At 70.3% G+C, this 115,343-nt stretch carries 95 protein-coding genes, 1 tRNA gene, 5 pseudogenes, 1 riboswitch and 1 other annotated feature; of the genes and pseudogenes, 45 read left to right on the top strand and 56 right to left on the bottom strand.

The features are described from left to right. Positions 1-149 precede the first annotated feature (149 nt). From KCQ71_RS20575 to eda, 4 genes are all read right to left on the bottom strand, one after another. Complete coding sequence (locus tag KCQ71_RS20575; protein WP_223409499.1) at positions 150-782, bottom strand: bifunctional 4-hydroxy-2-oxoglutarate aldolase/2-dehydro-3-deoxy-phosphogluconate aldolase; 633 nt, start codon at positions 780-782, stop codon at positions 150-152. A gap of 40 nt (positions 783-822) precedes the next feature. Further along, positions 823-1,779, bottom strand: coding sequence for a sugar kinase (locus tag KCQ71_RS20570; protein WP_223409496.1), 957 nt, complete (start codon positions 1,777-1,779; stop codon positions 823-825). A gap of 61 nt (positions 1,780-1,840) precedes the next feature. After that, positions 1,841-2,941, bottom strand: coding sequence for a sugar kinase (locus tag KCQ71_RS20565; protein ID WP_223409493.1), 1,101 nt, complete (start codon positions 2,939-2,941; stop codon positions 1,841-1,843). A 51-nt stretch (positions 2,942-2,992) separates the two neighbouring features. Continuing rightward, the gene (eda, locus tag KCQ71_RS20560) at positions 2,993-3,619 is read right to left on the bottom strand and encodes a bifunctional 4-hydroxy-2-oxoglutarate aldolase/2-dehydro-3-deoxy-phosphogluconate aldolase (protein WP_156742217.1); all 627 of its coding nucleotides are present in this window, start codon (positions 3,617-3,619) and stop codon (positions 2,993-2,995) included. A 123-nt stretch (positions 3,620-3,742) separates the two neighbouring features. Between eda and KCQ71_RS20555 the strand changes: the two genes are divergently transcribed. The 4 genes from KCQ71_RS20555 (at position 3,743) to KCQ71_RS20540 (ending at position 8,827) form a co-directional block, all read left to right on the top strand. Beyond that, on the top strand, positions 3,743-4,768 hold the full coding sequence (locus KCQ71_RS20555) for a LacI family DNA-binding transcriptional regulator (RefSeq protein WP_223409490.1): 1,026 nt from the start codon (positions 3,743-3,745) through the stop codon (positions 4,766-4,768). A 98-nt stretch (positions 4,769-4,866) separates the two neighbouring features. Next, a complete protein-coding gene (locus KCQ71_RS20550; protein WP_443683137.1) occupies positions 4,867-5,520 on the top strand; it encodes a response regulator in 654 nt (217 codons plus the stop codon). Beyond that, positions 5,520-6,959 carry a dipeptidase gene (locus KCQ71_RS20545; RefSeq protein ID WP_223409487.1) on the top strand — a complete coding sequence of 480 codons (1,440 nt, stop codon included), beginning with the start codon at positions 5,520-5,522 and terminating at the stop codon, positions 6,957-6,959. The genes KCQ71_RS20550 and KCQ71_RS20545 overlap by 1 nt, the downstream gene beginning before the upstream one ends. 29 nt (positions 6,960-6,988) lie before the next feature. Beyond that, positions 6,989-8,827, top strand: a complete 1,839-nt coding sequence (locus KCQ71_RS20540; protein WP_223409484.1) for a glycerophosphoryl diester phosphodiesterase membrane domain-containing protein — start codon at positions 6,989-6,991, stop codon at positions 8,825-8,827. Between the two features lie 58 nt (positions 8,828-8,885). On the opposite strand, the gene KCQ71_RS20535 is transcribed toward KCQ71_RS20540, so the two are convergent. From KCQ71_RS20535 to KCQ71_RS20510, 6 genes are read right to left on the bottom strand one after another with little or no spacing between them, the layout of a single operon-like run. Further along, positions 8,886-9,413, bottom strand: coding sequence for a hypothetical protein (locus tag KCQ71_RS20535; protein ID WP_223409481.1), 528 nt, complete (start codon positions 9,411-9,413; stop codon positions 8,886-8,888). A 42-nt stretch (positions 9,414-9,455) separates the two neighbouring features. Further along, positions 9,456-11,084, bottom strand: coding sequence for a sensor histidine kinase (locus KCQ71_RS20530; RefSeq protein WP_223409477.1), 1,629 nt, complete (start codon positions 11,082-11,084; stop codon positions 9,456-9,458). Further along, entirely contained in the window at positions 11,081-13,000 is a 1,920-nt protein-coding gene (gene cydC, locus KCQ71_RS20525; protein WP_223409474.1) for a thiol reductant ABC exporter subunit CydC, read from the bottom strand. The genes KCQ71_RS20530 and cydC overlap by 4 nt, the downstream gene beginning before the upstream one ends. Then, positions 12,997-14,868, bottom strand: a complete 1,872-nt coding sequence (locus KCQ71_RS20520; protein WP_223409471.1) for an ABC transporter ATP-binding protein/permease — start codon at positions 14,866-14,868, stop codon at positions 12,997-12,999. Before KCQ71_RS20520 ends, cydC begins: the two co-directional genes overlap by 4 nt. Continuing rightward, entirely contained in the window at positions 14,865-15,911 is a 1,047-nt protein-coding gene (gene cydB / locus KCQ71_RS20515) for a cytochrome d ubiquinol oxidase subunit II (RefSeq protein ID WP_223409469.1), read from the bottom strand. The genes KCQ71_RS20520 and cydB overlap by 4 nt, the downstream gene beginning before the upstream one ends. A 12-nt stretch (positions 15,912-15,923) precedes the next feature. Continuing rightward, entirely contained in the window at positions 15,924-17,423 is a 1,500-nt protein-coding gene (locus KCQ71_RS20510) for a cytochrome ubiquinol oxidase subunit I (RefSeq protein ID WP_223409467.1), read from the bottom strand. Between the two features lie 428 nt (positions 17,424-17,851). Between KCQ71_RS20510 and KCQ71_RS20505 the strand changes: the two genes are divergently transcribed. Beyond that, complete coding sequence (locus tag KCQ71_RS20505; protein WP_223409465.1) at positions 17,852-21,388, top strand: Rne/Rng family ribonuclease; 3,537 nt, start codon at positions 17,852-17,854, stop codon at positions 21,386-21,388. A gap of 91 nt (positions 21,389-21,479) precedes the next feature. Here the strand turns inward: KCQ71_RS20505 and KCQ71_RS20500 are convergent, their stop codons facing one another. Both KCQ71_RS20500 and KCQ71_RS20495 read right to left on the bottom strand, forming a co-directional pair. Further along, positions 21,480-23,597 (bottom strand): hypothetical protein, encoded by a 2,118-nt coding sequence (locus KCQ71_RS20500; RefSeq protein ID WP_223409463.1) that lies wholly within the window; start codon positions 23,595-23,597, stop codon positions 21,480-21,482. A gap of 90 nt (positions 23,598-23,687) precedes the next feature. Then, positions 23,688-24,422, bottom strand: a complete 735-nt coding sequence (locus tag KCQ71_RS20495; protein ID WP_223409461.1) for a Type 1 glutamine amidotransferase-like domain-containing protein — start codon at positions 24,420-24,422, stop codon at positions 23,688-23,690. Between the two features lie 278 nt (positions 24,423-24,700). Between KCQ71_RS20495 and rplU the strand changes: the two genes are divergently transcribed. The 7 genes from rplU (at position 24,701) to KCQ71_RS20460 (ending at position 31,565) form a co-directional block, all read left to right on the top strand. Continuing rightward, positions 24,701-25,009, top strand: a complete 309-nt coding sequence (rplU, locus tag KCQ71_RS20490) for a 50S ribosomal protein L21 (RefSeq protein ID WP_223409459.1) — start codon at positions 24,701-24,703, stop codon at positions 25,007-25,009. 39 nt (positions 25,010-25,048) lie between these two features. Then, positions 25,049-25,306, top strand: coding sequence for a 50S ribosomal protein L27 (rpmA, locus tag KCQ71_RS20485; protein WP_154794808.1), 258 nt, complete (start codon positions 25,049-25,051; stop codon positions 25,304-25,306). A gap of 199 nt (positions 25,307-25,505) precedes the next feature. Further along, entirely contained in the window at positions 25,506-27,002 is a 1,497-nt protein-coding gene (gene obgE, locus KCQ71_RS20480) for a GTPase ObgE (protein WP_223409457.1), read from the top strand. Then, the gene (gene proB / locus KCQ71_RS20475) at positions 26,999-28,150 is read left to right on the top strand and encodes a glutamate 5-kinase (protein ID WP_223409456.1); all 1,152 of its coding nucleotides are present in this window, start codon (positions 26,999-27,001) and stop codon (positions 28,148-28,150) included. Before obgE ends, proB begins: the two co-directional genes overlap by 4 nt. A 57-nt stretch (positions 28,151-28,207) precedes the next feature. Beyond that, positions 28,208-29,158 carry a DUF4231 domain-containing protein gene (locus KCQ71_RS20470; RefSeq protein WP_223409454.1) on the top strand — a complete coding sequence of 317 codons (951 nt, stop codon included), beginning with the start codon at positions 28,208-28,210 and terminating at the stop codon, positions 29,156-29,158. Beyond that, entirely contained in the window at positions 29,155-29,709 is a 555-nt protein-coding gene (locus KCQ71_RS20465) for a hypothetical protein (RefSeq protein ID WP_223409452.1), read from the top strand. Before KCQ71_RS20470 ends, KCQ71_RS20465 begins: the two co-directional genes overlap by 4 nt. Further along, positions 29,706-31,565 carry a hypothetical protein gene (locus tag KCQ71_RS20460; protein ID WP_223409450.1) on the top strand — a complete coding sequence of 620 codons (1,860 nt, stop codon included), beginning with the start codon at positions 29,706-29,708 and terminating at the stop codon, positions 31,563-31,565. The genes KCQ71_RS20465 and KCQ71_RS20460 overlap by 4 nt, the downstream gene beginning before the upstream one ends. 41 nt (positions 31,566-31,606) lie before the next feature. On the opposite strand, the gene KCQ71_RS20455 is transcribed toward KCQ71_RS20460, so the two are convergent. Together KCQ71_RS20455 and KCQ71_RS20450 are read right to left on the bottom strand one after the other, a co-directional pair. After that, on the bottom strand, positions 31,607-32,170 hold the full coding sequence (locus KCQ71_RS20455; RefSeq protein ID WP_223409447.1) for a flavin reductase family protein: 564 nt from the start codon (positions 32,168-32,170) through the stop codon (positions 31,607-31,609). Continuing rightward, positions 32,167-32,709: an NADPH-dependent FMN reductase gene (locus tag KCQ71_RS20450; RefSeq protein ID WP_223409446.1), complete on the bottom strand. Its 543-nt coding sequence runs from the start codon at positions 32,707-32,709 to the stop codon at positions 32,167-32,169. The genes KCQ71_RS20455 and KCQ71_RS20450 overlap by 4 nt, the downstream gene beginning before the upstream one ends. A gap of 236 nt (positions 32,710-32,945) precedes the next feature. Between KCQ71_RS20450 and KCQ71_RS27750 the strand changes: the two genes are divergently transcribed. The 10 genes from KCQ71_RS27750 to KCQ71_RS20400 all read left to right on the top strand — a co-directional run bounded on the left by KCQ71_RS27750 (position 32,946) and on the right by KCQ71_RS20400 (position 41,449). After that, complete coding sequence (locus KCQ71_RS27750) at positions 32,946-34,751, top strand: lipase family protein (protein ID WP_223409442.1); 1,806 nt, start codon at positions 32,946-32,948, stop codon at positions 34,749-34,751. A 62-nt stretch (positions 34,752-34,813) separates the two neighbouring features. Beyond that, a riboswitch (SAM riboswitch) is annotated at positions 34,814-34,929 on the top strand. Beyond that, complete coding sequence (locus KCQ71_RS20440) at positions 34,910-35,059, top strand: hypothetical protein (RefSeq protein WP_223409439.1); 150 nt, start codon at positions 34,910-34,912, stop codon at positions 35,057-35,059. It overlaps the preceding riboswitch by 20 nt. Before the next feature lie 143 nt (positions 35,060-35,202). Next, entirely contained in the window at positions 35,203-36,249 is a 1,047-nt protein-coding gene (locus KCQ71_RS20435; RefSeq protein WP_223409436.1) for an LLM class oxidoreductase, read from the top strand. A gap of 95 nt (positions 36,250-36,344) precedes the next feature. Next, positions 36,345-37,688, top strand: coding sequence for a glutamate-5-semialdehyde dehydrogenase (locus KCQ71_RS20430; protein WP_223409434.1), 1,344 nt, complete (start codon positions 36,345-36,347; stop codon positions 37,686-37,688). A gap of 85 nt (positions 37,689-37,773) precedes the next feature. Further along, positions 37,774-37,929, top strand: coding sequence for a hypothetical protein (locus tag KCQ71_RS20425; RefSeq protein ID WP_223409431.1), 156 nt, complete (start codon positions 37,774-37,776; stop codon positions 37,927-37,929). 46 nt (positions 37,930-37,975) lie between these two features. After that, entirely contained in the window at positions 37,976-38,629 is a 654-nt protein-coding gene (nadD, locus tag KCQ71_RS20420) for a nicotinate-nucleotide adenylyltransferase (protein WP_372454070.1), read from the top strand. Further along, positions 38,626-40,206, top strand: a complete 1,581-nt coding sequence (locus tag KCQ71_RS20415) for a hypothetical protein (protein WP_223409428.1) — start codon at positions 38,626-38,628, stop codon at positions 40,204-40,206. Before nadD ends, KCQ71_RS20415 begins: the two co-directional genes overlap by 4 nt. A gap of 79 nt (positions 40,207-40,285) precedes the next feature. Next, positions 40,286-40,699: a ribosome silencing factor gene (rsfS, locus tag KCQ71_RS20410; protein ID WP_223409426.1), complete on the top strand. Its 414-nt coding sequence runs from the start codon at positions 40,286-40,288 to the stop codon at positions 40,697-40,699. Next, entirely contained in the window at positions 40,696-41,346 is a 651-nt protein-coding gene (locus KCQ71_RS20405) for a histidine phosphatase family protein (RefSeq protein WP_223409423.1), read from the top strand. Before rsfS ends, KCQ71_RS20405 begins: the two co-directional genes overlap by 4 nt. A 30-nt stretch (positions 41,347-41,376) precedes the next feature. Further along, positions 41,377-41,449: transfer RNA gene (locus KCQ71_RS20400), tRNA-Ala, on the top strand. Positions 41,450-41,858: 409 nt separating this feature from the next. On the opposite strand, the pseudogene KCQ71_RS20395 reads toward KCQ71_RS20400, so the two are convergent. The 8 genes and pseudogenes from KCQ71_RS20395 to KCQ71_RS20360 all read right to left on the bottom strand — a co-directional run. Continuing rightward, positions 41,859-42,161 (bottom strand): annotated as a pseudogene (locus tag KCQ71_RS20395) (integrase core domain-containing protein); the annotation flags it as partial. Between the two features lie 4 nt (positions 42,162-42,165). Further along, positions 42,166-43,514: pseudogene (locus KCQ71_RS20390) on the bottom strand (IS30 family transposase). A 154-nt stretch (positions 43,515-43,668) separates the two neighbouring features. Next, positions 43,669-44,229 (bottom strand): annotated as a pseudogene (locus KCQ71_RS20385) (IS3 family transposase); the annotation flags it as partial. Beyond that, positions 44,188-44,316 (bottom strand) — a sequence feature (AL1L pseudoknot). (Overlaps the previous pseudogene by 42 nt.) Beyond that, entirely contained in the window at positions 44,274-44,603 is a 330-nt protein-coding gene (locus KCQ71_RS20380; RefSeq protein ID WP_223409421.1) for a transposase, read from the bottom strand. It overlaps the preceding feature by 43 nt. 46 nt (positions 44,604-44,649) lie before the next feature. Next, the gene (locus KCQ71_RS20375) at positions 44,650-45,552 is read right to left on the bottom strand and encodes an IS3 family transposase (RefSeq protein ID WP_223409417.1); all 903 of its coding nucleotides are present in this window, start codon (positions 45,550-45,552) and stop codon (positions 44,650-44,652) included. Between the two features lie 31 nt (positions 45,553-45,583). Beyond that, the gene (locus KCQ71_RS20370; RefSeq protein WP_223409414.1) at positions 45,584-45,889 is read right to left on the bottom strand and encodes a transposase; all 306 of its coding nucleotides are present in this window, start codon (positions 45,887-45,889) and stop codon (positions 45,584-45,586) included. Between the two features lie 215 nt (positions 45,890-46,104). Then, on the bottom strand, positions 46,105-49,377 hold the full coding sequence (locus KCQ71_RS20365; RefSeq protein ID WP_223409411.1) for an amino acid adenylation domain-containing protein: 3,273 nt from the start codon (positions 49,375-49,377) through the stop codon (positions 46,105-46,107). A gap of 443 nt (positions 49,378-49,820) precedes the next feature. Then, positions 49,821-50,795 carry an AAA family ATPase gene (locus KCQ71_RS20360; RefSeq protein ID WP_223409408.1) on the bottom strand — a complete coding sequence of 325 codons (975 nt, stop codon included), beginning with the start codon at positions 50,793-50,795 and terminating at the stop codon, positions 49,821-49,823. 69 nt (positions 50,796-50,864) lie between these two features. Here KCQ71_RS20360 and KCQ71_RS27930 point away from each other — a divergent pair, with 69 nt between their 5' ends. Further along, the gene (locus KCQ71_RS27930) at positions 50,865-51,158 is read left to right on the top strand and encodes a helix-turn-helix domain-containing protein (protein ID WP_223409406.1); all 294 of its coding nucleotides are present in this window, start codon (positions 50,865-50,867) and stop codon (positions 51,156-51,158) included. Positions 51,159-51,184: 26 nt separating this feature from the next. After that, positions 51,185-53,599 carry a S8 family serine peptidase gene (locus tag KCQ71_RS20350; RefSeq protein ID WP_223409403.1) on the top strand — a complete coding sequence of 805 codons (2,415 nt, stop codon included), beginning with the start codon at positions 51,185-51,187 and terminating at the stop codon, positions 53,597-53,599. A 914-nt stretch (positions 53,600-54,513) separates the two neighbouring features. Here KCQ71_RS20350 and KCQ71_RS20345 read toward each other — a convergent pair. Both KCQ71_RS20345 and KCQ71_RS20340 read right to left on the bottom strand, forming a co-directional pair. Beyond that, positions 54,514-55,761, bottom strand: a complete 1,248-nt coding sequence (locus tag KCQ71_RS20345) for an IS256 family transposase (protein WP_223409399.1) — start codon at positions 55,759-55,761, stop codon at positions 54,514-54,516. 348 nt (positions 55,762-56,109) lie between these two features. Beyond that, the gene (locus tag KCQ71_RS20340) at positions 56,110-56,961 is read right to left on the bottom strand and encodes an SDR family NAD(P)-dependent oxidoreductase (protein WP_223409396.1); all 852 of its coding nucleotides are present in this window, start codon (positions 56,959-56,961) and stop codon (positions 56,110-56,112) included. Positions 56,962-57,046: 85 nt separating this feature from the next. Between KCQ71_RS20340 and KCQ71_RS20335 the strand changes: the two genes are divergently transcribed. After that, positions 57,047-57,628 (top strand): TetR family transcriptional regulator, encoded by a 582-nt coding sequence (locus KCQ71_RS20335; RefSeq protein ID WP_223409393.1) that lies wholly within the window; start codon positions 57,047-57,049, stop codon positions 57,626-57,628. Positions 57,629-57,976: 348 nt separating this feature from the next. On the opposite strand, the gene KCQ71_RS20330 is transcribed toward KCQ71_RS20335, so the two are convergent. Further along, on the bottom strand, positions 57,977-58,570 hold the full coding sequence (locus KCQ71_RS20330) for a TetR/AcrR family transcriptional regulator (RefSeq protein WP_223409391.1): 594 nt from the start codon (positions 58,568-58,570) through the stop codon (positions 57,977-57,979). 124 nt (positions 58,571-58,694) lie between these two features. On the opposite strand from KCQ71_RS20330, the gene KCQ71_RS20325 reads away from it, so the two are divergent. Further along, complete coding sequence (locus tag KCQ71_RS20325) at positions 58,695-59,567, top strand: alpha/beta hydrolase (RefSeq protein ID WP_223409388.1); 873 nt, start codon at positions 58,695-58,697, stop codon at positions 59,565-59,567. A 31-nt stretch (positions 59,568-59,598) separates the two neighbouring features. Here KCQ71_RS20325 and glsA read toward each other — a convergent pair whose 3' ends face one another. From glsA to KCQ71_RS20310, 3 genes are all read right to left on the bottom strand, one after another. Next, positions 59,599-60,612, bottom strand: coding sequence for a glutaminase A (gene glsA / locus KCQ71_RS20320; RefSeq protein WP_223409723.1), 1,014 nt, complete (start codon positions 60,610-60,612; stop codon positions 59,599-59,601). A gap of 553 nt (positions 60,613-61,165) precedes the next feature. After that, the gene (locus KCQ71_RS20315; RefSeq protein ID WP_223409385.1) at positions 61,166-61,717 is read right to left on the bottom strand and encodes a nitroreductase/quinone reductase family protein; all 552 of its coding nucleotides are present in this window, start codon (positions 61,715-61,717) and stop codon (positions 61,166-61,168) included. After that, positions 61,714-62,196, bottom strand: a complete 483-nt coding sequence (locus KCQ71_RS20310) for a hypothetical protein (RefSeq protein WP_223409382.1) — start codon at positions 62,194-62,196, stop codon at positions 61,714-61,716. The genes KCQ71_RS20315 and KCQ71_RS20310 overlap by 4 nt, the downstream gene beginning before the upstream one ends. A 134-nt stretch (positions 62,197-62,330) precedes the next feature. Between KCQ71_RS20310 and KCQ71_RS20305 the strand changes: the two genes are divergently transcribed. Next, positions 62,331-62,930, top strand: a complete 600-nt coding sequence (locus KCQ71_RS20305; RefSeq protein WP_223409379.1) for a TetR family transcriptional regulator — start codon at positions 62,331-62,333, stop codon at positions 62,928-62,930. A 98-nt stretch (positions 62,931-63,028) separates the two neighbouring features. Here the strand turns inward: KCQ71_RS20305 and KCQ71_RS20300 are convergent, their stop codons facing one another. Continuing rightward, positions 63,029-63,826, bottom strand: a complete 798-nt coding sequence (locus KCQ71_RS20300; RefSeq protein ID WP_223409376.1) for a CPBP family intramembrane glutamic endopeptidase — start codon at positions 63,824-63,826, stop codon at positions 63,029-63,031. A gap of 69 nt (positions 63,827-63,895) precedes the next feature. On the opposite strand from KCQ71_RS20300, the gene KCQ71_RS20295 reads away from it, so the two are divergent. Continuing rightward, complete coding sequence (locus KCQ71_RS20295; protein ID WP_223409372.1) at positions 63,896-64,561, top strand: TetR/AcrR family transcriptional regulator; 666 nt, start codon at positions 63,896-63,898, stop codon at positions 64,559-64,561. Here KCQ71_RS20295 and KCQ71_RS20290 read toward each other — a convergent pair. The 7 genes from KCQ71_RS20290 to KCQ71_RS20260 all read right to left on the bottom strand — a co-directional run bounded on the left by KCQ71_RS20290 (position 64,543) and on the right by KCQ71_RS20260 (position 71,281). Further along, positions 64,543-65,697: a hydroxymethylglutaryl-CoA synthase gene (locus KCQ71_RS20290; protein WP_223409720.1), complete on the bottom strand. Its 1,155-nt coding sequence runs from the start codon at positions 65,695-65,697 to the stop codon at positions 64,543-64,545. The two genes, KCQ71_RS20295 and KCQ71_RS20290, sit on opposite strands and share 19 nt — an antisense overlap. 21 nt (positions 65,698-65,718) lie before the next feature. After that, a complete protein-coding gene (locus KCQ71_RS20285; protein WP_223409369.1) occupies positions 65,719-66,789 on the bottom strand; it encodes a hydroxymethylglutaryl-coenzyme A reductase family protein in 1,071 nt (356 codons plus the stop codon). A 14-nt stretch (positions 66,790-66,803) separates the two neighbouring features. Further along, positions 66,804-67,904, bottom strand: a complete 1,101-nt coding sequence (locus tag KCQ71_RS20280) for a phosphomevalonate kinase (RefSeq protein WP_223409366.1) — start codon at positions 67,902-67,904, stop codon at positions 66,804-66,806. Further along, positions 67,901-68,875 carry a diphosphomevalonate decarboxylase gene (gene mvaD / locus KCQ71_RS20275; protein WP_223409363.1) on the bottom strand — a complete coding sequence of 325 codons (975 nt, stop codon included), beginning with the start codon at positions 68,873-68,875 and terminating at the stop codon, positions 67,901-67,903. Before mvaD ends, KCQ71_RS20280 begins: the two co-directional genes overlap by 4 nt. After that, on the bottom strand, positions 68,872-69,837 hold the full coding sequence (gene mvk, locus KCQ71_RS20270; RefSeq protein WP_223409360.1) for a mevalonate kinase: 966 nt from the start codon (positions 69,835-69,837) through the stop codon (positions 68,872-68,874). Before mvk ends, mvaD begins: the two co-directional genes overlap by 4 nt. A 276-nt stretch (positions 69,838-70,113) precedes the next feature. Next, entirely contained in the window at positions 70,114-70,665 is a 552-nt protein-coding gene (idi, locus tag KCQ71_RS20265) for an isopentenyl-diphosphate Delta-isomerase (protein WP_223409357.1), read from the bottom strand. Positions 70,666-70,723: 58 nt separating this feature from the next. Then, the gene (locus KCQ71_RS20260; RefSeq protein ID WP_223409353.1) at positions 70,724-71,281 is read right to left on the bottom strand and encodes a DUF4287 domain-containing protein; all 558 of its coding nucleotides are present in this window, start codon (positions 71,279-71,281) and stop codon (positions 70,724-70,726) included. A 110-nt stretch (positions 71,282-71,391) separates the two neighbouring features. Here KCQ71_RS20260 and KCQ71_RS20255 point away from each other — a divergent pair, with 110 nt between their 5' ends. Together KCQ71_RS20255 and KCQ71_RS20250 are read left to right on the top strand one after the other, a co-directional pair. Continuing rightward, positions 71,392-71,895 (top strand): PaaI family thioesterase, encoded by a 504-nt coding sequence (locus KCQ71_RS20255; RefSeq protein ID WP_223409351.1) that lies wholly within the window; start codon positions 71,392-71,394, stop codon positions 71,893-71,895. 25 nt (positions 71,896-71,920) lie between these two features. Then, a complete protein-coding gene (locus KCQ71_RS20250) occupies positions 71,921-73,180 on the top strand; it encodes an arginine deiminase (RefSeq protein WP_223409349.1) in 1,260 nt (419 codons plus the stop codon). A 22-nt stretch (positions 73,181-73,202) separates the two neighbouring features. Here KCQ71_RS20250 and KCQ71_RS20245 read toward each other — a convergent pair whose 3' ends face one another. Then, positions 73,203-73,799 carry a YbjQ family protein gene (locus KCQ71_RS20245; protein WP_223409348.1) on the bottom strand — a complete coding sequence of 199 codons (597 nt, stop codon included), beginning with the start codon at positions 73,797-73,799 and terminating at the stop codon, positions 73,203-73,205. 171 nt (positions 73,800-73,970) lie between these two features. Here KCQ71_RS20245 and KCQ71_RS20240 point away from each other — a divergent pair, with 171 nt between their 5' ends. Next, positions 73,971-75,137, top strand: a complete 1,167-nt coding sequence (locus KCQ71_RS20240; RefSeq protein WP_223409346.1) for a Gfo/Idh/MocA family protein — start codon at positions 73,971-73,973, stop codon at positions 75,135-75,137. 85 nt (positions 75,138-75,222) lie between these two features. Here KCQ71_RS20240 and KCQ71_RS20235 read toward each other — a convergent pair whose 3' ends face one another. Continuing rightward, positions 75,223-78,471 (bottom strand): GH92 family glycosyl hydrolase, encoded by a 3,249-nt coding sequence (locus KCQ71_RS20235; protein ID WP_223409344.1) that lies wholly within the window; start codon positions 78,469-78,471, stop codon positions 75,223-75,225. A gap of 147 nt (positions 78,472-78,618) precedes the next feature. Between KCQ71_RS20235 and KCQ71_RS20230 the strand changes: the two genes are divergently transcribed. Continuing rightward, positions 78,619-79,023 (top strand): QcrA and Rieske domain-containing protein, encoded by a 405-nt coding sequence (locus KCQ71_RS20230; RefSeq protein WP_223409342.1) that lies wholly within the window; start codon positions 78,619-78,621, stop codon positions 79,021-79,023. A gap of 44 nt (positions 79,024-79,067) precedes the next feature. Here the strand turns inward: KCQ71_RS20230 and KCQ71_RS20225 are convergent, their stop codons facing one another. Genes KCQ71_RS20225 through KCQ71_RS20215 form a run of 3 tightly spaced genes read right to left on the bottom strand, consistent with a single transcriptional unit; the run spans position 79,068 to position 83,458 of the window. Further along, the gene (locus KCQ71_RS20225) at positions 79,068-80,555 is read right to left on the bottom strand and encodes an MFS transporter (protein WP_223409340.1); all 1,488 of its coding nucleotides are present in this window, start codon (positions 80,553-80,555) and stop codon (positions 79,068-79,070) included. Then, entirely contained in the window at positions 80,555-81,904 is a 1,350-nt protein-coding gene (locus tag KCQ71_RS20220) for a M20/M25/M40 family metallo-hydrolase (RefSeq protein WP_223409338.1), read from the bottom strand. Before KCQ71_RS20220 ends, KCQ71_RS20225 begins: the two co-directional genes overlap by 1 nt. Positions 81,905-81,922: 18 nt before the next feature. Then, positions 81,923-83,458, bottom strand: coding sequence for a helix-turn-helix domain-containing protein (locus tag KCQ71_RS20215; protein ID WP_223409336.1), 1,536 nt, complete (start codon positions 83,456-83,458; stop codon positions 81,923-81,925). 116 nt (positions 83,459-83,574) lie between these two features. Here KCQ71_RS20215 and KCQ71_RS20210 point away from each other — a divergent pair, with 116 nt between their 5' ends. Continuing rightward, on the top strand, positions 83,575-85,554 hold the full coding sequence (locus tag KCQ71_RS20210) for a phosphoenolpyruvate carboxykinase (GTP) (RefSeq protein ID WP_223409334.1): 1,980 nt from the start codon (positions 83,575-83,577) through the stop codon (positions 85,552-85,554). 156 nt (positions 85,555-85,710) lie between these two features. On the opposite strand, the gene KCQ71_RS20205 is transcribed toward KCQ71_RS20210, so the two are convergent. The 3 genes from KCQ71_RS20205 to KCQ71_RS20195 all read right to left on the bottom strand — a co-directional run bounded on the left by KCQ71_RS20205 (position 85,711) and on the right by KCQ71_RS20195 (position 87,386). Next, on the bottom strand, positions 85,711-86,379 hold the full coding sequence (locus KCQ71_RS20205) for a DsbA family oxidoreductase (protein WP_223409332.1): 669 nt from the start codon (positions 86,377-86,379) through the stop codon (positions 85,711-85,713). 55 nt (positions 86,380-86,434) lie between these two features. Beyond that, positions 86,435-86,815 carry a cupin domain-containing protein gene (locus KCQ71_RS20200; RefSeq protein WP_223409330.1) on the bottom strand — a complete coding sequence of 127 codons (381 nt, stop codon included), beginning with the start codon at positions 86,813-86,815 and terminating at the stop codon, positions 86,435-86,437. A 76-nt stretch (positions 86,816-86,891) separates the two neighbouring features. Next, positions 86,892-87,386: an SRPBCC family protein gene (locus KCQ71_RS20195; RefSeq protein WP_223409328.1), complete on the bottom strand. Its 495-nt coding sequence runs from the start codon at positions 87,384-87,386 to the stop codon at positions 86,892-86,894. Positions 87,387-87,649: 263 nt separating this feature from the next. Here KCQ71_RS20195 and KCQ71_RS20190 point away from each other — a divergent pair, with 263 nt between their 5' ends. Continuing rightward, the gene (locus KCQ71_RS20190; RefSeq protein WP_223409326.1) at positions 87,650-88,228 is read left to right on the top strand and encodes a hypothetical protein; all 579 of its coding nucleotides are present in this window, start codon (positions 87,650-87,652) and stop codon (positions 88,226-88,228) included. A 121-nt stretch (positions 88,229-88,349) separates the two neighbouring features. On the opposite strand, the gene KCQ71_RS20185 is transcribed toward KCQ71_RS20190, so the two are convergent. Then, a complete protein-coding gene (locus KCQ71_RS20185; protein WP_156742964.1) occupies positions 88,350-89,216 on the bottom strand; it encodes a LysR substrate-binding domain-containing protein in 867 nt (288 codons plus the stop codon). Between the two features lie 247 nt (positions 89,217-89,463). On the opposite strand from KCQ71_RS20185, the gene KCQ71_RS20180 reads away from it, so the two are divergent. After that, positions 89,464-91,242: an MFS transporter gene (locus KCQ71_RS20180; protein WP_223409324.1), complete on the top strand. Its 1,779-nt coding sequence runs from the start codon at positions 89,464-89,466 to the stop codon at positions 91,240-91,242. 110 nt (positions 91,243-91,352) lie between these two features. Then, positions 91,353-91,721, top strand: a complete 369-nt coding sequence (locus KCQ71_RS20175; protein WP_223409322.1) for a YciI family protein — start codon at positions 91,353-91,355, stop codon at positions 91,719-91,721. Positions 91,722-91,918: 197 nt separating this feature from the next. On the opposite strand, the gene KCQ71_RS20170 is transcribed toward KCQ71_RS20175, so the two are convergent. From KCQ71_RS20170 to KCQ71_RS20155, 4 genes are all read right to left on the bottom strand, one after another. After that, positions 91,919-92,854: a tyrosine-type recombinase/integrase gene (locus KCQ71_RS20170; RefSeq protein ID WP_223409320.1), complete on the bottom strand. Its 936-nt coding sequence runs from the start codon at positions 92,852-92,854 to the stop codon at positions 91,919-91,921. A 168-nt stretch (positions 92,855-93,022) separates the two neighbouring features. Beyond that, positions 93,023-94,309 (bottom strand): ATP-binding protein, encoded by a 1,287-nt coding sequence (locus tag KCQ71_RS20165; RefSeq protein ID WP_223409318.1) that lies wholly within the window; start codon positions 94,307-94,309, stop codon positions 93,023-93,025. Positions 94,310-94,838: 529 nt separating this feature from the next. Next, entirely contained in the window at positions 94,839-95,927 is a 1,089-nt protein-coding gene (locus KCQ71_RS20160) for a HigA family addiction module antitoxin (RefSeq protein ID WP_223409316.1), read from the bottom strand. 10 nt (positions 95,928-95,937) lie between these two features. Then, the gene (locus tag KCQ71_RS20155) at positions 95,938-96,234 is read right to left on the bottom strand and encodes a type II toxin-antitoxin system RelE/ParE family toxin (protein ID WP_223409313.1); all 297 of its coding nucleotides are present in this window, start codon (positions 96,232-96,234) and stop codon (positions 95,938-95,940) included. A 201-nt stretch (positions 96,235-96,435) separates the two neighbouring features. Here KCQ71_RS20155 and KCQ71_RS20150 point away from each other — a divergent pair, with 201 nt between their 5' ends. The 3 genes from KCQ71_RS20150 to KCQ71_RS27980 are packed head-to-tail and all read left to right on the top strand — an operon-like array spanning position 96,436 to position 98,235. Beyond that, positions 96,436-96,678 carry a multiubiquitin domain-containing protein gene (locus KCQ71_RS20150; protein ID WP_223409311.1) on the top strand — a complete coding sequence of 81 codons (243 nt, stop codon included), beginning with the start codon at positions 96,436-96,438 and terminating at the stop codon, positions 96,676-96,678. Continuing rightward, a complete protein-coding gene (locus tag KCQ71_RS20145; RefSeq protein ID WP_223409309.1) occupies positions 96,653-97,852 on the top strand; it encodes a ThiF family adenylyltransferase in 1,200 nt (399 codons plus the stop codon). Before KCQ71_RS20150 ends, KCQ71_RS20145 begins: the two co-directional genes overlap by 26 nt. Further along, positions 97,774-98,235: a ubiquitination-like system serine protease family protein gene (locus KCQ71_RS27980; protein WP_504739608.1), complete on the top strand. Its 462-nt coding sequence runs from the start codon at positions 97,774-97,776 to the stop codon at positions 98,233-98,235. The genes KCQ71_RS20145 and KCQ71_RS27980 overlap by 79 nt, the downstream gene beginning before the upstream one ends. 336 nt (positions 98,236-98,571) lie before the next feature. Here the strand turns inward: KCQ71_RS27980 and KCQ71_RS20135 are convergent, their stop codons facing one another. Then, positions 98,572-99,135, bottom strand: coding sequence for a hypothetical protein (locus tag KCQ71_RS20135; RefSeq protein ID WP_223409305.1), 564 nt, complete (start codon positions 99,133-99,135; stop codon positions 98,572-98,574). Between the two features lie 733 nt (positions 99,136-99,868). Between KCQ71_RS20135 and KCQ71_RS20130 the strand changes: the two are divergent. Then, a pseudogene (locus KCQ71_RS20130) lies at positions 99,869-100,858 on the top strand (DUF6308 family protein). 77 nt (positions 100,859-100,935) lie between these two features. On the opposite strand, the gene KCQ71_RS20125 reads toward KCQ71_RS20130, so the two are convergent. Next, positions 100,936-101,931: a hypothetical protein gene (locus tag KCQ71_RS20125; RefSeq protein WP_223409303.1), complete on the bottom strand. Its 996-nt coding sequence runs from the start codon at positions 101,929-101,931 to the stop codon at positions 100,936-100,938. A gap of 270 nt (positions 101,932-102,201) precedes the next feature. On the opposite strand from KCQ71_RS20125, the pseudogene KCQ71_RS20120 reads away from it, so the two are divergent. Beyond that, positions 102,202-102,466: pseudogene (locus KCQ71_RS20120) on the top strand (transposase); the annotation flags it as partial. 137 nt (positions 102,467-102,603) lie between these two features. On the opposite strand, the gene KCQ71_RS20115 reads toward KCQ71_RS20120, so the two are convergent. From KCQ71_RS20115 to KCQ71_RS20105, 3 genes are all read right to left on the bottom strand, one after another. Then, positions 102,604-103,407 (bottom strand): hypothetical protein, encoded by an 804-nt coding sequence (locus tag KCQ71_RS20115; protein ID WP_223409301.1) that lies wholly within the window; start codon positions 103,405-103,407, stop codon positions 102,604-102,606. 424 nt (positions 103,408-103,831) lie between these two features. Further along, positions 103,832-106,408, bottom strand: coding sequence for an ATP-dependent DNA ligase (locus KCQ71_RS20110; RefSeq protein ID WP_223409300.1), 2,577 nt, complete (start codon positions 106,406-106,408; stop codon positions 103,832-103,834). A gap of 51 nt (positions 106,409-106,459) precedes the next feature. Further along, on the bottom strand, positions 106,460-107,272 hold the full coding sequence (locus KCQ71_RS20105) for a hypothetical protein (RefSeq protein WP_223409298.1): 813 nt from the start codon (positions 107,270-107,272) through the stop codon (positions 106,460-106,462). A gap of 198 nt (positions 107,273-107,470) precedes the next feature. On the opposite strand from KCQ71_RS20105, the gene KCQ71_RS20100 reads away from it, so the two are divergent. Next, entirely contained in the window at positions 107,471-108,334 is an 864-nt protein-coding gene (locus KCQ71_RS20100) for a DUF817 domain-containing protein (protein WP_223409296.1), read from the top strand. Between the two features lie 91 nt (positions 108,335-108,425). Next, positions 108,426-109,418, top strand: a complete 993-nt coding sequence (ku, locus tag KCQ71_RS20095) for a non-homologous end joining protein Ku (protein WP_223409295.1) — start codon at positions 108,426-108,428, stop codon at positions 109,416-109,418. 62 nt (positions 109,419-109,480) lie between these two features. Here the strand turns inward: ku and KCQ71_RS20090 are convergent, their stop codons facing one another. Further along, a complete protein-coding gene (locus KCQ71_RS20090) occupies positions 109,481-111,076 on the bottom strand; it encodes a beta-N-acetylhexosaminidase (RefSeq protein WP_223409293.1) in 1,596 nt (531 codons plus the stop codon). Further along, positions 111,069-112,637, bottom strand: a complete 1,569-nt coding sequence (locus tag KCQ71_RS20085; protein WP_223409291.1) for an alkaline phosphatase D family protein — start codon at positions 112,635-112,637, stop codon at positions 111,069-111,071. The genes KCQ71_RS20090 and KCQ71_RS20085 overlap by 8 nt, the downstream gene beginning before the upstream one ends. Positions 112,638-112,834: 197 nt before the next feature. Here KCQ71_RS20085 and KCQ71_RS20080 point away from each other — a divergent pair, with 197 nt between their 5' ends. Beyond that, positions 112,835-113,866 carry a LacI family DNA-binding transcriptional regulator gene (locus KCQ71_RS20080; protein ID WP_223409289.1) on the top strand — a complete coding sequence of 344 codons (1,032 nt, stop codon included), beginning with the start codon at positions 112,835-112,837 and terminating at the stop codon, positions 113,864-113,866. Positions 113,867-113,943: 77 nt separating this feature from the next. Then, a complete protein-coding gene (locus KCQ71_RS20075; RefSeq protein ID WP_223409287.1) occupies positions 113,944-115,269 on the top strand; it encodes an ABC transporter substrate-binding protein in 1,326 nt (441 codons plus the stop codon). Positions 115,270-115,343: the final 74 nt, after the last annotated feature.

Raw genomic sequence — 115,343 nt, 5'->3', positions numbered from 1 at the left:
CATATCCACGGCGACGGTCGCCTGCTTCCACCATACATACATGCGTGTCTGTATGTAAGTGAGGCGAACGTCCGGTCGCAGTGATCCAGGTCATCCGGGCTGGGTTGACGTATTGAACGTTCGGATGGTCTCGATCCTCAGGGAGCGGCTCAGGCCACCCGAGATGCCAGCAGCGCCGCGACCCGGTCCAGCTGGCTCGGGTCCTCCAGGGCGGACCCGAGCGAGACCACGCGGGCGCCGGCGTCCAGGTACTCGGCCGCGTTCGCTGCGTTGATGCCGCCTGTGGCCACGATCTTGACGCCCGGGAACGGGGCCAGGACTGCCTTGATCCAGGCCGGGCCGAGCACGGACGCGGGGAACGCCTTCACCCAGGCCAGGCCGAGCTTGCCCGCCTGCTGGATCTCCGACGACGTCGACACCCCCGGCACGTGCGGCACCCCGAGCTCCATGCTGCGAGCGATGACCTCCGGGTCGAAGCCCGGCGCCACCGTGAAAACGGCGCCGACCTGGTGTGCGAGGTCCACCTGCTCGACCGTGATGACGGTGCCTGCGCCGACCTCCGCGCCGCGCTCGCGTGCCGCCGCCACGGCCGCCTCGAGCGAGGGCACGGCGTCGGGGGTCTGGATCGGGACCTCCACCTGGGTCAGGCCGAGGTCCCACGCGCGGGTGCACAGCTCGACGGTGCGCGCGGGGGAGTAGCCACGCAGGATCGCCATCACCGGCACCGCCGCGTAGGCGGCGTCGAAGTAGGCGGTGAACGGGTGCACGGTGGGCGTGGTCACGTCAGGCTCCTGGGTGGGTTCGAGGGATGGGGACCGGTGGTCACCGCGCCACGTCCTCGGCGGCGGCGAACGCGGCCAGCTCGTGCCGGTAGGGCAGGTGCTCGCAGTCGCCGGGCACGGTGACGGCGTAGGCGCCGGTGCGGGCGGCCGTGGTCAGGCACTGGGCGGGGTCGGCGCCGGCGAGCAGGTCGGCGAGGTAGCCGCCGACGAACGCATCGCCCGCGCCGACCGGGTCCACCGCGTGCACCGGCACCGGGGGAGCGACGTGCTCGACTCCGTCGACCATGGCGACGGCGCCGCGGGGGCCGTCCTTGATGATCACCGCGGTCGGCCCGAGGGCGACCACCGCGCGAGCCAGGGTCAGCGGGTCCGCGTCATCGTTCGGTGCGTCGAGCACCAGGCGGGCCTCCTCCGGTCCGGCGAACACGAGGTCCGCGCGGGCGACGAGGTCGCGCAGCACCGGCGCCGCTTCCTGCGCCGACCAGAGTTTCGCGCGGTGGTTGACGTCCACCGACACCAGCACGCCGGCGGCGCGGGCGACGTCGACGGCGTAGAACGTCGCCTCCCGTGCGCCCGCGCTCAGGGCCGGGGTGATGCCGGTGACATGCAGCACGCCTGCGCCGGCGATCAGGTCCTGGGGCAGGTCCGAAGGGCGCAGCCGGGATCCGGCGCTGCCGGCCCGGTGGTAGTCCACCCGAACCCCGGCGCTGGTGCGCCGCGAGGAGATCATGAGACCGGTGAACGCGGCGTCGCGCAGCGCCCGCGTCGCCACCCCCTCGGCACGCAACCGTCGCTCGATGAGGTCACCGACGCCGTCGGGTCCCACCCGGCCCACCCAGGTGACGTCGGCGCCGAGGCGGGCGGCCGCGATGGCGACGTTGCTCTCGGCTCCGGCGAGCTTCAGGGAGAGCGGACGGACGCCGTCGAGCAGGCCGATGCCCTCGGCGTCGAGGCGGCCCATCGTCTCGCCGAACGTGAGCAGGGTGCGGCTGTGCATGGATCCTGAGCGTACTTGTGGATCCGCTGCCGGCCGCACCCTGGTCACCTGATGGAACGCGTCAGCGGTCGACGCGGGCGCTCCCGCCGCCGGCGAGCTTGAGCACCTCGGCCTTGGTGACCATGGTGGTGTCGCCCGGGGTGGTCATGGCGAGCGCCCCGTGGGCGGCGCCGTACTCGACGGCGGTGCTCAGCGGCTCGCCCTCGAGGAGACCGAAGATCAGGCCGGAGGCGAAGGAGTCCCCACCGCCGACACGGTCCAGGATCTCCAGGTGCGGCCGGTGCGTGGCCTGGGCGAAGCCCTCCTCCTTGCTCCACGCGATCGCGCCCCAGTCGTTGTCCGAGGCGGAGTGCACGGTGCGCAGGGTGTTCCCGATGACCTGGAAGTTCGGGTAGGCGGCCGAGGCGGTCGCGATCATCGACTGGAACTTCGAGATATCCAGGTCGGAGAGGTTCTCGTCGACGCCCTCGACCTCGAAGCCGAGCGAGGCCGTGAAGTCCTCCTCGTTGCCGATCATGACGTCGATGTGCCCCGCGATCGCCTTGTTGACCTCCTGTGCCTTGGCCTGGCCGCCGATCGACTTCCACAGGCTCGGCCGGTAGTTGAGGTCGTAGGAGACCACGGTGCCGTGCTTCTTGGCGGCGGTCACGGCCTCCACGACCACCTCGGCGGTGGACTCGCTCAGCGCGGCGAAGATCCCGCCGGTGTGCAGCCAGCGGACGCCGAGCTCACCGAACAGGTGGTCCCAGTCGATGTCGCCCGGCTTCAGCTGGCTGGTGGCGGTGTTGCCGCGGTCGGAGACCCCGACGGCGCCGCGCACGCCGAAGCCGCGCTCGGTGAAGTTCAGGCCGTTGCGGACCTCGCGACCGATGCCGTCGTAGGGCACCCACTTGATGAACTGGGTGTCGACGCCGCCCTGGAGGATGAAGTCCTCCACGAGGCGGCCCACCTCGTTCTCGGCGAGCGCGGTGACAACGGCGGCGCGCAGCCCGAACGCGCGGCGCAGGCCGCGGGCGACGTTGTACTCGCCGCCGCCCTCCCAGGCGCGGAACTGGCGGGTGGTGCGGATGCGTCCCTCGCCCGGGTCGAGTCGCAGCATCACCTCACCGAGGGAGACGATGTCGTAGCGGCACTCGGCGGCGGGGCGGATGGTCAGGCTCATGGCTGGGGGTCCTCCGTGGACGGTTGCGGGTTCGTGGGGAGCGGGCGCGGCTCAGCCGCGGACGAGGGCGACGGCCTCGGCGGTCAGGGCGGTGATCTCGTCGAAGGCGCCGGCGGCGACCTTGTCCCGGGGGACCATCCAGCTGCCGCCGATGGCCAGCACCGCGGAGACGGCCGTGTACTCGGCAACGTTCTTCGGGCCGATGCCGCCGGTCGGGACGAACTTCAGACCGGCGAACGGGGCGGACAGCGCCTTGATCGCGGCGGCGCCGCCGGAGGTCTCGGCGGGGAAGAACTTCACGGCGGTCAGGCCCTCGGCGAGAGCGGCCTGCACCTCGGTGGCGGTGACCGCGCCGGGCAGGGCGAGTACACCCCGCTCCTTGGCGCGGCGCACGACGGCGGTGGACAGCCCGGGGGAGACGATGTAGCTGGCCCCGGCGTCCACGGCGGCGTCGACCTGCTCGGCGGTCAGGACGGTGCCGGCGCCGACGAGCATGCCGTCGATGGCGGACATCGCCTTGATCGACGCCACGGCGGCGTCGGTGCGGAACGTCACCTCGGCCACGGGCAGGCCGCCGGCGATCAGCGCGTGCGCCAGCGGAGCGGCGTCCTTGGCGTCGTCGAGGACGACGACCGGCACGAGCCGGGCGGCGGCGATCTGGTCGAGCAGTTCGGTCATGGGAGAGAGCCTTCCGCGAATCAAAACGTTTTCAGGATTGGTCTTGACCAGCGACGCTAGCACGGTAAGGATGGGGCGACAAGGGTGGATGTAAACGTTTGTGGCGATCGGTCGGAGGTGCGAATGGCGGAGGGTGTGGTCACGATCCACGACGTCGCGCGGGAGGCCGGCGTCTCCATTGCGACGGTGTCGCGTGCCCTCGCCGGCTCCACCACCGTGGCCGCGGCCACCGCGGACCGGGTCCGCCGGGCGGCCGCCGCGCTCGGCTACGAACCGAACCGGGCCGCCCGCGCGCTCGTCACCGGCCGGGGCCAGTCCGTGGGCCTGGTCATCCCCGACCTGGAGAACCCGTTCTACTCCTCGGTGGCCAAGGGCATGCAGAACCGGGTTCGGGCAGCCGGTCTGACCGCGATCATCGCCGACACCGACGAGGACGTCGACCGCGAGCGGGAGGTCCTCGGGCAGCTCGCCGCGGACGTGGACCGGATGATCCTGGCCTCCCCGCGCGCCGCCGACGCCGACCTGCTCGCGCTCGCCGCGCGCAGCCGCATCGTGCTGATCAACCGGTCGCTGCCCGGGGTCCCGGCCGTCACCGCGGACAACGCCGACGGCATCCGGCAGGCCGTGGGGCACCTGCTCGCCCTCGGCCACACCCGGATCGGGTACGCCGGCGGGCCGGCGACGTCGTGGTCGGACGCCGAGCGGCGCGCCGGCCTGACCGTCGCGGTGGATGCCTGGCGGGCCCAAGACCGGGACGTGACGATCGTGGACCTCGGCGCGTTCCGACCGGGGCCGGCCGGCGGCGTGGCGGCCGCGGACCTGGCCATCGCCGAGGGCGTCACGGCGGTCCTGGTGTTCAACGACCAGCTCGCCCTCGGGCTGCTCGGGCGCCTCGGCGAACGTGGCGTCGGCGTCCCGGAGGCGATGAGCGTCGTCGGCTTCGACGACGTACCGGTCGCCCGCCTGCTCGCCCCGGCCCTGACCACGGTGGCGGTCCCGGCGCAGCGGATGGGTGCGGCGGCCGTGGACCTGCTCCTTGCCGAGGTGCCGCCGGAGGGCGCAGCGGCGCGCGTGCCGGAGCCCGGCCCGCGCGTGGTGCCGGTGGAGCTGCAGGTGCGGCGCTCCACTGCGCAGGTTCCGCGAGGCTGACTCGGCCCCGCGCCGCTCGCCGAGAAGGGCTGCTGCGTGCCGTTCCGCTCGCCCGGTCCGCACTCTCCGGGCGTCGCCGGGCCGATAGGCTCGCAGCCATGACGGATCCGGTGCGCGTGATGATTGTCGATGACCACGAGGTGGTGCGGCGGGGCATCGCCGAGGTGATCGAGCGTTCGGAGGGGCTGACCGTGGTCGGCGAGGCGTCCTCGGTCGCCGAGGCGCATCGCCGCGTGCCGCTGGTCCGCCCGGATGTGCTGCTCGTGGACCTGCAGCTTCCGGACGGCACCGGGCTGGACATCATCACCGAGGCCGCGCGGGTGCTGCCGGAAGCGCGGGCGGTGGTACTGACCTCCTTCGACGACGACGACGCGGTCGCCGCGGCCCTGGCCGCCGGGGCGAAGGCGTTCGTGCTCAAGTCCGTGCGCGGCGCCGAGATCGCGGACGTGATCCGGGCCGTCGCAGCCGGACGGACGCTGCTCGACGACCGGACCGTGACCCGCCGCCAGGACGCCCACCCGGACCCGACGGCGGACCTGACCCCGAGCGAGCTGAAGGTGCTCGACCTGATCGGGGAGGGCCTGTCGAACCGCGAGATCGCGGACCGGCTCGGGGTGGCCGAGAAGACCGTCAAGAACCACATCACGTCGCTGCTCGCGAAGATGGGCCTGCAGCGACGCACCCAGGTGGCCGCCTGGGTGGCCGCCCACCGTGGTGGCCGGTGGCGGGCACCGAGCGAGGGGCAGCACTGATGACCACCGACGAGACTGCGACCGCGGGCCCGGGCTCGGCGGATTCCGACCTGCGCGCGCGGGTCGCGGACCTGATGCCCCAGGCGCTGACCGATCTCGCCGAACTGGTGGCCTACCGGTCGGTCGCCGACCCCGCCGTCGAGGATCCCGAGCAGTGCCGGCTGGCCGCACAGTGGGTCGCGGACGCGTTCGCCGGACTCGGCCTGGCCGACGCCGCCCTGGTGCGCACCCCGGACGGCACGGACGCCGTGATCGCGCACCACGAGGGACCGGCCGGCGGGCCCCGGGTACTCCTCTACGCCCACTACGACGTGCAGCCCGCGTCCAACACGCAGGACTGGGCCACCGACCCGTTCACCCTCACCGAGCGGGACGGTCGGTTCTACGGGCGCGGCGCCGCGGACTGCAAGGGCAGCATCATCGCCCACCTGACCGCGCTGCGCGCGCTCCGGTACGACGGCGAGTACCCGGTCTCCCTGACCGTTGTCATCGAGGGGTCGGAGGAGCAGGGCACGGGCGGCCTCGAGCAGTACGTGCAGGCCCACCCCGAGGAGTTCGCCGCCGACGTGATCCTGATCCAGGACACCGGTAACGTGACGGTCGGGCAACCGACCCTGACCGTCTCGCTGCGCGGCGTGGTGGACGTCATCGTCCGGGTCGAGGCGGTTGCCGGGGAACTGCATTCCGGTGCCTTCGGCGGTGCCGCGCCGGACGCGCTCGCCGCCCTCATCGCGATCCTGGCGACCCTGCGTGACGCCGACGGCAACACCACCGTCCGCGGGCTGGCCAGCGACGGGGTCTGGGACGGTGTCCCGTACCCCGAGGACGCCTTCCGCGCCGAGGCCGGCATCCTGCCCGGCGGACGCCGGCTCGGCTCGGGCACCGTGGCCGATCAGGTCTGGTCCCGCCCCGCCCTCACCGTGATCGGCCTGGATGCCCCCGCCGTCGTCGGGTCCGTCGCCGCGATCCAGCCCCGCGCCGCCGCGCGTCTGAACCTGCGGGTCCCGCCCGGCGTGGACCCCGACGAGGCGGAACGGTTGCTGCGGGCCCACCTGGCCGATGTCGCCCCGTGGGGCGTGCAGGTGACCACCGAGTCCGGCGGCAACGGGCGTCCCTACCGCGCGGACACCAACACGTCCACGTTCGCGGCGCTGCACGAGGCGCTCGGCGACTCCTTCGGCAAGCCCACCGTGACCTCCGGCCAGGGCGGCTCGATCCCGCTGACCGCGGCCCTGGCCGCCGCCCAGCCGGACGCCTCCATCGTGATGCTCGGCCTTGCCGATCCCGCGAGCCTCATGCACGCCCCGAACGAGAGCGTGCACCCCGGCGAGATCGAGCACACCGCCCTCGGCGTGGCCATGTTCCTGCGCCGCCTGGGTCTCGCGGGGGCCGGTGAGGCCCATCCTCGGGCAACCGGGGACCTCGACCCCACCGGGTGAGTCCTGCCGCACGGCGCGGGTCTGGCATCTTGGCCACCGCCGCGGCGACGGTCGCGCGCAATCGGAGCATCTACCTGCGCACGACCGTGGCACTCCAGGCTGCGACCGTGCTCGTCGTGGTACCGATCGCCGCGCTGCTCCTTCGTGCGGCGCTCACGGCGGCCGGACTGACGGCGTTGACGGAGGCCTCGGCCGTCCGGCTGCTCACCCACCCGGTCTCGTTCCTGCTGCTGTTGCTGCTCGCCGCCGTGGCGAGCGTCGCCGTCCTGATCGGGCAGGGCGTCCTGATCCTGATCGGCACCCGGTTGCGGGATGAGGCCATCCTGCATCCGCGAGCCATCGGCGCCGAGCTGGCGGCCGTGAGCCGGCGCCTCCTCGGCCCACAACTCCTGGTGTTCGTCGCGTACGCGTTCCTGCTCGTGCCACTGGGCGGCCTCGAGGTCGGCGCCTTCCTGACCCGCGGCGTCGAACTCCCGCCGTTCATCGCCAGTGAACTGCGCAAGACGGTCGTCGGCACGCTCCTCTGGATGCTGGGCGCCGTGATCGTGCTCTACCTCAACCTGCGGCTGGTCCTGGTCCCGACGGTGCTGCTCACGAGCCGGGTGTCCGTGCTCGCGGCCCTCGCGAGCAGCTGGCGAATGACCCGTGGTCAGAGCGCCCGGGTGGTCGGCCTGTTCGCCGGTGCCTGGACCGTCTTCGCCGTGGTCCTCGGTGGCCTGGTGGTGCTGATCCTGTTCGCCGTGCGGCTGGCCGACGCCGTGTGGCCGCCGGCCTCCCCACTGGTCGCGGGATTGACCTTCACCGTCGCGCAGGTGGCCGTGCTGGTCGTCAGCGGTCTCATCGTCGCGGTGCTGACCCAGGCCCTGGTGGTCCTGGCGGCCCAGCGTCGTGAGCACGGCGGCGACATCGACTGGTTGACCACTGCCCCGCTCGGCGCGACACCCGCACATCCTCGGCGCGGGGCGTCCCGTGCCGCAGGATGGGTACCCCGGTGGGCCGGGATGCCCGGTGGTAGGGCCACGGCGGTGGCGGTGCTCGGCGCCGTCCTCGCCGTGGCGATCACCGTCAACACCACGGTCATGATCGCCGTCCGCGACGACGTGACGACGGCGGTCATCGCGCACCGGGGGGTGACGGACGACGCGGTCGAGAACACCCTCGACGCCCTCGAAGCGGCGGCGGCCCTGGGTGCGGACTACGTGGAGCTCGACGTGCAGCAGGCCGCCGACGGCGGGCTGGTGGTCGTGCATGACACCAACCTGCGTCGTATCGCCGGCATCAACAGGTCGGTGTTCGAGATGACGACGGCGGAGCTGACCGGGACCACGGTCAGGCAGGGCGGGCACACCGCGACCATCCCCACCTTCGAGGAGTTCGTGACCCGAGCCGCCGAACTGGACATCGCGGTCCTGGTGGAACTGAAGATCCACGGGCGCGAACAGGGGGACTACGTCGGTGACGTCGTGGCCGTGCTGGTGGCCCACGGCCTGGTCGAGACCGCCCGCGTCCAGTCTTTCGACATCGCGCTGGTGAACGAGATCGAGGACAGGTTCGGGGAGGTCACGACCGGCTGGGTGGTGGCCTTCCACCGGGGCCGCCTGGACCCCGGGCGCGCGGACTTCGTCGCCCTCGAGGAGTCCTCGTACACACCGCGGATCCTGAGTGAGGCCCACGCCGCCGGCGCGCAACTGCTGTTGTGGACGGTCACCGACCCGGCCGCGATGCGCCGATTCGTGCGCGATGGTGTCGACGGACTGATCACCAGCGATCCCGCCGGCGCCCTGGATCAGCGCGCCGCGGTCGCCGCGGACACCTCACTCGCACGCCGCCTCGAGGACGAGTTGCACAAGCTCGTCGGCTGGTGGTGAGTTGTCGCGCCAGGTCTGACCGGGTCCCGCACAGCTTCGGCGCGCACCGCGCCAGAGGTCAACCGATCAGGGCGCGTAGCGCGGTGATGTCTGCCGGCACGTGGACAGGATCAAGGATGCTGTCGGGCAATTGGCCGAGGCGTTCGCCGTCAAGCAGCAGGCGGCCGGTCGGGCCGCCGTTGATGAGGTACTGGCCAGGCGCGAACTCGGTCAGGAACATCACGTAGTCAGCCTCGGGCTGCAGCATCGGATCGCCGTCGACGACGTATCGGTCGCATGCCACGTCACCGCCGGTCTGGCGAACGATGATCTCCTCGTCCGCCTGCCCCGTGAGGATTCGGGTGACTCGCGCCGAGAAGTCGGTGAAGGGCACTGAACTGACGTCGGAATCGATGAGACCGGTATCGGCGACCCCGGTGACTCTCACCTCGACGACGACGTCCGCAGCCTCGACCATCTCGTCGATCGTCGGGTAGGCGTCGGCCCAACTCGCCGCCATGACGACCTGATCACCGCCACCACAGCAGGCCGACCCACCCAGCGCGAGACTCGCCGTCGCGAACAGTGCCGTGACCCATCGCCACATACCTTCCCAGTGTGCCGAACCGACCGTCTGTTGCGAGAACCCTCAGCTAGACCGTGCCGTCCAGACCAACGACGTCCCGCCGTCGGGCCCCGGCCCCAGCCGGAACTCGCCGCCGTGCCGGCGGGCCCGGGTGGCGAGGTTGTCGAGCCCGGACGAGCGGGTGCGCTCGGGGTCGATCCCGACGCCGTCGTCGGTGACCACCACCTCGATGTCCTCCGGACCGACCGCCAGTCGCACGTGCACCGACGCGGCCCGGGCGTGCCGGGCCGCGTTCGCGAGCCCCTCCCGGACCACCGCGACGATGTCGTCGGCGAGGTCGGCGTCCACGTGCGCGTCCAGGTCGTCGGCCGCCTGGTCCGACGGCTGCGGCACCCCGGTCACGGGATCGGTGGCCTCCAGCACCAGGGACGGGGCGAACCCGAGGCCCGTGCGGGCCAGCGAGGTCTCCCGGCGGAGCCGCTCCAGGAGCGGCGCGTTCTCGTTCGGGGAGCGCAGGTTCTGCACGATCGCGCGGATCTGGCGCACCGAGTCGTCGACGCCGTCGAGCGCCGTGGCGAGCACCTGACGCAGTTCGTCACGTTCGGCCGGCACCTGCTCGCGTGCGTGGGTCAGCTGCAGTCCCGTGGCGAACAGCTGCTGGATGGCCATGTCGTGCAGGTCCCGGGCGATCCGCGCGCGCTCCTCGACGAGCCCGGCGAGGTCCTGGGCCTGGCGCGCCTCGGCGAGCTTCAGCGCCAGCGCGGCCTGCCGGGCGATGGACTCGGCCACGTTCAGGTCGCTCTCGGTGAACTCGGGGGCGTGCTTGTTCCGGAGCAGGATGATCACGCCCATGCTCTGCCCCTCGGCGACGAGCGGCGCGTACAGCGACGGCCCGTACCGGCCGAACTCGGGCACCCGCAGGTTACGCGCGCGGGCGAAGGAATCGACGATGATCCCCTCCTTCTCGGCCAGCACCGACATCGCCCGCCCGTCCGGCGGCATCACGATCCCGACCAGGTCACCGACCGGGTCCCCGTCTGCGAACTCGATCAGCCAGGAGTCGTCGACGCCCGGCAGCACCACCACGGCGGTGTCCGCGTCCGCCACCTTGCGCACCTTTCGGGCGATGAGGGCGAGGGCGTCCTCGACCTCGAGCCCGGACAGCAGCGCCGTGGTGATCTCCTGCCCGACGGCGAGCCACCGTTCCCGGGTCTGCGCCGCCTTGTACAGGCGCGAGTTCTGCACCGCGATCGCGGCCGCCGCGGCGAGCATCCGGATGTTCTCGGCGTCGGCCTCGGTGAAGTCGCCGCCCGCCTTCTCGGACAGGTAGAGCCGGCCGTAGACCTGGTCGGCCACCCGCACCGGGACCCCGAGGAACGAGCGCATCATCGGGTGCCCCTCGGGGAATCCCTGGAACCGTGGGTGGGTGGTCAGGTCGGACAGCATCAGCACCCCGTCGGTCGGGATCTCGGCGAGGATCCCGCGCCCGTGCGGGTGCTCCAGCGCCGCCTGGGTGACCGGGTCCACCCCATGCTGGACGAACGTCTCCGTCTCCCCGGCCGCGTCCAGGACGCCGATCGCGGCGTACTTCGCGCCGGTCAGGTCCGCGGCGGCCCGCACGAAGTTTGCGAGCATGTCGTCCAGATGCAGGTGCGAGGTGACGGACAGGACTGCGTCGATGAACTTCGTCATGGCCGGCGGCCGAGCGCGAGGGTCTCCATGTCCCCAGTGTGGCCGCTGGCCGGGGGCTCCGGCGAGGGACCGAAGCCCCGAGCGCCGAGGTCGATCACCTGGTCGGCCCGGTCCAGTCCGGCCAGGCGGTGGGTCACCACGAGGACACCGCGCTCGCGACCGACGCCGAGGATGTCGGCGATGAGGGCATCCGCGGTGGCCGGGTCGAGGTGTTCGCCGGGCTCGTCCAGGAGCATCAGCGGAGCCGGGTGCAGGAGGGCCCGGGCGAGCAGGAGCCGGCGGCGTTCCCCGCCTGAGAGCGTCGTGGCATCCGGCCCGAGCATCGTGTCCAGGCCGTCCGGCAGCCGGTCCAGCAGGTCACCGAGTCCCGCCCGGGTGAGGGCCTCGGTCGCCTGGCTCGGCGTGACGTCGCCGCGGGCCACCCGTAGGTTCTCCAACACCGTGGTGGCGAACACGTGCGCGTCCTCGGCCGTGACGGCGACGGTCGCGGACGGGTGCGCACGGCCCTCGGTGCCGCCGATGCGGAGCTCGCCCGCGACGGGTTCGAGCAGGCCGGCGAGGGTGAGCAGCAGGGTGGTCTTGCCGATCCCGCTCGGCCCGATCACGACGACGGCGCGGCCGGCCTCCAAGTGCAGATCCAGGCCGGTCAGCACGGGCGGGTGGCCCGGGTAGCCGCAGGCGAGGCCGGTCGCGACGATCGTCGGGTCGACGGCGGTGGTTGGCCCGGCCGTGACGCTCGCCCGGGCGGGGCTCGCCAGGGTGGTCGAGGGGTCGACGGCGGCGCTCGCCCCGGCGGGGGTCGTCGCCGTGGTCGTGTTGTCGTTGTCGTTGTCGTTGTCGTTGTCGTTGTCGTTGTCGTTGTCGTTGTCGTTGTCGGCGGCCGGCCAGGCGCCGGCCCGGTCCAGCAGGTCCACGAGCCGGCGCGCGGCGCCGCCGGACCGGATCACCTGCAGCGCGGCCGCGGGCAGCGCCCCGGCTGCCTCGAACGCGGCCAGCGGGGTGAGCACCACGACCGCGAGCTCCACCGGTGCCAGGGTCCCGGCGGTGGTCGCCGGGATCCCGACGAGCATCGCCCCGACCACGGCCAACCCGGTCGCGAGGATGCCGAGCCCCTGCGCGAGCGCCGCGGGCCGGGCGGCGGCGTCCCGGGCGGCGGCCACCCGCGCCTCGGCGCGGCGCAGATCCGCGACCGCGGCGGCCAGGCGACCGGACACGCGCAGCTCCGTGGCGCCGTCGAGGATCAGCATGGCCGCGGCCGCCACGTCAGCGCGGGCCTGCACACCGGCCAGCTCGCTGCGCCGCGCCGCGGCCGCGGCGAGAGCCGGAGCGCCGATCCCGGCGATCAGCAGGGCGAGGGTCAGGATGCCCGCGGCGGCGGGCGAGAAGGCGGCCACGAGGCCGACGGTGCCGGCTGAGACCACGACCGCGACCGCCGTCGGGATGAGTGCCCGGACCACCACGTCACCGACCGCGTCCACGTCGGCGCCGACCCGGGCGAGGACGTCGCCGCGGCGCATCCCCGCGGTCGCCTCCGGGTGCCCGCCGGCGAGGATCCGGTACACGTTCGTGCGCAGGTCCACCACGCCGCGCAACGCCACCTCGTGCGCGGACAGCCGCTCCAGGTAGCGGAACACCCCACGGGAGATGCCGAGCGCCCGCACCGCCACCACGGCCACACCGAGGTGCATGACCGGCGGCATCTCGGACGCCCGGGCGATGAGCCACGCCGACGCCGCCGCGAGCCCGACGGCGCTCCCCAGGGCGAGGGTGCCGCACAGGATCGCGACCAGCACGCGGCGCGGCTCGACCCGCAGCAGCGGGAGGACCCGGCGCAGCGCGGCCAGGCCCCCGGGGTCACGGCGGTCGGCTCGGGAGAAGTTGCTGGCGGTCCCGGCGGTGGACGTGGAGGAGGTCACCGGGTCACCGCCGGGCGATCGGTCTGTTCGGCGTGATGGGCCTGCTCGGCGTCTTCGGAGCTGCGGTGGTCATCCGTGCGGCCCGCCCCGCCGGCGCGCTCGGGCAGCGCACCCGCGCGTACCTCGAGGACGTGGTCCGCGGCCGCGATGAGCTCGGGCCGGTGCGCGATCACGAGCACCGCCTTCCCGGCGTCGGCGGCGGCGCGCAGGGCGGTGAGCACCTGCGCCTCGCTCGCCGCGTCCAGGTGCGCGGTCGGCTCGTCCAGCACCAGCATCCGGCCCGGGTGCACCAGGGCCCGGGTCAGGGCGAGGCGCTGCCGCTGCCCGAGGGACAGGCCAACGCCACCCCGCCCGATCGGCGTGTCCCACCCGAGGGGAAGTCCGGCCAGCACGTCGTCGAACCCGGTCGCCGCGGCCGCCGCCGAGAGTGCTGAATGGGCTGCCACTTCAGCTCTTTCACCGCCGCCCGGCGAGGTGGGCGATGCCGAGAGTGCTGAATGGGCTGCCACTTCGGCACTCTCACCGCCGCCCGGCGAGGCGGGCGATGCTCCCGTGACGTACTCGCGCAGCGTGCCCGGCTCGATCACCGGCCGCTGCGGCACCCAGGTGACCTGCGCCCACCACGAGGCCGGCGCCACCTCGGCGAGCGGCACCACGCCGTCGCCGGTGTGCAGCAGGACCCGACCTTCGTCGGGGGACTGGACGCCGAGCGCGGTCATCGCCGCGGTGGTCTTGCCGGCGCCGCTCGGGCCGACGAGCGCGGTGATCGCCCCCGGGCGGGCCACGCCGCTCAGACCCACCGGTGCCGCGTAGCCGCGGTCCCCGGCGCGCACGCCGACGCCGTCCCACTCGAGCGCGGTCACGGCGCCGACCGGGCGGGTGCCGGCGGCAGCCGGGTTGTCGGGGCCGGGCAGGGGCGTGTCCAGGATCGTGTGGACCTGGTCGGCTGCCGCCACGCCGTCGGCGGCGGCGTGGAAGTGCACGCCAACCTGCCGCAGCGGCAGCAGCACCTCGGGGGCCAGGATCAGGACGGCAAGACCCGTGGTCAGGTCGAGCTCGCCGTAGACGAGCCGCAGCCCGACCCCGACGGCGACCATCGCCACCGACAGCGAGGCGAGCAGTTCCAGCACGGCACCGGACAGGAACGCCACCCGCAGCGTCGCCATCGTGGTGCGACGGGTCGCATCGGCCAGTTCCCGGACCCGGCGCACCGGGCCGAGCGCCCGCCCGAACGCCTGCAGCGTGGGCAGCCCGGCGATCAGGTCCAGGAGCTGGCTGCCCAGGCGGGACAGCGCCGCCAACCGGTCCGCCGCGTACTTCTGGGTCGCCACACCGACGAGCCACATGAACAGCGGGATCAACGGGATCGTGACCCCGATCGTGATCGCGGAGACCACGTCCAGCCCTGCGATGACGGCCAGCACCGCCGGGGTGAGCACCGCCGTCAGCAGCAGCTGCGGCAGGTACCGCACGAAGTAGGGCTCGAGGGCCTCGATGCCGCGCGTGGCCAGGGTGGCGGTATCGGCGGCGTACGTCGCGAGCCAGCGTGGCCCGAGGCTCGCCGAGTGGACCAGCACCTGCTCCCGCAGTTCGGTGATCACCCGCACGGCGCTGCGGTGCGCGACCGACTCCGAGACCGCAGACAGACCCGCGCGCACCACGAACAGCGCACCCACCCAGGCGATCTGTGGCAGGACCTGCCCGAGCGTGGCCGCCCCGGTGACCACCGGGGCCACCGCGCGGGCGAGCAGGATCGCGCCGGCCACCACGCACGCCGTCATCGCCACGGTCAGCACCGCCGTGAGGAGCACGTAGGTGCGGGCGGCGTGGGCCCGGCGGAGCAGGCGCGGATCGAAGGGCTTGCTCACGAGCTGGCCGGGTCCTTCGCGGGGTCCCGGCGTGGCAGTCCGATGTGGGCGGGGATGGCGCCCGCGGTCAGGCGCTTGCGGAACACCCAGTACGTCCAGCCCTGGTAGGCGAGGATCAGCGGGGTCAGGCACGCCGCCACCCACGTCATGATCGTCAGCGTGTAGTCCGTGGACGAGGCGTTGGAGATGGTCAGCGAGTTCGCCGGGTCGTTGATCGCGGGCAGCACGTTCGGGTACAGCGAGCCGAAGATGAACACGACCACGGCGGCGATCGTGAGCGCGCTGAGCGTGAACGCCCAGCCCTCCCGGCGGGCCCGGGTCGCGAACACGACCGCCACCAGTGCCACCGCGGCCACGCCCACCGGCACCCACGTCCAGGTGTGCGCCGAGTGCGCCACCTGCGCCCAGACCGCGAACGCCCCCGCCACCACGAGGGTCGGCACCGCGAGCACGGCGGCCGTGCGCCCGGCGCGCTCGCGCATCTCACCATCGGTCTTGAGGCTGATGAAGATCGCACCGTGCAGCGCGAACAGCAGTGCGGTGGTGGCGCCGCCGAGCAGCGCGAACGGGGACAGCAGCTCGAAGAACCCGGAGACCATCTGGTGGTCGGCGTCCAGGCGCACCCCGCGCACGAAGTTCGCGAACGCGACGCCCCAGAGGACCGCCGGCACCCAGGACCCGATCGTGATGGCCCAGTCCCACCGGGCCCGCCAGGCGTCGTCGTTGATCTTGCCGCGGTACTCGAACGCGACGCCGCGGATGATCAGTGCCGCCAGGATCGCCAGCAGCGGCAGGTAGAACCCGGAGAACATCGTGGCGTACCACTCCGGGAACGCCGCGAAGGTGGCGGCACCGGCCACGATCAGCCACACCTCGTTGCCGTCCCAGACCGGGCCGATGGTGTTGATGATCAGGCGGCGGTCGGTGTCGCCCTTGGAGAGCGGGCGCATCAGCATGCCGACGCCGAAGTCGAAGCCCTCCAGGACGAGGTAGCCCATCCAGAAGAAGGCGATGATCAAGAACCAGAGCAGGGGCAGATCCATGGCTTCCTCGACTCAGTACGCGAACGAGAGGGGTTGGGACTCGGTGCCGCCGGGATCACCGGGCCCGTCGCCGGCGCCGGGATCGTCCGACGAACCCGTCGCGGCGGTGGCGCCCGCGGCCGGTGCCACGCCGTTCGCGGCGTACCGGCGCATCAGCGTGAACCAGACCACCGCGAGCACCGTGTACAGCACGGTGAACGTGATCAGGGAGGCGAGCACCTCCCCGACGGGCACGGTCGTGGACAGGCCGTCCGCGGTGAGCATCCAGACCAGGTCCACGCCGGTCGGGTTCGGGGCCACCACCCAGGGCTGGCGGCCGGTCTCGGTGAAGATCCACCCGAACGAGGCGGCGATGAACGGCATCGGGATGGCCACCAGGCACAGTCGCCCGAACCACTTCGAGTCCGTGATCCGGCCGCGCCGCAGCAGCCACAGCCCCACCAGGGCCAGCGCCGCCGACCCCGCCGCGAAACCGATCATGAGCCGGAAGGACCAGTACGTCAGGGCCAGGTTCGGGCGGTAGTCGACGCCCTCGCCGTACTGCTCGGCATACTGCTCCTGGAGGTCCTCCACGCCGGGCAGGTACCCGTCGAAGTCGCCGGTACCGAGGTAGCTCGTCACGCCGGGGATGGTGAGGATGTGCTGGACGCCCTCGCAGCTGTTGGACAGGTCCCCGATGGTGAGCAGGGAGAAGTCCGCGCCGTTCTCGCCCTCACACAGGGCCTCCGCCGAGGACATCTTCATCGGTTGCTGCTCGTACATGAGCTTGCCCTGATAGTCCCCGCTGACGACCACCCCGGCGCCGGCGATCACGATGGTGGCCAGCCCGAGCAGCGCGGCCGGCCGGTACACGGTTCGGGCCAGATCCTTCTCGGAGTTCCTGGCGGCGCGTACCAGTAGCCAGCCTGCCACGCCTGCGACGAACGTCCCGGCCACCAGCAACGACGTCGCGACGGTGTGCGAGTACGCGGCGACCAGGGTGTTGTTGGTCAGCACCGCCCCGAAGTCGACCATCTCGGCGCGCCCGGTCTCCTCATTGAAGATCGCGCCCACGGGGTGCTGCATCCACGAGTTGGCGGCGAGGATGAAGAACGCGGAGGCGTTCGTCGCGATCGCCACCGCCCAGATGCAGGCCAGGTGGACCTTCTTCGGCAGCCGGTCCCAGCCGAAGATCCACAGGCCCAGGAACGTGGATTCCACGAAGAACGCGGCCAGGCCCTCGATGGCCAGTGGCGCCCCGAAAACGTCGCCGACGAACCGGGAGTACTCGCTCCAGTTCATGCCGAACTGGAACTCCTGGACGATCCCGGTGACCACGCCGATCGCGAAGTTGATCAGCAGGAGCTTGCCGAAGAACTTCGTGAGCCGGTACCAGTTCTCCTTGCCGGTGAACGTCCAGATCGTCTGCATGATCGCCACCAGGGGCGCCAGACCGATCGTCAGCGGCACGAAGATGAAGTGGTAGACGGTCACGATGCCGAACTGCCAACGGGCTACGTCGAGTGCTTCCACCGGTGTGGCCATCCTTCTGGGGAGCGAGGTGCGCGGTAGACATGACGCTAGGCGCGGCCCTGCCGCCGACCTGGGACCAAGGTCCCGTGTGGTGACGGCGTGTCACCTCCGCCCGTCCGGGGCCTGTGCGATACTTGGCGCGGTGAGCCGGTCAGTCCCATACCTGCCGGTGAGCCCGACGACATCGGCAAAGGTAGTTGGGGTTGTGGAACACGCGCCGCCACCAGGCAAGGCGCGGGCCAGGACCGACCACCCGGAGAACGTGCCCACATGGTGCGTGATGGAATCGGCGGACGGTCGACGCGAGAACTCGCGAGGCCCGAGGCACACACGACTTTCTTACGGCCACCCCGCGGGGTGACGCCGACGAACCGCCCAAGGGCGCCAGGCGGGTATGGCTGGGGCACCGGGCACCGGGAGCACCACCCGTGACCGAGAACGACAGCAACAGCAACAGCAACGAACAGACCACGGCAACGGAGCCGACCGAGGTCGCCACCACCGAGGAGCCGCGCCGGCGCCGCTCGCGCCGCGCCACCCGGCCGGTCATGACCCCCGAGGAGCACGCCGCGGCCGCGGCGGCGCAGGCCGCACAGACGGCGGACGGCGGCGCGAAGGTCGCGCAGGCATCCTCCGACAGTGCGGGGTCGCCCGCGCCGGAGACCGCCGACGGCGGGGGCTCGCTCCCGAACGACGGCACCGAACGCGCTGGGGGCACCGAAGGCACCGCCGGCACCGAAGGCACGGCCGGCACCGAAGGCACCGCCGGCGCCACGGCCGAGGCGGACGCCCCGGCGAAGGTGGTGCGCAAGCGCAGCCCGCGCAAGAAGAAGGTCGCCGAGGAGGCCCCGGCAGCCGAGACTGCGAACGAGGCGACCGTCGCCCAGGGTGACGCACCCGCTGACGCCGGTACGCCGTCGGACGCCGGTGCGCCGTCGGACGAGGAACCGGCTCCGAAGAAGCGCAGGTCGGCCGGCTCCCGGTCGAGGAAGAAGGCCGGCACCGACTCCGACGCCACCGAGGCGGCCGGCGGTTCCGAGCAGGCCGACACCGCGGCGGCGCAGGCCACCGAGGTCGCGGCCACCGACGCCGTCCAGGCGGCGGCACCTGCTGCCGAGGCCACCCGTACCGAGACCCAGTCCGAGGCGCCCAAGCGGGCCCGACGCTCACGCCGGGCCGGGGCCGCGGCGGGCGCGCCCGCACCCGCGCCCACCCTTGACGTGTTCGCTGCCTTCGGCGTGGACCGCGAGGATGCCGACGCCGACGAGGCGGCCTCCCCGGAGTTGGCCCGGGTCGACATCGACCTGCCCGAGCGGGACCGTCACGCCGGCGTGGGCATCGAGGACACCGACGACGAGGACGAGACCGACGTCGACGACGAGCTGGCCGACGACGAGTTGGCCGACGGCGACGAGTCGGACGACGAGTCCCCGCGCCTGCCCGCCACCGCACTGCTGTTCCAGGCTCCGGACGTCGCCCGCCGCAGCCGCCGTGCCGCAGCCCCGGCCGGCCCACCGGAACCCCGCGAGGAGCGGCCCGCACGCACCCGCCGCGCCGTGGACGAACCGGCCGCACCGGTCGAGGACGAGTCCGGCGATACCGAAGAGACCGACAGCGCCGGGGACGCCTCCGGTGACGAGGGCGGTGCGCCGAACCGCCGCCGGCGCCGCCGCGGGGGGCGGGGTCGCCGTCGACCGGCGAACTCCGACTCCGACTCCGGCGACGACGGTTCCGACGACGATGACGCCGCCACCGGCGAGGAGCCGGAGGACGACGGCGCCAAGGACGAGGCGTCCAAGGACACCGACGCCGACGCCAGGCAGGACGCCGACCTGGGTTCCGATGACTCCGACGGTGGCGATGGCTCCGACGGCGGTTCGCGCCGCCGGCGCCGGCGCCGCAGCCGTGGCGGCAACGGCAGCGGCAGCAGCGGCGGCTCCCGTTCGGATGACGGCGCCCGCGCCGCCCGCGACGAGGTCACCGCGCTGAAGGGTTCCACCCGGCTGGAGGCGAAGCGCCAGCGGCGCCGCGACGGTCGCGACTCGAACCGGCGTCGCTCGATCATCACCGAGGCCGAGTTCCTGGCCCGCCGGGAGTCCGTCGAGCGCGCCATGGTGGTGCGTGAGCGGGACGGCCGCACCCAGATCGCGGTGCTCGAGGACAACGTCCTGGTGGAGCACTACGTGGCCCGCAAGACCCAGACCTCGATGGTCGGCAACGTCTACCTCGGCCGCGTCCAGAACGTGCTGCCGTCGATGGAGGCCGCCTTCATCGACCTCGGCAAGGGCCGCAACGCCGTGCTCTACGCCGGCGAGGTGAACTGGGACGCCGCCGGACTCGAGGGCCAGCCGCGCCGGATCGAGCAGGCACTGTCCTCCGGCGACTCGGTGCTCGTGCAGGTCACCAAGGACCCGATCGGGCACAAGGGCGCCCGGCTGACCTCACAGATCACCCTCGCGGGCCGGTATCTGGTGCTCGTGCCGTCCGGAGCGATGACGGGGATCTCCCGCAAGCTCCCGGACACGGAGCGGGCGCGCCTGAAGAAGCTCCTCAAGGAGATCGTCCCCGACGGGCAGGGCGTCATCGTGCGCACCGCGGCCGAGGGCGCCAGCGAGGAGGAGCTGCGCAACGACGTGGAGCGGCTCACCAAGCAGTGGGCGGACATCGAGACGAAGACCTCGCGCAAGTCGGTCACGGCGCCGGTGCTGCTCAAGGGCGAGCCCGAGCTGGCCACGCGTGTGGTCCGGGACGTGTTCAACGAGGACTTCGCCTCGCTGACGGTCTCCGGCGCCGAGGCGTGGTCGACCATCTCGGAGTACGTCTCCTCGGTGGCCCCGGATCTGGCGCCACGCCTGCACCACTGGGTCGAGAACAAGGACGTGTTCGCGGCGCACCGCATCGACGAGCAGCTCGCCAAGGGCATGGACCGCAAGGTGTACCTGCCCTCCGGCGGGTCCCTGGTGATCGACCGCACCGAGGCGATGACCGTGGTGGACGTCAACACCGGGAAGTTCACGGGCTCCGGCGGCACCCTCGAGGAGACCGTCACCCGGAACAACCTCGAGGCGGCCGAGGAGGTCGTGCGTCAGCTCCGGCTGCGTGACATCGGCGGCATCATCGTGATCGACTTCATCGACATGGTCCTCGAGGCGAACCGGGACCTGGTGCTGCGACGCCTGACCGAGTGCCTCGGCCGTGACCGCACCCGCCACCAGGTGGCCGAGGTGACGTCGCTCGGCCTGGTCCAGATGACCCGGAAGCGGGTCGGCCAGGGCCTGGTCGAGGCGTTCAGCGAGACCTGCGAGCACTGCAACGGCCGCGGGTTCATCGTCCACGCCGAACCGGTCGAGAACGACGGGCCGAGCGAGCCGGAGCCCGAGGAGAGCCGCGGCGGTCGCCGTCGGGGCAACCGCCGCAGCGGCGGCGCCGGTGGCGACGGTCGTCAGCCGGCCCCGGCACCCGCCCCGGAGCCGGAGGTGGACCCGGAGCAGCGCGCCGCGGTACGGGCCACCCTGGCCACCATCGCAGCAGCGGCGGCCCACGCCCACGACCAGGAGCACGGCCACCCGCAGGACCACGACGGCGACGAGCCGCACGCGCCCGTCCTCGACGGCGCGCCCGAGGCGGAGGTCGACGCGGCTTCGGCGGAGACCGCCGGGCACGACACCGGTGCGAGCCTCGGCCTGCTCCCGCGTCTGCCGATCCCGGACCGCACGGTCGGGGAGCGGCTCGACGCCCTGGCCCGCGGGATCGGCCGGAACTCCTCGGACTCGGCGCAGTTCGAGGCGGCGGCCGCCGACGCGGCCTCCGTGGACGGCGCCCTGCTCGGCAACGGCAGCGACGAGCCCGTCCAGGTGCGGTTGGTCGAGGGCAGCTACGGCGTGCTCGCGGCGCCGACCCACCTACCGCAGGATGAGTCCCAGGCTGACGACGACTCCGCGACGGACGGTCCCGACGCCGGCTGAGCACGGATTCCAGAGACGACCGTGGAGCCTCGATCTGGGGCCCCACGGTCGTCTCCGTCCGGGTAGCGTGCCAGCGCGGAGGGCAGGGGCCTCAGGCCCCGGTGTTCGCGGTACCCATCTGTAGTGGCTCGGTGGTCCGCGGGTCCGCACGGGCGCCCTTGGGCGCGGGGCGTCGGTCCAGCCACCGGTTCCACACGTAGCGCAGGAACGTGGGCGTCAGCGCGATCGCGGCCACCAGGAACAGCATGAACGTGGCGGTGCGGGCACCGAGCAGGGTCAGCGGGGCCACGGAGAGCGCGTAGATCCCGAGCATCACCATGCCGCGGGTCCGCGGTCCCTTCGACCGGGTCGCCGCGAACGCCGACGACTCGTCCAGCGGGTCGTTCGTCACCGGGAACGGCGCGGCGGTCGTGTCCCCGAGTTCCAGGCCGGCGGTCTGGGCGAAGCCGGCCAGGCCGCCGAGGTCGCCGCTGGGTGCCCAGTCCCGCGCCGGCAGCACGGCGCGCCAGTGCCCCCAGCGGTCGGTGAGCGCGAAGGCCCAGGCCTGCCCCTCGTGCATCAGCCGCTGGATGGAGACCAGCCCGAGGTCGGAGTCGGAGGATGCAGCGAGCCAGGCCTCATGGCCGGTGGCGCTGCGGATGCCGACGTTCGCGCCGTCGTACAGCAGGGCCGCCCGCCGTGCGAACCGCAGGGTCTTGCCCGGTGCGGACCCGGGCCGGTACACGGCCTTCATCCGGCGGAGGTCGTGGTCACGGAACCAGGCCCAGAGCCACCAGAGCCAGGGCTCGAGCACGGCCGCGAACATCAGGACGACGCAGGCGCGCACCCACCAGGTGTTCGCGAGCAGGTATGCCGACCCGAGGCCGCCGATGATGATCGCGGCCAGCGCGGGCCATCGGATGATCCCGTTCAGCGGGGACGCCGGGCCGGTGTCCTTGTTCAGGGTGTTGCCGCGCTTGGCGCGGCGGCGGTAGGCATCGGCCGGCCGGGCACCAGTGCCGCGGTAGGGGAGCAGGTGCGGCGCCGGGCGGATCACGTCCGCCACCACGTCGATCGGAGTGGCGGCCGGGTTGGTCGGCGTCGCCAGTCCGGTGGTGCCGCTCTTCGCCTTGGGCCGGACGCGGTCCGGGTCGGCCATCGGTGGGTGCGCCACGCCGCGCCGGATCGGCACGCGCAGGGTGGCCGCTCCGGCGGTGACCCCGGTCGCCTGCAGCGCCCAGACCAGGCGGGCGTGGGCCCGCAGGTACTCGGCGCCGGGAGCCATCGACCAGGGCTGGGCCACCGTGACCTCGGGCTGCACGAGCCAGTCCGCGACCGCGATCGCGCCCATGCTGTGGCCGGCGTCGTTGCAGAAGTGCACCGCGCCGAGGGCGTCGTAGAGCGGCACCTGCGCGTACCGCTCGGCCGGGTCGTAGGGGGCCAGCACATCCACCGGTGACGGTGGCGCGACATGCAGCAGGTACGCGATCGGGGTGTCCGTGCCGATCACTCGCCGACCCTGCGCCGTGGTGAACTCGACCCGGTCCGCCACGAACATCACCCGGGCGTACCTGGCCCAGCGGGTCTGCGGCCGCGCGCGGGGCGACGCGCGTAGCTCGATGCGCCCGGAGCGGGCCGGCAGCGTCGGCATGGCCGGCCGCTCGTAGTCCCACATCGCCGCGGTGAACATCGCGGCCAGATGCTCGACGCCGGCCGCTGCGGTGGCCACGTTGCCCGCGAGCAGGAACCGGCGCGAGGAGCCGATCTGCGCGCCGAACTGCGCGAGCGCGTCCGTGGCGGACTTCAGCGCCCCGCCGACGTGCCCCAGCACCGCGTTGAAGCCGTACACCGGCTCTGCCTGGGTGTCCGGGTTGACCGGTGTCCGGCCGGCCGGTGCGCCCGCCAGCGTCGCGTACTCACCCCAGGTGGGTGGCGTCACGGAACCGAGGACCTGCTGCTCGGTCAGCATCAGTCGCCAGTCGGCGAGCATCCGGCGGTCCGCTTCGAGCATCGAGACGATCGTGGTGAACCGCTGCCGCAACTGCTCCTGCTCCTGCGGCAGGAAGCCGAGGAGCTCGCTGGCGGCGCCGAGCGCCGAGGCCACCGTGGCGCGGGCGTGGTCGAACGGGTCGCCGCCGGCGGCCAGCAGCAACTGGCTCGGTGTGCGGGGAGCCGCGGGCTGCACACGCCGCTTCGGGGGCACCGGGGCGGTCGGGGACTGGAGAGTCATCGCGTCCCAGGCTAGTCGCCCGGCACCGGCCGCCGGCCGGGGCGGATGGGCAGGTCTGTCCCGGTGAGCGCCCCCGGTCCCGCCGGCCGGTCAGCCGGCCAGCAGCCGCGGTTCGATGCGATCCTCGCGGACGCGGCCGTCGGCCTCGCGCCGCACCACGTACGCGCCCTTGCCGGGTGCCTCGGTGACCGCCTCGACGAGGCGGGTCCCCGAATAGACCAGACCGACGCCGTCGTCCGTGCAGTGGGTCTCGCCGAGCGTGCCGTCCGCCACGAGGGCGTGCACGAGGGGACGACGGCGGGACTCGCCGTCGTAGTGCACGCCGTTGCCGTAGGGGAGCAGTCCGAGACCGTCGGTCACCGCGCGTAGCTCGGGGCCGAAGGAGTCCGTGGTGCCGCCGGCGTACCAGCAGATCGAGCCGGCGCTCACCCCGGCGAGCACCACCCCGGCGGCCCATGCCTTGCGCATGATCTCGTCCAGGCCGTGCACGCGCCAGACCGCGAGCAGGTTCGCGACCGACCCGCCGTCCACCCAGACCACGTCGGCCTCGAGCAGGTGACCCTCGACGTCGTCCAGGTTCGGCATGGTGAACAGCCGCACGGTGGTGAGGTCGAAGCCGGCCACCCGCGCCGCGTCATGCATGCTCGCGGCCCGCCAGTCCTGGTCGCCCCCGGCCGTGCCCAGATAGCTGACCCTGGGCGCGCGGCCGGATGCGCCGGAGAGGTCGACGGCGTGGTGCACCAGGGCGCCGAACTCAAGGCGGACCCGGTGCCCCGGACGGTAGCCACCGGACGTGGCCAGGATCGTGGGAGAATCGGCGGGCATGGGTGGGCTCCGGTTTCGGATCGGCGGGCGGATGCGGCTCGGGCGCGGTGACATCCTGCCGTATCCGGGTCATGGCGAAACTCACACGCCGGTGGTTTGCTCCCAGGGCTCCTCTCGCGTAATCTTGAGCGTCGGTGCTTGTGCACCGTGTCCCGTGGTGCGCGCCTCTCGCGGCGTGAGCATGCGAGCAGCGGACGTCTTCGCTGGCCAGTTGGCCCGAGATGGCTGCCCGGCGCGGGAACCCAGACATGTTGTGACGACAGAGATGAGCAGGAAACGTGGTGTACGCGATCGTCAAGGCCGGCGGCCGACAGGAGAAGGTGTCCGTCGGTGACGTCGTCGTCGTGGACCGTCTCAAGGGGGCCGAGGGCGACTCGGTCGAACTCGAGCCCATCCTGCTCGTCGACGGGGACAAGGTGACCTCCGAGGCCACCGACCTGAAGAAGATCACAGTGACGGCGGAGATCGTTCGGGACGAGAAGGGTCCGAAGATCACCATCCTCAAGTTCAAGAACAAGACCGGTTACCGCCGTCGCCTGGGGCACCGTCAGCGGTTGACGCGCCTCAAGGTCACCGGCATCAAGTAACCCCTCCCACCCGTAGAGCTTCAAGAGAGCAGGTTCGTCATGGCACACAAGAAGGGCGCAAGCTCCTCCCGCAACGGGCGCGACTCCAACGCTCAGCGTCTGGGCGTCAAGCGCTTCGGTGGCGAGGTCGTCAAGGCCGGCGAGATCATCGTCCGCCAGCGTGGCACCCACTTCCACCCGGGCAACAACGTCGGCCGCGGCAAGGACGACACCCTGTTCGCCCTCGAGCCGGGTTCGGTGCTGTTCGGTAGCCGCCGGGGCCGCAAGGTCATCGACGTCGTCGCCGCCGAGGCCTGAGCGGGCCACGCACTCCACGAACGTCCGGCGGGGGGGGGGGGGGGGGGGGGGGCGGGGGGCGGCCCCCCCCCCGCCCCGGCGGGCGCCCCCCCCCCCCCCCCCGGGGGGGGGGGGGGGGGCGGCCCCGCCCCCCCCCCCCCCCCCGCCGTCTTGTTTCAGCCAGTCCGTTCCACCCCAAGCAATGAGGAGGTAGCCAGTCATGGCGAACTTCGTGGACCGTGTGGTCCTGCACACGCGTGGCGGTGACGGCGGCAACGGTTGCGTTTCCGTGCACCGGGAGAAGTTCAAGCCTCTTGGCGGGCCCGACGGCGCCAACGGTGGCTCCGGTGGTGACGTGATCCTCGAGGTGGACCCGCAGACCACCACCCTGCTCGACTACCACCACTCGCCGCACCGGCGGGCCGAGAACGGCACCCAGGGCGCCGGTGACATGCGCACCGGCAAGCGCGGCGAGGACCTGGTGCTGTACGTGCCGGACGGGACCGTCGTGAAGGACCCCAACGGCGTGCTGCTCGCCGACCTAGTCGGAGCCGGCACCCGGTACGTGGCCGCTCGGGGCGGCCAGGGCGGGCTCGGCAACGCCGCGCTCTCCTCGCAGAAGCGCAAGGCCCCCGGCTTCGCCCTGCTCGGAGAGCCGGGCTGGGAGGAGGACCTCGTCCTCGAGGTCAAGACCGTCGCGGACGTGGCCCTGGTCGGGTTCCCGAGCGCCGGCAAGTCCTCCCTGGTGGCGGCGATGTCCGCCGCCCGGCCGAAGATCGCCGACTACCCGTTCACCACCCTGGTGCCGAACCTCGGGGTGGTGCAGGCCGGTCAGGCCCGCTTCACCATGGCCGACGTGCCCGGGCTGATCCCCGGCGCCAGCCAGGGCAAGGGCCTCGGCCTGGAGTTCCTGCGGCACATCGAGCGCTGCGCCGTCATCGTGCACGTCCTCGACTGCGCCACCCTCGACCCGGGCCGGGACCCGATCACCGACCTCGACGTGATCGATGCGGAACTGGCCACCTACGCCGGCGACGTCGGCATCGAGGGCGGCCGGACCCCGCTGACCGAGCGGCCCCGGCTGGTGGTCCTGAACAAGATCGACGTGCCCGAGGCGCGGGATCTGGCCGAGCTGGTCCGGCCCGAGCTTGAGGCTCGCGGACTGCGCGTGTTCGAGATCTCCACCGCCTCCCACGAGGGTCTGCGGCAGTTGTCGTTCGCGCTCGCGGAGATCGTGCAGCAGGCACGTGACGCAGCCCCCGCCCCGGAGCCCACGCGCACGGTGCTGCGTCCCCGCGCCGTCAACGAGTCCGGCTTCACGGTCACCCGCCGGCAGACCGACCACGTCTACTACCTCGTCCGCGGCGACAAGCCGGAGCGATGGGTGCGTCAGACCGACTTCGCGAACGACGAGGCCGTCGGGTACCTCGCGGACCGGCTCGCCCGGCTGGGCGTCGAGGACGGCCTGTTCAAGGCCGGAGCAGTGGCCGGTGACGAGGTCGTGATCGGCGACGGTCCCCGCGGCGTCGTGTTCGACTGGGAGCCGACCCTGCTCACCGGACCGGAACTGCTCGCCTCCCCGCGGGGCACGGACCTCCGCCTCGAGGACCGGAGCAGGCCCACCCGCGCCGAGAAGCGGGAGGAGTTCCACGGCCGGATGGACGCCAAGGCTGCGGCCCGCGCCGAACTGTGGACCGATCGCGACGACGACGAATGACGCCGGAGCTCACCGACCGGGCGGCGTTCGCCGACCCCGCCCGGGCCCAGCGGCTCGTGGTGAAGGTCGGGTCGTCGTCCCTCACCGATGACGCCGGGCGTCTCGACGTAGACCGCCTGCGGGCGCTCACCGACGTGCTTGCCGCCCGGGTGGCGGCCGGGGGACAGGTGATCCTGGTCTCCTCCGGAGCGATCGCGTCCGCGCTCACCGTCCTCGGACTGAGCTCCCGCCCGAAGGACCTCGCCACCGCACAGGCGGCGGCGAGCGTGGGTCAGGGCTTGCTCATGGCGCACTACACCCGGGCGTTCGCGGCACACCAGCGCACCGTCGGGCAGGTGCTGCTCACCGTCGAGGACGTGATCCGGCGCAGCCACTACCGCAACGCCCAGCGGGCCCTGGTGCGCCTGCTCGCGCTCGGTGTGGTCCCGATCGTGAACGAGAACGACGCCGTCGCCACCCACGAGATCCGGTTCGGCGACAACGACCGCCTCGCCGCGCTGGTCACCCACCTGGTCCGCGCCGACGGCCTGCTCCTTCTCTCGGACGTCGACGCGCTCTACGACGGCCCGCCGAGCCGGCCCGGCTCGAGCCGGGTCGCCCGCGTGGACTCGCCGGCGGACCTCGACGGCATCGAGCTGACCGCCAAGGGCTCGCACGTGGGCACCGGCGGCATGGTGACGAAGATCGAGGCGGCCCAGATCGCCGTCGGCTCCGGTGTGCCGGTCATCCTGACCAGCGCCGCGAACGCTGCCGCCGCACTCGCCGGCGAGGACGTCGGCACCTGGTTCTCGACCACCGGGCGCCGGATCCAGACGCGGCGCCTGTGGCTGGCGCACGCCGCCCACACCAGCGGCCGGCTCATCATCGACGACGGCGCGGTCCGCGCGCTCACGGTCGGGAAGAAATCCCTGCTCGCCGCGGGCCTGATCGGCGTCGAGGGCACCTTCGAGGCAGGGGACCCGGTGGAGATCGCCGCCGCGGACGGCACCGTGGTGGCCCGGGGACTGGTCGCTTACTCCGCCGACGAGCTGCCCGAGCGGATGGGTGCCACGTCGGTGCAACTGCGGGAACGGTTCGGGGACGGCAACGCCCGCGCGGTGGTCCACCGCGACGACCTGGTGCAGGTGCGCCCGTACCGCGGAACCTGACCCCGTCGCCGCCGGGGGCCATTAGGCTGAGCCGTCGATGGATCGCCGGAGGGGTGCATGAGCCAGAGGTCGGAGCCGAGTGTGCGCCCGCCGGGCATCCTGCGTGATGAGGACCTCTCGGGTGTGGTCGCCGCCGCCGACGAGGTGGCCGTCAGGTCCCAGACCACGTTCGTGCGCGGTATGCGGGTGCACTACACACTGCTGGTCCTGGCCGCCCTGTGCGGGACGTTCTCCATCCCACTGCCGGGCTCGGGTGCCGACATCGTCGCCGTCCTCGGTGCCGTCTGCTTCGGCGCCAGCCTGCTGCTGCGCGTGTACCTGAACACCAAGGACTCCGAGTCCCACTGGCTGCGGGCCCGCTCCGTGGCGGAGTCGGCGAAGGCGGACAGCTGGCGCTTCGCGGTGCGGGGCGCCCCGTTCGGTCCGGAGCTCGACGGACCACGGGCGCGGCGGATGTTCCTGGCTGCGCAGAACGACGAGATCGCCGACCTGGGCGTGACACTGGCCACCCACGGCCAGAACCTCGAGTACGTCACACGTGCCATGTCGGACCTGCGCGAGGCCGACTTCACCACGCGCCGGGACGCGTACGTCACCGGGCGCATCGTTGACCAGATGACCTGGTACGCCCGCAAGAGCCGCCGGCACGGCGTGCTCGCGGACCGTTGGTTCCTCGCGATGCTGCTCGCCGAGGCCGCGGGTCTGGCCGCCGCGGTGCTCAAGGCCGCGAACATCATCGACCTCGACCTGCTCGGCGTGTTCGGTGCCCTGGCTGCCGTGTTCGGCGCTTGGAACCAGATGCGCCAGCACCGTAAGACGCACGAGATCTACGGCCGCACCGCGAGCCACCTGGCCACCCTGGTCGCCTGGACCCGCGAGGGGATCACCGAGGACGAGTGGACCACGTTCGTGGCGCGCGCCGAGGCGGTGCTCGCCGACGAGCTGACCACCTGGCAGTCGCTGCGCACCGCCGAGCCGGGCCGAACCCCGGACGAGTCGGTCGGATGAGCGCCAGGATCGCCGTCACGGGCCACCGGAACTACGACGACGCCGCCCGGGACGTGATCGCTCGGGGCGTGCGGGCCGTCCTCGCCCCGTACGCCGTCGACGAGGTCGGCGGCACGGACGACGGCAACGCCGTCGGCCGCGATGAGGACCGGGCGGGCCGGGCCGGTGGGCCGGCCCACCTGGTCAGCAGCCTGGCCGAGGGGGCCGACCAGTTGGCGGCCGGGATCGCGCTGTCGCTCGGCCTGCGTCTGGACGTGGTGTTGCCCGCCGACGGCTACGCCGAGACCCTCCTGGCCGACTACCAGGCCCCGTTCGAGGCCCTGCTGGCTCGGGCCGCCTCGGTCCGTGTGCTCGACTATCCCGAGCCGTCCCCGGACGCCTATCTGGCGGCCGGGCTGGCCGTGCTCGAGGGGGCCGACCTGCTGCTCGCCGTCTGGGACGGGCAGCGCGAGCGCGGCACCGGCGGTACGGCGCAGATCGTCGACGCCGCCCGCGCAGGCGGCATCGAGGTCGCCGTCGTCTGGCCGGACGGCTACGCGAGGCCGGCGTGACGTCCCTTGCCTCGGTGCGCCCGGCCCGGCGCGTGGTGCTCGGCCTTGCCATCGCCCTGGTGGCCGTGCTCCTCGGAACGTTCGGTGCGCCGTCGGCCTCCGCGGCCCCGGCCGGGGACCCACCATGGGCACCCGGCGACGACTGGTTCCTGCTCACGTCCGCCGTCGACGAGAGCGTCGGGGATGCGCCAGGTTGCGGCACCGCGCAGCAGTGGCGCTGGCAGGGGCCCGGCGCGGGCGAGGAGCTGACCCTCTGGTACGTCGTCTGTGACGACGACGACGAGGCCATCGGCCTGGCCGAGTGGCGGGGGATCCCCGGCGAGCCGGTGACCGGGGTCGAGGTGCTCGACGGCGAGGAGCGGGTCCGGTGGAACGGGGGCGACTCCGAACTCAGGTCGCAGTGGATCACCACGGCGGAGGACTCGACCGCGCTGGTCGAGCTGCGGCTGCCGTGTGCTGCCGAACCGCGAGCGTGCGCCGGGCAGATCGGGCCGTTCGCCCTTGACCTGCAGGACACCCTGGCCGCGGACGGGTACACCCGGGTCAACACCCCCGGCTACAACCTCAGCGACGTGCTCCTGCAGACGATCGTCTTCGTCGTGTTCATGTGGCTGCTCGTCGTCGGACCCTTCCGGCTGATCGCCTTCGCGCGCCGCCCCCGGTACCGGTCCGGCTCGACCTCACCCCGGTACCACGACCTGACCCGGGTGGTGCTGGGCGCCCGGTGGAAGCGGCGGATCCGGATGGCCGTCTGGTTCTTCGCAGGCTTCCTGACCCTCGTCGAACTGAACGCGGTCATCGCCGGGGACACCTCGGCGGCACTCGGCCTGTTGCTCGGCCTCGCGGTCCTGGTCGGGTTCGTCGCCCTGATGTACCGCCTCATCCCACCGCACCCGGTGGAGGACGTCCGGCCCGCCCGGCTCGGCAGCCTCAGCATGCGGGGCGGCGTCGGCATGGCTCTGAGCACCATCGCCTACGGACTGCTCCCGGTGATCCTGGTCGTCTTCGTACTGCTGAACTGGTACGCGGGCGCCAGCGGTGGCTGGCCGGTCGACTCCGCCGCCGGGCTCTCCGGGCGCTGGGAGCCGCTCGCGGGGCCGCTCTACCCGATCGCTCGGGCCTTCGCCGGCAACCAGCGGATCTGGCTGGTGCCGGTCCTGCTCGTGGCCATCGCCCTGCTCGTCGCCCTCGACGAGTTCGGTCGGCGGATCCGGGCGGCCTCGGTGGCGGATGCCCTCGCCCAGGACACCCGCCCGCACTACCTGTACTTGCGCAGCTTCGACGAGGACTCGCTGAAACTGCCCGGCCTGCTGCGCCGCAGGGGCCTGTTCGGTGCGCTCAGCCTGTTCCGCCAGGTGCGGTTCGAGGAGGTGCTGGTGCAGCAGCTCTCGATGTCCGGGCCGGTGATCGCGATCGCGCCGCCCGGTGCCCGGATCGCCCCGATCGGCGCTGCCCGGGCCAGCTTCAGCAACGACGAGTGGCAGCAGCACGTGGCCCGGTACGCGCAGACGGCCCGGGCGGTGGTGCTCAGTGCGACCCCCCTCGAGGTCCGGCAGGGGTTCGCGTGGGAGATCGAGCTCGTGGCGAACTACCTGCAGCACCGCCGGGTCATGGTGGTCCTCGGCCCGTGGAGGCGCAGCCAGATCGCCCGGCGCTGGGCGACCTTCATCGGTGCGGTCGGAGCGATCCCGTTCTTCTCGCCGATCGCGGGACCGTGGGTGCCGGACGGCGTCACCGTCCTCGCGCACAGCGAGCGGCAGGGCTGGCAGGCGTGGGGCTCCACCCGACGCACCGACTGGACGTACTCGATCGCGATCGATGCCGCCACGAAGGCGTACCTGCCGGACTGGTCCTGACCGTCCGGTCCGCCGGCTCCGGTGGAGCGGTTCGGTCGTGATCAGGCCAGCCGGCTGTGCCCGCCGATCTGGTGGTAGCTGCGGTCGTGGTAGACCAGAGGCGAGCCGGTCCTGGGAATCTGGGCGCTGAGCGCCCGCAGGGTGACCAGGTAACTGTCTCCGGCCGGGATCCGCTGCACCACGCGGCCCCGGACCCGGGCGCACGCCTCGGTCAGCGTGGGTTCACCGGTGGGGAGCCGGTGCCAGGGGGCATCGGCGAACCGGTCGATTCCACTCGTCGCGAAGGTGGTGGACAGGTGCGCGGACGGACCGTCGAGGAAGTTCACGACCACGGTCCCGGTCTGGCTCAACGCCGGCCAGGACGAGGACGTCGACGCGATCGAGAACGCGAGCAACGGGGGAGCGGCCGAGACCGAGATCACCGACGTCGCGGTGAAGCCGACCGGCACCGGGCCCGCAGCCTCCGCGCCCGGACCGTTGAACGTCACGACAGCGACCCCGGCGGGATGCTGACGGAAGACCCGCTTGTACTCGTCGGCGTTCAGCTGGGGCTCGTCCTGCTCGGCGAGCAGGCGCTCCAGGTCGCTCAGCGTCTCGGCGCTCATGCCGCCGCCTCCGCACCGGCCCGGGCGGTGACCGCGCCACGCAGAAGCGCGCCGTGGTCGGCGAACCAGGCATCCAGCACGTCGTCGATCGTGCCCAGCTGGGATTCGACCACCCCGAGGCCGCGGGTGGGGACGCTCGCGCCGAGCTCCACCAGCAACGACCGCAGGTGGATGTCGGTGGAGAGCAGGTGGGCCGGGTTGCCGCTGACCACGACGGGCAGTGCGACGACCCCGCGCAACCCGTTCGCACCGTAGAGATCGAGGAAGGACTTGAGCAGTCCGGTGTAACTGGCCTTGTAGACCGGCGTCGCCACGACGAGGACGTCGGAACCGGCCACCCGGGCCAGCGCTGCGTCCGCCTCGGGGTGCTCCGGGGCGAACAGCTGCCCGGCGAGGTCGGCGAGCTCGATCACGCGGTCGTCGACCGGGGCGGATCCGCCCACCAGGCCGGCGATCCGGGTGGCGGCAGCCTCGGCGACGGCGAGGGTGCGAGAGCCCCGACGCGGGTTGCCGCTCAGGGTGGTGAGAGTGGTGGTCATCGTTCCCGTCCGAACTCGGCGATCTGACTGGTCGGGTGCCTGGCGCGTGCTCCCGTGACCCGACGCTACCGTCGGGTCACCACCCGGCTCCGGGACGTCCGGGGAATCCCGAATGGCGAGATGGCCCGTCCGCCGATGGTGTCGCGGCGCGCCGGTCGCGGAGTGCGCCAGACTGGCTCCGGGCCACCTCGGCCCACGCGGGTGCCGGCGCACGACCGGCGGGGTCGGGGAGCGCCGTGACCGCAGGGACAGAGCAGGCACGCCGATGGCGCCCCCTGGATCCGCGGCCGACGCCGCCCGCCGTGGCCGGGGTCGTCGGAGGACTGATGGTGCTGCTCGGGGTGACGCTCACCACGGTCGCGGCCGGCGCCGGTATCCACCTGCTGTTGGGCCTGGTGGCGGCCGGCCTCGTGCTCGCCGGCGTGGCCCGGTACCTGCAAGCGGGTGCGTCCTCGATCGCTCGGGTGGACGTCATCCTCGCCGTGCTCCTGGTCGGCCTGGGCGGGTTCGTCGCGTTGTGGCGCGGCCTCACGCTGCCGGGGCTGGTCACCGTCCTGTCCGTGGCGTTGGTGGCGAGCGGGGTCGCGGGCATCGTCGGGGCGATCCGGGGCACCCGGACCGCGCGGGCCGGTGCCACGTTCGGGGGAGTCGCGGCGCTGCTGTTCGCCCCGCTCGCCCAGGCCTGGCCGGTCCTGACCGTGCTTGCCGTGGGCGCGATCTTCGGTGCCTTCCTCGTCTACGCGGGCCTGGTCCTCGCGATCCCCGCCGCGCTGTCGATGTTGCGGCGCGTGAGCGGCTCGGCCGGCTCCGGCGCGGCACCCTCGCCGCGGCCGGCCGGGCGGTTCCGGCGGGGGAGTGCGCTCGCCGTCGGGATCGCCGCACTGCTGGTCGCGGTGCTCATGGCCGGCGGCACCTACTGGCTGCGGGCCGGCGGGCCCGAGGTGGTACCGGACGGGTTCTACACCCCACCGGTCGCGGTCCCGGCGGAACCGGGGCAGTTGCTGCGGACCGAACCGCTCTCGACCGGGGTTCCGGCCGGCGCCGACGGGTGGCGCATCCTGTACACGACGACCCATGCGGACGGTTCGCCGGCCGTTGCCAGCGGCACCGTGATCGCCCCGGCCGAGCGCACCGGGGATGCGTTGCCGGTGGTCTCGGTGGCCCATGGCACCACCGGGATCGTGCCGCGCTGCGCCCCCTCGCTGGCGCCGGCCCCGTTCGGAAACGGTGCGGGCGCCGCGCTGGAGGACATGGTCGCGCAGGGCTGGGCCGGGGTCCTCACCGACTACGTCGGCCTCGGCACCGCGGGACCGCACCCGTACCTGGTCGGTGAGGAGGCCGGCCGGGACGTGCTGGACGCACTCCGTGCGGCCCACCAGATCGAAGGGCTGGCGCTCTCGGACACGACGGCGGTCTGGGGCCACTCACAGGGCGGTCACGGTGCGCTGTGGACGGCGATCGTCGCCCCCGAGTACGCACCGGAGTTCACCATCGTCGGGGTCGCGGCGATGGCGCCGGCCACCGACCTGTACCGCCTTGCGGCCGGCATCAAGGACGAGGTCGCTGGAAAGGTCGTGTCGGCGTACATCGCCGCCTCGTGGGCGCAGTACTACCCGGAACTCGGCGTCGACGACGTCCTCACCCCGGGCACCGAACCCGTGGTGGACCGGATCGGTGCCCTGTGTTTCGACGGCCGGGACGCCCTCGCCGCCGGCGTCGCGGCGTCCCAGCTGTTCGAGCCCGTGTTCGTCGACGAAGCCCTCGACTCCAGCCTGGGGGCCACGCTGCGGGACAACAGCCCGACCGACCTCATCGACGTGCCGGTGCTCGTCGCACAGGGGGACGCCGACACACTTGTGCTGCCGTCGATGCAGCGGACCTGGATGAGCGCGCAGTGCGCCGCCGGGCAGTCCCTCGACTACCGGGAGTACGCCGGTCTCGACCACCTGAGCCTGGTCGCCGCGGACTCACCGCTCACGGAGGAGCTGGTCGACTGGACCACGGCCCGCCTGGCCGGCGCCGATCCCACTCCGACCTGTTGAGTCGTGCGGACCCCGAGGTTTGGTTGACACGTCATCAAAGGGTCTCCTAGACTCACCTCCAAGGTCTTGAGTGTCAGCGCAAAAGCCCCGGCTTGCTGACCGGCAACCCTCCAACTGCGGTGGGGTGCCCCGGGTGACGACCTGGTTCCGGTCATTCGATGCGGAGCAAGCGCACGGCGCCGCAGGCGCTCGAGAAGAGGGAAACACCGCACATGGGCATCATCACCAGGGAACGAGCGACCACGCCGCTGCAGATCTCCCTCGCCATGTGCTGTTGTTCGATGTCGGCCCTGCCGGTCCAGGCCTGAGCCGACCCTCATCCGATGCCCCGGGCGCTCCGCCCCTCGGCATCACCCCTCATCCGAGGCGGCCCGCAGGCCGGCACGAGTGACACGTGCCGCGCGGGCGAACCGGACGGGGCTTCCTCTCGAACATGAAGGCGTGAACACCCATGTCGCAGTCTCCGCGTACCCGTAACTCCACCCTGATCGCCCTCGACCTCTCCGGCGCCGGTGCGCCCCGCGAGTGGCGCCGTACCGAGGACACCGAGGCCGAGTCCTTCATCATGGGCCGGCTTGCGGGCCTCGCGTCCCTGGCGGACAAGGGTGGCATCGACCTGCTCAGCCTCGACGAGACGTTCCGCGTCGGCGGGCCCCGACGTCGGGACGCCTGGCTCGACGGCGCGGTGGCTGCCTCCCGCCTGGCCCGGCACACCCACACCGCGACGCTCGTGGCCACCGTGCCGCTCGGTGTGGCCCGCCCCGAGCACGTGGCCGGCGCGATCTCCAGCGTTCACCGCGCCAGCGCCGAGCGCGCCGGCTGGCAGCTCGAGGCAGCCCCGGTCAACGGGACCAGCGCCCGCGCCGTGGACGCCGTCATCAACACCTGGGCCACGCCGGAGCGCCGCACCCGCAGCAAGGCGTCGAGCGGATCCTCGGCCCCGGCCGACTCCGAGCGTCGCACCCCGATCGTGGTGATCGGAGTCCGCAACGCCGTCGACCTCGAGCTGGCGGCGGCCCGCGCCGACGTGGCGCGACTGTCCGTGGCGACCCTGGAGGAGGCCCGCACGGCCCGCACCGCGATCCGGCGCGCGGCCACCGAGTGGGGCCGAAACCCGGACGACATCACGGTCCTCGTCGACATCCACGTCGTGATCTCCGCGGACCGGCCCAGCGCGCTGGCTCGCTGGGACCTGCTCAACTCCCTCGAGACGGCCCCCCGGAGCGCCCCGCTGCGCTCCATCGGCACCGCAACGGACCTGGTGGACCTGTGGGCCGAGTGGGTGCACGCCGGAGCAGCCGACGGATTCACGGTGATTCCTGCGTCGGTGCCCACCGATGTGCTGGCCCTGGTGCAGGACGTCGTGCCCGCCCTGACCGCTCGAGGCCTGCGAACCGGGCCCGCCGCCCCGGCGCGTACCGGTGCGACCGTGCCCGCCGAGGCCCCGAGCCCCGCGGGGGCACGTACCGCGCGTCGCCGGGCGGCGGCAGATGCCTGAGTGGTCCCGGCACCGGCCCTCGTGGACCGGGCCGGTCGGGGCCACCCACCGGACCCGACCCGGTGACCGAGCGAACCCGGCCTATCCTTGATCCCATGAGCGTCCAGAGCGAAGCCGGCGTCGCCACCACCCGCGAGGCGCCCGAGGCGACCGACGGCGAAGCGCAGGCACCCACGGTGGCGCGCACCGCCGTCGTCCAGGCCGCCCAGCGGGCGAAGGTCGCGGCGCGTGCGCTCGCGGGCGCGACCCGTGGCACCAAGGACGAGGCCCTGCGGGTACTCGCCGACGCCCTCGTCGCCGCGCAGGCCGAGATCATCGCCGCCAACGCCGAGGATGTCGAGCGGGAGCAGGCGAACGGGATGAGCCCGGGCCTGGTCGACCGACTCCGCCTCGACGTCGGCCGCATCGAGGCCATCGCCGGCGCGCTGCGGGACCTCGCCGCCCTGCCCGACCCGGTCGGCGAGGTGGTTCGCGGATCCACCCTGCCGAACGGCCTCACCGTGCGTCAGGTGCGGGTGCCGATGGGCGTCGTCGGGATGATCTACGAGGCCCGCCCGAACGTGACGGTGGACGCCGCCGGGCTCGCCCTCAAGAGCGGCAACGCGGTGATCCTGCGCGGCGGTTCGGCGGCGGCGCGCAGCAACGAGGTGATCGTCCGGGTGCTCTCGCACGCGCTCACAGGAGTCGGACTGCCCGGGGACGCGATCCAGTCGATCGACGCATACGGCCGAGAGGGTGCCCGCGAGCTCATGCGGGCCCGGGGCCTGGTCGACGTGCTCGTGCCCCGCGGCGGCGCCAGCCTGATCCAGACCGTCGTGACCGAGTCCACGGTTCCCGTGATCGAGACCGGCGTCGGGAACTGTCACCTGTTCGTGGACGCAGGAGCGGACGTGGCGAAGGCCATCGCGATCCTCCTGAACTCCAAGACCCAGCGGGTGGGCGTGTGCAACGCCCTGGAGACCCTGCTCGTGCACGAGGCGATCGCCGCCGAGTTCCTGCCCGGTGCGCTGAGCGCCCTCGGCGCGGCGGGGGTGCGGATCCACGGGGACGAGGCCACCGCGACCCATATCGGCGAGGGTGTCGAGTTCGAACCCGCGACCGACGAGGATTGGGCCACCGAGTACCTGAGCCTGGATCTGGCGGTGCGCGTGGTGCCGGACCTGGACACCGCCATCGAGCACATCCGTACCTGGACCTCCGGCCACACGGAGGCGATCTGCACGGCCGATGTGACGTCGGTGCAGCGGTTCACCGCAGAGCTCGACTCCGCCGCGATCATGGTGAACGCCTCCACCCGGTTCACCGATGGCGGACAGCTCGGTCTGGGCGCGGAGATCGGCATCTCCACCCAGAAGCTGCACGCCCGTGGACCGATGGGACTGGCCGAACTGACGACCACGACGTGGATCGTGCAGGGCGACGGGCACGTGCGGTCATGATCACGACCGTGGCGTCTCGGAGTTGGCTGCCGGACGTGCGAGACTTGTCCCTTGAGCGTTGTGGAACCGAGGAGGACCCGGGTCGATGAGTAACTCACTGCTGACATTCGCCGTCGAGCACGGCGAGGAAGCCAGTTCCGGGCTGCCGCCGATCGGATTCGGCCTGGTTGCGTTCGTCATCTTCGTGTTCCTGCTGTTGGTGGTTCTCGCATTCCGCAGCGTGGGCACGCGCCACCGCTGATCGTGGGTCTTGCCGGCTTCCGGGCCACGCCCCGGCGGAACGGATCGTGATCGCAGCAAGCCCGGTGCCCCTGCGGGTGGGCATCATGGGCGGCACGTTCGACCCGATCCACCACGGCCACCTCGTCGCGGCCAGTGAGGTCGCCGACGAGTTCGGTCTCGACGAGGTCGTCTTCGTCCCCACCGGGGCGCAGCCGTTCAAGTTGGACCGCGACGTCTCGGTCGCGGAGCATCGCTACCTGATGGCGGTGGTCGCGACCGCGTCGAACCCGCGGTTCACCGTGTCCCGGGTGGATATCGACCGGCCCGGGGTCACCTACACGATCGACACGTTGCGCGATCTGCACGCCGCGTATCCCGGCGCCGAACTGTTCTTCATCACCGGCGCCGACGCACTCAGCCAGATCATGCAGTGGAAGGACGTCGCGGAACTGTTGAAGCTGGCCCATTTCGTGGGCGTCACCAGGCCCGGGCACGACCTGACCGCGGAGGAACTGCCCCCCGGGGAGTACTCGCTGCTGGAGATCCCGGCCATGGCGATCTCCTCCACGGACTGCCGGCAACGGGTGATCGCCGACAAGCCGGTGTGGTACCTGGTGCCGGACGGTGTGGTGCAGTACATCGGTAAGCACCGGCTCTACAAGGACGTGTCGACGATCACCGAGAGGCTGGCACCAGCAGTGCGGGAGGAGGAGCTGTGAGCGAGGAGGAGGACACCTCGACCGCCGGCCTCGGCGAACGTCGGCGGCGCCGGGAGGCCGAGCGTGCTCGCGCGCGTGCCGCCGGGCTCGAGCGACCGCTGAGCCGCCGCGAGTTGCGGGCCCGGGACGAAGCACTCGCCAGCGGCGCGCTGCAACTGGGCCCTGACGGCCCCGTGCCGACCCCGATGTCCGCGACGAGCGCCCTGAGCGCGCACACCGCGCCCTCTGCGGCCACACCCGCCAGCGGCGGTAGGCGACGTGCCGGGACCGACGCGCGCGCCGCCGTCGTCCCCTCGACCACGGACGCCGAGACCGACGGTGGGGCGAGCGCCGAGCCGGCGACCACAGACCCCGCGACCGACGGTGCGGCGAGCGCCGAGTCGCCGACCACACACCCCGCGACCGAGGGTAGGGCGAGCGCCGAGCCGGCGACCGGTGCGTCGGACCCGAGCCCCGCGGACCAGAGCCAGGCCGCTCAGGTCCCGGCCGACCCTGCCCCGGCACCCACCCCGGGCGCAGGCGCGGCGGACGAGGCACCGGCTGCGCCCGCCGCCACGGCCTCCGCGGCCGACGCCGCGTCCAGCGACGACTCGACGACCGGTGCCGCCCCGGCCGACGACTCCGCCGCCGGCGTGCCCCGGGCCGGTGCGCCGTCAGCGGAGTCCGCTGCGACGACCGGCGAGTTCGGCGCGGTGTCACGGCGGTCGCTGCGCGCCAAGCAGGCGAACGCGGACGCCGACCCGGCCGCCCCGGAGGCCCCCAGCGAGCGGACCAGCACCGGGCGCCGTCCCGTGGTACGCCCACCCGCGGCGGCGCGAGCCACCCGTGGACTGGACGAGACCGGGGGACTGACGCCGATCCAGCGTGCCGTGCGAGACCTCAATGCCGCACCCGACGCAGCGCCGGAGCCGCCCCGTGCCGAGATCGTGGCCGAGCGTTCGTCCGCGGCCACGCCGGGGCCGCTGCCCACCACGGACGCGGCGTCCGTCTGGGGATCCGACGCGCCGGACGAGACGGCTGTCCTGCCGGTGCAGTCCGGCGAACCGGCAAAGGCTGAGGCCGACCTGCTGTACGACGGCGGACCGTTGCCCTCCACGCGACGCTCCCGGCGGGACTTCGAGGCTCCCGCGGCCGCTGCCGACGTGCCCGCCGGGAAGCAGGATGCCGTCCCTCCTGCCGCCCCGGTGACGGCGGCGGAGCACGAGGAGGCCGAGGACGAGGACGATGCGTTCGACATGCGGCCGAGGTGGGCGAGTGTCATCTCCGGCGAACCCGAGCCAGAGGGGGACGAGCAGCCGCAGGCTGTCGCGGCCGCCGGCGCACGGGAGGAGTTGTTCGACGACGACTTCGATGACGACGACTACGACGATGACGAGGAGGACGAGGACGACGAGCGCACGCCCGGGTGGCTGCGTGCGCTCCAGATCATCGTGCTGATCCTCGTCGGTCTGGTGCTCGGACTGCTCGTCTGGCAGGTCGCCAGCGGCAACGTGTTCGGCGGCGACGGGCTCGCTGCTCTGGCCTCGGGCATCGGCTCGGCTGTTGGGACCGGAGCCGGTGGCCCACCAGCCGCATAGACTGGCCGAGGAGGCGAGTTGCCCCGACGGGGCGATGGACCGTCTTCGACGTACTGCCTGACCGATATCGAGGAGCACCGTGCCCGCTGATGACCGCGCCATCCACCTGGCGATCGCCGCCGCCCGCGCCGCCGCCGACCTGTTGGCCCGCGAGATCATCGCGCTCGACGTCTCCGAGCGACTGGTCCTGACGGACGTCTTCGTCGTGGCCTCCGGCTCCAGCGAACGCCAGGTGAAGGCGATCGTCGACGCCGTGGAGGACGCCCTCGCGAAGGAGGGCGCCAAGACCGTCCGGAAGGAGGGGGTCGCCGAGGGACGCTGGGTGTTGCTCGACTTCGGGGACATCGTCGTGCACGTCCAGCATGACGAGGACCGGGAGTTCTACGCCCTGGAACGACTCTGGAAGGACTGTCCCGTGGTCGAGCTGCCGGCGGACGTCCACGGTCACAGCGCGGACGAGGTGCAGGCAGGTCCAGCCGGCGAGCAGGCATGAGCGCCGGCACCATCCTGCTCTGGCGGCATGGGCAGACGGACTACAACGCGACCGGACGGCTGCAGGGTCAGGTCGACATCGCTCTCAACGAACGCGGGCAGGCGCAGGCCGCCGCCGCGGCGCCCGTGCTCGCCCAACTGCGGCCCGCTCGGATCGTCGCCTCCGACCTCGTGCGAGCCCACGAGACCGCACGGGCCCTCGCCGAGATCGTCGAGGCCGACGTGAGCACCGACGTCAGACTGCGCGAGCGCAGCTTCGGTGACTGGGAAGGCCTGACCCACCCCGAGATCGAGGCCGGCTGGCCCGACGCGTTCGCGGCATGGAACGCCGGCGACCACCCCGCAGGCGTCAACGCCGAGACCCGGCGTGAGGTCGGTCACAGGTTCGGCGAGGCCGTGCTCGCCGCGGCGGAGTCGCTGGGCGCGCACGAGATCCTCGTGATCGTCTCCCACGGAGCGGCCATCAGTGCGGGGATCACGGCCCTGATCGGCCAGGATCCCGAGGTTTGGCGAGGCATCACCGGGATCGGCAACTGCCACTGGTCGGTGCTGCGCACGAACGACGGGCAGCGACCGAGCTGGCGACTGTCCGCACACAACGTCGGAGTGCGCGAAGCCGATTTCGCAGTTGCGGCCCGCATCGTCTAAACTAGCAACGCCCTCCGGGGCTCCCCACACGGGGCTATGGCGCAGTTGGTAGCGCGCTTCCATGGCATGGAAGAGGTCAGGGGTTCGAATCCCCTTAGCTCCACGAGACACCCGAACCCCGCCAACCGTTGGTTTGGCGGGGTTTCGCTCAATAGTGTGGACGCGAGATAGTTCGAACCCGTTCCGAAGTCGAGCGAGGACTCCGGCGCTTACGGTGATGCCGGGATCGTTGATATTCCGGGCTCAGAGCCTAGGCGCGGCCCGTGCCCGCCCGGCAGCGCCAGAGCGCAGGTGCCCGCTAACATCCGACTCAGGCTCCTGCAGAACTGGCACATACCTGACACACACACCGGGCCGACGCGGAGCCTGACTCGTGTTGCGGTGGTGTATCTCGTCTGCGGAGACGCGACGCGTTGGGCACCAAGGTGTTGCGGTTGGGTAGACGCGCTGGTTCGCGCTGGCGCGGTCTGAACTGAACCGCCCCGGGGTGTCCGGACACTTCTGGTGGTGTCTCATCCGGTTGGGGCGAGACGGTTTCTCATAGCGTAGTGCGCGTGCTCGACCTCGATAGGGGTGAGGTCGTCGACGGAATCGTGGGTGCGTTCGTGGTTGAACCAGTGGACCCAGTCCAGGGTCTCCATCTCGACGTGATCGACACTGCGCCAGGGGCCTTCGGGGCGGATTAGTTCGGTCTTGTAGGCCCCGATCTGGGACTCGGCCATCGCGTTGTCGTAAGCGTCTCCGACCGACCCGACCGAGGGGTCCACGCCGGCGTCGATGAGCCGGTTCGTGAACGCGAATGAGGTGCATTGGGCAGGTTCAACCGGTCGATGCAACACCGGGTTGTTGAAGGGAGCGTAGTTGCTCCTCGAAGACCTCAGCTGGTGTCCTCCAGCCGAGGATCTTGCGTGGCCGGTTGTTGAGCGCGTGAGCGACGGCCTCGAGGTCCTCGGCGGACCAGCGCGACAGGTCGGTGCCCTTGGGAAAGTACTGACGCAGTAGGCCGTTGGTGTTCTCGTTGCTCGGACGCTGCCACGGCGAGTGTGGGTCGGCAAAGAACACCTTCGTCCCGGTCTCCAACGCGAACAGCGCGTGGCCCGACAGTTCTTTGCCGCGATCCCACGTCAGGGTCACGCGCAACTGCTCAGGCAGCTTGATCATCGACGCCGTCAGCGCTGCGTTCATCGCGATGGCCCCGTAGCCGCCGAGCGACGGCCCGTTCTTCACGTGCGGCTTCTCGCCCCAGCCCTCCGCCCGCGGCAGGTGGACCAAGATCGTTGAGCGACTGCTGCGCTCAACGATCGTGCCGATCGCTGAGCGGCCCGTCCCAATGATCAGGTCGCCTTCCCAGTGGCCAGGAACGGCGCGGTCCTCGGCCTCAGCGGGGCGCTCACTGAGGACGACGTCAGCGCTCACGTGTCCCTGCGCCTTGTTCCTCGACCTGGCCCGCGGCTCCCGCAACGCGCGGCCTGTGCGCAGACACGTCACCAGCTCACGCTTGAGCGCACCACGGCCTTCGATAAATAGCGACTGGTAGATCGCCTCGTGGCTGATGCGCATGGACTCATCATCAGGGAACTCCACCTTCAACCGCTGCGCGATCTGCTCCGGGCTCCACGCAGTCGACCACCGCCTGTCCTGCCGATGCGGCTTGTTCAGCCCCTTCCACGGCGGCGTCTTCGGCCCCGACACCACCGTGCCGTCAGGACGCCGGACGTTCCCGGCGAGCCGATCCTGCACGTACTCGCGAAGCCGGTCGTTCTGTACCAGCTTCGCCGTCTTCGGCCGCTTCGCTGCTTGCTGCGCCTTCCAATGCGCCACCACGGCGCGATAGACCGGCTTGCCGCCCCTGGTCGCCGCGTTGCGCTGCAGTTCACGCGACACCGTGCCCGGGTCACGACCGATCTCGCGAGCTATCTCACGCACACCGTTGTCCTGAGCCTTGAGCAGCGCGATCTCCTCGCGCTCCTCGAAGGCCAGGTAGCGCCTCGTGGGCTCGGTCAGTGACAGCGGTGGCATGCCGCCAGCGTGACGAAACCAGCGCGTCCCGACTGGCACAGACACGCCCACCCTCAGCGCCGCCTCGGCTGAGGTGATGCCCGTGGCGATCAACCGCCAGAACTGCCGCTGCACCGCCCGCGATGGATAGGCCGCCCAGGCGATCGCATCGGCGGACGCAACGCCCGATCCGCACGCCACTGCCGACGCGCACCCTCGGGCAAATCGCTGGCCTTCTTGTTCCAGTCCGCCGTCGCCACCTTTGAACACCTCCGATATCAGGAGGCGTTGCGACGACCAGTTGAATTCGCCTTGGCTGCCGGCATCGTTGTGATGGACCAGCCCTGCCAGGTCCACGATGCCGTCCTGGCGGCGGGACCAGATCGCGTGCTCAAGGGTATCCAGGACGAGATCCGTGGTCATTCGTGTCGCGGCCCTCCAGCCGACGATCCGGCGCGAGAACACATCGAAGATGAACGCGACGTAGACCGTCCCGGACCAGGTCGCGACATAGGTGAAGTCCGCGACCCAGAGCTGATTCGGGGCAGTCGCGGTGAAGTCCCGATCGACCAGATCCGCAGCACGCGCGTCGTCGAGGTTGGGGATCGTGGTCCGCACTTGCTTGCCGCGCAGTGCCCCTTCCCACCCGTTCTGTGTCATCAACCGTTCGACGGTGCACCGAGCGACGTCGTGCCCACGCCGACGCAGATACAACCACATCTTCCGCGCGCCCAGACGGGCGACGAACCGCTTGCCTCTGGCCGCTCGGATGACCTCGACAATCTCGGCGTCCCGGATCGCGCGCTTGGACGGCGCTCGACTGCGGGCCTCGTAGTACGTCGACGGGGCGATCCGGATGCCACTATCAGTCAGCACCCGGCAGATCGGCTCGACCCCGAACTCCTCACGGTGTTCCTCGACGAACTGGTTCAGAACCTGGACGGGCGGTCGAACTCCGCCGCGAAGAAAGCCGACGCCGACTTCAGAATCTCATTCGCCCGACGCAACTCGGCAACCTCACGCTTCAACTCACGGATCTCGGCGAGTTCCTGCGTGGTCTTGCCCGGACGGGACCCTCCATCGACCTCGGCCTGTCGGACCCACTTACGCAGTGTCTCCGGGGACCCGATCCCGAGCTTCGAAGAGATCGAACGGATCGCTTCGAACTCACTCGGATACCTGCCCTCGGCGACAGACTCCACGACCGCGCGCACAGCGCGCTCGCGCAACTCACGCGGATACTTACTCGGACGTGCCATGACTTCATCCTCCAACTAATGAAGCCTCCGGACACCCCGGGGCGGTTCAGAACCGTCCTGACTCTCCCGGAGGGGTGTGGTGTGTCCTGGGTTCCACGGAGTCGGGATTTCGTGGTTCTGATGCCACCGTGATGATGCGGTTGCGTTCGTACTCTATGGGTGTGCGCCACCCGAGTTGGCCGTGGCGGCGTTGCCGGTTGTGCCAGATCTCGAGATAGATGAACATCGCGTTCGCGTTCGCGTTCGCGAGCTCGATGCGGGTGTCCCAGGTCTGGGTGTCGAGCAGTTCGACCTGCATCCGGGACCAGAACGCCTCGATCATTCCGTTGTCGTAGCAGTCCCCGATCGAGCCCATCGAGGGCAGCAGCCCGGCCTGCTTGGCGCTGGTGGTGAATGCCCAGGACCCGAACTGGACACACTGGTCGGAGTGGATCACCGTCCCAGGGGTCAGCTGACCGCCGAGGCGGGTCTCGATGGCCATCCCGAGCGCGTTCGTCGCCAGCGCCGCGGTGGGCAAGGAGTCGATCGACCAGCCCACGACCCGGCGGGAGAATGTGTCCAGCACGACGCAGCAGCAGACCTTGCCCTCGCGGGTGCGGTGCTCGGTGATGTCGGTGACCCAGAGCTGGTTCGGTTCGGACCGGGCGAAGTTGCGTTCGACGAGGTCGGTGGTGACCTGGTCGGGGATGATCCGCTTCCACTTGCGCCGACCGGCCAGGCCTTGCAGCCCGGCCCGTCGCATCAGCAGCTCGACCTGCTGATGCCCCACGACCACACCGCGGGCCATCGTCAGCTCGGCGTGCACTCGACGGGCGCCGTAGCGGCCGTGCGCGCCGGCGTGGACTTGGGTGATCAGATCCGTCAACCAGGCGTGCCGCACCGCCCGCTCTGAGGGTGGCCGGGTGCGTTGCTCGTAGACCCGGACTCGGCGACCCCCAGCACTCGGCACGCGACCTGCACCGGGAGCCCCGCGGCGGCGATCAGCTCGACCGCCGCGTACCGCCTTTTGGGTCCGCCTCGGCCCTGAGTGCCTCCACCGCCTTGGTGGCCACCGCCAGTTGTGTCTCCAGCTGGGCGATCTTCTTCCGCGCCGCCGCCAGTTCCGCCTTCTCCGGACTGGTGAGCCCGGCGGCTTCGCCACGGTCGATGCGCTCCTGCTGGTGCCAGCCGTAGATCGTTTGATCGCTGATCCTCAGACCCGCCGCGACGCTCGCCACGCTACGACCCGACGCGAGCAGGTCCAGCACCCGCCGTCTGAACTCGGCCGGGTAACCCCGTCGTCCCATCTCGTCCTCCAGTACTCAAGCAGCACCAGAATCCAAGAAATCCGCACTCCGTGGAACCCAGGACACACCACACCCTCCGAAAGAGTCAGGACGGTTCATTGAAACGTCTGCGGAGAAAAAGAAGGCCCTACGATATTGCGATCGACAGCACCGGCACGCCGTATGTGGTTGACCATGGCAACGGCCCAGTTCGCAAGATCCGATGACAACGCGACCTATACAACGTCGGAGAGCTGGCTCCGAACCCTGTAACTCACATCGAGGCGAAGGGTGTCCAGGACCGTTTGCGCCGCCCGGCTTCGCGGGCCGCCCTCGGAGGCTCTCGCGATTGCTGCCGCTAGGGCGACCCGCACAGCAACGTCGGAGTCGTTTGCCAGCCGTAGACCGGTCGCAGTGCTGGCGGCGTTGCTACGTACCCAAGCTCGTGCGGCAACGACGCGTAGGTGAGTCACCTGTTGGCTCGCCAGGAGCGCGACATCCTGGATGTTGGGAAGTTCGCCAAACGCATCCGACAGGAGTTCGCCACTCTGCCCAGTCCACGGCAGCATGCTCAGGCACATCTGTTCGGCCGCCCGAATCTCCTCGGCGGATGTGGCCAATCGCGCTGTGAGAGCCGCCGCAGCTGATCGCGGATCACGTTCTAGGCCGAGGCGCATCGTAGAGAGGACCGAGTCCCCGAAAAGGCCGTCTACGTCTGAAGGCTTGGATCCTTCCGCGATCGCCAACGATCGCTCAAACAGATCCGGTGCGGAGCCTAAGTTGCTGGCCAGGTTGAAAGCTGCGACGAGGAAGGCCGGCCATTGGGTTGCCTTGATGTCAGGCTCTTCCTCGACGCGGCGAAGCAATGCCGCGACACCCGTGCGCCGTTGCGACGCCTCGAGATCGCGAAGCAGAAGCGACTGCGAGACCACGTCGGTGCCGAGGTACCCGATGCGGGCATCCAGGTCCGGCTCTGCGAGGACTGCCTGTAACGCAGCCTTGACTGAGTCTGAGTTCTCATCGAGGCCCACGTCAGGCGAGAGCCGCGCGATCATGGCGTCAGCGTTGGAGGACCCGCCGGCGGATGCCTCGCGCAGCAGCGGCAGCGCAGTCTCCTCCGCAGCTTGGAGGAGGGGGACCGCGTGACGACGGACGTCCATACAGGTGTCGTCATCGAGCAACATGAACGCCACGACGCCCCTAACGATTGGTGCCGCTAAGTCGCTATGACCGCGGCCCACGCCGTTGAGAATGCGGAGGACCTGGTCGTCGGTCGTGTAACGGTGGCCCGGCTCGCGGTCCAATACGGGTAGGAAGAGTTCGACGAGCCTCTCGGCATCTGCGCGCTCGGTGCGATGTGCCAGGCTGGCCAGCGTCTTGAGAGCGGAGAGGTATCTGCTGTGATGATCGGGCCGGACCGCCCCGGCGGCGACGGCTTCCTCGACGAACTGCATCGTTGTGTCGACGATGTCCGCGACTCGGTCATCCGGGATGAGGTCTGCTTGGTGGCTGAGGGCGACGAGCGCTGCGCTCACTACGACAGGCGACGCGTGGTGCACGAAGTTGGTGACGTCGAGAAAGACCTGCTGGTGGGCGTCAACAAGGTCGGCAGCATCCTTGCCTGCGGCGGCAGAAACGTGAAGTTGCAGCGCTAGCAACGGTTCGGAACTTCGCACGTAGGCGCGCGCCAGTGAGTTCGACGCGTTCAGCACTTGGCGCCAGCTGCCAGAGACGTAGGCGAGGCGCAGGTATGCGCGCCCGTTGAGGACTGCACCGAGGTGCTTGTCTTCGATCGTCGCATCGGCGACCTTCGCAGCCGCGCGACGGATGGCGGACTGTCGAATGCCACCTCCCAGGTGTTGAAGCGCGGCGGCGAGGCGCTGGTCCTCGAATATCTCCGGGTAGGCGTGGAATCCGCCGCCAGCCAGCACCTGTCTGACGTTGCGTCGTGCGTAGACCCATTCGGCAGCGTCGTCATTGTGACCATCGAGGCACGCTCCCTCGATGGCGTCTTGCCACATGCGGTCAGCGTCCTCAAAGTGGCCTCGGTTGACAGCGGCCAGTGCGGCTCGTGCCTGCACGGTGGTCCGCTCAGGGCGCGTCATGGCTCGGCGCCCTACCTCAGAGAGAAGGGACGCCCATCCGTCGAGCTCGGCAAGAACCATTTGCAAGCGCCCTCGAACGAACAACTCGGCGGGGGTGGGGCTGTCGCCCAGAGCCGCAACCGCCTCGCGGAGCACCTCGGCGTTGGAGATCACCCAATCGTCCGTTGGGTGCGAAATGGCGGTCTCGCCTACGAAAGCAAGTAGTCGAGCTGCGGACTCGAGGCACCCAGCGCCCTGTGCCCGCCGCAGTACGTCGGCGAGATCGACCGTGGCGAGTGGATCGCCGACGGTGGCGACCGGATGGCGAATGACGGCGCTGCCGATCTCCGCGAGCTCGCGATACGTAACTGTTGCTGACGACGAGTCCGTAAGCGGGTCTGCGCCGGGTTCTGCTGTCTCCGGAGCGTCGCCGGCCTCGGGTGCGGCGTCGCTGGAAGCCGACGGAATCGTCGAGAGGCGGTGACTAGCGGCGTTGGCGTCGTCAAGGTTGCCGTCGTCGACCGCATCCCAGAATGCGTTTGAGGCGAGCCGCGCAGCCTCAGTGTGTTGACCCGACGCGATAAGCGCCTGCGCCCTCGCTTCGTCGAACATGCGTGCGTGTGCCACGAATCCGCTGTCGACAAGCAGTAGCTGTGCCTCGTCGTACGCGCTGGCCGCAGCGTCGAACGCCTTTGCGTCGGCCTGCTCAGCTGCGCGGGTCAACGCTTGCGCGATGTCCGGGTTGCTCGTTGGGCCGCGCATGACCATCTCGGCGATCGCCGATTGTTGTGGCGCGACGGGTGGTGTGACCGGCGGCCGGTAGCCGCAGAATTCTTCGCACGCCATGGCACCGAAGAATTCGGTAACGATGTCACCACGGTCGCGCAACAGATCGTCGAGTTTGCCGGCGTTCCAGAACTCGAGTTTGAGGTCGCTCCCCGCAGCGGCAAGCTCGTCCTGACGTGTAGAGAGAAGGTCGACGATCTGTGCGCGAACACCCTCAGCGGCCGTGACCACGATGAGTCGCTTGATCCCCTTAACAGGCAGGCCGTCAGCGTCGAACGCATCGAGGGCTTTCCGGAGGTCGCTCTCGTCGAACGTCTCGTACCGTTTCGTCTGGATCGTCCCGCGGCTCCCGTCGGGCTGGCGACCGACGACATCGATCCCGTATTGCTTTTGGCCACGCTTGCCGTAGGTGTGAACGTCCGACCAACCGAGCACGCGATGCGCAATTCGATGCAACAACCGCTCAAAGTTCTCCCACCCGGAAACCGCGTACGGCAACGTGTCTGCAAGCCCTCGCACGTACTTCGGAGGCGGTCCCACGGCATTCAACGTCGGAGGATCGATCTGCTCTATTGATACGTCGACGTCCGCCTGAAGGTCCGTATCGGGCTCCTTGTTAGGGGCTATCTCGACGTCCATCCCAAGCGGTCCTTTCTAGGGGAGGGTGTTACGTAGGTTACGGGGTGTATGCGGACAACGCCGGCCGGTCACGCATCTCACTCGACCTGCCGGATGATCGCTCGCACCGTCTCGACATGGATCCCGTAGGCCCGAGCGAGCTCCTTCTTGAACGCGCGACGCGGTGTCGCTGCGCCAGCTCAGCCTGCTGTTGTCTGGACAGGCGAACCTGCGTATGCCGACCGTCTGATGCGGTTCCGGTGGCAAACCCCGGCTGACCTGCGACTTCTTGCCATCGAGCATCCGCTGCAACGCGGGGGAGGGGTTCGATAGTTGTCCACTCAGGTCCGTAGCCCCCTTCGTCCACATGCTGGATCCTGAACCCCTGGGGTCAAGCCGAGGTCAATCGCGGTGCCCGAGGGGGACCTGAAAGTCGGCCGACAGGCCTCGCGAGACTCCGTGCGTCAGCTGTTTCGTGTGGGGACGCGCGATTGACGCTCGGTGAGCCTGCCGGCGATGTCGTCGCGCGTGGGGCTGGGCCGGTCGTTCAGGATGGCGTCCTTGTGGGCGTCTTCGAGCGCAGCATTGATGTCAGCGAAGGTGAGGCCGGCGGCGTTGGCGACGAGAGCCTCCGTCGGCTTCATTCGCCAAGGGCGCAGGAGGCGGGTGAGCAGTTGTCGACGCTGCTCGTCAGTCGGCGCGGGGAGTTCCAGTACGTCATCGAACCGGCGGAAGAGTGCCGTATCGAGGTCATGCCCGGTGTTCGTCGCCGCGATCAAGACGCTGTCGCTGTGGTCCGCATCGAGCAGTTGTAGGAAGGTGGTGACGACCCGCTTGATTTCTCCGACCTCGGAGTCGTCGAGGCGGGTCCGTCCGAGCGCGTCGAACTCATCGAAGAGATAGACCCCCCGGACGCGGGCTGCCTCCGCGAATACATCTCCTAGGGTGCTGGCTGTTTCGCCGAGGTACTTGCTGAACACGACTTCAAGACGAACGCGGATCAGTGGCAACTTGAGTTCGCCGGCTAGTGCTGCTGCGGTCATTGTCTTGCCGCAGCCGGGCGGGCCATGGAGGAGAAGTCGGCGGCGTGGCTTGAGTCCGTGATCAGCGAGCGCCTGTGCGCGCCGCTGTTCCAGTACGTATCGCTCGAGGGAGTCGCGCGTGGAGGGAGTCAGGACCAGGTCGGCAAGCTTCGTTTCGCTGTAGCCAACGGACAGGATCTGCTCGAGGTTACGCGGAGCCCGCGCAATCGGAGTGGCTCGGGCCGATGCGTCGGGGCGGGTCCCTTCGATGCGTAGTTCCCTCAGACGTTCAGCGAGGTGCGCATGACCAGCGCGGGACTCGGCCGCGATGACCTGGTTGAGGAGGTTCGAGAACCGTCGGTCGTCGCCGCTGTAGTGCGCACGGACCAACTCGGTCAAGTACTCGGCGTTCGCCATGGTTCACCTCCTCGGGAGTAGCGTACGTCCTAGCTCGGACAGGTATTAATTTACCACTAGACTGTACGGATGCAGCACCCCGGCAGGCCGACGCGCGAGGCGCGTTCGCGGGAGGAACTTGCGCGGTCAGTGGTGGCCAGACTGAGAGAGGCTCGCGAAAGCGCGGGTATGACCCGTCGGCGGCTCTCAGAGCTGAGTGGTGTTTCTGGGCACACGATCGCGAAGATCGAGCAGGCGGCCGTCACCGACCCGGGCTTCGCGGTCGTCGCTGCGATCGCAGGCGCGCTTGAGCTCCCCTTGGACGACCTGCTGCGTCGCGCAAGACGTACATCGGGAGCTGGCGTGCGTGTCCGGTCCTCGTAGGTGAACTCGACCGACATAATCAGTGGGTGATTGTCAGCGGTCTACCCCTGCTCGCGTTGCGTCAAGCCGAACGCGAGCAGTTCGTGACGCGCCGCTCCGGCCGGACGTCCGAGGTACCCGTACGTGATCGTGCCCAGCAGGCTGCGATCGTCCTGTCGCAGATCGATGACGTCGCCGAGCAGATCGCCGTCGTCCGCGCCGAGCGGGAACGGGCTGAACCTTCAGCGCTCGTGACTGCTGCGGGGCCAGGGCTGGGCGACCCATTGGTGGCTCGCAAGCTGGTACCGGCGAGTTCCGAGAACGAGTTGCTCGTCAGCGACGAAGGCAGGATCACGTTCCGCGTCACCGACGATCTCGTGGGGCTGCGGGCCAAGGCGGTGGCATACGCCGAGGAAGACACCCCGAAGGGCAATCCGCGTTTCACCGACCCGATCGCTCGCATTGATGAGATCGCCTTGGCGACCATCACGGACCTCAGCCTCGGCGAGATTGACAACGACATCGCCGACGAGGAGCGCCTGTGGGTTGAGATCTGGACCCGTGGAGGAGCGCGACTGAGTCCGAATGAGCATCGCACGATCGACGCGGCTGTCGCACAGTTCGCTGCCCTGACAAACGACGGCCCGGAGGCGATCCCGGTCTTCCGCGGACCAGAGCGAGACGTGCACGTCGTGCTGGCGAGCGGAGCCGCGCTGAAAGCGCTGCCGCTGCTCCTCCCCGACGCAGCTGAAGTGCACCTTGCGCCGACGGTATTCCCGATCGTCCTCGCCGAGGCCCAGGACGCAGCAGGCGAGTTGGCGGACGTTGATCCGCCGCCCGAAGACGCGATCGTCGTCGCGGTTCACGACAGCGGTGTCGACTCAACCCACCCGTATGTCAGTCCCATCCTTCTCGGCGCGGAGAGTGTCGTGCCTGGTGTGCTTGGGTCAGCCGATACCGATGGCCACGGAACTCAGATGGCCGGTGTTGCTGCCTACTCCGGGCTCGCGGACGGCATCGCCGGGGGACTCGTCCACGCGGACGCATGGCTCGTCGCGATGCGGCTTCTCGAGACGGCAGCTGATGCCGGGGGAGACCCCGAGCGGGGCGTCATGTGGGCTGAGCGGACCGTTGAGTCCGTTGACGTCGCCGAGTCCGTTGCCGGTGACCGTCCGGTCGTCCACAACCTCAGTATCGGCGCAGACAATCCCACGGTTGGAAAGACTGATCGCACTTCGTGGTCGGTCGCCGCCGATGTACTCGCGTGGAACGGTGGTCGCGGACGGCTTCTGGTCGTCGCCGGTGGTAACGCCGAGACCATCACTGATCCGGCTGACTATCCCTACATCAACCTCGGGCCGCTGCACTTGCAGCAGCCTGGCCAGGCGTGGAACGTCCTCACTGTCGGCGGGTACACCGCCCAAGAGTTGTTGACGGCCGAGGACACAGCCACGGGGTATCCCGCGCCCTTGGCGGCCGCTGGCCAGCTGAGCCCCCACAGCCGCACTGCCGTCGTCGCCAACAACCCGATCAAGCCCGACATCGTGATGGAGGCAGGGAACACGGCCCCCGGAGGCGGACTTGAGAATCCTGATGCGCAGGGCCTCAGCATCCTCACACTTCGGTCAACCGCCGGAGGATCGGGAAGTCTCCTGCGGAGGACCTACAAGACAAGTCCGGCTGCCGCCGCAGCATCGAACGCACTTGCGCAGGTTGCGGCGATGCACCCTTCCCTCTCGCCCGCGACCTGGCGAGCATTGCTCGTGCACACCGCCCGTTGGCCGGATGCCGCGGTCGCACAGTTTCCAGACCAGCGCGACCTGCTGCGGTCGTTCGGCTACGGCGTTCCAAGGGTCGAGCTGGCGATGGCGAGCGATTCCAACCGTCCGGTCATGACCTACGAAGGCTCCTTGAAGCCGAGTCAGCGGACAGGTTCGAAGTCCGACCGCCGGGCCGACTTCATCGAGATCCCGTTCCCCGAGGAGGAGCTGCACGCCATCGGGGAAGCGGATGTCGAACTCGCCGTGACCCTCTCGTACTTCGCCGAGCCGACGGACAACCTGACGCGCCGCGCATATGCGGGAGGACGCCTCCGATGGGATCTCCAGGGGCCGACGGAGACGGCCGACGGATTCCGGGCCCGCATCAACCGCGTCGTACACGAGCAAGGTGTCGCTCCGGGAGCCGGTTCCTACCCATGGAGGATCCCCGCCGACACGCGCTCACGCGGGACGCTTCAACACGACCACACTTCGGTCCCGGCAGCAGACATTGCCGGCAGCCGACTCCTTGCTGTCTACCCGGTGCTTGGCTGGTGGGAGGACGCGCGGGAGGGATGGGATAAGGACCTTCCCTACTCCGTGGTCGTCAGCGTTGACCTCGGTGAGGTCGACCTCGACGTCCACACCCTCGTGGCCGCGGCACTTCTTCCTGTCACAGTTCCCATTCGCCATTCGCGCTGAGCTGGTCGCGCTTTGGCGGCAATCGCGGGCAAGTGCGCTGGCCGTCCTTGGCGCGGACTAGGAGCGCCACTCCCGCGGGTTTTCAGAGTTGGTCCGATGGTCGCGGACCGGCTGCGAGCAGGGCCAAGGAGACCCGTGCTCGGCGCCTCTGGGTGGCGGGCACGTAGGAGCAGGCAGGGTGGTCGTCTGGGAGCGCTTGTGCGAGGTTGCGGATCCTGCCGACGTCTGAGCCGGTCCACATCTCGGGTGACTGACTCGAGAAGGGCGTCGGCGTCTTCGACAGTCGCGGCGAGCATCGCGCCGTCGAGAAGGGGCCCACCGATGACGATCTCGAGATCGAAGCGGCCGAGATCCTTGCGTTGGTCCAGAAAGAGGGCCAGCCCAAGGAGTCTGGCGGTGGCGCTCAGTGAATGCGCGATGCGACGAGGTCGATGCCATTGTCCGGCAGGTCAGCGCGACCGCTCAAACGCTGTCACACCACTGGCACAGGTAACTCTGAGATGGCATCACTGCAGGTGCGGGCGACTGTGAGTCGATTCCCCTTAGCTCCACAATTGAAGACGTACTAGAACACCTGACATCGGCAGATGTCGATGCTGGTGCGAGGGCGGCGAAGGGCTCAGCGAGTCGGATCGTCGCCCTTTCGTCTTCGCTGATGTCGATGCCGTTGGTGAGCGCTTGGTTCGCAGGTGCTTGCCCTGCTCGTTGGTGCGGGTGCAGAGAACCGCGCAGTCGACCAGCAGACTCAGGGCAGTGCTGAGTTGCTTGCGTGCTCCCGTGTGGTTGTCGTGTTCGCTGGCCGGCCTGCGGTCGATGTGGGCCAAGCCGGTGCGGATGCGGTCTTGGTGGCGCTTCAAGGTCTGGTCAAGCCCCGGGTGGTGGTGTAGTGCGGTGTCCTTCGTTTCGGTGATTGGTTAGGCGCTGAGTTCGAGTAGGGGGTCGGGGGTCACCTCTTCGGCTCGGGAGTGGACGAGGGTGAGGCGGCTCTTGGCGAGGATGTCGAGGCCGAGGTAGCGGCGTCCTTCGTCCCATTCGTCGGTCTGCTCGGCCAGGACCGCGCCGACGAGGCGGATGATCGCGTCGCGGTTGGGGAAGATGCCGACGCTGTCGGTGCGGCGACGGATCTCGCGGTTGAGTCGCTCGTTGGGGTTGTTGGACCAGATCTGCTGCCAGAGCCCTTCGGGGAAGCCGGTGAAGGCGAGGATGTCGACGCGGGCAGTGTCGAGGTGGTCATGGGCGTCGGGGAGTTTGCCGTCGACGTAGTCCAGGAGCCGGTCGAACTGGGCGTGCACGGCGCCCGCGTCGGGCTGGTCGTAGACCGAGTGCAGCATCGCTTTCACTGCCGGCCACATGCTCTTGGGGGTGACGCTCATCAAGTTGACGGCGTAGTGCGTGCGGCATCGTTGCCAGGCGGCGCCGGGCAAGTTCGCTGCGATGGCTTCCACGAGCCCGGCGTGGGCGTCGGAGGTGACCAGGCGCACTCCGGTCAGGCCGCGGGCGACGAGGTCGGCGAGGAAGCTGTTCCAGGCTGCCCCGGTCTCGCTCGTGGCCACCCGTAGGCCCAGCACTTCGCGGCGTCCGTCGGCGTTGACCCCGGTCGCGACCAGCACCACCGCGTTGATCACCCGGCCGCCCTCACGGACCTTCATCGTCAGGGCGTCGGCGGCGACGAAAGTGAACGGCCCCGCCTCGCCGAGCGGGCGGTGGCGGAACGCCTCGACCTGTTCGTCGAGGTCGGCCGCCATCCGCGAGACCTGTGACTTTGACAGCGAGTGGATCCCGAGGGTCTTGACCAGCTTGTCCATTCGGCGGGTCGAGACCCCGGCGAGATAGCAGTCCGCGACCACGGTGATCAGCGCGGACTCGGCGCGCTTGCGTCGCTCGAGCAGCCACTCCGGGAAGTAGGTGCCGGTGCGCAGTTTCGGGATCGCGACGTCGACGGTCCCGACCCGAGTATCCAGGTCGCGGTGGCGGTAACCATTGCGCTGGGCCGTACGGTCGGGGCTGGGCTTGCCCCACTCCGCGCCCACGACCGCGTCAGCGTCCGCGGACAACAGCGCGTTGATCATGGTCTGCAGCAACCGCCGCATCAGATCCGGAGACGCTTCAGCCAGGGCTTCACCAAGCACGCCAGCAGGGTCGACAATATGAGGAGCGGTCATCGTGATGATGCCTTTCGAGTGGGATGTGAGAGTTTCCTCGAAGGATCACACGGTGACCGCGTCCACGTCATGAACGACGAGCCCGGGGCCACCGCGCACTACACCACTATCCGGGACTCCACTCAAGGTCTCCAGGTCGATGGCGTCGGCGAAGTGAGGCTTGCGTCGGTAGGCGCAGCGGACGCCTTGCTTGTGCGCGGGGTGGTCTAGCTGCCTTCGCGACCCGCAGGAGCAGCACAACAAGGAACCCCGAGCGTGCCACCGGCCCGGAGGGGCGTTTCGGTGTGGGAACGGTGGTCAGGCCGCGTGCGGTGCCTTCGGCGAGGAGGCCGACGACGGCGGACTACGTCAGTTCTGGGTGATTCCCAGCAGTGAATGGACGCGTCGCCAGAACTCCTCGACGAGGGCTTCGTCGAATGCCTGCTTGTTCGTCTGCCGCCTGGAGGCCAGCCTGGTCTGGGAGTAGAAGCGACCTGCCTGCCAGTCGACGCCGGGCTTGCCGGTGAGGAAGAAGGCGAGGTTGGCGCCTCCCTTCTCCGGCGCGATCAGCGCTAGCTTCGACACCGGTGTCCGGTAGAGCAAGCGGGTGAGGAAGCCGTTGTTCTCCGCGCCGAAGTTGGTGCGGACATTTCCTGGGTCGAAGGCGGCCGCGTTGATTCCCTGGTCGCGGTAGTGACGGTCCAGGCCGAGCGCGAACAGGATGTTCGCGAGCTTCGCGTCGCCGTACGCACGCATCGGGGCATAGGTCCGCTCATGGTTGAGGTCGTCGATGTCGACCCTACCGACGATCCGCGCCGAGGCACTGGACGTGTTGATCACCCCGCCCTCCCCGGCACGGAGTGGGTCAAGGAGGAGGTGGGTGAGCAGGAAGGGGGCGAGCAGATTGACCTGAAGGGTCTTCTCGTTCCCGTCCACCGTCACGGTCCGCTCGCCGAACACGCCCCCAGCGTTGTTCGCGAGCACATCGATGCGGTCGGCTACAGATCGGATGTCCGCGGCGACTCGACGCACCTCATCGAGTCGCGTGTAGTCCGCAAGGAAGTGGTCCGCACCCACCTCGCGCGCAACGGCCGCGGTCTTCTGCGGGGACCTTCCCACGAGGATCAATCGGATCGACGGCTGCGATCGCCTCAGCTGTCGCGCGGCCTCCGCTCCGATCCCATCCGATCCTCCCGTGATCACGATCGCCCGCTCGCTCATTGCCGCCGCCTCCCAAGATGGGTCACTGTTATGTCGAATATGACACTACAGTGCCACATTCGACTCTGCAAGGTACCGTAGGGTCGTGAGCACCACGGGAGAGAGCCTGAGGCAGCGGACCCGCCGCGCGGTGCGTGCCGAGATCGTCGAGGCCGCAATGGAGTTGTTTCTCAGCAGAGGGTTCGACGAGACCACGGTCGAGGAGATTGCCCAATCTGCGGGGATATCCCGACGCAGTTACTTCCGGTATTTCGCCAGCAAAGACGAAGTGCTCGCGGGTGGGCTCGCCTCGATCGGCGCCGCGATCGCACAGTCGCTCGAAGCGCGTCCCGACACGGAGAGCGCCTGGCTCGCGCTGCGACGTGCTTTTGACCCCATCGTTCGGCAGGCGGATGCCGATCCGCGCGCCGAAGCCCTCGGAAGGCTGATGCTCCAGCACCCTGGTCTGCAGCGCGAGAAGGACTCCACCTGGGCGAACACGATCGCGAAGGCGCTCGCGCTACGACTGCCCAGCGACCATCGCACCACGATCCAGGTCGATGCACTCGTGGCTTCCGCGATCGCGTGCCTGCACGTCGCGCAAGAACACTGGCTCAGACCAGGCGAGCGCGTCTCCCTGAGTGCGCTCCTCGACAAGACGATGAAGGCCGTTCGGCCCTTCGAATAGAGCCTCACGATGTCCCCTCGGCGCCGTGGGCGCACTCAGCGGCGATGCCGGGACGGTCGTAGCCTCCGAACAGAGAGCCGACTCTGAATGGGCTGCCGTGGACGTCGGCATCGAGCGTGGGGACTCCACATGACGGGTGCTCCCCGGTCGCACTCCGTGCCGGATGTCGCTATCGGGTTGATCAACGGCCAAGGGACCGAACGCCCGGACCGCGAACGCTCCCACTGGTCGCTCCGTGCACTACGTCGAAGCGCTGCCCCGTCCGAGGGCGGGCGGCTTCGTGTCCGGACTCACCTCGTTCCGGACGTCTCCGGGTGACGCGCGTACCGGCCACACCATCGCGTTCCGTCAGGGTGCGCGAACGCGGTCCAGCACACGCGGGTCCGCGCCGAGGGCCTGGAGGCGCTCGACGATGGCGCGTTCCGCGCGCCGGTACGGTTCGCTGCGCTCGTGCAGGGTCGACTCGGCGTTGGCATGGGACAACAGTGCCTCGAGCTCGAATCCGAGCTGAGTGGCGTCGTCCAGCAGGGGAAGCGCCCCGTCCGCGATCGACAGCGCGATCTGGTGTTCCAGGTACGAGCGCCAGAGGTCCATCGCCTCGGTGATGGCGTCGCGCACGGCGCCAGGGTGCGCAGCGAACTCTGCCGACGCGGCGAGGAAGAAGCACCCGCCACGAAACGTGCGGCCCGACGAGTAGCCGATCCAGGTCCGCACGAGCGCGCACAGCCGATCGAGGCCAGGGGCTTCGGTGCGGGCCGGCTGGACGACGACGTCGGTGAAGACGCGCTTGGCCTCGCCGACGATCGCGACCTGCAGATTCTCCTTCGAGCCGAACAAGGCAGCCACGCCGCTCTTGCTCGAGGAGGTCTCTACCGCGAGTCGTGCGATGGAGACACCGGTCAGCCCGTCCGTGCTTGCGAGCTGCGTCGCCACAGAGAGCACGGCGTTGCGTGATCGATCCCCTCGCGCACGGCGCCCGTCGATGACTATTGGCATCTCCCGAGAATAACAGTACAGTCGTCCACATATCTATCAGAACGACCGTCCGTACTGTTTGGAGATCCCTATGTCTGCTTCAGGTCTTCCCGCGTGGCGACCGGTGCACGCCCTCGACCGGATGTCGCCCTGGCTCGCGGCGGCGGTGACCTACCCGTTCTTCATCCGGGTGGGTGCGCGCCGCCGCGTCCGCGAATACGAACGTGCCACACATGAGGAGGCGCGACGGGCGATCATCCGCGTGGGCAACCGACGGGTGGTCACGTACGAATGGGGCAAGGGGGAGCGGACGGTGCTCCTCGTGCACGGATTGCGAGGACGCGCCTCCCAGTTCGCCGCACTCGTCAGGGACCTGCGCTTCGAGGGATTCCGAGTCGTCTCCTTCGACGCCCCTGGATGCGGAGAATCACCGGGCCGGGGCACCAACATCGGTGACTACCACGCCATCGTCACGGCCCTCGCGGCGCGTGAGCCCGCCCCGTTCCATGCGGTCGTGGGACATTCGGTCGGCTCGCTTGCGGCGCTCACCGCAGCCACCGAGAGCGACGTCACCAGACACCTAGTCGCCATCGCGGCGGTCACTCGGTTCCGGTACCTCAACGAGGCATTCGCCAGAACGCTCGGACTCGGCGAGCGAGCTCGGGCGCTGCACGAGGAGTGGTACGCGCACCGCCTGCGTCATGCGGCCCCCGACGTCTACGACCGTTTCGACACCACCGTTCTCGATCTGTCTCCCGACCTGCAACTCACCTACGTCCACGATCGCGCGGACGGCTGGGCGGACATCGAGGAGGTCAGGCAAATCGCGTCACATCGTGACGGTCAGGTTCGGCTGATCGAGACAGAAGGGTTCGGCCACAGTCGCATCCTCAGTGCCGACCGCACCCTCGACGCCGTCCTGGCCGCAGTCGCGAACGAGAGCCTCAGCGAGCTTCGCGGGTGAGCCGGCCTCGACGGCTCACCCGGAGCTTGCGTCACCGCCCCGCCGGTGGCCGGGAGGCGAACAGGTTCAGCCCCAGAGCGCTGGAGAGGAAGTGGGCCGCACGCTGACCGCGCACCGAGTTGCCGGCGGGATCCAGCGGTGGGGAGAAGGAGCCGAGGGCGCCCTTGCCGGGTGAGATGGTGACCAACCCGCCGGACACCCCGCTCTTGCCGGGCATGCCGATCTCATAGAGCCAGTCGCCCGATCGCTCGTACAGGCCGGACGCGGCGAGCGCGGCGAGGGTATCGCGGCACACCGACGGCTCGACCAGCCGCTGACCCGTTCGAGGGTTGACGCCACCACGGGCCAGGGTCGCACCCATGATGGCCAGGTCCTCGGCGGTCACGTTCACTGAGCACTGCCGGGTGTACAGGTCGACCGTCTCACGCGGGTCCGCGGCCAGAGTGCCGTACGAGCGCAACAGGCCGGCGATCGATATGTTCCGGCCGTTGCTCGCGGTCTCGGAGCGATAGACCTCCGCATCGACGTCGAGGTCCCGGCCCGCGAACGAGGACAGACCGCCGATGATGAACTCCCACCGCTCGTCGGCGGTGCCACCCGGGACGAGTCCGGTCGTCGCGATCGCGCCCGCGTTCACCATCGCGTTCATGGGCCGGCCGGCATTGAGCTCGATCGCCATCACCGAGTCGAACGGCAGACCGGTGTTGTTGACGCCCACCGCCCGCCGCACCGTCTCGTGGCCGAGTTCGGAATCGACGAGCGCGAACAGGAACGCCTTGGAGATCGACTGGAGCGAGAATTCGACCGCCGCGTCGCCCACCGAGTGGACGGCTCCGTCCACCCCGCCCAGACTCAGGCCGAACAGGTCGGGGTCGGCGGCCGCGAGTGCCGGGATGTAGTCCGCGACGGCGCCCCGCCGGTCCTCCCGGTACCGCTCGTGGGCCTCGGCCAGAAGGCCCTGTATGTCGGCCGGCGCAGGCAGTGAGCCCGTGGAGACCGCGGCATCCTGCACGCCCGCCGGGGCGGCGTCCTCGTCATTGTGCAGGGTCTCCACCAGGCGGCTCCCGCTGGACAGAAGGGACAGGATGACGATCGTAGCGTCGGAACGCAGCCCCTAGGCCGCGGGCTCGAAGTAGCCGGCGAACTCCTGCGGGTCCAGACCCTTCTTCCGGCACCAGGCGTCGTCATGACAGGTCTCGAGTAGTGCGGATGGGCGTCGGCGATGAACGTCACGATGATCTCGGGACCGGTGGCCCGGCGCGCGTGGCGCAGGGCCGCCGACAGGCTCGCGCCACTCGAGGCACCCACGGGCTTGCCGACGAGCGCGCGCAGGCGTCGGGCTCCCGCGACGCTGGCGGCGTCGGGCGCCCGGACGACGAGGTCGACGGTGTCCGGGTCGAACGAGTCCGGTAGCACCGGTCTGCCGATCCCTTCGACCCGGCTTGGCATCCCGGTGCCAAAGCCGTCGACGGCGTAGAGCCAGCCGCGTAGGTAGGCCGAGTTCTCGGCGTCGACGCCCACGATCCGAGCCGTGCTCCCGCGGGCCTGGTGGGCGGGCGGTGCCGGGGTGCCGCGACCCGACGCGGCACCGGTTGTGACTAGATCTCGTGGACGCGGAACACCGGATGGTCGGGCGCGATCCGGGCGAACTCGGTCAGAGGTGCCCCGGGCCGCGCCACCAGGTGTGGCCGGGCACCCGGGGCGACAGCGAGGTAGCGCCGCAAGATCGGCGCCCGCTCGGCGACCGGCACGGGCGTGAGCCGCACGCGCAGGTTGCGGCCTCGCCGACGCAGTGTGGCCAGCCCGTCGGCGGCCTCGACATTGCGCACCCAGTTCGCACCGGGGCCGAGCATCGAGACGAGGTAGTCGGCGCCGTCGACGTCGGCGATCGCGACGGGAACCGAGCGCACACGGCCCGACCGTCGCCCCGGGACCTCAAGCACCGCGGCCCGTCGGGGGATCGCCCAGCCCCGGGAATACAGCGCTGCGTCGAGGCGGTTCCACAGGCGCATCACGCCGATCGGGTGGCCGCCCCGGTACAGCGCGCGCTTGAGCGCCCGGGCGCGGCCCGCCACGGCCCGACCGAAGTCGGACACGGCGGCCCGCAGCCAGGACGCGGTGGTGCTCACCCGGGACTGGACGGCACTCACCTCGGGCTCGACGATGCCGAGCGGCGCCGGGTCCAGAGCAGCACGACGGCCACCAGTCCGGGCACGGTTGGCAGCATCAGGAGCCAACCCATCAGCGGTGCGAGGCCGACCTCGCCCGAGGTGTCCAGCGTGGTCAGGCCCACGGCAGCGACCCCGACGGCGGCGACGAGCAGCGCCGTCGCGAACCAGACGGTCCAGCCCTTGCCGCTGCGCGCGGCCCAGATCGTGGCGAGCCAGCCGACGGTGCCGAGGCCGGTGAGCCCGAGCAGGATCGACACGTACGTGGTCACGCCCGCCTGGACCTCCTGCTCGCCGAACGCGGGGTACGTGGCCCGGAGGTGGTCGGCGAGCACGTGTGTCGTCGAGCCGTCGAGCAGCGCATACGCGCCGACCCCGGCCGTGAATAGGAGCCCGAGCCAGAGGGCCGGCAGGGCAGCCCGCTGGCCGGGGCCTGCGAGAGACGTGGTCGTTGCGGTCATTCGGTTCTCCATTCGACTCAGCTGCGAAACTGTTCAGACAGTGACTGTCTGAACGAGAGCCACTGTGACATTCCGATTCCGAGAGAGTCAACTCCATTGAGAAAGTCACTGTCACGAACTGCTAGCATCGGTGGATGCCGGGACTCCGAGAACAGTGGCGCCGCGCCGCGATGCACACCATCACCGAGCGCGCGCTCGATCTCTTCGACGAGCGCGGGTTCGATGCCGTCACCATCGAGCAGATCGCTGCGGCTGCGGAGGTCTCGCCTTCGTCGGTATATCGGTACTTCGGCACCAAGGAGGGTCTTCTCGTCGCCGATGACTTCGACGGCCTGAGCGACGAGGACCTTGCGACGTTGGTCGATCCGGCCGACCCGGTCGGGAGCCTGCTCGGCTCGGTGCTGAGCTACGAGGCGGGGTCGGACGGCACCACCGCTCCGGCCGAAACGGGAGCCGAGCCGACCTCCAGGCGGCGGGTCCGCTACTTCTTCAGCGAGGCGTCGGTGCGGATGGCCGCCCTCGCCACGCTCGATCGGGCGGCGAAACGAATAGCACCGTTCTTGGCCCCGGAGCGAGGCCTGAGCCCGACGCAGGCGCACGTGGTCGCGAACGCGCTCGCGTTCGGGTACTTCGCCGCCCTGGAACGCTGGTTCACCGACGGCGGCACGCGCCCGATCGCCGAGTACGTCGAGGAGGGGATGCGGCCCCTACGCGCGATCTGGGTGACCGACTGACAGCCGCCGTAGAGCACCGGCGGAGACCGGGGTTCCGTTGCGAGCCGCCGCGTCTGGGCCAGGCGACGCCGTCGCGATCCCGCCCGCGAGCACACGGTCTACCTCGGCAGGTTCGCCGCGGACACCCCGTTCTCCGAGTCGGTCTCTGCCGGCCGAGTGCGGCCGCGCACGAGCAGGGCGGCCGCGGCGGTCAGGAGGACGGCCGTGATCGCGGTCAGCGCCCAGAGCGTGCCCGGTCCCAGGTCATCGACGTTGGAGATCAGGTTCAGGGCGGAGAGCGGCACGGCATGGGCGAACACCGCCGGCCAGACGCTGCGGAAGCGCAGCACCGCGGCACTCAGGAACAGGCCAAGCGGGAACAGGCCGATGGTCGACGTCGCGGCGATGAGCCAATCGATCGTGCCCTGGATGGCCATGGCCCCGTGCAGCGGCACATGGAAGGCGACCCAGACACCGGCGATCGTGGCCGATGCGCGCCAGAACCCCCACTCGGCCAGGGTCTGTTGCAGGAAGCCACGCCAACCCACCTCCTCGCCGAACGTGCTGAGGGAGAACACAAGGATCGTCGGGATCAGCAGGATCGCCACCTGCGCCAGAGCGGAACCGGGTTGAGGTTCGGCTGGTCCGAAGGCCACGATCGGCAGCACGCTCAGGGCGTAGACCGCGATCAGAGCGACCACCGCGACTGCGCAGCCACCGAGGAGCCGCCGCCAGCCTCCGGGTCGCAGGGCCCACCATCGGGCCAGCCCGCCGGGCAGCACGACCAGGCGCAGCACCACGAGCGAGACGAGGGCCGGCAACCAGCGACCGACGACGACGAACCACTCCGGGATGGTGGCGCCGACGGCGAGGAAGGTGGCGCAGATCGCGGTGATCGCGCCAAGGGCGATGCTCACGAAGACGCGCGCCGCGCGTACTTCGTTGGAATTTGTTCGCTGCACAAATAGGAACGCTAGCATGGTCCGATGACGACAGTGAGACACCGGCGGGGGCCGCGGGGGGACATCAGCGCCGAGGACATCCTGCGCGCGGCCGAGCGGCTGCTGGACACCGGCGGCGCCGCTGCCCTCACCCTCCGTGCGGTCGCTTCCGAGGCGGGTGTCACCCCGACCGCCGTCTACACGTACTTCGGGGACATGGCGGACCTGCGCAATCGCCTCGGTGACGACTTCCTCGGCCGACTCGACCTCGGCCTGCTCGGTGTTCGTCCACCGGCGCAGGCCCTGCACCGGTTCCTGCGCCACGTGCTCGAGGTGGCCGAGGCGGCGCCCGGCCACGTGCAGGTGCTGGCCACGCAGCGGGTGGCAGGCCCGCACAGCCTGGCGCTGAACGAAGCGTTCCTGGAGTACTTCAGCGACGCCGTCGGGCATCCGCCGAACCGGGCCGCGGGCCTGACCACCCTGGTGACCGAGTGGCTGCACGGCCGATTGCTGCTGTCACCGTCGAACGCAGCCTCGGCGGCTTTCACCACGGCGCTGGCCACGGTGGACCTCGCCGACTACCCGCGTTCGCAGCAGATGCTGGCCACGAACGACGATGGGTCCGCGCTGGACCTGCTCGTGTCTGCGATCACCAGGATGGGGCTGCCACCTGCCGAGGCCACCGGGGTGGCTCAGACCGTGGGTTCGTAGATCCGCTGGTCGTCGCGGACGCCGCCGAACCGGAACGGCGCGGGGGTCTGCCGGGCGGTCTCATAGTTCGAGGGATCCCGGCGGCGGGCGGCGTGCTGCAGCGCCAGGTAGGTGGCGTCGTCCACGGGCACCCGGTCGGCGAGCCGCCGCTCGTTCTCGGCGGCGCGCAACGCCGTCCGGTAGTTCGCCGGCACCGTGCCGGTGAGGAACTCCGCGACGGCTCCGGAGCCGTAGCTGGCGATCGCAACCCGCTTGCCGGCCAGGTCCTCGTCACCGTCCAGCAGCGCGAGCAGGGCCAGGTAGACCGAGGCCGTGTAGCTGTTCCCGATCCGCCGGTTGTAGCCGGTCGTCGGCTCGATCCGGGCGGCGACGGCGGCCGGGTCGGAGGCGGACCCGGCGCGGTCGGCCAGGTGGCGGTGGGCCTTGACGGCCATCTTCGTGAACGGCTGGTGGTAGCAGAACCAGTCGATGGCGTGGAAGGGCGCGCCGCCGCGGGTCAGGTAGTCGTCGAACGCCCCGGCGACGGCGTCCAGGTACGCGGTGATCGACGTCTTGCCGTCCACGATCGCCGTCGTGGAGTGGTTCGGCCGCCAGAAGTCCATGACGTCCTCGGTGTAGACGCCGTTCGCCGGCTCGAGTTCGAGCAGCGCCGGGTTCGCCGTGACCGTGAACGCCACCGCTCCGGCGCCCTGCGTCGGTTCCGCGGCCGTGTCCAGCTCGTAGCGCGCGATGTCGCTCGCGATCACGAGCACCTTCTCGCTGGGGTCCCGCGCGACGAGTGCCGCCGCGAACTGCATCGCCGCCGTCGCCGAGTAGCAGGCCTGCTTCAGCTCCACCACGCGCACGTTCGGACCGAGGCCGAGCAGCCGGTGCACGTAGACGCCCGCCGACTTCGACTGGTCGATGCCGGTCTCGGTCGCGAACATCAGGGTGCGCACTCCGTCGGCGCCACCGCGGGCGAGGATCTGCTGCGCCGCCGCGGCGCCCAGCGTGACGACGTCCTCGTCCTCGGCCACGACGCTCATCTCGGATTGCCCGAGCCCGCGGTAGTACTTCGCCGGATCGGCGCCGAGCCGCTCGGCCAGGACCGCGAGGTCGATGCGGAAGGAGCCTGTGGCGAAGGCGAGGTCATCGATGCCGATTGCGGAAGAAATGTCTCACTCCTGGTTCGAGGTGTTCAGATCTGCATTGTGGCCAGCGGAGCGCTCGATGGCCACGTGAGCGGCCATCAGTTCGCCGGGATTGGTCTGCGCCGCGAGCAGGGAGAGCTCGCCGCACCACACCGACGCCGCGCACAGGGCGGCGAGGCGGTGGGCGTTCTCGCCCGGTTCACGTTCCTCGCGGCACCCGAGCCGCTGCAGGTTCTCCTCGACGAAGGGCAGACCCTTGCCGTTGCCCACGGTGCCGACGATCAGGTTCGGCAGCGTGCAGGAGAAGTACAGGTCGCCGCCGTCGACCTCGGCCTGGGTGATGCCCTGCGAACCTTCCACGATGTTCGCCGCGTCCTGCCCGGTGGCCAGGTAGAAGCCCAGCAGCATGTTCGCGTAGTGGGCGTTGGCCGAGCGCAGCCCGCCGGCGAGGATCGTGCCCACCAGGTTCTTGTTCGTGTTCAGCCGGGCGATCTGCTCCGGGGTGGACCGCAACCGCTTCTCGACGACGGCGCGCGGGATGAGCGCCTCGGTCACCACGTGCTTGCCGCGCCCGAGGATCCCGTTGACGGCGGTCGCCTTCTTGTCCGAGCAGTAGTTCCCGGAGATCGAGCCGTACCGCAGCTGCGGCCACGTTGCCATCAGGTGGGACATCAGCCGTTCTGCCGCGAGCGTGGCCATGTTGTGTCCCGAGGCATCGCCGGTGAGGAACTCGAAACGCAGGAACAGCAGGCGACCGGCGATCTCGCTGTGGAGGTCGATGAGCTGGGCGAACCGGCTGCTCGCGGCCACGACGTCCTGGAGCTCGGCGAACCGGTCGGTGATCTCGGCGAGGGCGCGGACGGAGACACCGGCGCCGTCGGTCTCGAAATACACGGAGCGGCTCATCCGCTCCGAGACCAGCGTCGTGGCGATGCCGCCGTCGACCATCCGCGAGATCCGGGCGCCACGGCCCACCGACGGCCACAGCGGCGTCTCGTACGTGGCCAGCGGCACCTCCTGCTCGCCGGTCAGCACGTTCCCGCTGATGCGGATCGGACCGACCCAGCGCATGGGCACGGCTGCCACGGATTCGCTCATTGCCCCATTCTCTGTCATCGCGCACCCACAAGCGGCTCCGGCGGGGCCACGGCGAGCGTGAGCCTGCGCACGCCGGCCAGCTCCCAGCCCTTGAGCATCGGCGTCAGGTCGGTGCCGCGGCGGGCCAGCACGATGCCGCAGTCGCCGCCGCCGGCACCTGAGGACTTCGCCGCGGCTCCGATGGCCTCGGCCTCGTCGCAGAGCCGCGTCAGCGCCGGTGTCTCGATCTCGACGCCGAGGCCCGTGCCGAGCCCGACCAGCAGGCGCCGCGCCGCGCGCACGGCCGCCAGGACCCGCTCGGGGTCACCATCGGCAAGGCCTGCCGTCAGGTCCGCGACGCGGGCGCGGCTCGCGGTCAGGAAGTCCTCGTACGGCAGCGCCGTGCCCGCTGCCCGGCCCGCACCTGCGGCAGCGTGCACGTCATCGACGAGCCGCGCCGTCGACGCCGCGGCGCCGGTCCAGCCGACCACGAACTCGAGCGCGTCCGGGGACGGCAGCGGGGTGACCGACAGCGACGGCCAGGGCGCCCGGAACGCAGCGAGTACCCCGTCGCGGGCACGCAGCTCGGCCAGTGCGGCACGGTCGGGGGAGCGGTAGGAGATCCAGCCGCCGAAGCTGCTCGCCGCGACGTCGCCACCGGATGACGTCGGTGCCACCTCGATGATCGCGAGCAGGGCCAGCCGGAACTGCTCCAGGGGTGTCAGGTGCAGTCCGTAGAACTCGTCGAGTGCCCGGATCGTGGCGACCGTGACCGCCCCGCTGGAGCCGAGGCCGTACTTGCGGCCGTCGGCATCGTCGAGGTCGCTGGAGATCCGCAGGGCGTGGTTGCGGGGGTCGATACCGAGGCCGGCCACGAACTCCTCGACGGTCCGGATGGCCGAGAGCACGTGGTCGAGGCCCCGGCCGTCGTCGGCCACCACGCCGGTGGCGTCCCGCGACCAGGTCAGCGGCAACCAGCCGGGCTGGTCGGAGTCGACCGTGCCGCGGTCCCGCGCCGGACCCAGTTGCACGCGGACGTGCCGGTCGACGGCCACGACGACGGCGTCCCCGCCGGGTTCGACGACGGCGTACTCGCCGGCGACGAAGAGTTTTCCGGGTGCGCGGGCGGTGATCATGCGGCCGGTCCGACGATCCGCACGCCCGGGCCGGATCCCGAGACCAGCAGGTCCACGTCGGCGAACGCGGCCCGGAGCCGGTCGGCGACGGCGGTGGTCGCCTCCGGTCGGCAGAGCACCTTCACGTTCGGTCCGGCGTCGATGGTCGCGTACGCCTCGACGCCGTCGCGCCGGCACTGGGCCACGACGTCGAGGGCCGCGACCGTATCCGCATTCCAGTACCGCACCGGGGGGACGGCGCCGAGCATGGTCGCGTGCATCCGCATCGCGTTGGCTTCGGTCAGCTCGCCGACGGCGGTGAGATCGGCCCGGGCGATCGCGGCGCGCATCGCGTCCAGCTCGCCGGGCACACTCGCGACCCAGGCGCCGAAGAACGGGGAGGTCGCCACGGTGCGCCGCATCGCTTCGCGGCTACCGATCGCCTTGCGCCCGGGTGCCAGGACCGCCACCACGAGTGCGAGATCGAGCCCGGGAGCGTCGATCGGCTCCGCGAACGATCCCTCGTCGTCGCCGGCGTGCCACTGGACGAGCCCGCCGAAGACCGAGCGGGCCGCCGACCCGGATCCGCGTCGGGCGAGCCGGGACAGGTCGCGGGGGGAGAGGGCGAGGCCGTAGGCGGCGCTCGCGGCCGCCGCCAGTGCGGCGAAGCCTGCGGCAGATGAGGCCAGTCCCGCGCCGGTGGGGATCTCGTTGGCGGTCTCGACGACGGCTCGGGTCCGGCTGCCGGCCCGTTCGGCGACCAGGTCCAGGAACGCGCTCACCCGCTCCAGTTCGCTCCCGGTCATCGGCTCGCCGCTCCAGGACGCGACGTGCTGGTCCGCGCTGGGGTCCAGCGTCACGGTCGTGCGGGTCGGAGCGATGTCGAGGGTGAGCGAGAGGCTGCCGGTGGCCGGCAGCGAGAGCCGCTCGTCGGCCTTGCCCCAGTACTTGATCAGCGCGATGTTGGGGTGCGCGACGGCGGTGACGCTCACCGGCCACCCGCCGTGACGACCCAGCCACCGACCGCGCCGACATCGCGCATCGCCGTCACGATCTCGGCGGCACGCTCGGGGGAGTCCGCGACCGCGATCACGCAGCCGCCGCGCCCGGCGCCGGTGAGCTTGGCACCGGCCGCGCCGGCCGCCCGGGCCGCCGCGAGGAGTCGGTCGATGGCGGGGTGGCCGACGCCCAGGGCGTCGAGCGCCTCCTGGGCGGCGTCGAGGTGTGCGCCGAGGTCCTCGATGTGGCCCGCGCCCAGATCCCGACCCGCTGCCCGGGTCAGCGCGGCGAGCCGCTCGAGGAGCTCGCTGCCACGGTCGGGCTCGGCTTCGACGAACCTGCGGACCCCCGCCACGGCGTCCCGGGTCGGGGAGCGGACACCGGTGTCGGCGACCGCGAACGAGAACGAGCCGCCGAGGTCGACGTCGGAGGTGACACCGCCGGTGAACGCCACCGGTGTGCGAGCCCGGGTGGCCCGGGCGTCCAGTCCGCTGGGGTTGCCGTGGGCCACCCGCTCGGCGGTCTGCACGAGTTCGAACCGGGCCTCCTCGTCGAGGTCCTGACCGGCGTGCACCCGCACGGCCTCGACGATGGCGTGCGCGGACGCGGCGCTGGCGCCCAGGCCGGCACCCGGTGGGATGTCGCTGTCCAGTTCGATCTCGAGGTCGTCGCCGGGCAGTCCGAAGTGGGCCAGCGCGGCCGTGACGGCGACGCCGACCGGCGCGAACGCCTCGGGCAGGTCCTCCACGCGGACCCGCTGGTCCCCGTGCCGGGCGCTGAGCGGGCCGGGCACCGTGCGCAGCCTCGCTGTGGTGCGCAACGGGATGAGGGGCAGGGCGATGGCCGGGTGCCCGTAGACGACGGCGTGCTCCCCGATCAGGATCGCCTTGGCGTGGGCCGTGCCCGTCGCGACCGGCCCGACGCCGTCGACATCGCCGTCTCGGCCTGCGCCCACGAGCGGAGTCGACGCCACCATCACGAGGCCTCGACCCGGGGGCACCGGGCGGGACGGTTTCGTGGCATCGCGGGGCTTTCGTGAGTAGGTCGACATCTCGGGCTGGCCGCCCGCGGCACCGATCACCGCGGGGCGGAACGGGCTACATCCTAGTGACTCGGCCGGCCGCGGAATGCGCGTGCGGGCCGTGGCGCGGTAGGTGTGGCGGAGGTGTCGTGGGGGAGTCGTGGCGGTCTCGCGCAGGCCCGGCGGGCAGCGGCGGTGACCGGTGCAGGTTCAACCGGTTCGGAAGCCCCACTCGGTCAGGTGCGGCCGAGCCACGCCCCAGACGTCGTCGAACCAGGCCGTGAACGGCTCCGCCGCGCGCAGCGCGGCCAACTCCGGTCCGGTGACGTACACGACCTCGGCGATCTCCTCGGGATCCTGGGCCACGGCCCCCGCGTCCACCCGGCCCGCGAAGACGTGGTTGTACTCACGCTCGTACAGGCCGGTCGCGCCGTCATGCACGTGGTACTGCACGATGCCGAGCTCGGTCAGGCCGGTCACCGGCGTGCCCAGCTCCTCGGCGGCGCGGCGAGCGACCGCCGTGACCGGGGCCTCGCCCGGGAACGGGTGACCGCAGGCGCTGTTGGTGAGCATCAGCGGGGAGTGGTACTTGCCGGCGGCGCGACGCTGCAGCAGGAGTCGCCCCGCGCCGTCGAACGCGAACAGCGAGAACGCCCGGTGCAGGACGCCGGGTTCGCGGTGGGCCTCGAGCTTCTCGGCGACGCCGGTGGCCCGCCCGTGCTCGTCGACCGTCTCGACCAGGATCTCTTCGCCACCCGGCATCTGTGACCGCCTCTCCTCGGGTGCTGCTCCAACGGTCCAGCCTAAGCGGCGATCGGCACTACTCGGTCCCGAGGCCCGCGACCCACTCGGCCCACCGGTCCTTCCACCGCTCGGCCGCATCGGCGTCGGGCAGCTTCTCGTGCGTGAGGGTCAGCCGGACGCGCTCCGCGAGCGGGTCGAGCGCGACAGCGACGATTCCGAGCGGGTCAGTGCCGTCGGCCAGGTCGAAGCGCAGACTTCGCGCGTCCGGCTTCGAGCGCAGCGTCGTGGACAGCGGCGCGAAGAGCGCGGCTCGGGCGCCGTCGTCGAGCAGCCGGGCCCGCCAGCTGTCCGCGTCGGCATCGAGGATGCGCGACCGCGACACCGTGAAGCTGCCGTCCGCCCGCTGGCCGGGCAGCCGGATCCCGACGATCCGTTCGTAGCCGACGACGACGCTCTGTGCCCACCAGCCGTCGACGCCGTGCTCCTCGCGCACCCAGCGGGCCTGTTCGGTGTGGCCGGCATCGCGGCCGGGACCGGCATCGAGGAGGCGGACCCACTCCTGCCAGCCGCGTCCGGTGTTCGCGCGGACGAGATCGTCGTCGTGTACGGGCTGTGCTACCCAGTCCTCGCTCATGTCCATGGCTCCCAGGTCGGCTGTGATCGCTGGCTCCGACGGTACGGTGGCGAGGCCGGCCGGGCAATCGACGTGGGCCGGCGATCCGGTAGCGACGAAGGAGTGGACCGATGACCGCCGAGGCCGATGCCGACCGGACCAGGACGCTGCACTACCGGGACCCGCTGCCCCATGTGGCCGGCTCGTTCGAACGAACCGGGCTGGAGCAGTTGCAGGCGGTGATCGACGGCACCGTCCCGGCGCCCCCGATCGCCGCACACGTGGGCATGGACTTCGTCTCCGTGTCCGAGGGCGACGTGGTGCTCACCGGCATCCCGGACGACTCCCACTACAACCCGATCGGATCCGTCCACGCAGGGTTCGCCGCGACCCTGCTGGACTCGGCCTGTGGTTGCGCGGTCCACTCGACGCTGCCCGCCGGCGTCGGGTACACGACCCTGGAGATCAAGATCTCGCTGCTGCGTCCGATCTCGGCCGAGACCGGGCCGGTGACGGTGCATGGCTGGGTCACCAAGCCCGGTCGCCGGGCCGCCTTCGCGGAGGCGGATCTGCGCGACGCCCAGGGTCGGGTCCTCGCCACCGCCTCGAGCTCCTGCCTGATCATCGCGCCCTGATGGAGGGGGCGTGAGAGGCTCGGGCATGCCCACCGCAACGGCCCCGGACATCGTCCACGGAGTGCATTCGGAGGTCGGCCGGTTGCGGACCGTGCTGGTCTGCCGGCCCGGTCTCGCCCACCAGCGGCTCACGCCCAGCAACAGCGCCGCCCTGCTCTTCGACGATGTGATGTGGGTGGAGAACGCCCAGCGTGACCACGCCGACTTCGTCGCGCAGATGGTCGACCGGGGCGTGCATGTGCTGGAGCTCCATGACCTCCTGGCCGAGACCATGGCGATCCCGGCAGCGCGCGCCTGGCTCCTCGACCGCAAGATCGTGCCGAACGAGGTGGGCCTCGGGGTCATCGTCGACACCCGCGCCTACCTGGACACGCTCGACGCGGCCACGCTTGCGGAATACCTCATCGGCGGCCTCGCGACCGGGGATCTTCCGGCGCAGTTCCGGTCCGCGGCACTGACGATGGCCCGCGAGTCCCGAGGCGCGCAGGAGTTCCTGATGCCGCCGCTGCCGAACACCCTCTACACCCGTGACACCACGTGCTGGCTGTACGGCGGGCTCACCATGAACCCGTTGTTCTGGCCGGCCCGGCGCGGCGAGACGCTACTGATGAAGGCGATCTACGAGTTCCACCCCTCGTTCGCGGGCGCACAGGTGTGGTGGGGCGACCCGGAGGCGGACTGGGGTCAGGCCACGTTCGAGGGCGGTGACATCATGCCGGTCGGCAACGGGGTGGTGCTCATGGGGATGAGCGAGCGCACGTCCCGACAGGCCATCACCCAGGTCGCGGCGAACCTGTTCGCGCAGGGTGCCGCCGAGCGTGTGGTGGTGGCCGGCCTGCCGAAGCTGCGCGCGGCCATGCACCTGGACACCGTGTTCACGTTCGCCGACCGGGACGTGGTGACGCTCTACCCGCGGATCATGGACGGGGTGCACACGTTCACCCTGCTGCCGAGCGACGCGCCCGGGGGACTCGACGTCATCGACGAGGGGGAGGGCACGTTCGTCAAGGTGGTCACCGATGCCCTCGGGCTGTCCGGGATGCGGGTCATCGAGACCGGCGGGGACTCCTATGCCTCCGAGCGTCAGCAGTGGGACAGCGGCAACAACGCCGTCGCTCTCGAGCCCGGCGTGGTGATCACCTACGACCGGAACACGCTGACGAACGCGCTGCTGCGGGACGCAGGCATCGAGGTGGTCGAGATCGTCGGGGCCGAACTGGGCCGGGGCCGCGGCGGCGGGCATTGCATGACCTGCCCGATCGCCCGCGACCCCGTCGACTTCTAGGTACTCGAGCCGGTCGGGCCGCTCAGTAGCCCGGCTGGTACCCACCCGCGGGCGGCTGCTGGTAGCCACCGGCCGGCGGCGGGCCCTGCTGGCCGGGCTGCTGACCGTAACCGCCGGGCTGCTGACCGTAGCCACCGGGCTGCCCGGGCTGCTGACCGTAGCCACCCTGGGGCTGCCCGGACGCGCCGCCGTACCCGGCGGCCTGCGGCTGGCCGGGGTTCGGCGCCGGCGCCGGCGCCACGTTGGCCGGGTTCTTGGCCTGCTCGACCGACTGCTTGGTGTGCCCCGGCTCGTCCTCGCCGATCGGGGTGGCGTACACGGCGGTGCCGTAGGCGCAGACCTCGCTGAACGCCTGCGCGATGTCGCCGGTGTCGAACCGCATGCCGATCACGGCGTTCGCGCCGCGCCGCTGGGCCTCGACGGTCATCCGGTTCATGACCTCCTGGCGGCTCTCGTAGACGAGGCGGGTGTACTCGGTGACCTCCCCTCCGCCGATCGAGCGGAAGGATGCGACGAAGTTCTGCCCGATGTTCGCGGAGCGGACGGTCAGACCCATCACCTCCCCCATGACGGCGTCGATGCGGTAGCCGGGGATCTCATTCGTGGTCACAACGATCATGGGGCACATCTTGGCACCTATCCCCGGGATGCGGCACGGGCAGACCGTGCGCCGGGGCTGTCGGCCCACAGTGGCAACAGGCGGCAACAGGTAGGCGCCGGGGGTGGCCCCGCCTAGCCTCAAGGCAACGGCAGCGATGCACCCACTCGAACGACTTCAGGAGACTCCAACGTGGCAGACAAGGTCAGACTTGGCATCATCGGGCTCGGGACCCAGGGCGGCATGTACGCCAAGATGATCGACGAGGGCCTGGTGCCCAACATGGTGATCGGGGCGATCACCGACCGCGACCCGGCCAAGCGCGAGTTCGCCCAGAGCACCTACGCGGGTGTGCCGGTCTATGAGGACTACCTCGAGATGCTGGAGAGCGGCGACGTCGACGCCGTCGTCACCACCGTGCCGCACTTCCTGCACCCGGAGATGGGCATCGCCGCCCTGTCCCGTGGCATCCACGCGCTCGTGGAGAAGCCCGCTGGGGTCTACACCAAGCAGGTCAAGGAACTCAACGAGTTCGCCGCGACCAAGCCCGAGCTGACCTTCGGGATCATGTTCAACCAGCGCAACAACCCGCTCTACCAGCGCATCAAGGAGATCGTCGAGTCCGGCGAGATCGGCAAGATCCGCCGCACGAACTGGCTGATCACCACCTGGTGGCGTCCGCAGGGCTACTACGACCAGAGCGCCTGGCGCGCCACCTGGGGTGGCGAGGGCGGGGGCGTCCTGGTCAACCAGGTGCCCCACCAGCTCGACCTGTTGCAGTGGATCTGCGGTGTGCCCCAGTCGGTCTTCGCGAAGGTGGCGTACGGCTTCCGGCGCAACATCGCCGTCGAGGACGAGGTGACCGTGGTGCTCGACTACGGCGACGGCGCCACCGGCGTGCTCGTCACCGCCACCCACGACATCATCGGCACCGATCGGTTCGAGATCCTCGGCGACAAGGGCAAGATCATCGTCGACGACTCCAAGACCGCCACCGTGCACCGCCTGGTCCGGGACGAGCGCGAGATCAGCGACTCCATGTCGATGGAAGAGGTCAAGCAGCTGTTCATGGGCAAGCAGGACACGGCGGCGCTGTACACGACCGAGACGATCGAGTACACCCGCCCCTGGGGCGCCCAGCACTCCGGGGTCCTGGAGAACTTCGCCGCGAACATCCTCGACGGCACCCCGCTCCTCGCGCCGGGCTCCGACGGCATCAACGGGGTCCGCCTCGCGAACGCGATCCACCTGTCCAGCTGGATGGGGCAGGAGGTCCCCCTCGACCTCGACGAGGACCGCTACCTCGAGGAGCTGAACAAGCGGATCCGCGCCGAGGGCAAGTTCCCCGAGCGCGCCTGACCCTGAGCCACACCCTCGCCCCCGATCGGCACCGTGCCCGGTCGGGGGCGAGTGCTGTTTCCAACGCCGGTGACCGGGCGAGCGCCTACCGGATGAGCAGCTCGATCTCGGCGAGCACGCCTGCCTCGAGCAGGACGAGCCGGAGCGGCCCCACCGGGATCGGCTCGGCGAGGGCGAACGGGCGCAACTGGCCCGGCCAGGGAAACCGTTCGGACGACCGCTCGTCGACGACGGTCCACGCATCGCCGAGGAGGACCTCGACCCGCCACGCGGACGGGGCGTCGCGGCCGTCGAGGGCGCTCGTGAGCGTATAGGCGACCAGGTCGCCGGCGCTCGCGTGCTCACCGGGACGCCACTCCAGCGCGCCGGGCGGGAGGTCGACGGCGTCGGCGTGGTCGTCATCGGCCAGTGCGGTGAGGTCCGGGCCGGCCCGCCTGCCCGCGGCCTGCCAGCGACCGCCGCCACTCACGTCGCACCACGGGCGGGGCCGCTCGCCAGGGAAGGTCCGTGCCGCGTCGCGGCCCCACGCCCCGGGCTCGTCCGAGACCTCGAAGCGCAGCGTCGCCGTGCCCTCGAGGTCGGCGTGCTCGACCACCGGGGCGGCCAGTGCCCGCCCGCCGACCGTGACGCCGTGGACGTACGGGGTGGTGGCGGAGTTGCCGGGAGCCTCGACCACGAGGTCTCCGCCCGGGCGGTGAACCACCGCCCGTGGGAACAGGGGCGAGCCGACCGCCCAGCGTGAGGACCCGATCTCCAACGGATACAGGCCGAGCGCCGAGAGCAGCCACCAGGCGGACATCTCACCGTTGTCCTCGTCGCCGAGGTAGCCCTGACCGATCGTGTTGCCGGTCCACAGGCGCGCAAGGATCGTGCGCACCGTCTCCTGGGCGCGGTCCGGCCGGCCGGCCGCGAGCCAGGTGTAGGGGATGTGGTGCGAGACCTGGTTGGACATCCCGAGCTGTCCCATCCGGACGTCCCGGGCCTCGACCATCTCGTGGATGATCGAGGTGTAGGTCCCGGGCCGGTCGGCCCGTTCCGGCCGCGCGAAGAACCGTTCCAGGAGTTGCTCCAGGCCGTCGGGTCCGCCGTGCAGCCGGGCCAGCGCGGCGCCGTCGTGCGGCACGTGGAAGGCGAAGTTCCAGGCGTTGGACTCGGTGTAGTCACCGCCCCAGGAATCCGGGTCGAAGTCCGCGGCGAACGCACCACCGCGGCCGCGGCCGCGGAAGAAGCCGGTCTCCGCGTCGTACAGGTGCAGGTACCCGGACGCGCGCTGGTCGAGGTAGGCGGCCTCGTCGAGGAGCCGACGGCGTTCGGCGCCCTCGGCGTCCGCCGCGAGTCCGCGGGCCATGGCGGCGAGGGCCGCGTCGTTGATGTACCCCTCCAGGCTCCACGACACTGACTCGGCCACCTCGTCCGGCACCCAGCCCCGGTAGGTGGCGTGCGCGAGCGCCTTCCGGCCGGCCCCGTCCGGGCCCGGCGCCGCCGTCGCGTTCCGCAGGCCCGCGGCATACGTGCCGGCCGGGTCCGGGAGGGCCACGCCCCGCAGGAACAGGTCGGCGAACGCGACGTCGGAGGACGTGCCGGTCATGAGGTCGGCGTACCCGGGGGAGGACCAGCGGGCGATCCAGCCGCCCTCCCGGTACTGCTGCACGAACCCGTCGGCCAGCCGCCCGGCCAGGTGTGGGTAGAGCAGCGCGTACGCCGGCCAGCAGGTGCGGTAGGTGTCCCAGAAGCCGTGGTTGACGTAGATCTCACCGGGGCGGACCGGTGCGCCGGTGCGATCCGCGGTGGAGGGTCCGGCTTCGAGGACGGGCGAGGCGTGGATGGGTTCCGGTGCGTCGGCGGTGCCGGCGTTCTCCCATTGCGAGGACGGGTAGAGGTTGAGCCGGTAGAGGTTGCCGTACAGGGTGGCCGTCTCCTCCGCGCTGGCGTCGGCGACCTCCAGCACGCGAAGTCGCTCCTGCCACGCCTCGCGGGCCGCGTCCTCGACCTGCTCGAAGGTCCGGCCGGCCAGTTCGAGGTCGTAGGTGTGCCACGCCTGCGCGGTGCTGACGAACGACGTGGCCAACCGCACCTCAACGCTGGACCCGGTGCCGAGGTCCACGGTGGCGTAGCGGGCGTGCCGGCGGTCGCCGTCCGCAGCGCCGTGCCGCAGCACCGGGCGGTCGAGCCGGCCGACCACGAACATCCGGCTGCGCCCCACCGAGAGAGCGCTCCCGTGGTCCACCCAGCCGACCAGCCGGCCATCGCCGTCGATCCGGACGTCGCAGGGTCCGTCCGGGCCCGCGCCCTCGGTGCTGACGGCGTCGACGAGCACGTGCCCCGTGCTCGCACCCGGCGGGAAGGTCAGACGGATCACGCCGCCGTGGTCGGTCGGTGTCATGTCCACCCGGTGGCCACGCTCGAGCGCGACGCCGTACCGGTGCGGGTGCGCCTCCTCGGTGGCGTGGTCGAAGGCAAGGCCGCGCCCGGGCAGGGAGGCGTCCGGGGTGTCGCCGCCGTCGCCGGCCAGCTGGATCGCGAGCTGGTTGCGGTCGCCCATCCACGGGCTGGGGATGTGGGAGAGCCCGACGGCCTCCAGGCGTGGGAGGTTGTCCTCGCCGTTGTGTGCGGCCCACGAGTACATCCACCGGTGCGAGGTGGCGTCCGTGAGCGGCACCAGGAACCCGAAGCCGTTCGGCAGCGCCGCCGCGGGCACGGTGTTGCCGCGGGAGTAGGCACCGGACGAGTGAGTGCCACGGCGGGTATCGACCAGGTCGGCGAGCCCGGTCGGTGTGCTCGGGGCCGGGCGCGGGCCGACGGACACGTCGTCGAACCAGACCTCGGCCGGGCCGGGTCCGACGTCGGGCGGCCCGGCGACGACGACGGCGACGGCATCGATGCGCCGGCCGGCCGCGATGTCGAGTCCGATCCGGACCAGGTTCCAGTGATCCGGCACGAGGAACCTCGCGCCACCCTGCCCCGAAGCCGTGGCGGGTGCGCCGTACTGGTCGACCGCCTCGAGATCGGAGAGCCAGGTGCCGTCGTCGAAGCGGCAGTCCAGGGCCGTCCAGGTGGCCCGGTAGGTGTGCTCCGGGTCGAGCACTGGGACGACGGCGTAACTCAGGTCGGTGCCGGAGCTCACCGGCACGTCCAGCCCGTCCAGGAGCACGACGCGCCCGGGCGCGCCGGAACGGACCCGCAGCGAGCGCCGACCGGTCAGGCCTACGTTCGGCGGGCCCGCGGGCACGTGGGCGGGGCCACCCGCCACGTCGATGGACCAGCCGAGGGGCGCCGCAGCGGTCGGGAGCGGATCGCCGATCTCGAAGGACGTGCGGAAGGACGTGTCTGGCATGGGTGGCTCCTCGGATTCGGGGCAGCAGAGCGAGGCATCAACTATGTCAGCGCCGTCGCTGCCACGTCCGGGTGACCTCAGCGGCCGAACCGGACGAGTATGCCGCAGCGCCGCGCGCTCGCCACGTGCCCGGGTAGGTTTGCCCTCATGTGCCCGTGCCCCAGCCGCCGCCAGGTCCTGCTTGCCTCCGGGGGCGGGGTGACACTCGCGGGTCTTGCCGCGTGCAGTGCGCAGCCCGAGGTCGAGGAGCCGACGGCGGGGGAGACCCTGGTCGCGCTCGCGGACGTGCCGGTGGGTGGCTCGCTCGTCGTCACCACGGCCGACGGTGTGGAACTGGTCGTCGCGCAGCCGACCGAGGGTGAGGTGGTCGCGTTCAGCGCGATCTGCACCCACCAGGGCTGCAGCGTGCGGGTGCGTGAGGAGCTGCTGCACTGCCCGTGCCACGGGTCGGAGTTCGAGCAGTTCACCGGAGAGGTCGTGTCCGGGCCGGCCGACGAGCCGCTGCCCGAGGTCGCGGTGCAGGTCCAGGAGGGCAACGTCGTCACCGCCTAGGTGTACCCGGCCGGTACCGACGCGCCCGCTCGGTCAGGCCCCGCTCAGTCCTGGAACGCCGACCTCGGCACCAACAGCAGGCACACGGCGGCCACGAGTGCGGTGACAGCGCACACCGCCCACACGGTGAGGTAGCCGGACAGCGGCGCGTGCCCGGCCGCCGGCCCCGCCAGGGAACCGGTGGAGGCCAGCGCGATGGCGAACACCGAGGATGCGATCGCTCCGCCCAACGTCTTCGTCGCGTTCGTCATCCCGGTCGCGAACCCGGTGCGCTCGGGCGGTGCTGCGGCGGCCGCCGCAGCCGGGAGGGAGGCGACCAGGGCGCCGGAGCCGAGGCCGGCCACCATCATGTTCGCCATCGTCTGCCAGGTGGTGTCGTGGAACGGCAGGAACAACGCGTAGCCTCCTGCGACCAACAGGGCCGCGACCACGAGGCTGAGGCGCGGCCCGACCAGCCTCGCCAGCACCGGCACGAGCAGGGCACCGCCCGCCATGGAGATCACGTACAGCCCCACCAGCGTGGAGACGAACCCGGCGCTCGCACCCAGGCCGAACCCCGCCGTCGCCGGGTCCGTTCGGGCGAACGTGGACAGCGGGATCTGCGCCCCGAGCACGGACATCCCGAACAGGAACGCCGTCAGCTGGACCGGCCACTGCGCCGGCTGCATCAGTACCCGGACGTCGATGAGCGGCTCGGCCCGGGCACGTTCGATCCGCACGAACGGGAGTACCAGGACCAGCCCGGCGAGGATCAGCGCCCACGCCAGGGGGCTCGCAGGTCCCTGCAGCCGGATCGTGATCAGCCCGGCCATGATGAGTCCGATGACGGCGGTGATCATGCCCAGCCCGGGCCAGTCGATGCCGCCGGCGGAGGTCCCCGGGACGTTCTCGACGCCGAACCAGATCACGGCGAAGCAGACGGTGACGGCAATGGCCGGCAGCATCAGCAGGACCGTCATCGAGGTCGCCTCGACCAGCGCCCCGGAGGTCAGCGCGCCGATGATCACCCCGATCTCCAGCCCGGCCACCAGGAACCCGGAGGCCCGCCGGGTGAGCCGGGCCTGCTGTCCGCTCGCGGCCGTGCGCCGATGGATGATCGCGACCTCCAGCGGCAGCCAGACCACGTAGGCGCCCTGCAGGGCCCAGCCGATCAGGAACGTGGAGAACGTGGGGGAGAACGCCAGCATCCAGGAGCCGAGCGCCGTGATGGCCGTCGCGAGCAGCAACACCTTGCGGTGCCCGATCACGTCCCCGAGCCGGGCCAGCAGCGGCACGCAGAGCGCGGACACGATCAACTGCGCGGCCTCGAACCAGTTCACGTCGGCGTCCTGGATACCCAGGTGCACCGCGATGTCGGAGAAGATCGGGGTGTAGAAGCCCTGGAGGATCCCGGAGGCGATCTCCACGCAGATGAGGAAGCCGACGACGGCCCACAGACCCTGCTTCAGGCTGATGGTGGCGGCCGGCGTGGTGGTCACCGGGTCGGTGGCGGTGCCCGTCGACGGCGGGGTCGACGGCGTCCGGTCGTCCATCAGGCGACCCGTTCGATCAGGTGGGCGTAGAAGCCGATGCCGTCGAGGAAGTCGCGCACACCGATCCGCTCGTCATAGGCGTGCACCGAGGCCCGCTGCTCCTTGCTCATCCGGAACGGGGCGAAGCGGTACACCCGCGGGCAGATGGTCGTGAAGAACCGGGCGTCGGTGCCGCCCATCATCACGTACGGCGTGGGGATGGCGTCCGGGTGGGAGTCGGTGATCGCCGCCTCGATCAGCCGGAACGCGTCGTCGTCCCACGGTGACACCGGGGATGGCTCGTTCGCGTCGCCGACGGTGATCTGCACGCGGTCGTCCCCGATCACCCTGCGGATCCGCTCGACCGTGCCGGCAACCGTGTCACCGACCATGATCCGCAGGTTGACGCCGGCGCGAGCCACCGACGCGAGCACGTTGTGCCCGGGTGAGCCGGACAGGGTGGTGACCACCGCCGTCGTCCGGGTCATGGCAGCCGACTCGGGCCCGGCGACCTGCAGCGCCTTGGTGATCGCCGCGCCGAACCGCCCGGTGCGGGAGAGCACCGGGCGCATCGCAGGCGCCGCGTGCGGGGCCAGGCGGGTGAGCATCTCGATCGTGGGGGCCGGCAGCGAACCGGGGAAGGTGTGGTTGTCCAGTCGCACGATGGCCCGGGCCAGCCGGGCGACGGCGTCCCCGCGGGCCGGCGTGGACGAGTGGCCCCCGCGACCGGCCACGGTGAGCTCGATCGTGGTGGTGCCCTTCTCGGCGACCCCGATGACGGCGAGCGGCTTCGCGACGCCCGGGAACGCCCGGGCCGCGACGGCGCCACCCTCGTCGAGCACGAACCAGGGCCGCACGCCGGCGGTGCGCAGGTGCTCGACGGCGGCCGACGCAGCGGCGCCGGACACCTCCTCGCTGTTGCCGAAGCTGAGCCAGATGTCCTGGGCCGGCGTGATGCCGCGCGCGAGCAGCCGCTCCACGGCGATGCACAGCGCGGTCAGGGAGCCCTTGTCGTCGAGCGTGCCGCGACCCCAGATCTCACCGTTGGTGATCTCTGCGGAGAATGCCGGGTGCCGCCACGGGTCGGCGCTCTCGACGCCGACGACGTCCAGGTGTGCCATCAGCACGACGGGTCGCTCGCTCGACGCGCCGCGCCAGTGGAACAGCATCGCCGTGCCCTCGAGCAGGGTCAGTGCCAGCCGCGCGTGCATCAGCGGGAAGCGGCGGGCGTGCTCGATGAGGAACTCCGTGAAGGGCGCTCCGGTGGAGGGTTCGCCGGCGACCGAGACGGTCGGGATCCGGACCAGGGCCACCAGGGCGGCCACGGCGTCGTCGTCGGTGGGGGAGTCCGGGGTGACGTCGTTGCTCACCCGCAGAGGGTACGCCGGTCAGGGCCCTTCCGATGGCGCGTTCGCCTCGAGGAACGCGTACACCTCGGCGTCGTCCACGCCCGGGAACGTGCCCGATGGCAGCGGCGCGAGGATCTGCGTGTGGAGTGCCGCGCTCGGCCAGGAGTGCTCCTGCCACCGCTGGCTCAGGTCGGTGGCCGGACGCCGGCAGCAGGACTCGTCGGGGCAGCCGGAGGCCGCCCGGCGGGCGGTCTCGCGGCCGCGGAACCACTTCGCGTGATTGAACGGCACGCCGACCGTGATCGAGAACTCCCCGGCGTCGGAACGTCCGGTCTGCGTCGAGCACCAGAATGTGCCGGCCGGGGTGTCGGTGTACTGGTGGAACTCGGTGGTGCGGGTGCGTCGTTCGAACGCAGCCCGAGCGGCCCAGTGCCGGCACACGTACTGGCCCTCGATGGCTCCGTGCACGTCCGCGGGCAGGCCGACCCCGTCGTTCTCGTAGCCCTTGTACAGCGCGCCGTCGTCGGACACCCGCAGGAAGTGCAGGGGCAGGTCCAGATGTGAGGTGGCCAGGTTCGTGAATCGGAGTGCGGCCGCCTCGTGGGTCACCCCGAACGCGTCCCGGAAGTCCTCGATCGCCAGGTCCCGGCTCCGCTTGCGTTCGGAGAGGTAGTCGACGGCGGCGCTGCGGGGGATCAGGCAGGTGGCGGCGAAGTAGGTGATCTCCAGGCGCTGGCGCAGGAAGTCCGCGTAACTCACCGGCCGGGTGTGCCCGAGCACCCGGTGGGCGATCGCCTGCAGGGCCAGGGAGCGCAGCCCGTGCCCGCCGGGGATGGACGCCGGCGGCAGGTAGATCCGCCCGTTCGCGAGGTCCGTCACGGTGCGGGTCGAGTGGGGCAGGTCCGGCACATGGATGATCTCGAAGCCGAGCGTCCGGGCCATCTCCGAGACGGTGCTGTGGGTCAGGGCGCCGGAGGTGTACCCGGCCCGGCGGATCAGGTCCTCGCCGAGTTCCTCGATCTCGGGCAGGTAGTTGTCCCGGGTCCGCATGATCATCCGGATCTCGGTGTTCGCCCGGCGAGCCTCCTCGGGGGTGGCGATCGCCTCGGCCGCCCGCCGGGCCAGCTCGGTGTGCAGCGCGACCAGGGACTCGAGCACGTTCAGCGGCATGGTGCGCCCCGGCCGGACCGGGGCGACGCCCAGCCCCGCGTACAGGGAGCTTCGTTGCGCCCGATCGAGCGCGATCTCGAGCTCGGCCCGACGGTCCGGTGGCGGCCCCGGTTCCAGGAGCTCCGCCACGCTGACCCCGAGCTCGGCCGCGATGGCGGTGATCAGGGACAGCCGCGGCTCCCGGTTGCCGTTCTCGACGTGGGAGAGCTGGCTCGTGGTCGAGTCCACCCGGCCGGCGAGTTCGGAGAGAGTGAGGCCCTGCCGGTTGCGGAAGTGCCGGATCCGGCGGCCGAGGGTGAGGCCGTCCGGGGCGGTCGAGGCGGCGTCGGCCACCGGCTCTCCCGGGAGCGGGATCACCGGCACGGTGAGGACCGGCCGGGGTGGCTGCTCGCTCGTGTGGCGCATGAGTTGACCATAAGGCAACTTCAGCGAAAGTTGCATGGAATTGCTTCCGAGAATCGCATGCGAGTCGCGTCAGTGTGGAGTCACACCCCTCCCGGCAGCGACGAAAGGTCACCCCGATGTTCCTCTCCGCCATCGACGAACCCGAGGGAGACGTCCTCGACGTCCCGGTCCTGTTCGGCGCCGAACGGCCGACCCGCCGACTCTCGGCCGACAACGCCGGGCCCGCGAGCACCGTGCCCGCGACGCGACCCGGACCGCTCGCCGAGGTGACCGCCTGGGTCGACCGGATCGCCGCCCTGACCCAGCCGGACGACGTGCAGTGGTGTGACGGGTCCGACGCGGAGAACGACCGGATCATCGAGACCCTGGTGCGCGCCGGCACGCTGATCCGGCTCAACCCGGAGCTACGCCCGAACTCCTACCTGGCTCGGTCCGCCCCCTCCGACGTGGCGCGCGTCGAATCCGCCACCTACATCTGTTCCGAGCAGGAGGTCGACGCCGGTCCCACGAACAACTGGATGGCCCCCGCGCAGATGCGTGAGGTCCTCGACGGTGTGTTCGCCGGCAGTATGCGCGGGCGCACGATGTATGTGGTGCCGTTCTCCATGGGTCCGGTCGGCGGTCCGATCTCCCAGGTCGGTATCGAGATCACGGACTCGCCCTATGTCGTCGCCAGCATGCGGATCATGACGCGGGTGGGCACGGCGGCCCTGAACGAGATCGCGGGCGGGGCGTCCTGGGTGCCGGCGGTGCACTCGGTCGGCATGCCCCTCACCGGCGACGCGGGCGAGACGATCCCCGACGTGCCGTGGCCGTGCAGCGACACGAAGTACATCACCCACTTCCCCGAGACCCGCGAGATCTGGTCGTTCGGCTCCGGGTACGGCGGGAACGCCCTGCTCGGGAAGAAGTGCTTCGCGCTGCGGGTCGCGTCGGCCATCGCCCGCGACGAGGGCTGGCTCGCCGAGCACATGCTGTTGATCCGCCTCACCGACGACTCGGGCCGTGCCTTCCACGTCGCCGCCGCATTCCCGAGCGCCTGCGGCAAGACGAACCTGGCCATGCTGCGGCCCTCCATCCCCGGCTGGAAGGTGACGACGCTCGGCGACGACATCGTCTGGATGCGGCCCGGGCCGGACGGTCGCCTGCGGGCGATCAACCCGGAGGCGGGCTTCTTCGGCGTCGCCCCCGGCACCGGGATCACCACGAACCCGACGGCGATCGAGACCCTCAGCCACGACGTCATCTTCACGAACGTCGCGCTGACGGACGACGGGGACGTCTGGTGGGAGGGTCTCACGCCGGACGCGCCGGAGCACCTGATCGACTGGCAGGGCCGGGACTGGACCCCCGACCTCGGCGCGGCGCACGGCCGGCCCGCCGCGCACCCCAACTCACGGTTCACGGTGGCCGCGGACCAGTGCCCGGTGATCGACGAGCGCTGGGACGATCCGGACGGCGTCCCGGTCGACGCGATCCTGTTCGGCGGGCGCCGCGCCACCAACGTGCCGCTGGTGATGCAGTCGCAGGACTGGGAGCACGGGGTGTTCTACGGCGCCACGGTGTCCTCCGAGCAGACCGCGGCGGCCGAGGGCACCGTCGGGCAGTTGCGCCGGGACCCGTTCGCGATGCTCCCGTTCTGCGGCTACAACATGGCCGACTACTGGGGCCACTGGCTGCGGATGGGGGAGGTCCTCGGTGCTGACGCGCCGAAGATCTTCGCCGTGAACTGGTTCCGCAAGGGCGCCGACGGGGGGTTCCTGTGGCCCGGGTTCTCGGAGAACTCCCGCGTCCTGGACTGGGTCCTGCGCCGCATCGCCGGCGAGGTCTCCGGCCGGCCGAGCCCGTTGGGGACGCTCCCGGCCGAGGGCGAACTGAACCTGGCCGGGCTCGAACTGCCCGACGGCGCACTGGCGGCACTGTTCGACGTCGACGCTCGGGCGTGGCTCGCCGAGGCGGACCTCACCGAGGACTACTTCGAGCAGTTCGGTGACCGGCTACCGCCGGCCATGCCGGCTCAGCTCGCCGCGTTGCGGGAGCGGCTCACCCGCTCGGCCGCGGGCTCCGCCCCCGCGCGGGCGGCCGCAACGTCCTGAGGAACGTGACACACGCCGTCGGGCCCGCACCAGCCGACCGCCTCGAGATCCGGCAGCCCGGGGATCGCGGCGAGGCCGAGCGGGCCCGCCGGTGCCGTCAGGCCGGGTGCCGCAGTCGACCGTGCCACGGCCAACGGGGTCTCAGGCAGCGATGCGTCACTCAACGCGGGCTCCCTCGCGAGCCTCGTCGGCGGCCACGTGCTCGAGCACCTGGGTGAACGTCTCCGGGCTCTGCGCCCCGGACACGCCGTACTTGCCGTCGATGACGAAGAAGGGCACCCCGGAGATCCCGAGCGCGAGGGCTCGGTCGAGGTCGGCCTGGACGTCGTCGGCGTACGTCTGTGACTCGAGGGCGGCGAGCAATTCGGCCCGGTCCAGCCCGACGTCGGCACCGAGGTCGGCGAGTTCCTCGGCGCGGCCCAGGTGGCGACCCTGCTCGAAGTACGCGGCGAACAGCCGCTCCAGGAGCTCGTGCTGCTTGCCGTTGGCCTTCGCGAAATGGAGGGCCTGGTGGGCGAGCAGGGTGTTCGTGTGGCGGAGCGTGTCGAAGTCGTAGTCCAGACCGACCTCGGCGGCGATCGACGTCACCCGGTCGAGCATCTGCTGGACCTGACCGGCCGGCATGCCCTTGTGGGTGGCGAGGAAGTCCACTTCGCTGCCCTCGAAGTCGACCGGCGTGTCCGGCGCGAGCTCGAACGAGTGGTAGCGCACCTCGACCTCACCGTCGTAGGCGCGGCGGCCCTCCTCGAACTTCCGCTTGCCGATGTAGCACCACGGGCACGCGATGTCGGACCAGATGTCTACGGTCAGGGTCGGCTTCGTCATATGGGTGGCAACAGGCCCGCGCCGCGGTGCATTCCCACCAGCGGTGCGCCTGGGCTCACTGGCCGATGCCCCAGTCCCGACCGCCCAACGGGGTCGAGGTGACGGCGGTCAGCACGAACGCGGAATCCTCCACCGCACGGACGCCGTGACGTGCCTGCGGGATCGAGATCACGCCGCCGGCGGCCACCTCGTCCTCGGCGTCGGTGCTCCAGAGCACGATCCGTCCGGTGAGTACCTGCAGGCTCGCGGCCGGTGGCGCATTGTGCTCGGGCAGTTCGGAGCCGGCGACGATCGCGACCATCGTCTGGCGCAGCGGCCCGTCGTGGACGAACAGGTGCGCGCTGCGTCCGTGCGGGGACTCGGCAGCAAGGGCAAGGTGTTCGCGGGCCAGGCCTTCCAGGTCCGTGACCCCTGCGCGGACCTCATGGCTGGTCATGATCGCTCCTTCGCGTGCCGGCGGTGTGTTGCTGTCCGACCCATCCTGCCTGACTGCGCCGCCCCGCGACAGTCGATCAGCCGAGTCCCGCGTAGTGCTCGCTCAAGGCAGGGAAGTACGCGGACCAGACGGGCATCGGCGCGCCGGTCCGGGAGGCGACCAAGCGGTCCAGATAGAAGTCCCAGCCAGGGCCGATACTCGTGATGTCCTGGCCCTGGTCCAGCAGCTGCGAGAACTCGAGCGTCGTGACGCCGTCGACCTCGCGCAGGTCGGCCTCCAGGTGCCAGACGCCGGCCTCGCTGGCGAACTCCACCTGGAGCCGGCTCGGTGCCTGGCATTCCAGGATCGCGACGTCCTCCGGCTCGGCGCTCTCCTCGGCGGTCATCGTGAACGAGACGGCGCCACCTTCTCGGGCGTCCCCGGTCCAGGTGCCGATCCACGCGGCGGTGCCCTCGGAGGTGGTCAGCGCGGACCAGATCTCGGCGATGGGTGCCTCGAAGGTTCGTTCGAAGACGAGTTCGAGGCCGCTGTTGTCCTCCCGCAGGAAGCCGGTGGCGGTGACGTCGCGCACGGGGTTCTCCTCTTCGATCGTGCCGGGGTGCTCGGGCGCACCCGACGGCGGGCGATCCGTCCCCGACCGTACTGAGCGGCGGTTGCCGGGCACAAGGCCGAGCCGGCGAAGACCCTCCCGGCGACGCAGGGCCGGGTCGGGGGTCCGACGGGTAGGACTGCCCACCCGCCTCCCGGGGGCCGGTCGCGTTTGGGCCTAAGGTGACTGATCGTGGGCGACGGATGCCCGCGACCGACCACGCACTCCCGAGGGGTTACAGACACATGAGCCAGTACCAGCCACCGCAGTCGCCGCAGGGTGTCCCCGGCCAGTACGGCACACAGCAGAACCCGTCGGGCGAATACGGACAGGCGAGTCAGGCGCCGGGCTCCTACGGTCAGGCCAGCCAGGCGGCCTACGGCCAGGCGAGCCAGGCACCGGCCCAGGCGGATCAGTACGCCCAGGCCGGCGGCTACGGCCAGCCGCAGCCGGGTCAGGCCCAGCAGCCCGGCCAGTTCGGCCAGCCTGGCTTCGGCGGCCAGTACGGCGGCGCCCCCTACCCGACGGCGCCCGGTGGCCCGGGTCTCTTCGACACCGAGTTCGCCACGCCCTCGACGCTGAAGACCGCGAAGCTCGCCTACATCGCGATCATCATCCTCGCGATCGTGCTCGCCGTGGGTGGCGTGTTCACCGCGATCGGACAGTTCTCGTTCATCGGCGCCTACGGCAGCTTGGGGAGCCTGTTCGGCGGGCTCGTCGCGCTGATCAGCGGCGCGGCCATCGGGTTCGTGGTGCTGACCGTGGGGCGCCTTTTCGTCGACTACTTCGTGCAGCAGGCCAAGGCGCTCGAGTCCAAGGACTGAGTCCTCGATCGACCGGCCCGGGCGCGACGCGCCCGGGCCGTCGTGCGTCCGGGGGCGCCCGCGAACGGTCGGCGGGCGGCGATGGCGTCGGCCCTGATCGGTCCGGCCCGCCACGCACGCCTCAGCGGCGGGCGGGCGCCAGCGGATCGGCGCCGCTGCTCAGGATCGCGGCCGTCAATGCGGCGACCGGTGCGACTGGCGCTTGTGGGTTCGCGACCAGCGTCAGGTCGACGTCGCCCAGCGCCGGAAGGCCCGAGGCCGCCGGCGGGATCGAGAGGTCCTGGGGGATCAGGCTCTGCGCCAGCGGGGTCACGCCGAGGCCGGCCCGCACCGCGGCGAGCACGCCGTTGATCTCCCGCGTGGTGCAGGTCACCCGCCAGGTGCGCCCCGCGTCCTCGAGTGCGCGGACCGCGGTCAGCCGGCTCAGGCTGGGGTTCGGATACGTGATCAGCGGCACCACGTCGCCGGGGTCGATCCGGGTGCTCGGCAGACCGGCCCAGACCAACCTGTCCCGACGGACCAGCTGGCCCTCCGTCTCGCCCGGGTTCTCCTTGATGAACACCAGGTCCAGGTGCCCGGCGAGCAGCCGGCGGTGGAGCAGGCCGGACTGGGCCACCGTCAGCTCGAGGCTGATCTGCGGGTGGAGCTGACGGAAATCGCGCAGGATTCGGGGCAGCTGGGTCAGCGCAAGATCGTCCGCCGCGCCGAACCGGAGCCGCCCGCTCATCGCCGACCCTGTGAAGTACGCCACGGCCTGGTCGTGGGCCGCAAGAATGGTGCGGGCAAAGCCGGCCATCGCCTCGCCGTTGTCCGTCAGCGTGACCGCTCGGGTGTCCCGCAGCACGAGGGAACGGCCCGCGGCCCGCTCCAGTCTGCCGACGTGCTGGCTCACCGTCGGCTGGGAGATGCCCAGCCGCTCGGCCGTCCGGGTGAAGCTCAACGTGTCGCTCAGTACCAGGAAGGTACGCAGCAGGGTGGGATCGAACAAAGGCCGCACCTCGTCGTCGTAACGATTCGATCATGTCATTGACAGTCATTGCGATAGGCAATGGCACTTATAGGATGTATGGCTTCGACTTATGGGTCAAGCCTGCCTAGGCTTGGTGCTACCGCCTCACTTCCGAGGTATCGACCCGATGCTCGCGGCACCGCCTCGATGCCCCCGGTGCCGCCTCGATACCCGTCGTTCGGTCCGACTCCGACTCACTTATTCGCGCACTTCTCTAAGGACCTCTGTGCCTTCGGCCCGCCTCACCAGGCTCCCGTCCCCGCTCGCCCTCCGACCACTCCGCTCGCCGGCCGCCGGCTCTGGCATCCTCGACGCCCTGCGCGTGCGGAACTACCGGTTCTACGTCTCCTCGCAGGTGCTCACCAGCACATGCGGCTGGGCCGCCCGGGTCGCCCAGGACTGGCTGGTGCTGGAACTCAGCGGCTCCGCCGCCCTGGTTGGCCTGACCGTCGCGCTGCAGTTCGCGCCGATGCTGCTGTTCGGCCTGTTCGGAGGCGTCATCGCCGACCGGTACAACCGCCAGCGGATCCTCACCGTCACCCAGACGCTGTTCGGCACGTTCACGCTCGTGGTCGGCATCCTGACGCTGCTCGGCGTGGTCGAGGTGTGGCACGTGCTCGCCTCGGCTCTGCTCGGCGGCATGGCGATCGTGGTGGACAACCCGGCCCGGCAGGCGTTCATCCACGAGATCGCGGGCCCGAAGCTGCTCCGCCGCGCGATCAGCCTGAACACCTCCGTGTTCCAGCTCGGCGCGCTGATCGGCCCCGCCTTCGCCGCCGCTCTGATCGCCCTGGTCGGCAACGGGTGGGCATTCGTCGCGAACGCGATCGCCTGCTGGGTCGCCGCGCTCCTGATCTTCCGGATGCGACGATCGGAGATGCACCTCGCACCGGTCGTGGCCCGCGCCAAGGGACAGCTCCGCGAGGGCCTGGCCCACGTGCGGAGCAAGCCCGAGATCCTCTGGGCTTGCGTGCTGGTCGGGTTCGTCGCGATCACCGGGGTGAACATGGCCACGGTGCTCGCGCAGTACGCCAACGAGGTGGTCGGGGCCGGCGCCAGCGGATACGGCCTGCTCACCTCGACGCTCGCGGCCGGTGCCTGCACCGGCGCGATCTTCGCCGGCCGCGCCCGCACGCTGCGACTGCGGACCCTCGTCGGTGGTGCCGCCGCCCTCGGGGTCCTGCTCCTGGTGGCCTCCGTGCTGTCCGTGTTCTGGCTGTTCCTGGTGGCGCTCTTCGGCGTCGGGCTGAGCTGCCTGCTCTACCTGACCCGCAGCAACACCCTGGTGCAGACGAGCGCCGACCCGGCGATGCGCGGCCGGGTGCTGTCCCTGTACGTGCTCATCAACATGGGCGCGCAGGCCTTCTCCGGCCTGCTGATCGGCTGGGTGGCCGAGCACTACGGCGCCCACGCCGGCCTCGCTGCCTGCGCCGTCGGCCCGCTGCTCGGCGTGGCCGTGGTCGGCACCATCCTCGCCCGCCGCGGCGACCTCAAGCCGGTGCTCCGCCTGCGCGACCGGCCGGGCCGCGGCTTCGTCTACGTGGTGCCGCGCACCCACGGCGCCGCGATGCCGGTCGTGCCGGTTGCGACGCCGGAGGTCGCGCTCGAGGTCGTCCCGACCCGCACGGACGAGTCCGTCGAGGCGATGCCCGCTCCGCGCCCGACGGCGGAAGAGCAGTCGGTCGTCCTCGTCGCCGAACGTGGGGCGCACGTCGAGACGAAGCCGGGGCCGGACCCGTCGGCTCCGGCCCCGGCGGAGGACCCGGTAGAGCGGGCATCGGTCACCGATCCCGTGCCGATGCTCGAGTCCGAGGTGAAGTCGCTCGCGGACCGCTCGGTGCGTGCGGACGTCGCGGAGGTCGACCCTGCGCCGCAGTCCGACCCTGCGCCGCAGCCAGACTCCGAGCACGTCACCGACCCAGAGCCGTATCCCGACCTGGTGCTGCTGGACGAGCCCGCGCACGTCCGCGGCTCTCGACGCAAGCGGGTCCCGGCGACTCTCTGAGTCGGTCAAACCCAGCGCGGGGCGCGGACAGTTGTCGCCATGAAGGTGACCGGAGTGACGTCAGCGCTGCGGGGACCGATGAGTTCCCGCGTCCCGGACGTCCACACCGCATGAGCCAATATCTGCTGTCCGTTCCGCACAACTCCGACGAGGAGCCGACCATGGAGACCATGGACCCGGCCGAGCTCGAGGCGGCCATGGCTGCCACCGGTGCGATCCTCGAGGAACTCACGTCGACCGGCGCGTTCGTCTTCGCTGGCGGGCTGATGCCGCCCTCGAGCGCGATCACGGTCGACAACACCGGCGAGTCACTGAGCACGGTCAACGGCCCCTTCGTCGAGGCTCCCGAGTACCTCGGAGGCTTCTGGGTGATCGACGTGGCCGACGAGCAGACCGCCCTTGACTGGGCCGCGCGCGCATCGAAGGCCCTCGGCGGCCGGATCGAGGTCAGTGCCTTCCAGGTACCGCCAGGCGACTGAGTTCACCTGGCGAGAGAGACTCGGACTGGCCCTGTTTGCGGCCCGTCCGCTCGTCGACGATGCCTGCGTTCGTCACACACGCTGAAGCGGCGGGCTGGGTCACTTCTCTGGCCCGGCAATTACGGGCGCGCGGCAGGAGGGAGCCCTCGCGGCTCTGCAGGGTCCCGATGCCTCAGGCCAACACCTTCCGAGGGTCGTCAGACGCCGGCGACGTAAGCGGTGAGGAAGTGGACGCCGTGGCGATCGAGGTTGCCACGGGCTCGGTCGTAGTGCTCCGTGGTTCTCGGATCAGCGTGGCGGGCCAGGATCTGCGCGTCGCGAAGGGGTACGCCTGCGTCCAAGGCGTTAGTGATGGCGGCGTGACGCAGCGAGTGAGGACTGATGTGCCGAGGGAACCGGGCGGCCTGCGCGATGCGTTGCACCATCCGGTAGACATCGCGCCGGTCGATCGGATTGCCCGAGACTGGGCGCAGCACGAGTGGTCCGGCGGTGCGGTCGCCGCGGCAGGCCTCCAGCACCCGCAGAACCGGCACGGTGAGCGGCATGGTCGCGGGCTTGTTGCCCTTGCCGATCACGTGCAGCACTCGATGTCCGCGCAAGAGGTCCGCGTAGTCCTCAATCCGCACGGCAGCGGCCTCCGAGGCCCGCAATGCGTTGATTCCGAGTAGGTAGGCCAAGGCGCCGTGGTGGACCGTGATGGTCTGTGCAACCTGCAGGAACCGGATCAGCTCCAGGCGGTCCAGGCCTTGGGTGCGAGACTCGTCGCGGTGCACCTTCGGTAGTCGGGCATACACGGCCGGGTCGGCTGGGATGGTGCCGTCGATGTGTGCGAAACGGAAGTAGCCCCGGACGGCGTGCATCATCGTGTTCACCGAGGAGTCCATCAGCCCGTCTTCGCCGAGGTGGCGGATGTAGAGCTCGACGTGGGCGCGTTGGATCCCGACCAGTGGGTCGAGGCCATTGGCGTCGCACCATCCGAACCACCGCCGCAGCTGCGCTGCATACAAGTCGTGGGTTGCCCCGGTGTAGCGAGCGAGGTAGGAGACAGCCGACAGCTGCGCGGGACTCATGGAGGACGGCTGGAACGGCAGTACGGTCGTCGAGCTGGCTGTAGTGGACATGATCGCCTTCACACGGCGACTGGAAGTGGCCTCGCCGTGCTCGCCGTCAACGCGACGAGGCTCCGAACCTCGCGACACTACGCTCGTGCTCACCGCAGGCGTATTCCTTTGCGGCTACTAGACGCACCTCAAGAACTCCCGACTCGCGGCAGTAGCGAGCGTCGATGCTCGGGTGGAGGTTCAGTGCCCGGCCTCGGATGTGACGGGAGTCCACAGCCGGTCGATGGGCATGACGTGGAGGCGGTCGGAGTAGGTGTAGGAGCGAGTTCCTGTCGTGAGGATGATCCCGCCGGCGAACCGTGGTCCAAGGGCGTCGCGCAGTTGGGTTAGGCCGCGGAAATCGGCGCCGGGCGCGCGTTCGCTGGCCTTGACCTCGAATGCGAGGACTGCGCCGTCGTCGTACTCGATGACTAGGTCGACCTCCGCACCATCGCTCGTCCGCCAGTGGCCCAGCGTGACCGGCTCATCGAGCCAGGAGGTCTGCTTGCGGATCTCTCCGATGACGAAGGTTTCCAGGAGGTGCCCGAAGTCGGACAGTGATGCCGGGTCGAGTCCCGCCAGCTTGTCGGGCGTGAGCCGGAGCAGTCGGGCGGCCAGTCCGGAGTCGACGACGTGGGCCTTGGGCTTGACGCTGACTCGTGAGCGCAGGGTCTTGCCCCACGCCGGCAGTCGCACCACTAGGAAGAGGTCCTCGAGCAGCCGCAGATGATTCTCGGTGGTGGCTCGGCTGACGCCGAGCTTGTCCGCGGCGGCGGAGGTGTTCAGCAGCTGCCCTGTTTGCGCGGCAACCAGGCCGAGCAGGTCGGTCATGGCTTGTCGTTCACGGATCCGGCTCAACTCGAGAGCATCCCGTTCGACCGATGCCCGTACGAAGTCGTCGAACCAGCGTGCTCGGGCAGGGCCGGAACGTCGCAGAGCCAAGGGCAACCCGCCTGCGCAGACGCGTTCCAGGTAGTCCTGGCGGGTTGTCTTGGAGGAGGGGACCTGGCTGACCACGCCGTCAGGGTCGGTTCTCAGTGCCTGGAGCAGGTTCTCCCGGACTCTGGCGATCTCTCCTTGGGACAGCGGCCAGATGGTCAGCGAGTGCAGGCGTCCGGTGAGGGCCTGCGCTGTGGCGGGCAACGCGTCCTGTCGGGTCGAGCCGGTGATGACGGCAGTCCCGGGGAGGCTGCCCTCCCGGTTCAGCCGGGCTTTGAGTGCATCCAGGATGTCGGGCACACGCTGGTACTCGTCGACACACACCGGTGCCGGGCCAGCGACGACCGATGCCAGATTCCCGACGACCGCCTCACGAACTTCGACGTCGTCCAGGTCGAGAACCGTCCCCTCGGCATCGGCAGCGAACCTTCCCAGCACCGTGGACTTGCCTACCGACCGCGGCCCGTGCAGAGCGATCACCGGTTCCACCTTGACCAGGTCCACGAGGAGCTCACTGACCCTACGCGGCACGAGCGAATCGAGGATCATGACGCTAACCTAGCAGACATGATGCCGTGAACTACGCATATGTGAACGTATTAACTTAGCAAACGTGAGGAGCGGCGCTGTGCAATCGTGAACAACGGTCCGGCGGACGGTGCGCGCCCCAGCGGCGTAGTCAGACCCGGCGCTGGGGCGCCAGCTCCGTTCGGCGCAGTCACGCAGTGGCACCACCTCGCGGACGAGATCGCGCTAGTCACCGATCACACCTCTGTGCCGGTCAACAACGCCGGGATCGGCTTTGGTGACCCCGACGGCACCGCCGCCTGTGGCGAAGCTCTGAACGCCACAAAACCACGCCGACCGGACAACTGGTCCGATCGCGGCGGAATGACGCGCCGTCCTTGAAGCACTTGCGGGTTCGAGTGGAGGCGACAAGGCTGCGATGGCTGCCACCTGGGCGGCCCACGGCCCGGTTCATCGGCAGGCCCGACGCCTGATTGCAGAGTGGATGGCTACAAGCGCTCCAGTGGAGATGATGGGCCGCGGGCGGGACCTACTGCTGGTTGCGGGGTCCTCAGGAGAGTTGAAGTTCCCCTGGCCACATCCGCAGGTACTGGGTTGCTGTGGGGGCATCCTTGACGAGCGCGGTGCGCCAGGGGATGACTTCGTCGCGCTGGAGACGTCCGACAACCACGATCGGGTGTACTCCGACGAGATCGGCGGCTTCCTCGACCCACTCCTTCGTGATGCGTGACGGGTTGGATGGAAGAGCTTCGGGGAGCACCCAGTTCGCGGCGACCTCGTTCGCTCGGTCCTCATCACCCAGTGTGTGGTCGTCCTCGTCGATGACCGGCTCGCCGCTTTCGGTGTCGCCGCGAACGATGTGGGCTGCCTCGTGAAGCAGGGTGAACAGGACTTTGTCGAGGCGCTGCCCTCGGCCGGAAAGCGCGATCACTGGACCGTGCTCGTCCTGATAGGAAGCACCCGAGATCTTGCTCGACGGGAAGGCCTCGAAGAAGACCAGGCGCACCCCGGCGGCGGCGTACTCGTCCGGTAGGTCGAGGAACCCCTCGGGCTCCCTCACAAGCCGGCTCGTGCGCGCTGCGACATCGTCAAGGCTCGCGCGCGAGTAGTGCTTCACCGGGAGTGTTTCGGCGATCCGACGGACGCACGCGAACCACGCATTCTGGGTCGGTGTGAGAGCCTCCTCCCCGTTGCTGCGTCGCGCGGCGAAGCGCCGTGCAGGCTGATCGTCAAGGTTCGAGGTGCCCATCAGATGCCGCAACTGCTTGGCCTGCTCGGCCGTAGTCGTCGCCGTGATTACGCCCCGCTTTCGAAGGGCAGCCATAGGGGCCAGGTCGTTCAGTTTCGCGCGTGTCGCAACCTCGTTCAGCTCCTCGCGTGCCTGCGGGTCCTGGCGCTGCTGCCAGAGAAAGTAGGAGTCCTGAAGGTTGAGCCAGAACTCTGCGCTTGTGCCGAGGGCCGCTGCGATCTGCGCTGCGGACTCGCGCGTGATCTCTTTCTTGCCCTGGATGATCTCGGAGACGAACTGGGTCGGTCGTCCGAGGATCTCGGCGAACTCAACCTGGGTCCATCCGCGGGCCTCAAGTTCGTCAGATAGGTGCTCCCCGGCAGGGAACACCTCTGCAAGCGTGGTGTTCATCGGAGCTCCTTCAGTGGTAGTCAACAAGTTCGATCACGACAGCCACACGCTCGCCGTCGGTCTTGAAGGTCACGATCAGTCGGTACTGGTCGTTCAGACGCATCGAGTGGGTCCCAGCCCGATCGCCATGTAGTTGTTTGAGGCGAAGCCCGCGCAGGGCGTACAGGTCGCGCTCGTCAGGGGCAGCCGCGAGCTTCTGGATGATCTTTCGGTACGCCCTGACGACATCGCGACTCAAGCCCTTCGCCACGTAGGTGCCATCGATTGCCAGGCGCTGTAGTTCGTCGTCCTGGTACTCGATCCGCAACCCGACTCCATCCGATCACCCCTGGGCTGAAGCCTGGGATGCTCCGGAGCCTAGCCCTGATCGGGGTGGAGAACCCGGTGCCGCGCTGTTCGCTTGTATGCGTACATGCATTCACCCCATAGGTGAAGTATGCTAGACATGCAGTCAGACGGCAACCTGCCGATCGCCAGCCGCCCTGTCCCGGGGCAAGGAGGGAGCGCCATGAGCGCCACCACGACCATCTACGTCAACACCCGCCCCGTTGAGGTGACTGAGCGCAAGATCGGCTACGACGAGCTGATCGCACTCGCGTACCCCGGCGAGGCGGTGACCCCCGACATGACGTTCACCATCACCTACTCACGCGGCGCGGACGGCCACGGCTCGGGCTCGCTGACCGTCGGCGCGGAGGTTCCGGTCAAGAAGGGGATGGTCTTCGATGTCTACCGGACCATTCGCTCGTAGTACGGACCTCAAGCGTCTGCGGGACGAGGGGTACACGGTCGAGATCCTCGGCTCGTACCTCGTTCTGCGAGACGTCCCGTACGCGACTCCGGAGGGCCAGGTCGTCTACGGGGTCCTGGCGGCTCCGGTGACGTTCGCCGGCGGTGACGTGTCGGGCATGAACGACCACACCGTGCACTTTCAGGGGCAGACGCCCAGCGACGCATCCGGCAAGCCGCTCAGCCACCTCATTAACTCTCTCGTCCAGCAGGAGATCTACCCGGGCCTGACGGTGAACTTTTACTTCTCGCAGAAGCCGCGCACCGGCGCGTACCGCGACAACTACGCGAAGTTCACGACCTACGTGAGGCTGCTCGGGGTCCACGCCTCCGACATCGACACGACGGCGACAGCCAAGCAGTACCGCCCGGTCGTCGCTGATGACGACCCGTCGCCGTTCCTGTACCGGGACTCGGCGTCGAGCCGGGCGGGTGTCGACAGCGACAACGAGGTGTTCCGTGGTCATCGTGTGGCCATCGTCGGCGTCGGCGGCACCGGGTCGTACATCCTCGATCTTGTCGCGAAGACGCCCGTCGATGAGATTCACCTGTTCGATGCCGACGAGTTCGTCAACCACAACGCGTTCCGTGCCCCCGGCGCTTCGCCGCTGGAGGTCCTCGAAACCAGGCCGAAAAAGGTCGACTACTTCGCGGGCGAGTACTCCCGCATGCGGACCGGCATCGTGCCCCACCCCGTTCACGTCACTGCTGAAACGGTCGGCCAACTGGCCGGCATGACGTGGGTCTTCCTCGCCGCGGACGAGCCGGCCGCCAAGCGGGAGATCATTGACTACCTCGAGGTGCACGACATCCCCTTCATCGACGTCGGCATGGGCATCGAGAAGCACGACGCGGGACTGAGCGGCACCCTGCGGGTCACGACCAGCCTGCCCGGCAGCCGCGACAACGCACGAACTGCCATTCCCTCAGGCCATGCGGCACCCGGAGGTGAGTACGCCAGCAACATCCAGATCGCTGACCTCAACCTGCTCAACGCCGGTCTTGCCGTCGTTCGGTGGAAGCGTGCCCTGCGCTTCTACGCCGACCACGGGCGAGAGTGGAACGCCACCTACAGCCTGTTCACCAACTCCATCGTGAACGAGGGACCCGATGCCGAGAACGAGGGATCCGAGTGACCCGCCTCGAGTTCGAGTTCTGCGAGAGCTTCCCGGAGAAGCCCACGCCCGGCGTCCTGTACATCAGCACGACGTTCGCCACCTCTATGCACATCTGCTGCTGCGGATGTGGCCACCAAGCCGTCACCCCGCTCAGGCCGAACCGCTGGAGCATCACCTTCGACGGGGAGGCAGTCAGCCTGGCTCCGTCAGTGGGGAGCGCAGGACTCGCGTGCCGTTCGCACTACTTCATCCGACGAAACGAGGTCGTCTGGTGCCGAGACCTCAGCCTCGATGAGGTGACGCGAGGCCAGGTTCGGGACGGATGGCAGCAGGCTGAGACGAGCAAGGACGCCCCTCCTCCCCGGCGGCCGTGGAGCCGACTGCGCAGCCTCTTCAGGTGACCACCGCGCCGTCACCACCCCTGTCGGTAGCGCCAGAAAATGTTGTCGGCTGTTTGCCGGTCGAGGTCGGGTGGCGGTAGCGCCTCGCACCGCTTCTACTCCCGCGTGACGGCCTTCGCCGCCACGATGGACAAACCCATCTCCTGGAGTTTCTCGAACGTGCTGAACGAAGCGACAATGACGCGTCGACATTTGAGCACATCGGCTGCATGAGCGAGCGGATTTCCGCCACCGAGGAGCGCGTCATAGTGCGCGCCTTGACGCGGCGGAAAGACTCACCTCTAGGACGCGCGGACAGCGGCTATGAGCCCTCCGATCAACACGGACCGACCGTAGTCAGAGCCTCGGGGCGCTCAGACCTTCGATGAGACGCCGAGCGTTATCGATTGCGTCATGGGCATCGCCGCTGGTGGATCGCAACCGCTGGCCGACTCGCAACTTGCTGCTTGGCACCTGACGCAAGTACTTGTGGTCAACGACGCCGTCCGCGTGCGTGTGAATGTGCCGAGCCGCCCACGTGGCCTCAAGCATCGGCCACACCTCTGCGAGGTGGACACGCACATCGGCACCTACGTGGTCGCGGTACAGGTCGGCCAAATCGTTGAGGCGCTGGAAGATCTTGCCCTTGCCGTACAGAACGGCGTCCGCCCCTGGAACACAGTCGCGAAACGTCCTCTCCGCGAAGGCCTCGACGATGCCGACCACATTCTCGATAGTGTCGGCATAGGTTCGGTCCAGAACACCGCCCTCGCGCAATGAGGCCAATGTGTCACGACCCACCTCGCCGAGGACTCGAATCCGGACCTCGTCGGCACTGAGAGCGTCGAGCGCGACCGTCTTGGCAGCCAGGGGCCCGCAAACGGGGCAGAATCTGTGCTCGCCGAACACCCCGTATCGCACGCGGCATCCGTCGCATGTACGCTGTCGAACGAGGTCCTCCTGGTCGATTGCCGGCAACGGTTCTGGATAAACGGCTTCGATCGATAGGTGACTCGGACGAACTTGCTTCGCCTGCTGCGGCGAGCCATCGAACCAAACGAGTCGTCGAGCATCGTGCCGATAAGCTGACTCCCGTAGTCCTGCGCGACTCGGTGCAACCGGTCGACCTGCGCCTGGGTATAGAACTGGTCGGTCTCATCCTGATGGCCGCAGTAGACGCACCAAAGCCTGGTATCATCGGCTAGCGCGGAATAGTCCTCGTTCTGGATGCGGAACTGCTGCTTGCACCCCGGGCACTCGCGGCCCAGATGACCCGAACTGTCGAGCGGGATGGACACCCTCATCTGGGCGCCGTCGGGAGTTTCACCGTCGAACTCGACGCCGTCGGGGAAGCGGAAGTCTCCACCCGACGAACCATGATTGCTCATCTCCTCATTGTGACCCACAATCACTCTGAAGGCGTCGCCCAATGGTCGTGGTGGCGTGGCGTGAGCACCGCAACCGCGTAGCCCATCGCCCCGGAGGCACGAACTACTCACGTTCTGCGCTTTCCCCGACTCGTCCGGCTCATCCGCTCCTCGTCATTCTGGGCGCCTTGACGCGGCGGAATGACGCACACTCAACGCGTCATGAGCGTGCGCCGTGCCCACCAGCTGTTGCGGGGCAGGACGACTCGTTGGGTTGAGCTTCGGACGTGAACCTTTTTCGCCGGCCACATCCCCTTACCGGGCCGGTCGAACGTGCCAAGGTGGAAGTCGTGGACACACTCCCGATCACTGAGCGGCGCCCCAATGAGTGGAAAATTGTGCCCCAAGATCTGTACGAAGCCGTCCGGGAGCGGACGCTCGCGGCGTTGGAGTTCCAGTCCGCGGCGGTACACCTGGCCTGGTACTACGATCGTGAGGGGAACTTCGCGGGGTCGACATTCAGCGCGCTGGAGCCGATCGTCCGCGACGACATCACGGTGGCAGACCTGCTCGCCACCCAGTTGCTGTTCACTCGAGTCGGCCCACGGTCTACCCGTCGGCTCCTCGAACACGGAACCCACCGCGAGGACGTACTAGCCGCGCTGCGGGACTAGGCCTTGAACGTCGAACTGCAGGTCGCCGGTCCGGAGACGCTCAGTGCGATGGGTCAGCTACAGGAGGCAGTCAAGTTCGCGCTTTCCAGCCCGTCGGCAAAGCTTTCCGCGCCGTGGGTGACCGCGGCGAAACTCTGCGCCCGCAAGCGTCCGGCCCTGTTCCCAGTTCGGGACAACTTGGTCCGGAAATACCTCGGGCTCCACAAATTCCGCTCATACCAAATCGAGTACCAGTTGTACCGACGGCTGATCGGAGACACTGATGTCGTCGAAGGTTTGGCCCAGGCGATGGCGTACGCGCCATCGATCGAGCCGGGCCGAGTCCGTGACCCGGTTATTACCGAGCCGATTTTGCGCGTCCTGGACGTGGCCTTGTGGACGCACGCGAAGTACGGGAATTCCAAGCCCAGCGAGGTCGCGCCCGTTCCAGTCGATCGGGTGGACCAGGTTGGACAGTGGCGCACTCGGCAGGTTCTTCAGCGATGTCCATGGTCCGACAGAACGGACGCCGTCCGGGTCAACCTCTCGGGTGGACTGTGCAATGCGCTCCTGGAACTCAGCCAGCAACAACGATGGGGCGACGGCCCCAACGCGGCGGCATGACGCAGGTTTCCACCCGCGCGGATCGCGGCTATGTCCCGGCGTCCCGCGCCGACAGCGGCACGAGCACCCTGCACGAGTTAGTCGAGTTCTAGTGCAAGCAACGTCCAATCTCTGATGTAGAACGCCGCTCCCTCCGGGTGGTCGGTGAACTCGAAACCCAATGTGACCAGCCAATCCGCGAACAGGTCCGCGAGGTCGGACGCCAGAGATTCGAGTTCCGCGCGTGGAATCCGCTCATCCCCGCCGGGGACCCTCGCAAGCAGAAGCGTGAACTCCTCCCAGTGCGGCTCAATCATGGCTGTCCAGAGTTCGTCCTCCGCCACGACCGTGGGCAGGCCGTCTCGCGCCTCCAGCTGTTCTGCCGCGGCGTACCCGAGCAACTTCCAGACGGTGTGGCTCTCCTGCAGGATGTCGTACGCCAGCCTTCCGACGTCCAAATGGGACTGGTACTCCACTGTGGCGATGCGCTGAAGATCCCCGAGCCAGGTCTTTGCCGACGAGACCAGATCTTCGGTGTTCCATCCCGAGGGGCCGACGACCTGACAGGCGACGAGTTCGGCGCGATACTCCTCGATTACTTGGTCAGCCGCGATCAGGAGGTTCCGTCTCGCCCAAGGCGTTGCCTCGAGCTCCCCGCTGGCCTCACCATGCTGGGCGATGACCACGTGCTGGGCTTCGTGCACCACGGTGTGCAGCGCGGAACCGGCCACGGCGGCGGCATCCTCGGCATGATTGAGCGGGACGAACATCACCGCTTGCAGGAGTACGTCGACGGTCGAGTCTGGGAGCGGAATCGTCTTGCCCCCCACCATCCCGGTGTTGCGCTGGGTGTTGTAGTTCTCGTGGTATTCCGAGCCAGGTTCGCCGCGATCTTGCACTGAGCGCACAAAGTCCCCAGTGATCACGAGCCGTGTCTTCGCCGTGTCCACCCCGCACGCGACGAGCATGCCTGCACATCCTTGAAGGAGTGGCGGGAAGTCACCGGCCTCGAGATTCATCCCGAGCAGAGAAGGGTCGACATACTCGAAGACGAGCGCGACCGACGCTGCTCGCTCCTCGGGGCCATCTGTCATGCACGGTAGGCTAACCTTCCGACCCGCTGTAGTACGCCGAACCGCTCGCTCGGGCGTCCGCTCATCAGATGCCTGCGTCCCCCGCGGCGGAATGACGTGTCGAGCGGCGCTTAACCGCGCGTCAAGTCGTTCACTGCAGACTGGAGTTGATCTGCTTAAGATTCGCCCACAGGTAGCGCTTGTCGTACTCGTGCATGTCGCCCGGGTCTCCGCGCAGTTGGTGATGGTGCTGCCGCTGCGGGTACCGCCTGTAGAAGAGCCAGGTCTGGCGTGATGGCCACCGAGCTCGACGAGCATGTCAACGAGTTCCGCACCCGACGCCTGGCCGATGCCGGCTCGTTCACGTTCGTGGCCGACGCTCTCGTGCTGAAGGTCCGTGAGGGCGGCCGAGTGGTGCCGGTCCACGTGCGCCTCGCGACCGGCGTCAACGCCGACGGACACCGCGAAAATCGTGGGTGTCCATGTCACCAGCAGCGAGGACGGCGCCGTGTGGCTGGTGTTCTTCCGAGACCTCACCGCCTGCGGCCCACTCGGAGAGTGGTCGCGGCCTGAGCGGAGGCGGGGCGACTCGAACTGCTCGGGTCGTCCCTCGTCGAGTCGAGTACGACACCGCAATTCTGGGGCTGGAGGGACCGCCACCCCGTGTGCCACGCCAAGTAGCAACCACGCAGCTCAGGTGCCTGGCTCACCCCTTGCTGCTGGCTGCTCGCCGAGTCGCACCTGGCGACGCACCTGTGCGATGTGCTGGCGTCGGCTATTGATCAGGTCACCGTCTGGATGCTGCCGAGGGCGAAAGCCACCGAAGGTGGATCTGCCTGCTGGCCGCTCCTTGTCCAAAGTGGAGCGCGCGTCAGACAGATGCTCAAGGAGGTTGTAGACCGCGATCTCGTATTGGAAGAGATCAATCGGATCCTCGTCAACGACGAGCACGCCCAGTTCCGGATCGAAGCGCCGCAAGGTCACATGCTGCAAGTTCAGTCCTGGCTCCGCGTTACGGCTGACGAGGCCGTCGACCCAGAGCCCTCGAGTGATATACCAATCGCTTACAGAGTTGATCCGGGCCGACACGATGGCGTCGATCCGCTCGTCAACGTGCTCAAGCGAGTGGCGGGTTGTGGCCACACTCAACAGCGGGGACTCTTCGGGTACGGAGAGCAGCGTGCGCAGTCGGCGACCACGCTCTTCTGCTTGCTGTTGAGCGGCTCCTCGGGGCATGGCTGGACGGTCTCGTACACCGGTTGGCTTCAGAAGCCTCTGCAAGATGATCGCGGCCATGACTGCCCCTTGGAGATCCGCCCAGACGGCAAGTTCATCGAACCCGGTTCGCCAGATCGCCGCGCCGCCATGTCCTTGCTCGAGCGCCCACACGCGGTTGAGGTGGTGAAGCGCGATCCGGGCTTGATGCTCGCAAGCTGTCAGGTAAAGCGGCCAGGGGTATGGAGCCGGCCCGTCCGGTGTCTCGATCATCAGGGACATGAGCGGTAGAACTCCGCTCAAGTCGTTCCTTTTCGGCATGGTCTCAGTGTGCACCGGCGCCTGAGTCCTTCTCGCTCGATCCAGGCGGTGGCAGTCCTGGAGGACACGGGCTCGCACCTCGGTGCGCGCCGCGCTCACCCGCTCCTCAGTTCCGCAACGCAACTGGATTAGGGTGGCGTCACGTCGGTCACGCCTGCGGCCGATGTCGGGAGCATGGTGAAGCGCCCCAGGTTTGATGCCGCATCCTTCTGGGCGGAATGCAGCGGGTCTCACTCGTCTCACTGGGCGAGGGAGCCGTCGCGCCGATGGGCCCGCGTGGACTCCCGTCTCAGTGTCCGCCGCGGAGCACGTCCCAGGTCGTTCGTATGCTGCACCGTCTCGGACTCGCTCACTGCTGACAGCCGCGGGCGGGGGACCCGCGCGGTCAGCTGTCGCGGCGTACGACGGCCGGATCGATGTCCGGTCGCCAGCCGCGCCAGCGGGGGTGACGCAGCCGACCCGTCGGCGTCCACTCGCCGAACGCCACCTCGCCGACTTGGGTCGGCTCGATCCAGTGCGCGTCCCGGGCATCCAGGGCGGGCACGTCCGCGAACGGGCTCCGGGCCAGGGTCAGGGGCGCGAACTCGCGCACCCACGCCACCGTTTCGGCCGCGCTGAATCCCGATCCGACGCGGCCCACGTACCGCAGGGTGCCGTCGTCGTCGAACACCCCGGCCAGGAGTGAGCCGACCTGCCCGGTGCGGCCGCCCTGCCCGGGTCGCCAGCCACCGATGACCACGTCCTGGGTGCGGGTGTGCTTGATCTTCACCCACCCGGACGCGCGCCGGCCGGGCAGGTAGCGCGAGTCGCGCCGCTTGGCCACGACGCCCTCCAGGTTCCAGGCCAGGGAGGCCGCGATGGCGGCGTCGAGGTCGCCGTCGAACACCGGGGGTACCTGCACGAGGCCGCCTTCCGTCGCCTCGATGAGGGTCTCGAGTACCTTCCGGCGGTCGTCGTAGCGCTGGTCCAGGAGTTCGGTGCCGTCCAGCTCGAGGATGTCGAAGAGCATCAGGTGGACCGGTCGACGGGCCGCCGCCGCGGCGATCTCCCGCGCGTTGGTGGCCTGCATCCGGGGCTGCAGCTCGGCGAAGTCCGGGCGGCCGCCGGCGTCCAGGGCGACGATCTCGCCGTCGAGCACCACGCGTTCCACGGCCACGGAGTCGGCCAGCACCGCCAGCTCGGGAAACGTCGCCGTGATGTCGCGCCCGCTCCGGGCCCACAGCCGCACGACCGGGTCCGCGTCTCGGTCCACGACCGCGACCACCCGCATGCCGTCCCACTTCATTTCGAGCGCCCAGCCGGTCCCGTCTGGAACGTCCAGTGGCGACCCGAGGGTGGCGAGCATGGGCGTGGGTGGGGGGACGATCGGTCGGCGCGGGGCGGTGGCGTCGGCCCGTCCGGAGGAAGCTGTGGGCCGGCCGCCCGGACCGCTGGCGTCGACGGGCGTTTTGTCCCGGGTGTCGGCCGTGCTGCCGGGGCGCGCGACGGCGGCGGTGCGATGGCTTCGGGGTGAGCGCGCGGGGGAGGCGGGCGCACCGCTGCCGGCCGGCTTCATGAGATGGATCAGCCAGTGGTTCTCGTCGCCGTCGCGCCGGCCGGTGCGGATCAGCGCGAACCGCGCGCTGCGCCCGACCGACCCGGCCAGCCCACCGCCGTCGGCCCCGGTCAGGGTGACGATGACCTCCTTGCCCTCACGCCACTTCTCCAGCTCGTAGGTGCCGGTGTCCCAGATCGTCATCTCCCCGGCGCCGTACTCACCCTTCGGGATCGACCCGTGAAACGTCAGGTACTCCATCGGGTGGTCCTCGGTCTGCACGGCGAGGTGGTTGCCGGCCGGGTCCGTCGGCACCCCCTTCGGCAGCGCCCAGCTCACCAGAACGCCGTCGTGCGCGAGCCGCAGGTCCCAGTGCAGCCGGCTCGCGTGGTGCTCCTGGATCACGAACACCGGCTCGGTGACGTCCGGCGGCGGCGCGTGCGGCACCGGCTCCGGGGTCCTGGCCGCGTCCCGCTTGGCGCGGTAGGTGGTCAAGCGGTCCGGGCCGTGGCCGCCGGCGGTGTCCATGGCGTGGGCGAGGCTCTCCAGGGCAGCCATCGGGTCACCGCGCTCGGCGACGAGCGTCGGCACCTCGGTCAGATCCAGGTGCCGCAGCTCCGGGTCGGCCAGCTCGTCCCAGGTGCGGGGCACGGCGACGGTCGGGTGGCTGCGCCCGCGCAGGGAGTACGGGGCCACGGTGGTCTTGTTCGAGTGGTTCTGGCTCCAGTCGATGAACACCTTGCCGACGCGCTTGGCCTTCGCCATCTCCGAGACCACCAGGTCCGGGTGGTCGGCCTCCAGGCTCCGGGCGAGTTCCTTGGCGAGGTCGCTGATCTGGCTGGAGGGGTGCGCGCCGGGCAGGGCCGCGTAGACGTGGATGCCCTTGGAACCGCTGGTCACCGGGACCGCGTCCATCCCCATCCCGGCCAGTACCTCGCGTACGAAGCCCGCCACCTGCGCCACCTGCGGCAGCTCGATGCCGGGGCCGGGGTCGAGGTCGAAGACGATCCGGTCCGGGTTGCGTGGACGCCCGGCGGAGTCGAACCGCCACTGCGGCACGTGGATCTCGAGCGCGGCCATCTGGGCGAGCCAGACCAGGGTGGCCCGGTCGTCGACGAGCGGGTAGACGTTCGTGTGGTCGCTGTGCACCAGCTCGGCACGGACCACCCAGTCCGGCGTGCCCGAGTCGAGGTTCTTCGTGAAGAACACCTGGCCGGGCTCGTCCTCGGTGCCCACCCCGTTCACCCAGCGCTTGCGGGTGGCCGGCCGCCCCGAGCAGTGCGGCAGCATCACCGGGGCGATCTCGGAGTAGTACGCGATCACCTCGGCCTTCGTGGTGCCGGTCGCGGGGTAGAGGACCTTGTCCAGATTCGTCAGGCGCACCCGGCGGCCGTCCACCACCACGGACGTCTCGGAGCTGCGGGCCATCCCCACATGGTGACAGGCGGACGACGGCGCCGGTACGGGACGGCCCGCACCTCACCCGTGGCCGGCGGCGCCGGCCCGCTGTGCGAGGACCGCCGCCGCGAGCTCGTTCAGGAGGAGGTTGTCGCGTCCGCGACCCCGGTCGACGGCGGCCGGTTGCCTGCTCGAGGTCCAGCTGCGGCCGGAGAACCGACCGTCGGCGTGCCGGGCGCGCTCGAGGATGTCCACGGCGTCGGACGCGCGTGGGTCGCCGAGCCGCCCGACGGCGGCCAGCAGCCGCAGACCGATCAGCACGTCGTAGTGCCAGTAGGACGGGTAGTGCAGCACGATCCACGACGGGTGGATGGCCTCGTGGGTCGAGGTCGACCGGAACAGCCGGTGCTCGAGCAGCAGCTCCGCGGTGCGCTCGGCGGCGCGGCGAGCGGCCGTCGCCCCGGTGGCCGCCGCGTAACTGGCCAGGCCCAGTGCCGGGATGGCCGACTCGTGGAACGACGAGCGCCAGGCCCCGGGGTGCCGGTCACAGTTCCAACCACCATCCGGCCACTGCCAGTCGAGCAGGGCATCGACGAGCCGACTGGTCCGGTCATCGCTCGCGTATCCGAGCCGGGACAGCGCATACACCGCGTTGCCCTCGATCGACCCGTGCCGACGGGCTCGCCCGGCCACCCGGAGCACCCGGCCCGGTGCCAGACCGGGCAGCAGCCAGGTCAGCTCCGACTCCACGCCCCGCTCGAGCCGGGACCTCGGTACCGGGACGCCGGAGTCGGCGATCTCGACCAGCCGCCAGTGGGTTCCGTTCCACTTCGCATACGGATGACCCGGCGGGAAGTCGAGCAGTGCCGCGACGAGATCCTCCTTCGATCGCATCCCGTCAGTTTCCGCCGTCCGGCCCCTCGGGACAACGGTCCGGCGGCCGTCTTGCAGCCACCCCGGCCCGACGGCGTCCGCTCGTTCCGGAGCCGTCGTGGACGGAGCGGGGAGGTTGCGTGGGCGTGCTGGGCGAGTGTTGCGGATCGCGCGCCGTGGGCGCGCGGCTGGGCGGGCGCCGCTGGCACGCTCGTGCCCGTGACCCACGGAACGCTCGCCCTGGCCGCCGCTCCCTCGAGAAGGGCGGCAGCCGCCGTCGGGCAGTTGCTGCGGTTCGGCTGGCTGCAGGTGCAGTGCTGCCTGTTCGCGGCGGCGATCTTCGCCGGGCTTGCGGCGAGCTCGGTGGTGCCGCTGCCGATCGCACGGTACGACGCGCTGGTGCTGTACGGCCTGGCGGTCACGGTCGTGTTCTACCTGCTCCGCCTCGAGACCTGGCGCGAGGTGGCCGTGATCGGGGCGTTCCACCTGATCGGGCTCGCGCTCGAGGTGTACAAGGTGAACGCCGGATCCTGGTCCTACCCCGAGGACGCGTGGGCGATGATCGGCGGCGTCCCGTTGTACTCGGGCTTCATGTACGCGGCCGTCGGGTCCTACCTGTGCCAGGCGTTCCGCCGGTTCGACCTGCGCGTGACGAACTTCCGCTGGGTGCCGGCCGTGCTGCTGGCCGTGGCGGTGTACGCGAACTTCTACACCCACCACGTGCTTCCCGACGTGCGGTGGCTGATCGCGGCCGGCTTCGTGGTGGCGCTGTGGCGCAGCCGGGTGTTCTACACCGTCGGGTCCCGCCGGTACGCGATGCCGCTGACCGTCTCGTTCGTGCTGATCGGCTTCTTCCTGTGGGTCGCCGAGAACGCCGCGACGTTCCTCGGTGCCTGGCAGTACCCCGATCAGGCCGAGATCTGGCGGATGGTGCACACCGGGAAGTGGGGTTCCTGGGCGCTCCTGGTCTCGTTGAGCTTCGTGCTCGTCGCTGCCGTGAAGGCACGCGAGGGCCGCTTCTACGGTGCGGCGGGGGCGCAGCCGCAGGTGGAGCTCGCCCGGCTCGACGAACGGGCCGGCTGACGGCGCGGACGCCGCGTACTCTGGCGCTCGGTCCCCAGGACGTGTGTACTGGGAACCCCATAGCAAGAGGTGTCGAGGAGAGGCAGGGCCAATGCGGTCGATCTGGAAGGGTGCCATCACGTTCGGGCTCGTGAACGTGCCGGTCTCGGTCTACTCGGCCACGGAGAGCCACGACGTGAAGCTGCACCAGGTCCACGACGCCGACGGCGGCCGGATCCGGTACCAGCGCAAGTGCGAGGTGTGCGGCGAGGTGGTGCCGTACGAGCACATCGACAAGGCCTACACCGACGGTGAACAGACGGTGGTCCTGACCGACGAGGACCTGCAGACCCTGCCGGCCGAGCGCAGCCGGGAGATCGACGTGCTCGAGTTCGTACCGAGCGAGCAGGTCGAGCCGATCATGCTCGACTCCTCGTACTACCTCGCCCCGACGTCCGCCTCGACGAAGTCCTATGTGCTGCTGCGCCGCACGCTCGAGGAGTCCGAGCGCACCGCGATCGTGTCCTTCACGCTCCGGCAGAAGACCCGGCTCGCGGCGCTTCGCGTGCGCGGGGACGTGCTCCTGCTGCAGACGCTGCTCTGGTCCGACGAGGTGCGCGAGGCGGATTTCCCGAGCCTGGCCGACGACGTGAAGGTCTCCGCGAAGGAGCTCCAGATGTCCGCCGCGCTGGTGAGCAGCTACGAGTCCGACTTCGCGCCGGGGGAGTTCACCGACGACTACCAGGCGCAGATGAAGCGCCTCATCGAGGCCAAGCTCGAGAAGGGCGAGGCGTTCGAGAACGAGGCGCCGGAGGAGGCCGAGGAGGGCGGCGAGGTGCTCGACCTGATGGAGGCCCTGCGCCGCAGCGTCGAGGCCTCCCGGGCGAAGCGTGGCGGCGCGGCCGACGCCGGCTCAGACGCCGGCGACGAGGCCGAGGCTGCGCCGTCGAAGGCTCGGTCGACCCGCGCGAAGAGCGGCGGGAAGTCGGATACCGCGAAGACCGGATCCGCCAAGGCGAAGGCCGAGGACGCCGACGCCGACACCGAAACGGACGCTGAGACCGCCAAGCGTCCGACCCGGCGCCGCACCAAGAAGACCGCCTGAACCTCCGCCGTCGCCGTCCCACGGAGCGAAACGCCGCGGTCCGCTCGGGCCGTGACCGCCTCTCAAGCCCGACGACGGCGCCCGGTCCCGCCGCGTTGCCACGGCCGCGGGCCGTCCGACGGGCGGTAGTTGACGCCCATCGCGTCGAGCCGCCGCAGGTGGTGAGGGATCCGCTCCGGCAGGGCCACCGCGCCTCGGCGCTCCGCAGACGTCCACCCCGCCTCGGCGATCGCTGCAAGCCGCGGAAACGCCATGTACTCGACCTCGCGCGGCGTCGGCATGTATTCCGTCCAGAGCTGTCCCTGCACCCCGAGGATCCGACCGGCCAGGCCGTCCGCCTCGGGCGGCACCGGCTCCCAGGCGGCGATGTCCTCGAGAGTGATCGTCCGGCGCGGCGCGAGCGGTTCGTCGTCGTCGTCCGACGAGGCGTAGTCGAGGTACGTCGTCCACTTCGGGCCCATGACGACGTCGTGGCCGCGCTCCAAGGCGAGCAGTCCCGGCTCGACGCCGCGCCAGGACATGATGACGGTGTCGCTCGGCATCCCGCCGTCCTCGAGCACCTCGTCCCATCCCACGACCCGGCGCCGGTGGGCGGTCACATGCCCGTGGATCTCCCGCAGGAACCAGCTCTGCAGCTCGTCCACGGACGCCAGCCCGAGCGCCGTGGCGCGTTCGGCGGCCGCCCGGCTCGCCCGCCACTCGTTGCGGGGCACCTCGTCGCCGCCGACGTGCACCCACGGACCGGGGAAGAGGTCGGCGATGACGTCGAGCACGTCACGTGCGAACCCCAGCGCCTCGTCGGTAGGCGCGAGCACGTGGTCCGAGATGCCCCACGTGGTCCGCACGTCGACCGGGTCGCCCGTGTTGCCGAGCTCCGGGTAGGCAGCGAGCACGGACTGCACATGACCGGGGAGGTCCACCTCCGGGACGATCGTGATATGGCGCCGCCGCGCGAACTCGACGATCTCCCGGACGTCGTCGGCCGTGTAGAACCCGCCGTGCGGCGTCCCGTCGAACCCTGAGTCGCGGCCGTGGCGGCCGACCACCGTCTCGGTGCGCCACGAGGAGCGTTCGGCGAGGAGGGGCCACGACGGCACGTCGATCCGCCAGCCCTGGTCGTCGGTGAGGTGGAGGTGCACGACATTGAGCCGGTGGAGGGCGGCGAGGTCGATGAGCCGCAGCACGAACTCCACGGGCATGAAATGCCGTGCGACGTCGAGATGCACGCCGCGCCACCCGAACCGGGGTTCGTCCTCGACGACGCAGCATGCGAGAGCCACCCGGTCGGCCACGGGTGCGCGACGCAGCGCCGCCGGCGGCAGCAGCTGCCGGAGGGTCTGGACCCCGCGCGCGAGGCCGTCCCCGGACGCACCGACGAGCTCGGCGTGCTCGGGCGTCACCGTGAGGCGGTAGCCCTCGAGGTTCGCGGACACAGCGGGATCGATGCGGAGGACGATCGTCGCGGCCGGAGCGTCGGCGCCCAGCACCGGGGCCCGAACGCCGGCACCGGCGAGGTAATCCGCCAGGAGCCACGCGTGCTCTTGCGCGAGACCGTCCGCTCCGAGGGTGGTTTCCGGCCCGAGCACGAGGGAGCCGGGACGCCGTTCGTGCACGAGGGGCAGGGGCAGCAGCTCGGAGGCGGTGTGCTGCTCAGGCACTCTCGCCTCCCGGCGTGCCGTTGACGACGACGAAGCTCGCCCGAGTGCTGATCGGTGCGTCCGGCTGCGAGATGTACTGCATGACACGGAAGTCGTTCGTGAGGCTGTCCGGCGTCATCGTGACGCGGGAGTACCCGCGCTGGAAGTTGCAGAACTTCATGTGCGGGTTCGCCGCGAGATAGGCCTCGCCGACGGGCAGCATGTCGGCGCCGTCTCGGTTGCTGGCGATCGAGGTCCCGACGATCTCGGTGCCGACGACTGGCGAGTCGGGGTTGGTGTAGTCGGCCTTGAGGTCCATGAAGTAGTTGCTGTGCCGGTCGCCGGTGACGACGACGAGGTTGTCCACGCCGCGTTCGTGCGCCTCGGACAGCACTTGCTCGCGTTCGATGTTGTAGTTGTCCCAGGCCGCGGCGAAGGTCTGGACGTCCGGGTCGGGGTTGCTGTCGAGTTCGGCCATCGGCTGCTGGTTGCCGATGATCTGCCAACGGGCCTGCGACGAGGAGAAACCCTCGACGAGCCAGTCGCGCTGTGCCCCGCCGAGCATCGTGGCATCGGGGTCGTCACGGCCGCGTTCGGACCGGTACTGGCGGGAGTCGAGCATCGTGAAGTCCGCGAGCGCGCCGTAGCCGATGCGCCGGTGGATCCGGATGTTCGGGCCGGACGGCATCTGCGTGTGGCGAAGTGGCTGGTTCTCGTACATCGCCTGGAACGCGTCGGCCTTGCGCTGCGCGAAGACGGCGGGGTCCTGATCCGGCTCGTCGTCCACCTCGGAACGGCCGCTGAGCCAGTTGTTCTCGACCTCGTGATCGTCGAAGGTGACCAGCCAGGGGCATGCGGCGTGCGCCGCCTGGAGGTGCGGGTCGCTCTTGTACAGGGCGTACTGCAGCCGGTACCGGTTCAGGTCGAAGCACTCGGTCCGCAGGTAGTCCGGCATCGGCGTGCCATCGTGAAGGATCGGTTCCGGGACGTACGACTCCTCGTAGATGTAGTCGCCGAGGTGGACCACGAGGTCGAGGTCCTCCTGCGCCATGTGCTGGAATCCGGTGTAGTAGCCCGCCTCGTAGCTCTGGCAGGACACGATCGCGAACGAGGCGGAGGCCGGCATCTCACCGGGCGCCGGAGCGGTGCGGGTGCGCCCGACCGGCGAGACCTCGTTGCCGACCCGGAACCGGTACCAGTACTCACGGTCGGGACGCAGCCCTCCGACCTCCGGGTGGACCGAGTGCCCGAGCTCCGGTGTCGCGAATGCCACTCCGGCGCTCACAACCCGGCGGAATCGCTCGTCCTCCGCCACCTGGTACTGCACGGGGACCTGCCTGTCCGGCATCCCGCCCCGGCCGTCCGGCGCCAACGGCTCGACCGCCAGGCGCGTCCACAGCACGACGCCGTCTGGTAGCGGGTCGCCGGATGCGACGCCTAGCGTGAACGGATACCCGCGCACGTGTGCTGAGGCCTCGGCGTCCTGAAGCGCGCCGGTCCCGAGCAGGACTGCGGCCGCTCCTGCGCCGGAGTACCCGAGGAACCTGCGGCGGCTGACGCGTCGTGGACTGGTGCCCGACATGGCGATTCTCCTTCGTCATGCCGACCCCGTCGATCGGCTACGGGGAACCCTTCCGAGGGGGCCGGGCGGCTGTCAATGATCTAATTCAAATTAGTTTGGTGAATTCGTAGTAAACGGTGAAAACCACTCTTGACGCCGCCAACCCATGTGCCTACTGTGACGATCTAATTCGAATTGGAAGGAGCGCATTGATGGGCGTGAGGCCACGACAACGCGACATCGCCAAGCTTGCAGGCGTCTCCCAGACGACCGTCTCGCTCGCGCTCAACGGCAAGACGGCCGACTACGGCATCAACGCCGAGACCGAGCAGAAGATCATGGACGCGGCGCGTGAACTCGGCTACGTCCCGAACATCACCGCCCGAGCCCTTCGGGGCGGTCGCAACCGACTGATCGGTGTCCATGCCTTCGAGCCGTTGTTCCCGACGGGTCGGGAGTCGTACTACGGCGAGATCCTCGTCGGGATCGAGCAGGGGGCGATCGTGGCGGGCCAGGACCTCGTGCTCTTCACGTCGATCCACCAGCACACCGGTCAGGCGAACATCTTCCACGAGGGCCGGAACCGCCTGCGGATCGCTGACGGCGCAGTCATCCTCGGGTTCGAGCAGCACGACGACGAGCTCGTCCGGCTCGCGGACGAGGGCTTCCGGTTCGTCTTCGTCGGCCGCCGCGAGCGGGCGGCCGCGCTCGGGCCGTACGTGTCCGCCGAGTACGCCGCCGCCGTCCGGGACATCACGAGCCGCGTCCACGCCCTCGGTCACCGCAAGGTCGCCTATCTCGGACTTCGCGACCGTGCAGAGCCGCGGGTCGAGCGCCTCGAAGGGTTCCGGACCGGCTCCGCCGAGCTGGGCATGACCGTGGTAGCGGAGACGTGGGCAGGCGCTGGCGAGGTGGGCGCGTCCTGGATCCGGCAGGTCATGGATGGCGGGGCGACGGCGTTGCTGGTCGAGAGCACGGGGATGCTGGAGGAGGTCGCCGAAGGCGTCGCCGAGCTCGGCATCAACATGCCCGGCGATCTCTCCGTCATCGGACTCGACTCGATCACCGATCCGAGCGCTGCGTCACACGACTGGACCCATCTCCTGGTCCCGCGCAGAGAGATGGGGGCCCGCGCCGTCGAGCTGCTCCTGGAGGTCCTCGACGGCCACCAGGAGCCCACCCACCACGAACTACTGACCTGCACGTTCTGGCCGGGCAGCACGCTCGGTGCACCGGCGCAGGAGGTGTGACTGGCTCCGACGTCGGCGCAATGACGATCGCTTCATCACCATCACGAGAGGAAGAGCATATGAGACGCACTGGACGAGTGTCCGTACGCACGTGGGCCGGCATCGTGGCCGGTGTCGCGGCAGTATCCCTGGTGGCCGGGTGCGGCAGCGGGGGCGCCGGCGAAAGCGGGGAGGACGGCGACAGCGGTGAGGCCTCGGGCGAGTCGCTGGTCGTGTGGTTCCCCGGCAAGAGCGAGTCCGAGATGGCCCTGATCAACGACACGATCGTGCCCGCGTTCGAGGAGGAGACCGGCGCCCAGGTCGAGGTCACGTTCGTGGACTGGCCCGACCTGTCGCCCAAGCTGAGCGCGGCGTTCGCGGCCGGCACCGCGCCCGACGTCATCGGCCACGGCGTGGCGGCCACGGCGGACCTCGCCGCGAACGAGCGCGTCCTCGACCTCTCGTCCTACATCGACGAGATGGACCCGGAGCTGCGCGACGACATCTCGGTGGCGCTCGAGGGCGGCGAGGTGGGTGGGACGCCCTACATGGTCCCGCTCATCATGACCGCGAGGATGCTCGTCTACTCGGGTGCGGACTTCACCGAGGCGGGCCTCGACCCGGAGGCACCTCCTGCGACCTGGGAGGAGGTCCACGAGGTGGCCGAACAACTCACGGTGAGGGACGGCGATCAGATCACGCGGTCCGGCCTCCTGCTCGGGAGCCAGCCGATCGCCAATCAGCAGTCGTTCGCCACGCTGCTGTGGTCGAACGGCGGCGACTTCCTGAACGAGGACGACACGGAGGCCGTGATGAACTCGCCGGAGGGGGTCGAGGCACTCCAGTACTTCGTCGACCTCTACCAGGGCGAGAACCCCGTCGACGGGATGCTCGGCGTCGAGTGGTCGGCGCTGCCCGTGGGCGAGCAGCCGGTCATCGCCGGTACCGCGTCCATGCAACTCGTCAGCGCGGGTGCGATCGTCGACTACCAGGCGGCTGCTCCGGATCGCGACCTCCGGCTCATGCCGCCGCCGGCGTTCGAGGGGTCCGAGCCAGGGACGTTCGGCGGGCCGGGCAACGGCCTCATGATCAACGCTGACAGCGAGGTTCCCGACCTGGCGTGGGAGTTCATCGCCTCGATGGTCGAGCCCGAGACCAACCTGACGTACGCCCAGGAGCTCGGCCAGCTCCCGATCCACGCCTCGGCGATCGAGTCCGACTACATCACGTCCAACCCGGAGCTCGTGACGGCCGTCGAGGCGCTTCCGTACACCTCTGGGAACCCGAACGTGCCCGGCTGGGTCCAGATGCGCGATGCCATGGGCCAGCACCTCGAGCGCGCCCTGCACGGCGAGGCCGACCCTGCCGACGCGCTGGACCAGTCGGCCTCGGAAGTGGACGAGATCATTGCCTCAGGATCTTGAGGCCCCCGCGGGGCCGCCCGGGGCCCCCGCCCGCGCCGGGCCCGCGCCCCGCCGCCGCCGCAGGGAGCCCCCCC

The sequence above is a fragment of the Occultella gossypii genome (assembly GCF_019947135.1).
Taxonomy (GTDB): domain Bacteria; phylum Actinomycetota; class Actinomycetes; order Actinomycetales; family Beutenbergiaceae; genus Occultella; species Occultella gossypii.
This window is presented reverse-complemented; position numbering and strand designations above follow the sequence as displayed.

Bases quoted from the DNA above. Each gene is read 5' to 3' on its own strand.
- KCQ71_RS20440 (WP_223409439.1), top strand. From the start codon at position 34,910: ATGCGGAGCAAGCGCACGGCGCCGCAGGCGCTCGAGAAGAGGGAAACA.
- idi (WP_223409357.1), bottom strand. From the start codon at position 70,665: ATGCCGGGTGGCGAAGAGATCCTGGTCGAGACGGTCGACGAGCACGGG.
- KCQ71_RS20085 (WP_223409291.1), bottom strand. From the start codon at position 112,637: ATGTCGGGCACCAGTCCACGACGCGTCAGCCGCCGCAGGTTCCTCGGG.
- KCQ71_RS20255 (WP_223409351.1), top strand. From the start codon at position 71,392: ATGACCGCCGAGGCCGATGCCGACCGGACCAGGACGCTGCACTACCGG.
- KCQ71_RS20455 (WP_223409447.1), bottom strand. From the start codon at position 32,170: ATGAGCGCCGAGACGCTGAGCGACCTGGAGCGCCTGCTCGCCGAGCAG.
- KCQ71_RS20500 (WP_223409463.1), bottom strand. From the start codon at position 23,597: ATGACTCTCCAGTCCCCGACCGCCCCGGTGCCCCCGAAGCGGCGTGTG.
- KCQ71_RS27930 (WP_223409406.1), top strand. From the start codon at position 50,865: ATGCAGCACCCCGGCAGGCCGACGCGCGAGGCGCGTTCGCGGGAGGAA.
- KCQ71_RS20405 (WP_223409423.1), top strand. From the start codon at position 40,696: ATGAGCGCCGGCACCATCCTGCTCTGGCGGCATGGGCAGACGGACTAC.
- KCQ71_RS20145 (WP_223409309.1), top strand. From the start codon at position 96,653: ATGTCTACCGGACCATTCGCTCGTAGTACGGACCTCAAGCGTCTGCGG.
- KCQ71_RS20380 (WP_223409421.1), bottom strand. From the start codon at position 44,603: ATGGCACGTCCGAGTAAGTATCCGCGTGAGTTGCGCGAGCGCGCTGTG.
- KCQ71_RS20235 (WP_223409344.1), bottom strand. From the start codon at position 78,471: ATGCCAGACACGTCCTTCCGCACGTCCTTCGAGATCGGCGATCCGCTC.
- KCQ71_RS20550 (WP_443683137.1), top strand. From the start codon at position 4,867: ATGACGGATCCGGTGCGCGTGATGATTGTCGATGACCACGAGGTGGTG.
- KCQ71_RS20200 (WP_223409330.1), bottom strand. From the start codon at position 86,815: ATGACCAGCCATGAGGTCCGCGCAGGGGTCACGGACCTGGAAGGCCTG.
- KCQ71_RS20215 (WP_223409336.1), bottom strand. From the start codon at position 83,458: ATGCGCCACACGAGCGAGCAGCCACCCCGGCCGGTCCTCACCGTGCCG.
- obgE (WP_223409457.1), top strand. From the start codon at position 25,506: ATGGCGAACTTCGTGGACCGTGTGGTCCTGCACACGCGTGGCGGTGAC.
- KCQ71_RS20310 (WP_223409382.1), bottom strand. From the start codon at position 62,196: ATGACCGCAACGACCACGTCTCTCGCAGGCCCCGGCCAGCGGGCTGCC.
- KCQ71_RS20230 (WP_223409342.1), top strand. From the start codon at position 78,619: ATGTGCCCGTGCCCCAGCCGCCGCCAGGTCCTGCTTGCCTCCGGGGGC.
- cydB (WP_223409469.1), bottom strand. From the start codon at position 15,911: ATGGATCTGCCCCTGCTCTGGTTCTTGATCATCGCCTTCTTCTGGATG.
- KCQ71_RS20555 (WP_223409490.1), top strand. From the start codon at position 3,743: ATGGCGGAGGGTGTGGTCACGATCCACGACGTCGCGCGGGAGGCCGGC.
- KCQ71_RS20160 (WP_223409316.1), bottom strand. From the start codon at position 95,927: ATGAACACCACGCTTGCAGAGGTGTTCCCTGCCGGGGAGCACCTATCT.
- KCQ71_RS20175 (WP_223409322.1), top strand. From the start codon at position 91,353: ATGAGCCAATATCTGCTGTCCGTTCCGCACAACTCCGACGAGGAGCCG.
- KCQ71_RS20565 (WP_223409493.1), bottom strand. From the start codon at position 2,941: ATGAGCCTGACCATCCGCCCCGCCGCCGAGTGCCGCTACGACATCGTC.
- KCQ71_RS20365 (WP_223409411.1), bottom strand. From the start codon at position 49,377: ATGGACGTCGAGATAGCCCCTAACAAGGAGCCCGATACGGACCTTCAG.
- KCQ71_RS20430 (WP_223409434.1), top strand. From the start codon at position 36,345: ATGAGCGTCCAGAGCGAAGCCGGCGTCGCCACCACCCGCGAGGCGCCC.
- KCQ71_RS20325 (WP_223409388.1), top strand. From the start codon at position 58,695: ATGTCTGCTTCAGGTCTTCCCGCGTGGCGACCGGTGCACGCCCTCGAC.
- ku (WP_223409295.1), top strand. From the start codon at position 108,426: ATGCGGTCGATCTGGAAGGGTGCCATCACGTTCGGGCTCGTGAACGTG.
- KCQ71_RS20465 (WP_223409452.1), top strand. From the start codon at position 29,155: ATGAGCGCCAGGATCGCCGTCACGGGCCACCGGAACTACGACGACGCC.
- KCQ71_RS20225 (WP_223409340.1), bottom strand. From the start codon at position 80,555: ATGGACGACCGGACGCCGTCGACCCCGCCGTCGACGGGCACCGCCACC.
- KCQ71_RS20425 (WP_223409431.1), top strand. From the start codon at position 37,774: ATGAGTAACTCACTGCTGACATTCGCCGTCGAGCACGGCGAGGAAGCC.
- KCQ71_RS20295 (WP_223409372.1), top strand. From the start codon at position 63,896: ATGACGACAGTGAGACACCGGCGGGGGCCGCGGGGGGACATCAGCGCC.
- KCQ71_RS20435 (WP_223409436.1), top strand. From the start codon at position 35,203: ATGTCGCAGTCTCCGCGTACCCGTAACTCCACCCTGATCGCCCTCGAC.
- KCQ71_RS20545 (WP_223409487.1), top strand. From the start codon at position 5,520: ATGACCACCGACGAGACTGCGACCGCGGGCCCGGGCTCGGCGGATTCC.
- KCQ71_RS20535 (WP_223409481.1), bottom strand. From the start codon at position 9,413: ATGTGGCGATGGGTCACGGCACTGTTCGCGACGGCGAGTCTCGCGCTG.
- KCQ71_RS20495 (WP_223409461.1), bottom strand. From the start codon at position 24,422: ATGCCCGCCGATTCTCCCACGATCCTGGCCACGTCCGGTGGCTACCGT.
- KCQ71_RS20450 (WP_223409446.1), bottom strand. From the start codon at position 32,709: ATGACCACCACTCTCACCACCCTGAGCGGCAACCCGCGTCGGGGCTCT.
- KCQ71_RS20370 (WP_223409414.1), bottom strand. From the start codon at position 45,889: ATGGGACGACGGGGTTACCCGGCCGAGTTCAGACGGCGGGTGCTGGAC.
- KCQ71_RS20115 (WP_223409301.1), bottom strand. From the start codon at position 103,407: ATGTCCCTGATGATCGAGACACCGGACGGGCCGGCTCCATACCCCTGG.
- KCQ71_RS20285 (WP_223409369.1), bottom strand. From the start codon at position 66,789: ATGAGCGAATCCGTGGCAGCCGTGCCCATGCGCTGGGTCGGTCCGATC.
- KCQ71_RS20280 (WP_223409366.1), bottom strand. From the start codon at position 67,904: ATGATCACCGCCCGCGCACCCGGAAAACTCTTCGTCGCCGGCGAGTAC.
- KCQ71_RS20360 (WP_223409408.1), bottom strand. From the start codon at position 50,795: ATGGCGAACGCCGAGTACTTGACCGAGTTGGTCCGTGCGCACTACAGC.
- KCQ71_RS20305 (WP_223409379.1), top strand. From the start codon at position 62,331: ATGCCGGGACTCCGAGAACAGTGGCGCCGCGCCGCGATGCACACCATC.
- KCQ71_RS20570 (WP_223409496.1), bottom strand. From the start codon at position 1,779: ATGCACAGCCGCACCCTGCTCACGTTCGGCGAGACGATGGGCCGCCTC.
- KCQ71_RS20245 (WP_223409348.1), bottom strand. From the start codon at position 73,799: ATGATCGTTGTGACCACGAATGAGATCCCCGGCTACCGCATCGACGCC.
- KCQ71_RS20165 (WP_223409318.1), bottom strand. From the start codon at position 94,309: ATGATCCTCGATTCGCTCGTGCCGCGTAGGGTCAGTGAGCTCCTCGTG.
- proB (WP_223409456.1), top strand. From the start codon at position 26,999: ATGACGCCGGAGCTCACCGACCGGGCGGCGTTCGCCGACCCCGCCCGG.
- rpmA (WP_154794808.1), top strand. From the start codon at position 25,049: ATGGCACACAAGAAGGGCGCAAGCTCCTCCCGCAACGGGCGCGACTCC.
- KCQ71_RS20260 (WP_223409353.1), bottom strand. From the start codon at position 71,281: ATGAGCGAGGACTGGGTAGCACAGCCCGTACACGACGACGATCTCGTC.
- KCQ71_RS20250 (WP_223409349.1), top strand. From the start codon at position 71,921: ATGCCCACCGCAACGGCCCCGGACATCGTCCACGGAGTGCATTCGGAG.
- KCQ71_RS20205 (WP_223409332.1), bottom strand. From the start codon at position 86,379: ATGACGAAGCCGACCCTGACCGTAGACATCTGGTCCGACATCGCGTGC.
- eda (WP_156742217.1), bottom strand. From the start codon at position 3,619: ATGACCGAACTGCTCGACCAGATCGCCGCCGCCCGGCTCGTGCCGGTC.
- KCQ71_RS20340 (WP_223409396.1), bottom strand. From the start codon at position 56,961: ATGAGCGAGCGGGCGATCGTGATCACGGGAGGATCGGATGGGATCGGA.
- KCQ71_RS20345 (WP_223409399.1), bottom strand. From the start codon at position 55,761: ATGACCGCTCCTCATATTGTCGACCCTGCTGGCGTGCTTGGTGAAGCC.
- KCQ71_RS20530 (WP_223409477.1), bottom strand. From the start codon at position 11,084: ATGACGAAGTTCATCGACGCAGTCCTGTCCGTCACCTCGCACCTGCAT.
- KCQ71_RS20470 (WP_223409454.1), top strand. From the start codon at position 28,208: ATGAGCCAGAGGTCGGAGCCGAGTGTGCGCCCGCCGGGCATCCTGCGT.
- KCQ71_RS20210 (WP_223409334.1), top strand. From the start codon at position 83,575: ATGTTCCTCTCCGCCATCGACGAACCCGAGGGAGACGTCCTCGACGTC.
- KCQ71_RS20150 (WP_223409311.1), top strand. From the start codon at position 96,436: ATGAGCGCCACCACGACCATCTACGTCAACACCCGCCCCGTTGAGGTG.
- KCQ71_RS20105 (WP_223409298.1), bottom strand. From the start codon at position 107,272: ATGCGATCGAAGGAGGATCTCGTCGCGGCACTGCTCGACTTCCCGCCG.
- KCQ71_RS20110 (WP_223409300.1), bottom strand. From the start codon at position 106,408: ATGGCCCGCAGCTCCGAGACGTCCGTGGTGGTGGACGGCCGCCGGGTG.
- KCQ71_RS20125 (WP_223409303.1), bottom strand. From the start codon at position 101,931: ATGACAGATGGCCCCGAGGAGCGAGCAGCGTCGGTCGCGCTCGTCTTC.
- KCQ71_RS20190 (WP_223409326.1), top strand. From the start codon at position 87,650: ATGAGCCAGTACCAGCCACCGCAGTCGCCGCAGGGTGTCCCCGGCCAG.